102 protein-coding genes, 1 tRNA gene and 1 riboswitch (2 of these 104 cut by a window edge) are annotated in these 115,343 nt (G+C 70.8%); of the genes, 57 read left to right on the top strand and 46 right to left on the bottom strand.

Going from position 1 to position 115,343, the window contains the following annotated elements; translation table 11 throughout:
- The 4 genes in view from DA085_RS03090 to DA085_RS03075 are tightly spaced (at most 50 nt apart) and all read left to right on the top strand, a layout consistent with a single transcriptional unit that may run on beyond the window.
- Positions 1-1,060, top strand: the 3' portion of a protein-coding gene (locus DA085_RS03090; RefSeq protein WP_237565271.1) for a branched-chain amino acid ABC transporter permease. The gene continues 320 nt to the left of window position 1, outside the view; 1,060 of the gene's 1,380 nt are visible here — the last part of the coding sequence; the start codon falls outside the window, past its left edge; the stop codon is at positions 1,058-1,060.
- 13 nt (positions 1,061-1,073) lie between these two features.
- Positions 1,074-2,063: a branched-chain amino acid ABC transporter permease gene (locus DA085_RS03085; RefSeq protein ID WP_109471459.1), complete on the top strand. Its 990-nt coding sequence runs from the start codon at positions 1,074-1,076 to the stop codon at positions 2,061-2,063.
- Positions 2,053-3,003 (top strand): ABC transporter ATP-binding protein, encoded by a 951-nt coding sequence (locus DA085_RS03080; protein ID WP_109471458.1) that lies wholly within the window; start codon positions 2,053-2,055, stop codon positions 3,001-3,003. Before DA085_RS03085 ends, DA085_RS03080 begins: the two co-directional genes overlap by 11 nt.
- Before the next feature lie 50 nt (positions 3,004-3,053).
- On the top strand, positions 3,054-3,770 hold the full coding sequence (locus DA085_RS03075; RefSeq protein ID WP_237565287.1) for an ABC transporter ATP-binding protein: 717 nt from the start codon (positions 3,054-3,056) through the stop codon (positions 3,768-3,770).
- 286 nt (positions 3,771-4,056) lie between these two features.
- Here DA085_RS03075 and DA085_RS03070 read toward each other — a convergent pair whose 3' ends face one another.
- Both DA085_RS03070 and DA085_RS03065 read right to left on the bottom strand, forming a co-directional pair.
- Positions 4,057-5,415, bottom strand: coding sequence for an ABC transporter substrate-binding protein (locus tag DA085_RS03070; RefSeq protein ID WP_109471456.1), 1,359 nt, complete (start codon positions 5,413-5,415; stop codon positions 4,057-4,059).
- 153 nt (positions 5,416-5,568) lie between these two features.
- Entirely contained in the window at positions 5,569-6,489 is a 921-nt protein-coding gene (locus DA085_RS03065; protein ID WP_109471455.1) for a class I SAM-dependent methyltransferase, read from the bottom strand.
- Positions 6,490-6,668: 179 nt separating this feature from the next.
- On the opposite strand from DA085_RS03065, the gene rpsA reads away from it, so the two are divergent.
- Positions 6,669-8,156, top strand: a complete 1,488-nt coding sequence (gene rpsA, locus DA085_RS03060; RefSeq protein WP_109471454.1) for a 30S ribosomal protein S1 — start codon at positions 6,669-6,671, stop codon at positions 8,154-8,156.
- 373 nt (positions 8,157-8,529) lie between these two features.
- Here the strand turns inward: rpsA and DA085_RS03055 are convergent, their stop codons facing one another.
- Together DA085_RS03055 and DA085_RS03050 are read right to left on the bottom strand one after the other, a co-directional pair.
- Complete coding sequence (locus tag DA085_RS03055) at positions 8,530-8,817, bottom strand: hypothetical protein (protein WP_109471453.1); 288 nt, start codon at positions 8,815-8,817, stop codon at positions 8,530-8,532.
- Between the two features lie 83 nt (positions 8,818-8,900).
- The gene (locus tag DA085_RS03050; RefSeq protein WP_109471452.1) at positions 8,901-9,656 is read right to left on the bottom strand and encodes an SDR family NAD(P)-dependent oxidoreductase; all 756 of its coding nucleotides are present in this window, start codon (positions 9,654-9,656) and stop codon (positions 8,901-8,903) included.
- Between the two features lie 231 nt (positions 9,657-9,887).
- Between DA085_RS03050 and coaE the strand changes: the two genes are divergently transcribed.
- The 3 genes from coaE (at position 9,888) to DA085_RS03035 (ending at position 14,184) form a co-directional block, all read left to right on the top strand.
- The gene (coaE, locus tag DA085_RS03045; RefSeq protein ID WP_109471451.1) at positions 9,888-10,784 is read left to right on the top strand and encodes a dephospho-CoA kinase; all 897 of its coding nucleotides are present in this window, start codon (positions 9,888-9,890) and stop codon (positions 10,782-10,784) included.
- A gap of 10 nt (positions 10,785-10,794) precedes the next feature.
- On the top strand, positions 10,795-12,906 hold the full coding sequence (gene uvrB / locus DA085_RS03040; protein ID WP_109471450.1) for an excinuclease ABC subunit UvrB: 2,112 nt from the start codon (positions 10,795-10,797) through the stop codon (positions 12,904-12,906).
- Positions 12,907-13,089: 183 nt separating this feature from the next.
- Positions 13,090-14,184, top strand: coding sequence for a TerC family protein (locus DA085_RS03035; RefSeq protein ID WP_272914468.1), 1,095 nt, complete (start codon positions 13,090-13,092; stop codon positions 14,182-14,184).
- On the opposite strand, the gene DA085_RS03030 is transcribed toward DA085_RS03035, so the two are convergent.
- The 4 genes from DA085_RS03030 to gltB all read right to left on the bottom strand — a co-directional run bounded on the left by DA085_RS03030 (position 14,181) and on the right by gltB (position 21,971).
- Positions 14,181-15,125, bottom strand: a complete 945-nt coding sequence (locus DA085_RS03030) for an EamA family transporter (protein ID WP_109471535.1) — start codon at positions 15,123-15,125, stop codon at positions 14,181-14,183. The two genes, DA085_RS03035 and DA085_RS03030, sit on opposite strands and share 4 nt — an antisense overlap.
- Positions 15,119-15,790, bottom strand: coding sequence for an MBL fold metallo-hydrolase (locus tag DA085_RS03025; protein ID WP_109471449.1), 672 nt, complete (start codon positions 15,788-15,790; stop codon positions 15,119-15,121). Before DA085_RS03025 ends, DA085_RS03030 begins: the two co-directional genes overlap by 7 nt.
- Before the next feature lie 123 nt (positions 15,791-15,913).
- The gene (locus DA085_RS03020; RefSeq protein ID WP_109471448.1) at positions 15,914-17,371 is read right to left on the bottom strand and encodes a glutamate synthase subunit beta; all 1,458 of its coding nucleotides are present in this window, start codon (positions 17,369-17,371) and stop codon (positions 15,914-15,916) included.
- The gene (gene gltB / locus DA085_RS03015; protein ID WP_109471447.1) at positions 17,364-21,971 is read right to left on the bottom strand and encodes a glutamate synthase large subunit; all 4,608 of its coding nucleotides are present in this window, start codon (positions 21,969-21,971) and stop codon (positions 17,364-17,366) included. The genes DA085_RS03020 and gltB overlap by 8 nt, the downstream gene beginning before the upstream one ends.
- Positions 21,972-22,221: 250 nt before the next feature.
- On the opposite strand from gltB, the gene uvrA reads away from it, so the two are divergent.
- The 10 genes from uvrA (at position 22,222) to DA085_RS02965 (ending at position 34,040) form a co-directional block, all read left to right on the top strand.
- Complete coding sequence (gene uvrA, locus DA085_RS03010; protein ID WP_237565270.1) at positions 22,222-25,164, top strand: excinuclease ABC subunit UvrA; 2,943 nt, start codon at positions 22,222-22,224, stop codon at positions 25,162-25,164.
- Positions 25,165-25,167: 3 nt separating this feature from the next.
- The gene (gene uvrC / locus DA085_RS03005; RefSeq protein WP_109471445.1) at positions 25,168-27,102 is read left to right on the top strand and encodes an excinuclease ABC subunit UvrC; all 1,935 of its coding nucleotides are present in this window, start codon (positions 25,168-25,170) and stop codon (positions 27,100-27,102) included.
- Positions 27,103-27,113: 11 nt separating this feature from the next.
- A complete protein-coding gene (gene rapZ, locus DA085_RS03000) occupies positions 27,114-28,085 on the top strand; it encodes an RNase adapter RapZ (protein WP_109471444.1) in 972 nt (323 codons plus the stop codon).
- Positions 28,082-29,029: a gluconeogenesis factor YvcK family protein gene (locus tag DA085_RS02995; RefSeq protein WP_109471443.1), complete on the top strand. Its 948-nt coding sequence runs from the start codon at positions 28,082-28,084 to the stop codon at positions 29,027-29,029. Before rapZ ends, DA085_RS02995 begins: the two co-directional genes overlap by 4 nt.
- Before the next feature lie 40 nt (positions 29,030-29,069).
- The gene (whiA, locus tag DA085_RS02990; protein WP_109471442.1) at positions 29,070-30,050 is read left to right on the top strand and encodes a DNA-binding protein WhiA; all 981 of its coding nucleotides are present in this window, start codon (positions 29,070-29,072) and stop codon (positions 30,048-30,050) included.
- A gap of 122 nt (positions 30,051-30,172) precedes the next feature.
- The gene (gap, locus tag DA085_RS02985) at positions 30,173-31,177 is read left to right on the top strand and encodes a type I glyceraldehyde-3-phosphate dehydrogenase (RefSeq protein WP_109471441.1); all 1,005 of its coding nucleotides are present in this window, start codon (positions 30,173-30,175) and stop codon (positions 31,175-31,177) included.
- Positions 31,178-31,188: 11 nt separating this feature from the next.
- Positions 31,189-32,394 carry a phosphoglycerate kinase gene (locus DA085_RS02980; protein WP_109471440.1) on the top strand — a complete coding sequence of 402 codons (1,206 nt, stop codon included), beginning with the start codon at positions 31,189-31,191 and terminating at the stop codon, positions 32,392-32,394.
- A complete protein-coding gene (gene tpiA, locus DA085_RS02975; RefSeq protein ID WP_109471439.1) occupies positions 32,394-33,185 on the top strand; it encodes a triose-phosphate isomerase in 792 nt (263 codons plus the stop codon). The genes DA085_RS02980 and tpiA overlap by 1 nt, the downstream gene beginning before the upstream one ends.
- A gap of 115 nt (positions 33,186-33,300) precedes the next feature.
- Entirely contained in the window at positions 33,301-33,543 is a 243-nt protein-coding gene (gene secG / locus DA085_RS02970; RefSeq protein WP_109471438.1) for a preprotein translocase subunit SecG, read from the top strand.
- Positions 33,544-33,683: 140 nt separating this feature from the next.
- Entirely contained in the window at positions 33,684-34,040 is a 357-nt protein-coding gene (locus DA085_RS02965) for an RNA polymerase-binding protein RbpA (protein ID WP_109471437.1), read from the top strand.
- Positions 34,041-34,157: 117 nt separating this feature from the next.
- On the opposite strand, the gene pgl is transcribed toward DA085_RS02965, so the two are convergent.
- Genes pgl through tkt form a run of 5 tightly spaced genes read right to left on the bottom strand, consistent with a single transcriptional unit; the run spans position 34,158 to position 42,520 of the window.
- The gene (gene pgl, locus DA085_RS02960) at positions 34,158-35,987 is read right to left on the bottom strand and encodes a 6-phosphogluconolactonase (protein ID WP_109471436.1); all 1,830 of its coding nucleotides are present in this window, start codon (positions 35,985-35,987) and stop codon (positions 34,158-34,160) included.
- The gene (gene zwf, locus DA085_RS02955) at positions 35,984-37,528 is read right to left on the bottom strand and encodes a glucose-6-phosphate dehydrogenase (RefSeq protein ID WP_109471435.1); all 1,545 of its coding nucleotides are present in this window, start codon (positions 37,526-37,528) and stop codon (positions 35,984-35,986) included. Before zwf ends, pgl begins: the two co-directional genes overlap by 4 nt.
- Positions 37,525-39,153: a glucose-6-phosphate isomerase gene (locus DA085_RS02950; RefSeq protein WP_109471434.1), complete on the bottom strand. Its 1,629-nt coding sequence runs from the start codon at positions 39,151-39,153 to the stop codon at positions 37,525-37,527. The genes zwf and DA085_RS02950 overlap by 4 nt, the downstream gene beginning before the upstream one ends.
- A complete protein-coding gene (gene tal, locus DA085_RS02945) occupies positions 39,150-40,295 on the bottom strand; it encodes a transaldolase (protein ID WP_109471534.1) in 1,146 nt (381 codons plus the stop codon). The genes DA085_RS02950 and tal overlap by 4 nt, the downstream gene beginning before the upstream one ends.
- 5 nt (positions 40,296-40,300) lie before the next feature.
- A complete protein-coding gene (gene tkt / locus DA085_RS02940) occupies positions 40,301-42,520 on the bottom strand; it encodes a transketolase (protein ID WP_109471433.1) in 2,220 nt (739 codons plus the stop codon).
- A gap of 244 nt (positions 42,521-42,764) precedes the next feature.
- Between tkt and DA085_RS02935 the strand changes: the two genes are divergently transcribed.
- Entirely contained in the window at positions 42,765-43,715 is a 951-nt protein-coding gene (locus tag DA085_RS02935) for a heme o synthase (protein WP_109471432.1), read from the top strand.
- A gap of 39 nt (positions 43,716-43,754) precedes the next feature.
- Here the strand turns inward: DA085_RS02935 and DA085_RS02930 are convergent, their stop codons facing one another.
- The 4 genes from DA085_RS02930 to DA085_RS02915 form a co-directional block, all read right to left on the bottom strand.
- Entirely contained in the window at positions 43,755-44,792 is a 1,038-nt protein-coding gene (locus DA085_RS02930) for an NAD-dependent epimerase/dehydratase family protein (RefSeq protein WP_109471431.1), read from the bottom strand.
- A 42-nt stretch (positions 44,793-44,834) separates the two neighbouring features.
- Entirely contained in the window at positions 44,835-45,761 is a 927-nt protein-coding gene (locus tag DA085_RS02925) for a COX15/CtaA family protein (RefSeq protein ID WP_237565269.1), read from the bottom strand.
- Between the two features lie 132 nt (positions 45,762-45,893).
- On the bottom strand, positions 45,894-46,685 hold the full coding sequence (locus DA085_RS02920; RefSeq protein WP_109471429.1) for an ABC transporter permease: 792 nt from the start codon (positions 46,683-46,685) through the stop codon (positions 45,894-45,896).
- Complete coding sequence (locus tag DA085_RS02915; protein ID WP_419866491.1) at positions 46,682-47,386, bottom strand: ABC transporter ATP-binding protein; 705 nt, start codon at positions 47,384-47,386, stop codon at positions 46,682-46,684. The genes DA085_RS02920 and DA085_RS02915 overlap by 4 nt, the downstream gene beginning before the upstream one ends.
- Positions 47,387-47,514: 128 nt before the next feature.
- Between DA085_RS02915 and DA085_RS02910 the strand changes: the two genes are divergently transcribed.
- Genes DA085_RS02910 through DA085_RS02870 form a run of 9 tightly spaced genes read left to right on the top strand, consistent with a single transcriptional unit; the run spans position 47,515 to position 54,726 of the window.
- Positions 47,515-48,228, top strand: coding sequence for a helix-turn-helix transcriptional regulator (locus tag DA085_RS02910; RefSeq protein WP_237565268.1), 714 nt, complete (start codon positions 47,515-47,517; stop codon positions 48,226-48,228).
- Complete coding sequence (sufB, locus tag DA085_RS02905; protein ID WP_109471427.1) at positions 48,225-49,646, top strand: Fe-S cluster assembly protein SufB; 1,422 nt, start codon at positions 48,225-48,227, stop codon at positions 49,644-49,646. The genes DA085_RS02910 and sufB overlap by 4 nt, the downstream gene beginning before the upstream one ends.
- Positions 49,646-50,848, top strand: coding sequence for a Fe-S cluster assembly protein SufD (gene sufD / locus DA085_RS02900; RefSeq protein WP_109471426.1), 1,203 nt, complete (start codon positions 49,646-49,648; stop codon positions 50,846-50,848). The genes sufB and sufD overlap by 1 nt, the downstream gene beginning before the upstream one ends.
- Positions 50,845-51,195: a non-heme iron oxygenase ferredoxin subunit gene (locus tag DA085_RS02895; protein WP_109471425.1), complete on the top strand. Its 351-nt coding sequence runs from the start codon at positions 50,845-50,847 to the stop codon at positions 51,193-51,195. Before sufD ends, DA085_RS02895 begins: the two co-directional genes overlap by 4 nt.
- A gap of 21 nt (positions 51,196-51,216) precedes the next feature.
- Positions 51,217-51,978 (top strand): Fe-S cluster assembly ATPase SufC, encoded by a 762-nt coding sequence (sufC, locus tag DA085_RS02890; RefSeq protein WP_109471424.1) that lies wholly within the window; start codon positions 51,217-51,219, stop codon positions 51,976-51,978.
- Positions 51,978-53,270, top strand: a complete 1,293-nt coding sequence (locus DA085_RS02885; RefSeq protein ID WP_109471423.1) for an aminotransferase class V-fold PLP-dependent enzyme — start codon at positions 51,978-51,980, stop codon at positions 53,268-53,270. Before sufC ends, DA085_RS02885 begins: the two co-directional genes overlap by 1 nt.
- 9 nt (positions 53,271-53,279) lie before the next feature.
- Complete coding sequence (sufU, locus tag DA085_RS02880) at positions 53,280-53,744, top strand: Fe-S cluster assembly sulfur transfer protein SufU (protein WP_109471422.1); 465 nt, start codon at positions 53,280-53,282, stop codon at positions 53,742-53,744.
- Positions 53,745-53,774: 30 nt separating this feature from the next.
- Positions 53,775-54,101 (top strand): metal-sulfur cluster assembly factor, encoded by a 327-nt coding sequence (locus DA085_RS02875; protein WP_109471421.1) that lies wholly within the window; start codon positions 53,775-53,777, stop codon positions 54,099-54,101.
- On the top strand, positions 54,094-54,726 hold the full coding sequence (locus DA085_RS02870; RefSeq protein WP_109471420.1) for an acVLRF1 family peptidyl-tRNA hydrolase: 633 nt from the start codon (positions 54,094-54,096) through the stop codon (positions 54,724-54,726). The genes DA085_RS02875 and DA085_RS02870 overlap by 8 nt, the downstream gene beginning before the upstream one ends.
- A 64-nt stretch (positions 54,727-54,790) precedes the next feature.
- Here the strand turns inward: DA085_RS02870 and DA085_RS02865 are convergent, their stop codons facing one another.
- The gene (locus DA085_RS02865) at positions 54,791-56,122 is read right to left on the bottom strand and encodes a dicarboxylate/amino acid:cation symporter (RefSeq protein ID WP_109471419.1); all 1,332 of its coding nucleotides are present in this window, start codon (positions 56,120-56,122) and stop codon (positions 54,791-54,793) included.
- Positions 56,123-56,474: 352 nt separating this feature from the next.
- Positions 56,475-57,389, bottom strand: coding sequence for a KPN_02809 family neutral zinc metallopeptidase (ypfJ, locus tag DA085_RS02860; RefSeq protein ID WP_109471418.1), 915 nt, complete (start codon positions 57,387-57,389; stop codon positions 56,475-56,477).
- 112 nt (positions 57,390-57,501) lie between these two features.
- On the opposite strand from ypfJ, the gene DA085_RS02855 reads away from it, so the two are divergent.
- Positions 57,502-59,100 (top strand): ABC-F family ATP-binding cassette domain-containing protein, encoded by a 1,599-nt coding sequence (locus DA085_RS02855; protein WP_109471417.1) that lies wholly within the window; start codon positions 57,502-57,504, stop codon positions 59,098-59,100.
- 16 nt (positions 59,101-59,116) lie between these two features.
- A complete protein-coding gene (locus tag DA085_RS02850; protein ID WP_419866490.1) occupies positions 59,117-61,018 on the top strand; it encodes an ABC transporter ATP-binding protein in 1,902 nt (633 codons plus the stop codon).
- A 5-nt stretch (positions 61,019-61,023) separates the two neighbouring features.
- Here the strand turns inward: DA085_RS02850 and DA085_RS02845 are convergent, their stop codons facing one another.
- The 7 genes from DA085_RS02845 to DA085_RS21110 all read right to left on the bottom strand — a co-directional run bounded on the left by DA085_RS02845 (position 61,024) and on the right by DA085_RS21110 (position 65,249).
- Positions 61,024-61,854, bottom strand: coding sequence for an alpha/beta fold hydrolase (locus DA085_RS02845; protein WP_109471416.1), 831 nt, complete (start codon positions 61,852-61,854; stop codon positions 61,024-61,026).
- On the bottom strand, positions 61,851-62,312 hold the full coding sequence (locus tag DA085_RS02840; RefSeq protein WP_109471415.1) for a MarR family winged helix-turn-helix transcriptional regulator: 462 nt from the start codon (positions 62,310-62,312) through the stop codon (positions 61,851-61,853). The genes DA085_RS02845 and DA085_RS02840 overlap by 4 nt, the downstream gene beginning before the upstream one ends.
- A 195-nt stretch (positions 62,313-62,507) precedes the next feature.
- Positions 62,508-62,927, bottom strand: coding sequence for a universal stress protein (locus tag DA085_RS02835; RefSeq protein ID WP_109471414.1), 420 nt, complete (start codon positions 62,925-62,927; stop codon positions 62,508-62,510).
- Positions 62,928-63,000: 73 nt separating this feature from the next.
- Positions 63,001-63,768, bottom strand: coding sequence for an SDR family oxidoreductase (locus DA085_RS02830; protein ID WP_109471413.1), 768 nt, complete (start codon positions 63,766-63,768; stop codon positions 63,001-63,003).
- Between the two features lie 164 nt (positions 63,769-63,932).
- Complete coding sequence (locus DA085_RS02825; RefSeq protein WP_109471412.1) at positions 63,933-64,733, bottom strand: SURF1 family cytochrome oxidase biogenesis protein; 801 nt, start codon at positions 64,731-64,733, stop codon at positions 63,933-63,935.
- A 2-nt stretch (positions 64,734-64,735) separates the two neighbouring features.
- Complete coding sequence (locus tag DA085_RS02820; protein ID WP_337189757.1) at positions 64,736-64,936, bottom strand: hypothetical protein; 201 nt, start codon at positions 64,934-64,936, stop codon at positions 64,736-64,738.
- A complete protein-coding gene (locus tag DA085_RS21110) occupies positions 64,926-65,249 on the bottom strand; it encodes a DUF3099 domain-containing protein (protein WP_161958397.1) in 324 nt (107 codons plus the stop codon). Before DA085_RS21110 ends, DA085_RS02820 begins: the two co-directional genes overlap by 11 nt.
- 108 nt (positions 65,250-65,357) lie before the next feature.
- Here DA085_RS21110 and fabG point away from each other — a divergent pair, with 108 nt between their 5' ends.
- The 3 genes from fabG to DA085_RS02800 are packed head-to-tail and all read left to right on the top strand — an operon-like array spanning position 65,358 to position 69,123.
- Positions 65,358-66,101, top strand: a complete 744-nt coding sequence (gene fabG, locus DA085_RS02810; protein WP_109471410.1) for a 3-oxoacyl-ACP reductase FabG — start codon at positions 65,358-65,360, stop codon at positions 66,099-66,101.
- Between the two features lie 41 nt (positions 66,102-66,142).
- Positions 66,143-66,898 (top strand): enoyl-ACP reductase FabI, encoded by a 756-nt coding sequence (fabI, locus tag DA085_RS02805; protein ID WP_109471409.1) that lies wholly within the window; start codon positions 66,143-66,145, stop codon positions 66,896-66,898.
- Between the two features lie 5 nt (positions 66,899-66,903).
- Entirely contained in the window at positions 66,904-69,123 is a 2,220-nt protein-coding gene (locus tag DA085_RS02800) for a tetratricopeptide repeat protein (protein ID WP_109471408.1), read from the top strand.
- 5 nt (positions 69,124-69,128) lie between these two features.
- Here DA085_RS02800 and cphA read toward each other — a convergent pair whose 3' ends face one another.
- From cphA to glgC, 3 genes are all read right to left on the bottom strand, one after another.
- Complete coding sequence (cphA, locus tag DA085_RS02795; protein WP_109471407.1) at positions 69,129-71,999, bottom strand: cyanophycin synthetase; 2,871 nt, start codon at positions 71,997-71,999, stop codon at positions 69,129-69,131.
- A 20-nt stretch (positions 72,000-72,019) separates the two neighbouring features.
- Positions 72,020-72,949: a cyanophycinase gene (locus DA085_RS02790; RefSeq protein WP_237565267.1), complete on the bottom strand. Its 930-nt coding sequence runs from the start codon at positions 72,947-72,949 to the stop codon at positions 72,020-72,022.
- Between the two features lie 62 nt (positions 72,950-73,011).
- Complete coding sequence (glgC, locus tag DA085_RS02785) at positions 73,012-74,265, bottom strand: glucose-1-phosphate adenylyltransferase (RefSeq protein ID WP_109471405.1); 1,254 nt, start codon at positions 74,263-74,265, stop codon at positions 73,012-73,014.
- A gap of 55 nt (positions 74,266-74,320) precedes the next feature.
- Here glgC and glgA point away from each other — a divergent pair, with 55 nt between their 5' ends.
- Complete coding sequence (gene glgA / locus DA085_RS02780) at positions 74,321-75,535, top strand: glycogen synthase (protein WP_109471404.1); 1,215 nt, start codon at positions 74,321-74,323, stop codon at positions 75,533-75,535.
- A 79-nt stretch (positions 75,536-75,614) separates the two neighbouring features.
- Here glgA and DA085_RS02775 read toward each other — a convergent pair whose 3' ends face one another.
- A complete protein-coding gene (locus DA085_RS02775; protein WP_109471403.1) occupies positions 75,615-76,364 on the bottom strand; it encodes a hypothetical protein in 750 nt (249 codons plus the stop codon).
- A 43-nt stretch (positions 76,365-76,407) separates the two neighbouring features.
- On the opposite strand from DA085_RS02775, the gene DA085_RS02770 reads away from it, so the two are divergent.
- Genes DA085_RS02770 through DA085_RS02760 form a run of 3 tightly spaced genes read left to right on the top strand, consistent with a single transcriptional unit; the run spans position 76,408 to position 78,799 of the window.
- Positions 76,408-77,190: an ABC transporter ATP-binding protein gene (locus DA085_RS02770; protein ID WP_109471402.1), complete on the top strand. Its 783-nt coding sequence runs from the start codon at positions 76,408-76,410 to the stop codon at positions 77,188-77,190.
- Positions 77,187-77,948 carry a sulfite exporter TauE/SafE family protein gene (locus tag DA085_RS02765; protein WP_109471401.1) on the top strand — a complete coding sequence of 254 codons (762 nt, stop codon included), beginning with the start codon at positions 77,187-77,189 and terminating at the stop codon, positions 77,946-77,948. Before DA085_RS02770 ends, DA085_RS02765 begins: the two co-directional genes overlap by 4 nt.
- The gene (locus DA085_RS02760; protein ID WP_109471400.1) at positions 77,945-78,799 is read left to right on the top strand and encodes a TrmH family RNA methyltransferase; all 855 of its coding nucleotides are present in this window, start codon (positions 77,945-77,947) and stop codon (positions 78,797-78,799) included. Before DA085_RS02765 ends, DA085_RS02760 begins: the two co-directional genes overlap by 4 nt.
- Before the next feature lie 544 nt (positions 78,800-79,343).
- Here the strand turns inward: DA085_RS02760 and DA085_RS02755 are convergent.
- On the bottom strand, positions 79,344-79,910 hold the full coding sequence (locus DA085_RS02755) for a LysE/ArgO family amino acid transporter (RefSeq protein WP_237565282.1): 567 nt from the start codon (positions 79,908-79,910) through the stop codon (positions 79,344-79,346).
- Between the two features lie 97 nt (positions 79,911-80,007).
- On the opposite strand from DA085_RS02755, the gene DA085_RS02750 reads away from it, so the two are divergent.
- Positions 80,008-80,928 (top strand): LysR family transcriptional regulator ArgP, encoded by a 921-nt coding sequence (locus DA085_RS02750; RefSeq protein WP_109471398.1) that lies wholly within the window; start codon positions 80,008-80,010, stop codon positions 80,926-80,928.
- 54 nt (positions 80,929-80,982) lie between these two features.
- Here the strand turns inward: DA085_RS02750 and DA085_RS02745 are convergent, their stop codons facing one another.
- The 4 genes from DA085_RS02745 to DA085_RS02730 are packed head-to-tail and all read right to left on the bottom strand — an operon-like array spanning position 80,983 to position 83,185.
- A complete protein-coding gene (locus DA085_RS02745) occupies positions 80,983-81,492 on the bottom strand; it encodes a phosphoribosyltransferase (protein WP_109471397.1) in 510 nt (169 codons plus the stop codon).
- 24 nt (positions 81,493-81,516) lie between these two features.
- Entirely contained in the window at positions 81,517-82,047 is a 531-nt protein-coding gene (locus DA085_RS02740; RefSeq protein WP_109471396.1) for a YbaK/EbsC family protein, read from the bottom strand.
- A complete protein-coding gene (locus tag DA085_RS02735; RefSeq protein WP_109471395.1) occupies positions 82,044-82,421 on the bottom strand; it encodes a DUF3037 domain-containing protein in 378 nt (125 codons plus the stop codon). Before DA085_RS02735 ends, DA085_RS02740 begins: the two co-directional genes overlap by 4 nt.
- Complete coding sequence (locus DA085_RS02730) at positions 82,418-83,185, bottom strand: HipA family kinase (RefSeq protein WP_109471394.1); 768 nt, start codon at positions 83,183-83,185, stop codon at positions 82,418-82,420. Before DA085_RS02730 ends, DA085_RS02735 begins: the two co-directional genes overlap by 4 nt.
- Before the next feature lie 38 nt (positions 83,186-83,223).
- Here DA085_RS02730 and DA085_RS02725 point away from each other — a divergent pair, with 38 nt between their 5' ends.
- On the top strand, positions 83,224-84,627 hold the full coding sequence (locus DA085_RS02725) for a DNA polymerase IV (protein ID WP_109471393.1): 1,404 nt from the start codon (positions 83,224-83,226) through the stop codon (positions 84,625-84,627).
- Positions 84,628-84,728: 101 nt separating this feature from the next.
- Positions 84,729-84,812, top strand: a tRNA-Leu gene (locus DA085_RS02720).
- 109 nt (positions 84,813-84,921) lie between these two features.
- On the opposite strand, the gene DA085_RS02715 is transcribed toward DA085_RS02720, so the two are convergent.
- Together DA085_RS02715 and DA085_RS02710 are read right to left on the bottom strand one after the other, a co-directional pair.
- Positions 84,922-85,638 carry a DUF4386 domain-containing protein gene (locus tag DA085_RS02715; protein WP_202619079.1) on the bottom strand — a complete coding sequence of 239 codons (717 nt, stop codon included), beginning with the start codon at positions 85,636-85,638 and terminating at the stop codon, positions 84,922-84,924.
- Positions 85,635-86,264 carry a DUF4386 domain-containing protein gene (locus DA085_RS02710; RefSeq protein WP_161958396.1) on the bottom strand — a complete coding sequence of 210 codons (630 nt, stop codon included), beginning with the start codon at positions 86,262-86,264 and terminating at the stop codon, positions 85,635-85,637. The genes DA085_RS02715 and DA085_RS02710 overlap by 4 nt, the downstream gene beginning before the upstream one ends.
- A 224-nt stretch (positions 86,265-86,488) precedes the next feature.
- Here DA085_RS02710 and DA085_RS02705 point away from each other — a divergent pair, with 224 nt between their 5' ends.
- Positions 86,489-89,857 carry an AfsR/SARP family transcriptional regulator gene (locus DA085_RS02705; protein WP_109471391.1) on the top strand — a complete coding sequence of 1,123 codons (3,369 nt, stop codon included), beginning with the start codon at positions 86,489-86,491 and terminating at the stop codon, positions 89,855-89,857.
- Positions 89,858-89,936: 79 nt separating this feature from the next.
- Here DA085_RS02705 and DA085_RS02700 read toward each other — a convergent pair whose 3' ends face one another.
- Both DA085_RS02700 and DA085_RS02695 read right to left on the bottom strand, forming a co-directional pair.
- The gene (locus DA085_RS02700) at positions 89,937-91,523 is read right to left on the bottom strand and encodes an MDR family MFS transporter (RefSeq protein WP_109471390.1); all 1,587 of its coding nucleotides are present in this window, start codon (positions 91,521-91,523) and stop codon (positions 89,937-89,939) included.
- Positions 91,520-92,119, bottom strand: a complete 600-nt coding sequence (locus tag DA085_RS02695; RefSeq protein WP_237565266.1) for a TetR/AcrR family transcriptional regulator — start codon at positions 92,117-92,119, stop codon at positions 91,520-91,522. The genes DA085_RS02700 and DA085_RS02695 overlap by 4 nt, the downstream gene beginning before the upstream one ends.
- Before the next feature lie 87 nt (positions 92,120-92,206).
- Positions 92,207-92,314: riboswitch (TPP riboswitch) on the top strand.
- A gap of 51 nt (positions 92,315-92,365) precedes the next feature.
- Between DA085_RS02695 and DA085_RS02690 the strand changes: the two genes are divergently transcribed.
- The 5 genes from DA085_RS02690 to DA085_RS02670 all read left to right on the top strand — a co-directional run bounded on the left by DA085_RS02690 (position 92,366) and on the right by DA085_RS02670 (position 97,638).
- Entirely contained in the window at positions 92,366-93,037 is a 672-nt protein-coding gene (locus DA085_RS02690; RefSeq protein ID WP_109471388.1) for a YkoF family thiamine/hydroxymethylpyrimidine-binding protein, read from the top strand.
- 59 nt (positions 93,038-93,096) lie between these two features.
- Positions 93,097-93,657, top strand: a complete 561-nt coding sequence (locus DA085_RS02685) for an ECF transporter S component (RefSeq protein ID WP_237565265.1) — start codon at positions 93,097-93,099, stop codon at positions 93,655-93,657.
- The gene (locus tag DA085_RS02680) at positions 93,654-95,426 is read left to right on the top strand and encodes an ABC transporter ATP-binding protein (protein WP_154402079.1); all 1,773 of its coding nucleotides are present in this window, start codon (positions 93,654-93,656) and stop codon (positions 95,424-95,426) included. The genes DA085_RS02685 and DA085_RS02680 overlap by 4 nt, the downstream gene beginning before the upstream one ends.
- On the top strand, positions 95,423-96,214 hold the full coding sequence (locus DA085_RS02675; protein WP_109471385.1) for an energy-coupling factor transporter transmembrane component T family protein: 792 nt from the start codon (positions 95,423-95,425) through the stop codon (positions 96,212-96,214). Before DA085_RS02680 ends, DA085_RS02675 begins: the two co-directional genes overlap by 4 nt.
- Positions 96,215-96,300: 86 nt before the next feature.
- Positions 96,301-97,638 carry a M20/M25/M40 family metallo-hydrolase gene (locus DA085_RS02670; RefSeq protein ID WP_109471384.1) on the top strand — a complete coding sequence of 446 codons (1,338 nt, stop codon included), beginning with the start codon at positions 96,301-96,303 and terminating at the stop codon, positions 97,636-97,638.
- A 78-nt stretch (positions 97,639-97,716) separates the two neighbouring features.
- On the opposite strand, the gene DA085_RS02665 is transcribed toward DA085_RS02670, so the two are convergent.
- Positions 97,717-97,902 (bottom strand): DUF5703 family protein, encoded by a 186-nt coding sequence (locus DA085_RS02665; RefSeq protein ID WP_109471383.1) that lies wholly within the window; start codon positions 97,900-97,902, stop codon positions 97,717-97,719.
- 110 nt (positions 97,903-98,012) lie between these two features.
- On the opposite strand from DA085_RS02665, the gene DA085_RS02660 reads away from it, so the two are divergent.
- From DA085_RS02660 to DA085_RS02630, 7 genes are all read left to right on the top strand, one after another.
- Entirely contained in the window at positions 98,013-98,441 is a 429-nt protein-coding gene (locus tag DA085_RS02660) for a hypothetical protein (RefSeq protein WP_154402078.1), read from the top strand.
- A 3-nt stretch (positions 98,442-98,444) separates the two neighbouring features.
- On the top strand, positions 98,445-99,494 hold the full coding sequence (locus DA085_RS02655; protein ID WP_109471381.1) for an LLM class F420-dependent oxidoreductase: 1,050 nt from the start codon (positions 98,445-98,447) through the stop codon (positions 99,492-99,494).
- Positions 99,494-100,264, top strand: a complete 771-nt coding sequence (locus DA085_RS02650) for an MSMEG_4193 family putative phosphomutase (protein WP_109471380.1) — start codon at positions 99,494-99,496, stop codon at positions 100,262-100,264. Before DA085_RS02655 ends, DA085_RS02650 begins: the two co-directional genes overlap by 1 nt.
- 10 nt (positions 100,265-100,274) lie before the next feature.
- Positions 100,275-100,814 carry a DUF3090 domain-containing protein gene (locus DA085_RS02645; protein WP_109471379.1) on the top strand — a complete coding sequence of 180 codons (540 nt, stop codon included), beginning with the start codon at positions 100,275-100,277 and terminating at the stop codon, positions 100,812-100,814.
- Complete coding sequence (locus DA085_RS02640) at positions 100,811-101,617, top strand: SCO1664 family protein (protein ID WP_109471378.1); 807 nt, start codon at positions 100,811-100,813, stop codon at positions 101,615-101,617. The genes DA085_RS02645 and DA085_RS02640 overlap by 4 nt, the downstream gene beginning before the upstream one ends.
- A gap of 72 nt (positions 101,618-101,689) precedes the next feature.
- The gene (gene mshC, locus DA085_RS02635) at positions 101,690-102,955 is read left to right on the top strand and encodes a cysteine--1-D-myo-inosityl 2-amino-2-deoxy-alpha-D-glucopyranoside ligase (protein WP_109471377.1); all 1,266 of its coding nucleotides are present in this window, start codon (positions 101,690-101,692) and stop codon (positions 102,953-102,955) included.
- Between the two features lie 3 nt (positions 102,956-102,958).
- On the top strand, positions 102,959-104,122 hold the full coding sequence (locus tag DA085_RS02630) for a glycosyltransferase family 4 protein (RefSeq protein WP_109471376.1): 1,164 nt from the start codon (positions 102,959-102,961) through the stop codon (positions 104,120-104,122).
- A gap of 75 nt (positions 104,123-104,197) precedes the next feature.
- Here DA085_RS02630 and DA085_RS02625 read toward each other — a convergent pair whose 3' ends face one another.
- Positions 104,198-105,049 carry a PAC2 family protein gene (locus DA085_RS02625; protein ID WP_109471375.1) on the bottom strand — a complete coding sequence of 284 codons (852 nt, stop codon included), beginning with the start codon at positions 105,047-105,049 and terminating at the stop codon, positions 104,198-104,200.
- 181 nt (positions 105,050-105,230) lie between these two features.
- Here DA085_RS02625 and DA085_RS02620 point away from each other — a divergent pair, with 181 nt between their 5' ends.
- Positions 105,231-105,926, top strand: a complete 696-nt coding sequence (locus tag DA085_RS02620) for an HAD family hydrolase (RefSeq protein ID WP_237565264.1) — start codon at positions 105,231-105,233, stop codon at positions 105,924-105,926.
- Between the two features lie 83 nt (positions 105,927-106,009).
- Here DA085_RS02620 and DA085_RS02615 read toward each other — a convergent pair whose 3' ends face one another.
- On the bottom strand, positions 106,010-106,957 hold the full coding sequence (locus DA085_RS02615; RefSeq protein ID WP_109471374.1) for a RecB family exonuclease: 948 nt from the start codon (positions 106,955-106,957) through the stop codon (positions 106,010-106,012).
- A gap of 69 nt (positions 106,958-107,026) precedes the next feature.
- Between DA085_RS02615 and DA085_RS02610 the strand changes: the two genes are divergently transcribed.
- The 3 genes from DA085_RS02610 to arc all read left to right on the top strand — a co-directional run bounded on the left by DA085_RS02610 (position 107,027) and on the right by arc (position 111,044).
- Positions 107,027-108,124 carry a site-2 protease family protein gene (locus tag DA085_RS02610; RefSeq protein WP_109471373.1) on the top strand — a complete coding sequence of 366 codons (1,098 nt, stop codon included), beginning with the start codon at positions 107,027-107,029 and terminating at the stop codon, positions 108,122-108,124.
- A gap of 90 nt (positions 108,125-108,214) precedes the next feature.
- Entirely contained in the window at positions 108,215-109,342 is a 1,128-nt protein-coding gene (locus tag DA085_RS02605; RefSeq protein ID WP_237565263.1) for a tRNA (adenine-N1)-methyltransferase, read from the top strand.
- 1 nt (position 109,343) lies between these two features.
- Positions 109,344-111,044: a proteasome ATPase gene (gene arc, locus DA085_RS02600; protein ID WP_419866496.1), complete on the top strand. Its 1,701-nt coding sequence runs from the start codon at positions 109,344-109,346 to the stop codon at positions 111,042-111,044.
- A gap of 110 nt (positions 111,045-111,154) precedes the next feature.
- On the opposite strand, the gene DA085_RS02595 is transcribed toward arc, so the two are convergent.
- The 4 genes from DA085_RS02595 to DA085_RS02580 all read right to left on the bottom strand — a co-directional run.
- Positions 111,155-111,571, bottom strand: a complete 417-nt coding sequence (locus tag DA085_RS02595) for a hypothetical protein (RefSeq protein ID WP_202619078.1) — start codon at positions 111,569-111,571, stop codon at positions 111,155-111,157.
- A complete protein-coding gene (locus tag DA085_RS02590; RefSeq protein ID WP_109471371.1) occupies positions 111,568-113,298 on the bottom strand; it encodes a sodium:solute symporter family protein in 1,731 nt (576 codons plus the stop codon). The genes DA085_RS02595 and DA085_RS02590 overlap by 4 nt, the downstream gene beginning before the upstream one ends.
- Positions 113,295-113,573, bottom strand: coding sequence for a DUF4212 domain-containing protein (locus tag DA085_RS02585; protein WP_109471370.1), 279 nt, complete (start codon positions 113,571-113,573; stop codon positions 113,295-113,297). The genes DA085_RS02590 and DA085_RS02585 overlap by 4 nt, the downstream gene beginning before the upstream one ends.
- Positions 113,574-113,785: 212 nt before the next feature.
- Positions 113,786-115,343: the 3' portion of a sodium/solute symporter gene (locus tag DA085_RS02580; RefSeq protein WP_109471369.1), read on the bottom strand. 200 nt of this gene lie beyond the right edge of the window; 1,558 of the gene's 1,758 nt are visible here — the last part of the coding sequence; the start codon falls outside the window, past its right edge; the stop codon is at positions 113,786-113,788.

Below are 115,343 nucleotides of genomic sequence, written 5' to 3'. Positions count from 1 at the left end.
CAGCGCCTCCCTGGACCCTGCGGAGCTGCCCGAGGGTGTGGCACCCAGGACAGAAGGCGGCGAGACCGTCACCGGCGTCATCGTCCGGCCGGGTGCCAACCAGGGCGTGATCTTCCAGCTCGCCGCCTCCGGCGAGGGCGATGACGGCTCGGCGCCGGTTGCCAGTGGCCCCAGCTTCGTCGACCGGTTCCTGCAGCTGACGGTCGAGGGCATCAAGTTCGGTGCGATCATCGCGATCACCGCGGTCGGACTGTCCCTGGTGTTCGGGACGACCCGACTGATCAACTTCGCCCACGGCGAGTTCGTGACGTTCGGGGCGGTGATGGCCTTCTTCCTGTCGGTGAGCCCCCTCAATCTGCCCCTCATCGTGGCGGCGGTCCTGGCCATGGTCCTGACTGCTCTCCTGGCGGGCGTCCTGGACCTGGCCGTCTGGCGCCCCATGCGCCGCCAGAGCGCCGGCCTGATCCAGCAGTTCATCGTCGCCATCGGCCTGGCCCTGGTGATCCGGCACGTGCTGCTGGTGTTCTTTGGCTCCCGACGGCGTGGTTACGACCAGTACAACGTCCAGCAGGCCCTCGACTTCGGCCTGTTCCGGATCACTCCCCGCGACATCGCCGTGACCCTCGTGGCCTTCGCGATCATGGGGCTGGTCGCCTTCATGCTGCAGCGCACCAGGATCGGCAAGGCCATGCGGGCCGTCAACGACAACGAGGACCTCGCCTCCGCCTCCGGCATCAACGTGGAACGGGTCGTCCTCATGGTGTGGGTGCTCGGCGGTGCCCTGGCCGGCCTGGGCGGCGTCATGCTGGGCCTGACCCAGACCGTCTTCACGGACATGGGGTTCCAGCTGCTGCTCCTCATGTTCGCCGCCGTGATCCTCGGTGGCCTGGGCAGTGCCTACGGCGCCATGATCGGGGCCCTGGTGATCGGACTGATCGCGCAGTACTCCACGCTGTGGTTCCCCTCGTCCCTGCAGAACATGTGGGCACTGCTCGTCATGATCCTCGTCCTGCTGTTCCGCCCCCAAGGCATCCTCGGCCGCCGCGAGCGAGTGGGCTGAGGGGAGAGAGATCATGGACCTGCTCAGCATCCTCAGCAACTCCCTCCGCGGGGCCTTCGGCCCCGAGGCGGCCATCTACGCGCTCGCCGCGGTCGGACTCAACCTCCACTTCGGCTACACCGGGCTGCTCAACTTCGGCCAGGTGGGCTTCATGCTCGTCGGTGCCTACGGCACAGCCGTCCCCGTCGTGGCCTGGGGCCTCCCGCTCTGGGTGGGCATCCTCATCGGCATCGCCTGCGCCATCGCCCTCGCGCTTCTGCTCGGCGTGCCGACCCTGCGGCTGCGGGGTGACTACCTGGCGATCGCGACGATCGCGGCCGCCGAGGTGCTCCGCTACATCTACCGCTCGGAGTGGGCCGAGCCGCTGACCGGCGGTGTCTTCGGCATCACCCAGTTCGCCAACGACTTCTACGACTTCAACCCGTTCAGCGGACCCTTCGTAGTGGGGCCGTTCAACTTCTCGGCCAACGCCCTCTGGGTGATGACGGTCGGGTGGGGTGGCACGCTGCTCGCGTGCGGGCTGGTCGCCCTCCTGATCCACTCGCCCTGGGGCCGGGTGCTCCGGTCGGTGCGCGAGGACGAGCAGGCCGCACGCAGCCTCGGCAAGAACATCTTCAGCTACAAGATGCAGAGTCTGATCCTCGGCGGTGTGCTCGGAGCCCTCGCCGGGTCCCTGATGGCCATCAACACCCAGGCCCTCACCCCGGACGTGTTCATGCCGATCCTGACCTTCTACCTCTGGACGATCATGATCCTGGGTGGAGCGAGCAGGATCATGGGTCCGGTGCTCGGTGCGATCGTCTTCTGGTTCCTGCTGACCTTCCTCGACTCCCTCCTGCGCCAGGCCATCGGCACCGGAGTGATCCCGAGTGGCTGGCTGGAGAGCAGCGACGTGGGCGCCATCCGCTTTGCCTTTGTGGGCCTGGGGCTGATGCTGTTGATGATGTTCCGCCCGGCCGGTCTGCTGGGCAAGCAGAAGGAGTTGCGACTCGATGTCCGGTGACCAGGAGCAGCACGAGCTCGAGCCGGACCTGCTGGCCGAGCGCGAGGAGCTCATTGATGTCGAGCGTGAGCTCGAGGCTCAGGGGCCCTCAGCGGGCGCCGTGCGAGCGGCCGAGGCGCTGACCGGTGTCGCGCCCGAGCCCGGCGTCGCCAAGCCGGACCCGATCCTGAGCGCTGACGGTGTCGTTCGTGAGTTCGGCGGCCTCACCGCGGTCGATGTCGATCACCTCGAGGTGCAGCGGGGCACGATCACAGCGCTCATCGGACCCAACGGGGCCGGCAAGTCCACCTTCTTCAACCTGGTCAGCGGCTTCGACACACCGACCCGCGGCAGCTGGTCGTTCAACGGCACGGACATCAGCCGGATGGCGGCACACAAGATCGCCCGGCTCGGCATGGTGCGGACCTTCCAGCTCACCAAGGCGCTGATGCGGCTCACGACGCTGGAGAACGTCATGCTCGGGGCGACCGGCCAGTCGGGGGAGAGTCTGTGGCGTGCGCCGCTGCGGTTCCTCTGGTCCGACCAGGAACGGTCGAACCAGAAGCGTGCCGACGTGCTGCTGGAGCGGTTCCGCCTCTCGCACATGCGCGACGAGTTCGCCGGCACCATGTCCGGCGGCCAGCGCAAGCTTCTCGAGATGGCCCGGGCGCTCATGGTGGAGCCGGACCTGGTCATGCTCGACGAGCCGATGGCGGGCGTCAACCCCGCCCTCACCCAGTCCCTGCTGGGACACATCCAGACCCTGCGCGACGAGGGCGTCACGATCATCCTGGTCGAGCACGACATGGACGTCATCATGTCCATCAGTGACTGGGTGGTGTGTTTCGCCGAGGGCCGGGTCATCGCCGAGGGGCGGCCCGACGACATCCGACGTGACAAGGCCGTCATCGACGCCTACCTGGGAGCGCGGCGCAGCCTGACGCAGGAGGACGACAAGTGAGCACCGAGACCACCGAACCGCGGCCGGACACCCCCGCGACGGAGCCGCTCCTGGCGTGCCGTGACCTCGTCTCGGGCTACATCCCGGAGGTCAACATCCTCAACGGGTGCACCGTGGAGGTCGGCCCTGGTGAACTGGTCGGCATCATCGGCCCCAACGGGGCCGGCAAGTCGACGCTGATCAAGACGCTCTTCGGCCTGGTGCCGGTCCGCTCGGGCGAGGTCAGCCTGCGGGGTGAGGACATCACGGCCGCCAAGGCACACCGGCTGGTCGCCGTCGGGGTCGGCTACGTGCCGCAGAACAACAACGTCTTCCCGTCCCTGACCATCGAGGAGAACCTCGAGATGGGGATGTTCGTGCGTCCCAAGGAGTTCGCTCAGCGGTTCGGCAAGGTCCGTGAGCTGTTCCCTCTCCTCGGTGACCGGCGTCGCCAGAAGGCCGGGTCGCTGTCCGGCGGCGAGCGCCAGGTTGTCGCCATGGGCCGTGCCCTGATGACCGATCCCCAGGTGCTCTTCCTGGACGAGCCGTCGGCCGGGCTCTCACCCCTCATGCAGGACAGCGTCTTCGAGGCGGTCACGACGATCAACGAGTCCGGGGTGTCGATCCTCATGGTCGAGCAGAACGCCCGCCAGTGCCTGGACATCTCCGACCGCGCCTACGTGCTGGACCAGGGGAAGGACGCCTATACCGGCACCGGTGAGCAGCTGGCCCACGACCCGAAGGTGATCGAGCTCTACCTGGGCACGCTCGCGCACATCGAGGACTGACCGCCGGGCCGCTCGATCACCTCGTCTCCGAGGAGGCCGGGCAAGTGGGTCTCGGAGGGGACGGGGGGATTCGGTCTCCGAGAGGGACGGGGACACGGTTCGGAGGGGACAGGGAGGCGGTTCGGAGGGGGACAGGGACGTGCCCGTCTGACGTCGCGCGATCCGATCCGGCAGGTCACACCCCCGCGAGACCACTGCGGACCGCGTGCCCCGGACACGCCACCGGCCCGGCCCCCTGCAGGGGGACCGGGCCGGTGGCGTGTGAGGCGATGAGGGCTGCGGTGGATCAGCCCTCGGGGTTGGACTCGACGGTGTCGAGGGTCTCGAACTCGCCGGCGTCGTTGAAGCCGTAGACCTCGATGGAGGCCTTGCCCGGCTCACCGACATCGGTGAAGTCCAGCGGACCGCTGGCACCGTTGTAGTCGATGTCCTCGCCGTCCTCGATCAGGCCCTTGCACTCCTCGTAGCTCGTGCAGGCGGTCCCTTCCTTGGTGACGTCGACCACCGCGTCCTTGATCTGCGCCGGGTCGCTCGACCCGGCAGCCTCGGCCGCCAGGGCGATCGTCACCGCGCAGTCGTAGACCTGTGGCGCGAACTGGGTGTTGTCACCCAGCGCCGGGTCGAACTCGGCGAGGGCCGACACGAACTCCTCGTTGGCGCCGGAGGCGGGGGCGGTGCCCTTCATCCCGGCCAGGATGGCGGGGTTGCTCTCGTCGACGAGGCTGCCCAGCTCGGGGTTGCGCATGCCGTCAGCACCGTAGAAGCCCATGTCGGCGGGGGTGAGACCCTGCTCGATGAGGCCCTGCAGGATCTGGGTGCTCTCCTCGAAGCCGACGATGACGACCGCGTCCGGGCTGGCCGAGACGACTGCCTGGACGGTTCCGTCGAACTGCTGGGCGTTGGGGTCGTAGGTCTCGTTCAGCAGGACCGTCGCACCAGCGTTCTCCAGCGCGGACGCCGTGGCGTCGGCCAGGCCGCGTCCGTAGTCGTCAGCGCGGGCGACGATGGCCACGTTGCTCCAGCCGTCGTTCACGATGGTGTTGGCCAGCACCGGGCCCTGCAGAGCGTCCGAGGGCGCGGTGCGGATGTAGAAGCCACCGTCGTCATAGTCGGTGAACGTCGGAGCCGTGTTCGAACCCGAGCACTGCAGGACGCCCGCACCGGTGATGCGGTCGATGACATCGAGCGAACGACCGGAGGACGCCGCGCCGATGATCGCCGTCGGGTTCTGACCGAGGACGCGGTCCGCGGACGCCTGCACGACGGTGGCCTGGTCACCCTCGTCACCACCGATGGGAGCCGGCACCTCCGCGCCGAGCACACCGCCGGCCGCGTTGATGTCCTGGATCGCCATCTCCAGGGCACTGATCTGGGGCGGGCCGAGATACGCGAGAGCGCCGGTCTCCGGGAAGAGATAACCGAAGACGAAGTCCCCGGCCTCGCCACCACCCGGACCCGCCGTCTCACCGGAACCGTCGCCGGTCTCGGTCGCGGTGTCCGTGTCGTCCGTCTCGGTCTCGGTGTCCTCGGTCTCAGCGGCTGTGGGAGTGTCCTCGGGCTCCTCCTCGGAGTCCCCGCCACAGGCGGTCAGCAGCGCAACCGCCGACAGGACGGCTGCCGCCTTGAAGTGTGTCCTTCTACGCATCGGTTCCCTCTCGACGTGTGGCCCGCGTCACGGGCCGGTGATGGGCGCCACACTAATAGGGGATTGACCCGCTGTGGGCTTCTGTGACCGTACTGTGACCCGACGAGCTCGTCCTGCCTGCTCAGGACGGTCGACCAGGCTCCCCACGACGGCTCACGAGGGCTTCCTGGCCACGAAGATCGCGGTGCCCGGCACGAGGGAGCCGCGCAGCGCACTCCAGCCGCCCCACTCGTGCGTTGCCCCCTCGGGCCACTCCGGCTCCACCAGGTCGGTGAGCCGCAGCCCCGCGCCGACGATCTCCCGGACCCGGTCACCCAGGGTGCGGTGGTGCTCGACGTACGTCGCGCGGCCCGTGGCGTCCTCCTCGACGTACGGCGTCCTGTCGAAGTAGGAGTGCCGCACGGTCAGGCCGGCCTCACCCGGGACGTCGGGCAGGGCCCACCGCACCGGGTGGCTCACCGAGAACACCAGCAGCCCTCCCGGTCGCAGCACGCGGGACACCTCCCGGAGGAGCCCGGCGGAGTCGGCCACGAACGGCACGGCCCCGTAGGCCGAGAAGGCGGTGTCGAAGCAGGCGTCCGGGAAGGGGAGGCGGGCCGCGTCGCACTGGACGTATGCCGGAGCACGGGTCGGCCCGCCTGTGCCCCCTGACTTGTGGCTGGCTCCTGTCGGGAGCGGAACGGCCCGGTCCAGGGCGCAGCCCTGACGCAGCATGGCACCGGAGATGTCGGTGGCCACCACCCGTGCGCCCTGCGCCGCGCACCAGCGGCTACCCTGTGCGGCTCCGGCCCCGAACTCGAGCACCTGCCGCCCGGCCAGGTCGCCAAGCAGGCGCAGCTCGGACTCGTAGACGCCCTCCGGGCCCCACATCAGCCGGTCGTCACCCAGGATGTCGTGGTGCTCCCGGTAGTACTCCGCCGCCTCCGCGTCCCACCAGACCCGGCTGGCGCCGGCGCTCTCGGTCGCCCCCACCGGCCGGCGCGCGACCGCCTCGGCCGGCCCCACGGCATACTGAGCAGGTCGGTCCGGGGTGGGGGAGCCGGGCGGAGGATCCTGGTCCGGTGGCCTGCTCATGCCCGCAGTCTGCCGGATTGACCAGCGGTGGCGCGCCCGGGTAGGGTAGGTCCGCGCGGCGCGTGCGTTCGTGCGTGCCATCACAACATCTGTCCATCCTGGGCGGGCCCTCATCATGACCGAACGCCATGACCGAGTCCCGCCCGCACTGCTTGTCCACACAACGGAGCCCCTACTACATGACTGCAACTGCGCCTGAGAAGGCCATCTCCCAGATCGCGATCAACGACATCGGGTCTGAGGAGGAACTCCTCGCAGCGATCGACGCCACGATCAAGAACTTCAACGACGGCGACATCGTCGAGGGTGTGATCGTCAAGGTCGACCGCGACGAGGTCCTGCTGGACATCGGCTACAAGACCGAGGGCGTCATCCCGTCCCGCGAGCTGGCCATCAAGCACGACGTCGACCCCTCCGAGGTCGTCAACGTCGGCGACGAGGTCGAGGCCCTGGTCCTCCAGAAGGAGGACAAGGAAGGCCGCCTGATCCTGTCCAAGAAGCGCGCGCAGTACGAGCGCGCCTGGGGCTCCATCGAGCAGGTCAAGGAGGAGGACGGCGTCGTCACCGGCACCGTCATCGAGGTCGTCAAGGGCGGCCTGATCCTCGACATCGGTCTGCGTGGCTTCCTCCCCGCCTCCCTCGTCGAGATGCGGCGCGTCCGCGACCTGCAGCCCTACGTCGGCCAGCAGATCGAGGCCAAGATCATCGAGCTGGACAAGAACCGCAACAACGTGGTCCTGTCCCGCCGCGCGTGGCTGGAGCAGACCCAGTCCGAGGTCCGCACCACCTTCCTCAAGGAGCTCGCCAAGGGCCAGGTCCGGTCCGGTGTCGTCAGCAGCATCGTCAACTTCGGTGCGTTCGTCGACCTGGGTGGCGGCGTGGACGGCCTCGTGCACGTCTCCGAGCTGTCCTGGAAGCACATCGACAACCCGGGTGAGGTCGTCGAGGTCGGCGACGAGGTCACCGTCGAGGTCCTGGACGTCGACATGGACCGCGAGCGTGTCTCCCTGTCGCTGAAGGCGACCCAGGAGGACCCGTGGCAGCACTTCGCGCGGACCCACGCCATCGGCCAGGTCGTGCCCGGCAAGGTCACCAAGCTGGTGCCCTTCGGTGCGTTCGTGCGCGTCGAGGACGGCATCGAGGGCCTGGTCCACATCTCCGAGCTCGCCGAGCGTCACGTCGAGCTGCCGGAGCAGGTCGTCACGGTCGGCACGGACATCTTCGTCAAGGTCATCGACATCGACCTCGAGCGTCGCCGGATCTCGCTGTCGCTGAAGCAGGCCAACGAGGCCGTCGCGGCCGAGTTCGACCCGACGCTGTACGGCATGGCCGCCGAGTACGACGAGGAGGGGAACTACAAGTACCCCGAGGGCTTCGACCCCGAGTCCAACGAGTGGCTCGAGGGCTTCGAGACCCAGCGCGAGAAGTGGGAGAAGGAGTACGCCGACGCCCACAAGCGCTACGAGGCGCACAAGGCGCAGGTCGAGGCGGCCTCCGAGGCCGAGGACAGCGCCGACACCGGCGACTCCCCGACGACCTACTCCTCGGGCAGCAGCTCCTCCAGCAGCGAGTCGTCCGCGGCTCCGTCGGCCCCCGTCGAGGCCCAGGGCACCCTGGCCTCCGACGAGGCCCTCGCCGCGCTGCGCGAGAAGCTCACCGGCAACTGAGCACCGCTCCGGTCTGACCGGAGTATGCCGAACGGCCCGGTTCCCCCTGTGGGGAGCCGGGCCGTTTCGCTTGCGTGGGGCGCGCCCGCGCTCTGCAGTTGGTGTCGTGTGCGACGCGTTGTGCAGAGCGGTGGGGCGGTGGCGGGCGGGTTGCGGGCCTGTGCTCTGCAGTTGGTGTCGTGTGCGACGCGTTGTGCAGAGCGGTGGGGTGGTGGCGGGCGGGTTGCGGGCCTGTGCTCTGCAGTTGGTGTCGTGTGCGACGCGTTGTGCAGAGCGGTGGGGCGGTGGCGGGCGGGTTGCGGGCCTGCGCTCTGCAGTTGGTGTCGTGTGCGACGCGTTGTGCAGAGCGGTGGGGCGGTGGCGGGCGGGGAGCTCAGCCGAGGCCTCGGTGGCGGGACCAGAGGAGGCCGGCCCGGTCTGCCGCTGCGGCGATGAGCGCCTGCAGCTCGGGGGAGTCAGGCAGCGTGAACGAGGTGTAACCTCCTCGCCCGCCCGCGGTCGGGCGTCCGTACGCCTTCGCCGCCAGGTGGCCGTCGGGAAGCAGCCGGACGTTGAGGGAGGTGAGCTCGAACTCCTCGCCGCGCCGGGTGTCCTTCCACCGCAGGTGCTCGGGGACGGTCACGTTGATCGCCAGGGCTGAGACCTCGACGTCGTCAGACATGCCCGCATGCTGTCACGAAGGCCACGTCTGCGGCGCGTGGCACGGGTGGTGTTCGTGTCGGGCGGCCGGCCACGTGTGCTGGCTCAGCCGCGGCCGAGCACGGTGCCTCCGTTGACCTGCAGGATCTGGCCGGTCGTCCACGCCGCACCGGGGGCAGCCAGGTAGGCGACCGCGGCAGCGATCTCCTCCGGGGTGCCGGGCCGACCCATGGGGATCGGGGCCACGCGCTTGTCGTAGCTTGCGGGGTCCGCCGCGATCCGGTCCTCCCAGAACGGCGTCGTCGGCACGAACCCGGGCGCCACAGCGTTGACGGTGATGCCCTCCGGCGCCACCTGGGTCGCCAGCGAGAGCACCCACGCGTTGACGGCCGCCTTGGCCGCCCCGTAGGAACCGGACCCGCGCAGCGCGGCGATGGAGCTCATCGCGATCACCCGGCCACCGGGCCTGGTGAGGTGGTCCAGCAGCGCCTCGGTGAGGAGCACGGCGGAGAGCACGTTCGCGTCGAAGTCAGCGCGCCACCCCTGCGCGATCGACTCGAGCCCGGGGCCTGCGGCATGGCCGAGGTTGCCTCCCGCGTTGCACACCAGGACATCGATGGGCGCTCCACGGTGCAGCAGCGCAGAGAGCCGGTCGACCTCGGCCGGCACGGTGAGGTCGCACGCCAGGGGGCTGATCTGGACGCCGGGCGGTGCCTGCGGCGCCAGCTCGCGGGCGGCCTCGCGGAGCACCTCCTCGCGGCGGCCGACGAGGATGACCTGGCTCGCCTGTGGGAGCAGGGCAGCGGCGATGGCCCGGCCGATGCCGGTGCCGCCTCCGGTGACGACGATGCGCTGTGACATAGGGCGAGTGTGCCGCACCGTGGGCCCGCGGTCACACGCTGGCAGGATCAGCACGTGGATGTCGCCCGATCCCAGACGGCAGGGCGGTCCGCGAGCAGCAGCGGGCCGGGCGGCCCGGAGGCGTCGGGCACGTGCTGCGCGACCCACGTGGTGGAGCCGGCTGTTCAGCTGACGGACCGTGGGCGCCAGCAGAGGTCGGGCGGGACGTCTCGGCACGACTACGCTGGCCCCATGCTGTGGGTCGGGTTGAGCGGTGGCATCGGGTCCGGGAAGTCCACCGTCTCCGAGGCACTCGCGACACACGGCGCGGTCGTCATCGACGCGGACCGCCTCGCCCGTGAGGTCGTCGAGCCCGGCACCCCCGGACTGGAGGCCGTCACGCAGCGGTTCGGGTCCGGCATACTCACGGCCTCGGGGGAGCTGGACCGGCCCGCACTGGGGCGGGTCGTCTTCTCCGACCCGGCCGCCCGTGGTGACCTCGAAGGCATCACCCACCCGCTGATCGCCGCCCGGACCCGCGAGCTGGTCGACGCGGCACCGGAGGGAAGCCTCGTCGTGCACGACGTCCCCCTCCTGGTCGAGCTGGGCTATGCCGCCCGCTATCACCTCGTGGTCATTGTCGGCGCCTCCCGCGCCACCCGTCTGGGGCGCCTGGTGACGCACCGCGGGATGGACCCCGCCGATGCGGGGCAGCGCATCGACGCCCAGGCCACCGACGAGGCACGGCGGGCCGTGGCGGATGTCTGGCTCGACAACGAGGGCACCGTGGCGGACCTGCGCAGGGCCACCGAGGAGCTGTATGCCGCTCGGCTGGCCCCGTTCTGCGACAACCTGGTGCGGGGGAGGGGACTGCCGACGCACGAGGTGCCCGGACCGCACGACATGGCGCGCCTGAGCGCCCGGCTCGAGCACGTCCTGGGAGCGGACCTGGCAGGGCCACCGCAGCTGGACCCCGGGTCGGACTCCCTGCTGGTGGGGCTCGCCCGCGGCACGGCGGCACCGGACGTCACGGAGCGACTCGCGCGGGCCGGGTTTCCTCCGCTGGGTGGCGACCGGTTCGCCTCCGCCGACCCCGGGAGGCCCGTGGTCCTCACCGTTCGGGAACACACTGTCGGTCCTGAGGGTTAACGTCGAGGACATGCGCCCCACGACCGATCTCCAGCGGACAGTCGCGCCGATCCGCGTCGAGTCCGACTTCCAGCCGAGCGGTGACCAGCCGACGGCCATCCGCGACCTCGCCGACCGGATCAACCGCGGCGAGCAGGACGTCGTGCTGCTCGGCGCCACCGGGACGGGCAAGTCCGCGACCACCGCCTGGCTGCTCGAGCAGGTCCAGCGCCCGACGTTGGTGATGGCGCCCAACAAGACCCTCGCCGCCCAGCTGGCGAACGAGTTCCGTGAGCTGCTGCCGCACAACGCGGTCGAGTACTTCGTGAGCTACTACGACTACTACCAGCCCGAGGCCTACGTTCCGCAGACGGACACCTACATCGAGAAGGACTCCTCGATCAACGACGAGGTCGAGCGTCTGCGGCACTCGGCGACAAACTCGCTGCTGACCCGCCGCGACGTGGTCGTGGTGGCGTCCGTGTCCTGCATCTACGGCCTGGGCACCCCGCAGGAGTACGTCGACCGCATGGTCCAGCTCAGGGTCGGCGACGAGATCGAGCGCGACGACCTGCTGCGCAAGTTCGTGACCATGCAGTACACCCGCAACGACATGGCCTTCTCCCGGGGCACCTTCCGGGTGCGCGGGGACACCGTCGAGATCATCCCGCAGTACGAAGAGCTGGCCGTGCGCATCGAGTTCTTCGGCGACGAGATCGACAAGATCTACACCCTCAACCCGCTCACCGGGGAGGTGGTCCGCGAGGAGCAGGAGATGTATGTCTTCCCCGCGTCGCACTACGTCGCCGGCCCCGAGCGCATGGAGCGGGCCGTGGCCGGCATCGAGGCCGAGCTGGCGGAGCAGCTGGCCACCTTCGAGAAGGAGGGCAAGCTGCTGGAGGCCCAGCGGCTTCGGATGCGCACCACCTACGACATCGAGATGATGCGGCAGGTCGGCTCGTGCTCGGGCATCGAGAACTACTCGCTGCACATCGACGGTCGGGAGCGCGGCTCGGCACCCAACTGCCTCCTGGACTACTTCCCCGAGGACTTCCTGCTGGTCATCGACGAGTCGCACGTGACCGTGCCACAGATCGGTGCGATGTACGAGGGTGACATGTCACGCAAGCGGACGCTGGTGGACCACGGCTTCCGGTTGCCCAGCGCGATGGACAACCGGCCGCTGAAGTGGGAGGAGTTCCTCGACCGGATCGGGCAGACGGTCTACCTGTCGGCGACGCCGGGGGAGTACGAGCTGGCCAAGTCCGACGGCGTCGTGGAGCAGATCATCCGGCCCACGGGGCTGGTGGACCCAGAGGTCGTCCTCAAGCCCACGAAGGGCCAGATCGACGACCTGCTGCACGAGATCGGTGAGCGGACCGCCCGGAACGAGCGGGTCCTGGTGACCACCCTCACCAAGAAGATGGCCGAGGACCTGACCGACTACCTCCTCGACAAGGGCGTCCGGGTGCGTTACCTGCACTCGGAGGTGGACACCCTGCGACGGGTCGAGCTCCTGCGCGAGCTGCGGCTGGGGGAGTACGACGTCCTGGTCGGCATCAACCTGCTCCGCGAGGGCCTGGACCTCCCGGAGGTCTCGCTGGTGAGCATCCTGGACGCGGACAAGGAAGGCTTCCTGCGCTCGGCCCGCTCGCTGATCCAGACCATCGGCCGCGCCGCCCGCAACGTGTCGGGCCAGGTGCACATGTACGCCGACAAGATCACCCCGTCCATGGAGCAGGCGATCGACGAGACGAACCGTCGCCGGGAGAAGCAGCTCGCGCACAACCTCGAGCACGGGATCGACCCGGCCCCCCTCCGCAAGAAGATCGCGGACATCACCGACCTGCTGGAGCGCGAGGACGCCGACACCGAGGCGCTGATGGGCAGCGGTCGGTCGCAGTCCCGTGGCAAGCGCGGACGGCCCAACGCAGGCTCCGTGGCTGCGGACGCCGGCGTGGCCCTGGGTGGGCGGCGCGAGAACCTCGCGGCCAGCGAGCTGGCACAGCTGATCCAGGAGCTGACCGAGCAGATGCACCAGGCGGCCACGGACCTGCACTTCGAGCTGGCCGCCCGGTTGCGCGACGAGATCGGGGACCTCAAGAAGGAGCTCCGACAGATGCGGGAGCACGCCGCGGGCTGACGCCGGGCCACCTCGATCCCACCGCTGTGAGAGAATCGCTCGGTGCGGAGGGGAGTATCCCCATCTCGTCGGTCGTCCGTCATCACGGCACCCTTGGTGCCCGGGCCGCCGGCCGACCTGCCCCGGTCGGTGGGAGAGACCTCCGGTTTGTCGTCACTCGTCTAACCGGAAGGTCGCTACCCCTTGTTCCAGAACTCTTTCGCCTCACCCGAGATCATCGGCATCTTCGTCGGTGCGATGGTGCTGGTGCTCCTGTTCGACGTGATCGTCCTGGGCCGTCGCCCCCACGTGCCAAGCAACAGGGAGACCGGTATCTCCCTGGGCATCTACGTCGGTCTCGCCGTCCTGTTCGGTCTCTACGTGTGGGTCGAGGGTGGTCACCAGCTCGGGGGTGAGTTCTTCGCCGGCTGGTTGACCGAGTACTCGTTGTCGATCGACAACCTGTTCATCTTCATCATCATCATGGCGAACTTCAAGGTGCCGCGGCAGTTCCAGCAGTACGCCCTGCTCATCGGTATCGTCATCGCCCTCGTCCTGCGGGCCGTCTTCATCCTGCTCGGCGCCCAGGCGATCGAGCGCTGGTCCTGGGTGTTCTACATCTTCGGTGCCTTCCTGATCTACACCGCCGTCAAGCTGGCCAAGGAGAACCTCTCGGCCGACGACGAGGACGACTACGAGGAGAACAAGTTCCTCAAGCTGGTCGAGCGTGTGCTGCCGTTCACCCAGTCCTGGGAGCACGGACGCAAGATCCGGGCCATCGAGAACGGCAAGCGGGTCTTCACCCCGATGTTCATCGTCATCCTGGCCCTCGGCACCACGGACCTCCTGTTTGCGCTCGACTCGATCCCGGCGATCTTCGGGCTGACGCAGGACCCGTTCCTGGTGCTGATGGCCAACATCTTCGCCCTCATGGGCCTGCGCCAGCTGTACTTCCTCATCGGCAACCTGCTGCAGAAGCTGGTGTACCTGGGACTCGGCCTGGCCGTGCTGCTCGCCTTCATCGGCCTGAAGCTGATCTTCCACGCCATGCACGTCAACGAGCTCTCGTTCATCAACGGTGGTGAGCCGTTCGAGTGGGCGCCGGAGATCCCGATCTGGCTCTCCCTGACGATGATCGTCGGCATCCTGGTGATCACGACCGTTGCGAGCCTGATCAAGAGCGGCAGCGACGCCCACTCACGCCGTCGCGACGAGCTGGACCTGGACGACGTCTCGGCGACCGGCTTCTACGGCCGTGGCGAGGACCCGACGGACCCGCAGGACCCAGACCGCCGCTAGGTGCGACCCCGGCGCCCGAGCACGGCGATGCTCGCGGAGACGACCATCGCCATCCCGAGCACCTGCAGCGGCGCCAGGGTCTGGGAGAGCACCAGCAGCCCGGCGAGGGCTGCGGCCGCAGGTTCCAGGCTCAGGAGGATGCCGAAGGCGCCGGCCGAGAGGCGCCGCAGGGCAAGGAGCTCGAGGGAGTAGGGGATCGCGGAGGAGAGCAGCGCGATGCCCAGCCCTCGCAGCAGGACCTCTCCCTCCAGGAGGCCTGAGCCCGCCCCCAGGACGCCGAAGGGAAGGAGCACCACGGCACCGATGGTCAGGGAGATGGCCATGCCGTCCAGCCCCTCGAAGCGGGAACCGGTCCGGCCGCTCAGCACGATGTAGGCCGCCCAGAAGGCCCCGGCCGCCGCCGCGAGCGCGATGCCCACCAGGTCCATCTCGGCCCAGGGCACGGTGAGGGCCTCGGAGATCAGCAGCACACCGAGCAGGGCGAGGACGACGGCGAGGGCGTCACGAGCCCGCCGCGAGGTAGCGGCCGCGAGCAGGAACGGTCCCAGGAACTCGATGGTGACGGCGACGCCGATCGGCAGGCGCTCCAGGGAGGCGTAGAAGCAGAGGTTCATGACGGTCAGGGTCAGGGCGAACAGGGTCACTGTCGCCCAGTCCCGGCGCGTGCGCCCTCGCCACCGTGGTCGCACGAGCGCCAGCAGCAGGACCGCCGCGAGCAGGATCCGGAGCAGGACCGAGCCCAGCACGCCGATGAGCGGCAGCAGCGTGGCGGCAAGGGCACCACCGAACTGGACGGACAGGACCGCCACCAGGACGAGCAGGACCGGGTGCTCCTGCAGCGTGGTGGTCAGACCCGTGGCGGTGCGATCGGTGCCTGCGGGTTCGCGCGTGGGCCCGGGCGCGGGGTCCCCGGACGTGCCGGACGAGGGTCCGGTCACCATCCGCGGTCGCGCCACTCGGCGAGGTGCGGCCGCTCCTCGCCGAGAGTCGTGCTGTCCCCGTGACCGGGGTGCACCACGGTGTCGTCGGGATAGACACCGAAGACCCGTTCCTCGAGGTCGTCCATCAACGAGCTGAAGGCCGCGGCGTCCTGGGTCTTGCCGGGGCCGCCGGGGAACAGGCTGTCACCGGTGAACAGGTGTGCCCGCCCACTGCCGTCGGTGAGGGCCAGCGCGACCGAACCGGGAGTGTGGCCGCGCAGGGCGATGACGTCGAGGACGAGCTCGCCGACGGTGATCCGGTCGCCGTGCGCGAGCTCGACATCTGGAGGCACCGGTAGGCCGGCGGCGTCAGGGGCCCCGGCCGCGGTGCGCGGGGCGAAGTCGTCGACCAGGTCCGCCAGGGCCCGGTGGTGGTCCCAGTGCTGGTGGGTCGTCACGATGAGGTCGAGCCGCCCGGAACCGGCTGCCACGAGCTCGCGCAGCCGGTCCGACTCGGCCGCCGCGTCCACGAGGAGCTGCTCACCGGTGCGTCGGCAGGTGACCAGGTAGGCGTTGTTGTTCATCTCGGACACGCTGGTCTTGCGGACCAGCGCGTGACCCAGGTTGTCCAACCAGGAGGGGCCACCCGGCTCGACGTGCGCCCTGGTGTGGTCGGTCTCGGTCATGGTGGGCCTCACTTCGCAGCTTGAGCTTCTGGACCGCGCGGTGACGTCCTCGTCGCGGTCAGAGCCTGCCCTCCGCCCCGGTGACCGGTCGGGCAGGCCCTGCTGCGAGTGTATGCCGGGCGGTCAGACGCTGATCGGGACATCCGTGGGGCGGACCGGGAAGGGCAGCGTGGTGTCGCCGGTCAGGTACCGGTCGACGGCGGCAGCGCAGGCGCGCCCCTCCGCGATCGCCCACACGATGAGCGACTGCCCACGACCGGCATCACCCGCGACGAACACACCGGGATGGCCCGTGGCGTACTGGTCGTCACGCTCAAACGTGCCCCGTGCGGTCACCGGCAGGTCCGCGCCGGTAGTCACCACAGGGTCCGGGCCGGTGAATCCGAGTGCCACCAGGACGAGGTCCGCCGGGATGGTCCGTTCGCTGCCCGCCGCAGCGTCGAACCGGCCGTCGATGCGTGTCCCGTCGACGATGTGCACACCGACCGCGGCTCCGTTCTCGGTGACCACCTCAAGGGTGTTGACGCCGAAGACGCGCTCGCCACCCTCCTCGTGGGACTCGCCGACCCGGTGGATCAGCGGGTACATCGGCCAGGGGTGGTGCTCCGGGCGCTCCGTGGGCGGCTGTGGCCGGATGTCCAGCTGGGTGACGCTGGCGGCGCCCTGTCGTAGCGCCGTGCCATAGGAGTCGGCGCCGGTGTCGCCACCGCCGACGATCACCACGTGCTTGCCCGCAGCATCGATCCCACGTGGTGCGCCGAGCGCCTCCCGGTTGGCCGGCACGAGGTAGTCCATGGCCGGGTGCACCCCGGGGACCTCCTGGCCGGCGACACCGAGCGGTCGGGGGACCGTCGAGCCGACAGCGAGGACGACCGCGTCGAAGCGCTCCGACAGCTCGGTGAGGGTCAGGTCGTCCGCTCCGCTGCCGCCGATGGTCACGCCGGTGCGGAAGCGGATGCCCTCGGCCCGCAGCTGGACGAGCCGGCGGTCCAGCACGGACTTCTCCATCTTGAACTCGGGTATGCCGTAGCGCAGCAGGCCTCCGACCGCGTCGTCCCGCTCGAAGACGACGACGGTGTGGCCGGCACGGCTCAGCTGCTGGGCGGCCGCGAGCCCGGCCGGCCCGGAGCCGACGACCGCGATGGTCTTCCCGCTGAGCCACTCCGGCTCCTGCGCCGTGACCATGCCGTTGTCGAAGGCCCGGTCGATGATCGAGACCTCGACCTGCTTGATCGTGACCGCCGGCTGGCTGATCCCCAGGACGCACGCGGTCTCGCAGGGGGCGGGGCAGAGCCGTCCCGTGAACTCCGGGAAGTTGTTGGTCGCGTGCAGCCGTTCGATCGCCTCCCGGAAGTTGCCTCGACGGGCCAGGTCGTTCCACTCCGGGATCAGGTTGCCCAGCGGGCAGCCCTGGTGGCAGAACGGGATGCCACAGTCCATGCAGCGCCCGGCCTGACGACGGAGCACGCCGTCCTCCTGGGCGGTGTGCACCTCCTTCCAGTCCATGAGCCGGATCGGCACCGGCCGGCTGGGCTGGGGTTCGCGGTCGCGGTGGGTCAGGAAGCCGTGCGGGTCAGCCACGGGAGTCCTCCAGGATCAGTTGCCAGGCGTGGGGGCCGTCCGGGTCCTCACCGCGGGAGCGGACCTCCTCGCGGATCCGCAGCACCCCGGCATACTGCCGCGGGGTGATGCGGGTGAACCTGCCCGGCCAGTCCGGAGTGGCCAGCAGCCGCTCGGCGACCGTGGATCCGGTGAGCTCGATGTGCTCGGTGAGGAGCTCGTGGAGCACCCCGGCGGTCGGACCGTCCGACAGGACCGGCTCCAGGATGAGGTCCCCGGCGGTGAGGGCCGCCTGGTTGACGCGGTCCGGAGGCAGGTCGAGCACGTAGGCCGTGCCGCCCGACATGCCTGCCCCGAGGTTGCGACCGGTGGGCCCCAGGATCAGCACGGTGCCGCCGGTCATGTACTCCAGGGCGTGGTCGCCGACCCCCTCGACGACGGCGATCGCGCCGGAGTTGCGGACGCAGAACCGCTCGCCGACCAGACCGCGCAGGTTGAGCTGTCCGCTGGTCGCGCCGTAGGCGATCACGTTGCCCGCGATGACCTGGTCAGCCGCCGTGAAGGTCGCGGAGGCTGGTGGCCGGACGACGATCTGGCCTCCGGACAGACCCTTCCCCACGTAGTCGTTGGCGTCGCCCACCAGGCGCAGGGTGATCCCGCGGGGCAGGAAGGCACCCAGGGACTGCCCGGCGGAGCCGGTGAGGGTGAGGTCGATCGTGCCGTCGGGCAGGCCGTCCGCACCGTGGCGACGGGTGACCTCGTGCCCCAGCATGGTGCCGACCGTGCGGTTGACGTTGCGGACGGCGAACCGGGCGGTGACGGCCTGCCGGTGCTCCAGGGCCGGTGCCGCGACGGCGATCAGCTCGTGGTCCAGTGCCCGGTGCAGACCGTGGTCCTGGGCGACCGTCCGGCGCAGGGGGGCACCCTCCGGGACCGGCTCGGAGTGCAGCAGTGGGGCCAGGTCCAGACCGTCGGCCTTCCAGTGCTCGACCGCCCGCCGGCTGTCGAGCAGGTCGACCCGCCCGATCACCTCGTCGAGCGTGCGGTAACCCAGCGCCGCGAGGTGCTCGCGCACCTGCTCTGCGATGAACTGGAAGAAGGTGATGACGTGCTCCGCGCGGCCGGTGAAGCGGGCCCGCAGCTCAGGGTTCTGCGTGGCCACGCCCACCGGGCAGGTGTCCAGGTGGCAGACGCGCATCATGACGCAGCCGGAGACCACCAGCGGGGCGGTCGCGAAGCCGAACTCCTCGGCGCCCAGCAGCGCGGCGACGACGACGTCCCGGCCGGTCTTGAGTTGCCCGTCGACCTGGACCGTGATCCGGTCGCGGAGGCCGTTGCGCAGCAGTGTCTGCTGCGTCTCGGCGAGCCCGAGCTCCCAGGGTGTGCCGGCGTGCTTGAGCGAGGTGAGCGGGCTGGCGCCGGTGCCGCCGTCGAAGCCGGAGACCAGCACGACGTCGGCGTGGGCCTTGGAGACACCGGCGGCCACGGTGCCGATCCCGACCTGGCTGACCAGCTTGACGTGGACCCGCGCGCGCGGGTTGGCGTTCTTCAGGTCGTGGATCAGCTGGGCCAGGTCCTCGATCGAGTAGATGTCGTGGTGCGGGGGAGGCGAGATGAGCCCCACGCCCGGCGTCGAGTGCCGTGTCGCGGCCACCCACGGATAGACCTTGCCGGGTGGCAGCTGGCCGCCCTCGCCGGGCTTGGCACCCTGAGCGACCTTGATCTGGATGTCGTCGGCACTGACCAGGTAGGCACTGGTCACCCCGAACCGACCGGAGGCGACCTGCTTGATCGCCGAGCGGCGCTCGGGGTCGGTCAGCCGGTCCGGCTCCTCACCTCCCTCGCCGCTGTTCGACTTGCCGCCGAGGCGGTTCATCGCGATGGCCAGCGTCTCGTGGGCCTCCCTGGAGATCGACCCGTAGCTCATCGCGCCGGTCGCGAACCGCTTCACGATCTCGCTCACCGGCTCCACCTCCTCCAGTGGCACGGGCTCGCGGTCGCCGCTGAGACGCAGGAGCCCCCGGAGGGTCATCAGGTGCTCCGACTGGTCGTCCACCAGATCGGTGTACTGGCGGAAGATGTCGTAGCGGCCGGTCCTGGTCGAGTGCTGGAGCCGGAAGACGGTCTCGGGGTTGAACAGGTGCGGCGGTCCCTCGCGGCGCCACTGGTACTCGCCGCCGATCTCGAGGTTGCGGTGGTAGGGCGGGATGCCACTGAGGGGGTAGGCGACGCTGTGCCGTCGCGACACCTCCTCGGCGATGACGTCGAGCCCGACACCGTCCAGCTGGCTCGTGGTGCCGGTGAACCAGCGGTCGACCAGGTCGCGGGAGAGCCCGACCGCCTCGAAGGTCTGCGCTCCGCGGTAGGAGGACACCGTGGAGATGCCCATCTTGCTCATCACCTTGAGCACGCCCTTGCCGAGCGCCCTGATGAGGTGCGCGATCGCCACGTCCGGGTCGAGCCCGTCCAGCTGCTGGCCGGAACGGCACAGGTCCTCGACCGACTCCATCGCGAGGTAGGGGTTGACAGCGGCGGCGCCGTAGGCGATGAGCAGGGCGACGTGGTGCACCTCGCGGACGTCTCCCGCCTCCACGAGCAGCCCCACCCTGGTGCGGGTGTGCTCCCGCACCAGGTGGTGGTGGACGGCGCTGGTGAGCAGCAGCGAGGGGATCGGCGCGTGCTCACGGTCGGCGTGCCGGTCGGAGAGCACGATGAAGAAGGCACCCCGGGCCACCGCCTCCGAGACCTGGGTGCAGATCTCCTCGAGCCGCTCCTGGAGAGCAGCGCCTCCGCCGTCCACCCGGTAGAGGCCCCGAACCACCACCGGCGCGAAGTCCGGGTGCTGCCCCTCGAGGTTGATGTGGCGCAACCGGGCCAGCTGGTCGTTGTCGATCACCGGGAAGTCCAGCTCCACCTGGCGGGCGTGGGCGGGGCTCTCCTCGAGCAGGTTCGGCTCGGGCCCGGTCGAGGTGGCCAGTGACGTGACCACCTCCTCGCGGATGGCGTCCAGCGGTGGGTTCGTCACCTGCGCGAAGGCCCCGACGAAGTAGTCGAACAGCAGACGCGGCCGATCGGACAGGACGGCGATGGGCGTGTCCGAGCCCATGGCACCGAGCGGCTCGCTGCCGCTCTGCGCCATGGGGGAGAGCAGGATCCGCAGCTCCTCCTCGGTGTAGCCGAAGATCTGCTGCCGGCGCGTCACGGACGCGTGGGTGTGTCGGACGTGGACCCGCTCCGGGAGGTCCTCGAGCCGGACCAGGTTCTCCTCCAGCCACTGCCGGTAGGGCTGGGCGGCCGCCAGCTCGTGCTTCAGTGCCCGGTCATCGACGATCTCGCCCGCGGCGGTGTCCACGAGGAACATCCGCCCCGGCTCGACGCGCCCCTTGCGGACCACGGACTCCTCCGGGATCGGGAGCACACCGGACTCGCTGGCCAGCACGACGAGGTCATCGTCGGTGACCCAGTAGCGCGAGGGCCGCAGGCCGTTGCGGTCGAGTACCCCTCCCACCAGGGTGCCGTCGGTGAAGACGAGGTTCATCGGCCCGTCCCAGGGCTCCATCATCAGTGAGTGGAACTCGTAGAACGCCCGGATGTCGTCGGGCAGCTCGGCGTTGTTCTCCCAGGCCTCCGGGACCATCATCAGCACCGCGTGCGGCAGGGACCGGCCACCGAGGTGGAGCAGCTCGACGACCTCGTCGAAGGTCGCCGAGTCGCTGCCTCCCGGTGTGCAGATCGGAAGGGCGTCGGCCAGGTCGCCGGGGATCAGGGGTGCCCTGAGGTTGCTCTCCCGCGCGTTCATCCAGTTGCGGTTGCCGCGCACCGTGTTGATCTCACCGTTGTGGGCGATGACGCGGTAGGGATGGGCCAGCGGCCACGACGGGAAGGTGTTGGTCGAGAACCGGGAGTGCACGACGGCGAGCTCGGACTCGAAGCGCTCGTCGGTGAGGTCGGGAAAGAACTCGGCGAGCTGCCCCGTGGTGAGCATCCCCTTGTAGCCGAGGGTGCGACCGGATAGCGTGACCGGATAGACCTCCGTCTGCCGCTCGATCCGCTTGCGGGCCAGCCACACCCGCCGCTCCAGGTCGAGCCCCGCCTCACCGCAGCGGGACGTGACGACCACCTGGCGCATGACCGGCATCGCGGCCCGGGCGAGCGGGCCGACGATCTCGGGCCTGGTAGGCACCTCGCGCCAGGCGAGGACCTCCAGACCCGACGTGGCCAGGATCGCCTCGACCGCGGACCCTGCCCCCTCCGGGTCCGCCGGGGGCAGGAAGAGCAGCCCCACGGCATACCGACCGGGTTCCGGGAGAGGCACGTCCAGGACCTCACGAAGGAACCGGTCGGGCACCTGCGTGAGGATGCCGGCACCGTCGCCCGAGTCCGGCTCGGCGCCGACTGCTCCCCGGTGGTCCAGGTTGTGCAGGGCGGTGATCGCGTGCGCCACGATGTCGTGGCCCGGGTAGCCGCGCAGGGTGGCGACGAGGGCGACGCCACACGCGTCGTGCTCGTGCTCCCCGTCATAGAGCCCCGGTGGGCGACCGGCCTGGGCGGCGGACAGGCTGGGGAGCCCGCCCGTGGGCGCAGCAGAATTCGGGGTCGCGTAAAGGGGGCTCTGGTTCATGGCACCGTCCGGGGGGCGGGCAGCCTGTAGCCGCGGGATAGGGGAACCGGGACACCGTCGGCCCGGTGGGGCGCAGCGCCCCGGGGTCCGGGATCTGCTGCGGTGACTGTAGACGCTGCGGTCCGGCACCGGAAGGAACCGTGCTGCGTGTCACATAACTATGCAGTCCGCAGTATAACTTGTCATTCGGCCGTGCGGAGGCCCTCTCGCGACGTGGGTACTGTCAGTGGCAGGACCTACCATCGAGAGCGTGCCATCCACGACTCCCGCCACCTCCCTCACGCCCCGTCATGACCAGCTGGTCGTGCGGGGCGCCCGCGAGCACAACCTCAAGGACGTCTCGGTCGAGATCCCACGCGACTCGCTGGTGGTCTTCACCGGGCTGAGTGGCTCGGGCAAGTCCTCCCTCGCCTTCGACACGATCTTCGCGGAGGGTCAGCGGCGCTACGTCGAGTCCCTGTCGGCCTATGCCCGCCAGTTCCTGGGGCAGATGGACAAGCCGGACGTCGACTTCATCGAGGGACTGTCCCCGGCGGTCTCGATCGACCAGAAGTCCACCAACCGCAACCCCCGCTCGACCGTCGGCACCATCACCGAGGTCTATGACTACCTGCGCCTGCTCTACGCGCGGATCGGCCACCCGCACTGCCCGGTCTGTGGCGAGGCGATCGCCCGGCAGACCCCGCAGCAGATCGTGGACAAGCTCCTCGAGCTGCCCGAGGGCACCCGCTTCCAGGTGCTGGCCCCGGTCGTGCGCTCGCGCAAGGGCGAGTATGTCGAGCTGTTCAGCGAGCTACAGGGCAAGGGTTTCTCGAGGGTCCGCGTGGACGGTGAGGTGGCGTCCCTGAGCGAGCCGCCCACCCTGGAGAAGCAGAAGAAGCACTTCATCGACGTGGTCGTCGACCGGCTGGTGGCCAAGGGTGAGGACCGCAAGGCCAAGCAGCGGCTGACGGACTCGGTCGAGACCGCGCTGGGCCTGGCGGGCGGGCTCGTCCTCATCGAGTTCGTCGACATCCCGGACGACGACCCGGAGGGACGGCCCCGCGAGCGGCGCTTCTCCGAGCGGATGGCCTGCCCCAACGACCACCCGCTGGCCATCGACGAGATCGAGCCCCGCTCGTTCTCCTTCAACAGCCCGTTCGGCGCCTGCCCGTCGTGCACGGGCATCGGTGTGGAGCTGGAGGTGGACCCCGAGCTGGTCATCCGCGACGAGGACGCCTCGATCCTGGACGGCGCCATCACCCCCTGGTCGACGGCGCACGGCATCAGCGACTACTTCGTCCGGGTCCTCGGTGGGCTCGGCGAGGACCTCAAGTTCGACCTGACCACTCCGTGGCGCGCCCTGCCGGGACGGGCGAGGGACGCCATCCTGCACGGCTACAAGCACAAGGTCCACGTGCGCTACCGCAACCGCTTCGGGCGGGAGCGGGCCTACAGCACGGGCTTCGAGGGCGTCATCCCCTACGTCAAGCGCAAGCACGCCGAGACCGACTCCGACACCAGCCGCGAGCGCTACGAGTCCTACATGCGGGAGGTGCCCTGCCCGGTCTGCCGGGGCAGCCGGCTGAAGCCCGAGATCCTGGCGGTCACCGTGGGTGGCCGGAACATCTCCGAGGTGTGCGCGCTGCCCATCGACCAGTGCGCGGACTTCCTGCGGACGGTGGACTTCACCGAGCGGGAGGCACACATCGCCGAGCGGGTGATGGTGGAGGTGCAGTCCCGGCTCGGCTTCCTGCTCGACGTCGGACTCGACTACATCTCCCTGGACCGACCCGCCGGGACCCTGTCGGGCGGTGAGGCGCAGCGCATCCGCCTCGCGACGCAGATCGGCTCGGGTCTGGTGGGGGTGCTCTACGTCCTGGACGAGCCCTCCATCGGGTTGCACCAGCGGGACAACCACCGGCTGATCGAGACCCTCACCCGGCTCCGGGACCTCGGCAACACCCTCATCGTCGTCGAGCACGACGAGGACACGATCGAGGCGGCTGACTGGGTGGTCGACATCGGGCCCGGAGCGGGCGAGCACGGTGGTCAGGTCGTGCACTCCGGGTCGGTGCGGGAGCTCATGGAGCACGACACGTCGGTGACCGGCGCCTACCTCTCGGGGCGGCGGGAGATCGGTCTGCCCGCGAAGCGGCGGAGTCAGGACGGCCGCTACGTCAAGGTCGTCGGTGCCCACGAGCACAACCTGCAGGGGATCGATGTCGCCTTCCCGCTGGGCAACCTGGTGGCGGTCACCGGCGTCTCGGGGTCCGGCAAGTCCACCCTGGTCAACGACATCCTCTACAAGGTCATGGCCAACCGGCTCAACGGGGCCCGGCAGGTGCCCGGGCGGCACAAGCGGGTCGAGGGCCTGGAGTCCCTGGACAAGGTCGTCCACGTGGACCAGGGGCCGATCGGCCGGACCCCGCGGAGCAACCCGGCGACCTACACCGGGGTGTTCGACAACATCCGCAAGCTCTTTGCCGAGACCACCGAGGCCAAGGTGCGGGGCTACCTGCCCGGGCGCTTCTCCTTCAACGTCAAGGGCGGTCGGTGCGAGGCGTGCTCCGGTGACGGCACGCTCAAGATCGAGATGAACTTCCTGCCGGACGTCTATGTGCCGTGCGAGGTGTGCCACGGCGCGCGCTACAACCGGGAGACGCTCGAGGTGCACTTCAAGGGGCGGACGATCTCCGACGTGCTCGACATGCCGATCGAGGAGGCGGCCGACTTCTTCGCCGCCGTCCCGGCGATCTCGCGGCACCTGAGGACCCTCGTCGAGGTGGGGCTGGGCTATGTCCGGCTCGGGCAGCCGGCACCGACCCTCTCCGGCGGCGAGGCGCAGCGCGTCAAGCTCGCCGCCGAGCTGCAGAAGCGCTCGACCGGGCGCACCGTCTACGTCCTGGACGAGCCGACGACCGGACTCCACTTCGAGGACATCAGCAAGCTCCTGGGCGTGCTCCAGGGCCTCGTCGACAAGGGCAACACGGTCCTGGTCATCGAGCACAACCTCGACGTCATCAAGAGCGCCGACTGGGTCGTGGACCTGGGCCCCGAGGGCGGTCGCGGCGGGGGCGCGGTGGTCGCCCAGGGCACCCCGGAGAAGGTCGCGGCCGACCCGGCCAGCCACACCGGCCGGTTCCTGGCACCGCTGCTCGAGCGCGGCCGCGGCGCCCGGCAACCCTCCCGCGCCCGAGGGCGGTCCGCCTGACCCATGGCAGATCCCTCCACCTACCGCCCTCGCCCCGGGGAGATCCCGACGGAGCCGGGTGTCTACCGGTTCCGGGACCAGCACGGTCGGGTCATCTACGTCGGCAAGGCGATCTCCCTCCGGTCGCGCCTCAGCTCCTACTTCCAGGACCTGGCGGCCCTGCACCCGCGCACACGCTCCATGGTCCAGACCGGAGCGTCGGTCGAGTGGACGGTCGTCCGCAACGAGGTCGAGGCGCTGCAGCTCGAGTACGCCTGGATCAAGGAGTACGACCCGCGCTTCAACGTCAAGTACCGCGACGACAAGTCCTACCCCTACCTGGCCGTGACCATGGGGGAGGAGTACCCCCGGGCCCAGGTGATGCGTGGCGCGAAGAAGCCAGGCACCCGGTACTTCGGGCCGTACGCGCACGCGTGGGCGATCCGCGAGACCCTCGATCAGCTGCTGCGCGTGTTCCCGATGCGTACCTGCAGCAAGGGGGTGTTCAAGCGGGCCAGCCAGGTGGGACGGCCGTGCCTCCTCGGCTATATCGACAAGTGCTCGGCACCCTGTGTCGACCGGGTGTCCGCGGAGGAGCACCGGGAGATCGCCGAGGACTTCTGCGACTTCATGGCCGGCAACACGGGACGCTTCGTCAAGGACCTCGAGCAACGCATGCGCGCAGCGAGCAAGGAGCTGGACTTCGAGACCGCCGCGCGTCTGCGTGACGACATCGTCGCCCTGCAGCGGGCCCTGGAGAAGTCGGCCGTCGTGCTCCCGGATGCCACCGACGCCGATGTGTTCGCGCTCGCCGACGACGAGCTGGAGGTCGCCTTCCAGGTCTTCCACGTGCGGGGCGGGCGGGTGCGCGGCCAGCGCGGATGGGTCAGCGAGAAGGGCGCCGAGGACCTCGCCGAGATCGTCGAGCACCTGCTGCAGCAGGTCTACGGCGGCGAGTCCCCCGAGGGCGTCCCCCGGGAGGTTCTGGTGCCCGTGGAGCCGCCGGCGCGGGCCAGCGTCGAGGAGTGGCTCAGCGGGCTGCGCGGCGCCCGGGTGCAGGTGCGCGTGCCGCAGCGTGGGGACAAGCGGGCGCTCCTGGAGACCGTCGCCCGCAACGCGCAGCAGTCACTGGCGCGCCACAAGGTGGCCCGCTCGGGCGACCTGACCGCCCGGAGCCAGGCGCTCCAGGAGCTGCAGGACGTCCTCGAGCTCGATGAGGCACCGCTGCGGATCGAGTCCTTCGACATCAGCCACGTGCAGGGCACCGACGTCGTCGGCTCGATGGTCGTCTTCGAGGACGGTCTGCCGCGCAAGAGCGAGTACCGCCGCTTCATCGTCCGGCACGGCACGTCCGACGACACCGCCGCGATGCACGAGGTGCTCACCCGACGGTTCCGGCACCTGTTGAACGCACCTGCCGCCGAGGACGAGGGCCAGCCGGTCACGCCGGACGGTCGGCCCGCGCGGTTCGCGTACCCACCCAATCTGGTGGTGGTGGACGGAGGCCTCCCGCAGGTCAACGCGGCAGCGGCCGCGCTGAGCGAGGTGGGCATCAATGACGTGTCGGTGATCGGCCTGGCCAAGCGGCTGGAGGAGATCTGGGTGCCTGCGCAGGAGTATCCCGTCATCCTGCCCCGCACGAGCGAGGGACTCTATCTCCTGCAGCGCGTGCGCGACGAGGCCCATCGGTTCGCCAACACCTTCCACCGGCAGCGACGCTCCAAGTCGATGGTCTCCAGCAGGCTGGACGGCATCCCCGGCCTGGGCCCGGCGCGGCAGAAGGCACTGCTCCGTGCCTTCGGCTCGGTGAAACGCATCGAGCAGGCCTCGATCGAGGACCTCGCAGGGGTGCCCGGTATCGGTCCGGGCCTGGCGGCCACGGTGCACGAGAGGTTGACGGGCGAGGCGACCGAACGGGCTCCGGGCGTTAACCTGGCCACCGGTGAAGTTCTGGACTGAGGGAGAGCTCAATGACCGATGTCGACGCGGATGCGGCGTCCCGCACCACCGCTCCGTCCGGCCCCCTGGGCGGGCCCGCGGTCCGCGCCGGGGAGGACCCGGGCAGCGACGGGAGCCGCCGCCGTGCGCGGGAGCTGGTGCTGCTGACCGGGATGAGCGGCGCCGGACGTTCGACGGCGGCCAATGTGCTGGAGGACCGCGGGTGGTACGTCGTGGACAACCTCCCGCCGAAGATGCTCGTCGACCTCGTCGAGGTCGTCTCCGGTGGCGTCCGGCCGCAGAAGGTCGCGGCCGTCATCGATGTCCGCAGCAGGGACTTCACCACTGAGCTGAGCAAGGGCGTCGCGGCGCTGCGCGACAAGGGCTACCGTCCTCGCACGATCTTCGTGGACGCGACGGACGAGGCGCTCGTCCGTCGCTTTGAGAGCGTTCGCCGCCCCCACCCCCTGCAGGGCGACGGTCTGCTCCTGGACGGCATCCACAAGGAGCGCCGGATGCTCGGCGACATCCGCTCCGGGGCCGATGTCGTCATCGACACGACGGGTTACAACGTGCACCAGCTCGGACTGGCTGTCGACGAGCTGCTGAACACCGACGTGACGGTCCGGCTCCGGATGGCCGTGCTCTCCTTCGGTTTCAAGTACGGCATCCCGCTGGACGCCGACATCGTGCTGGACCTGCGCTTCCTCGTCAACCCCTACTGGCAGCCCGAGCTGCGGGCCTACACCGGTCGGGACCCGCAGGTCCGGGACTTCGTGCTCGGGCAGCAGGGCGTGGACGCCTACCTCGACGCGGTCACCAGCATGCTGAGCATCGCGATCGACGGCTACCTCAGCGAGGGGCGCCGCTATGTCACGGTCGCGGTCGGCTGCACCGGTGGCAAGCACCGGTCCGTCGCTGTCACGGAGGAGCTGGTCAGGCGGCTCGAGGGGCGCGCCGGGGTCGCGATCACGACCTTCCATCGCGACCTGGGGCGCGAGTGAGCGCCCCCCGCGTCGTCGCCCTGGGCGGCGGACACGGGCTGGCCGCCTCCCTGCAGTCCCTCCGGCACCTGACGGAGGAGATCACCGCCGTCGTGACCGTCGCGGACGATGGTGGCTCGAGCGGCCGGTTGCGCGACGAGTTCGGCATCCTCCCGCCCGGCGACCTGCGCATGGCCCTGGCCGCCCTCTGTGAGGACACGGCGTGGGGGCACCAGTGGACGGCCGTGCTCCAGCACCGCCTGGGCGGCAACGGCGAGCTGGCCGGACACGCCCTGGGCAACCTGCTCATCATGGGTCTGTGGGAGCTGCTCGACAGCCCGGTCCGCGGCCTGGACCTGGTGGGTCGGCTGCTCAACACCCGCGGGCGCGTCCTACCCATGTGCGAGGTCCCGCTGGAGATCGAGGCCACGGTCGTCGGGGCCGATCCCGCTGCTCCGGACGAGATCACTGTGGTCAAGGGGCAGTCGCGCGTCGCCAAGACCCCCGGCCGGGTGGTGAGCGTGCGGATCCTGCCGGACGAGCCGCCGGCGTCGCGACCGGCCATCGAGGCCATCAAGCTCGCCGACTGGGTGATCCTCGGCCCCGGCTCCTGGTTCACCTCGGTCATGCCGCACCTGCTCGTCCCAGAGCTCCAGGAGGCCCTGGTGGGCACCCCGGCGCGGAAGATCCTGACTCTCAACGTGGGACTCGACGACGACGAGACCCAGGGGTTCTCTCCGGCCGAGCACGTGGAGGTGCTCTCGGCCCACGCCCCGGACCTCACCGTCGACTACGTGATCGCTGACCCAGCGGTCGTGCGCAGCGAGGAGCGTGCCCTGCGCGAGGTCGCGCAGGGCATCGGGGCTGAGCTCGTCGTGACACCAGTGCGTAAGATGCGGAGACCGCGGGAACACGACACCCTGCGGCTTGCCGCGGCCTACCGGGACGTGATCTTCGGTGGCTGAACCGGCACGACGGACGACCCGGACCTCAAAGGGGGGCACCATGGCGATGACAGCCCGGGTGAAGGACGAGCTGAGCAGACTGCCCGTCACCAAGACCTGCTGCAAGAAGGCGGAGGTCTCGACGATGCTGCGGTTCGCCGGTGGCCTCCACATCATCGGCGGACGCATCGTGATCGAGGCCGAGGTCGACACGGCTCAGGTGGCGCGGCGGCTGCGCGCCTTCATGGCCGAGGTCTACGGCTCGAGCAGCGAGATGGTCGTGATGGGACCCGGCGGCCTCCGCAAGGGCACGCGCTATGTGGTCCGCGCCACCTCCGACGGGGAGTCCCTGGCCCGCCAGACCGGTCTGATCGACCACCGTGGTCGACCTGTCCGCGGGCTCCCGCCGCGCATCGTCGGGGCCTCGGTCTGTGACGCCGAGGCCGCCTGGCGCGGGGCGTTCCTGGCGCACGGCTCCATCACCGAGCCCGGCCGATCGTCCGCGATGGAGGTCACCTGCCCGGGCCCGGAGGCTGCCCTGGCGCTCGTGGGGGCCGGCCGTCGGATGGGCATCAGCGCCAAGGCACGTGAGGTCCGCGGGGTCGACCGGGTGGTGCTGCGTGACGGCGACGCCATCGGGGCGATGCTCACCCGGTTGGGTGCCCACGAAGCGGTCCTGGCGTGGGAGGAGCGTCGCATGCGCCGAGAGGTGCGCGCGACCGCGAACCGGCTGGCCAACTTCGACGACGCCAACCTGCGGCGTTCGGCCAGGGCGGCCGTGGCGGCGGGTGCCCGCGTGGAGCGGGCCCTGGAGATCCTTGGTGAGGAGGCACCGGACCACCTGCGCGTGGCCGGGCTGCTGCGGGTCGAGCACAAGCAGGCCTCGCTCGAGGAGCTCGGCCAGCTGGCGGACCCGCCGATGACCAAGGACGCGGTCGCCGGCCGGATCCGGCGCCTGCTCGCGATGGCGGACAAGCGCGCCGAGGACCTGGGCATCGACGGCACCGAGGCGGGACTGACCGCCGAGATGCTGGAGGACTGAGGGTTCCCTGGCCCTCCGGGCCGGTTGCCCGTGCAGGACCCCCATCCCATAGGTTGGGGGGAGACGATTTCCACCGTTCACGAGCCTGCACAGGTGCAGGATGAGATTGGGAGGCTGGTCACGTGACCGTTCGCGTAGGCATCAATGGCTTTGGCCGCATCGGCCGCAACTTCGCTCGCGCGGTCATCGCGTCGGGTGCGGACGTCGAGATCGTCGGCGTCAACGACCTGACGGACAACGCGACCCTGGCGCACCTGCTGAAGTACGACTCGATCCTGGGCCGGCTGGGTGTCGAGGTCTCCTCCTCCGACGAGGCCATCACCGTGGACGGCAAGGCCATCCGTGCCTTCGCCGAGAAGGACCCGGCCGCCCTGCCGTGGGGAGACCTGGGCGCGGACATCGTCATCGAGTCCACGGGCATCTTCACCGATGCCACCAAGGCAAAGGCGCACATCGACGGCGGGGCCAAGAAGGTCATCATCTCGGCGCCCGGCAAGAACGAGGACTTCACCGTGGTCCTGGGGGTCAACGACGGTGACTACGACCCGGCGAACCACCACATCATCTCCAACGCGTCCTGCACCACGAACTGTCTCGGCCCGATGGCCAAGGTGATGCACGAGGAGTTCGGCATCGTCAAGGGCCTGATGACCACCATCCACGCCTACACCGCGGACCAGAACCTGCAGGACGGCCCGCACAAGGACCTGCGGCGCGCCCGCGCGGCAGCGCTCAACATCGTGCCGACCAGCACCGGTGCGGCCAAGGCCATCGGCCTGGTCCTGCCCGAGCTCCAGGGCAAGCTCGACGGCTTCGCCCTCCGCGTCCCGACCCCGACCGGCTCGGCCACCGACCTCACCTTCGAGGCCAGCCGCGAGGTCACGGTCGAGGAGGTCAACGCCGCGGTGCGCAGCCACGCCGAGGGCGACCTGAAGGGCATCCTGCGCTACACGGAGGACCCGATCGTGTCCAAGGACATCGAGGGCGACCCCGCGTCCTGCATCTTTGACGCCGGGCTGACCCGCGTGATCGGCAACCAGGTCAAGGTCGTCGGCTGGTACGACAACGAGTGGGGCTACTCCAGCCGGTTGGTGGACCTGACCGTGCTGGTCGGCAGCTCCCTCTGAGCCGCGACACCGTGAAGACGATCGCCGACCTCGGTGACCTCAGGGGTCGCCGGGTCCTGGTCCGCAGCGACCTCAACGTGCCGCTTGACGATGCGGGTGCCATCACCGACGACGGGCGCGTCCGCGCCTCCGTCCCGACCCTGCAGGAGCTCTCCTCGCAGGGGGCGCGTGTCATCGTCTGTGCGCACCTGGGCCGCCCCAAGGGCAAGCCCGACCAGAAGTACTCCCTGCAGCCGGTGGCCACCCGGCTGGCGGAGCTGCTCGGACAGCCGGTCGCCTTCGCCACCGACACGGTGGGGGAGTCCGCGCGTGCAGCGGTCGGGGCCCTGGAGGACGGTCAGGTGCTCCTGCTGGAGAACCTGCGCTTCAACGCCGGCGAGACCGCCCCGACGGCTGAGGAGCGCCGCGAGTTCGCCGAGCAGCTTGCCGGCCTCGCGGACGCCTTCGTCAGCGACGGCTTCGGTGTGGTCCACCGGGAGCAGGCGAGCGTCTTCGACATCGCCCGTCTCCTGCCCGCCGCGGCCGGCGGCCTGGTGCGGACCGAGGTGGAGGTGATGAAGCGGCTGACCGAGGATCCCGCGCGGCCCTACGCCGTGGTCCTCGGTGGCGCGAAGGTGAGCGACAAGCTGGGCGTCATCGACAACCTGCTGGCCAAGGCGGATCGTCTGCTCATCGGTGGGGGCATGGTGTTCACCTTCCTCCGGGCTCAGGGCCACGAGGTGGGCCGGAGCCTGCTCGAGGAGGACCAGGTCGAGGCCGTCCGGGGTTATCTGCGGACCGCCGAGGAGACCGGTGTCGAGATCGTGCTGCCGACCGACATCGTCGCCGCCACCGAGTTCTCGGCGGAGGCGGACCACGACGTGGTGCCTGCCGACGAGATCCCGCCAGACCGGCTGGGCCTGGATATCGGTCCGGACTCAGCCCGGCTCTTCGCCGAGAAGCTCGCCGACGCACGGACCGTCTTCTGGAACGGCCCGATGGGTGCCTTCGAGATGGAGCCGTATGCCGCAGGGACCCGGGCGGTGGCCCGGGCACTGGTCGACATCACCGCGGCCCACGACGCCCTGACGGTCGTGGGGGGCGGGGACAGTGCGGCTGCGGTGCGCCAGTTCGGCCACTCGGACGACGAGTTCGGACACATCTCCACCGGAGGTGGGGCCTCGTTGGAGTTCCTGGAGGGCGCTACCCTCCCCGGACTGGAAGTGCTGGAGGACTGATGGCGACACGGATCCCGCTGATGGCGGGCAACTGGAAGATGAACCTGGACCACCTCCAGGCCACCCACCTGGTGCAGAAGCTCGACTGGAGCCTGCGCGACGCCAAGCACGACTTCGCAGCCGTCGAGGTCGTCGTGCTGCCGCCGTTCACCGACCTGCGGTCGGTGCAGACCCTCGTGCAGGGTGACCGGCTGGAGCTGTCCTATGGTGCCCAGGACCTGTCGCAGCACGACGCCGGCGCCTACACCGGTGAGATCTCCGGTGCTTTCCTCGCGAAGCTGGGTTGCACGTATGTCGTCGTCGGTCACAGCGAACGTCGTCAGCTGCACGGAGAGACCGACGACGTCGTCGCGGCCAAGGTGCGGGCCGCGCTGAAGCACGAGCTGGTGCCGATCGTGTGCGTGGGTGAGCCGCTGGAGGTCCGTCAGGCGGGAGAGCAGGTGCCTCACGTGCTGGCCCAGGTCGATGCCGCACTGCAGGGGCTGGATGCAGCCACCGTCAAGAACCTGGTCGTCGCCTACGAGCCGGTCTGGGCGATCGGCACGGGCGAGGTGGCCACCCCTGCAGACGCCCAGGAGGTCTGTGCGGCGATCCGCACCCGGATCGCGGAGCTGACCACCGGTGACACGGCCGATGCGGTCCGGATCCTCTACGGCGGGTCGGTCAAGCCCGGCAACGTGGCCTCGATCATGGCGGAGGAGGACGTGGACGGTGCGCTCGTCGGAGGGGCCTCGATCAGCGTCGACGACTTCGCCAGCATCTGCCGTTACCAGCAGCACGTGGGTGGCTGACGCGCCCGAGACCCTCTGCGGGTCCGAGCCCCTCGGGGCCCTACGCGTGAGTTACCCTGGTACCTGCTCCTGAACCCGGGCCGACCTGGCCCGACCCGACGTGAGGTGTGCGCTAGTGGACGTGGTCCGGATCTTCCTTGATGTGCTGCTCGTGCTGAGCAGCGCGTTCCTGGTGCTGCTGATCCTGATGCACAAGGGCCGCGGTGGTGGCCTGTCCGACATGTTCGGCGGCGGGATGTCCAGCAGCCTGGGCGGGTCGACCGTGGCCGAGCGCAACCTGACGCGGATCACCATCGCCGTGTCGGTCATCTGGTTCGCCTCGATCGTCGGCATCGGCCTCCTGATCCGTTTCGCCTGACCCGACCCCAGCGCGTGGGCGTCGCACGATGCGGCACCCAGGACACGCTGCCACGATCACCGACCCACTAGTGACCCGCGGTGCGACCGCGGGTTACATTGCTCCCTCAGGTTCCGTGCAGAGCAGCAGGAGGTCCAACGGTGGTCGGGACGAATTCGATCAGGGGTAGCCGCGTGGGTTCGGGGCCGATGGGAGAGGCCGAACGAGGAGAGTCGGCCCCCCGGATCCAACTGTCCTACTGGTGCGGCAAAGGCCACGAGACCCGGCCGAGCTTTGCTGCCGAGGGCGTTGAGGAGGCTCCGGAGTTCTGGGACTGTCCCCGGTGTGGGCTCCCGGCGGGTCAGGACAAGGACAACCCGCCCGAGCCGCCGAGGAACGAGCCCTACAAGACGCACCTGGCCTATGTGAAGGAACGGCGCTCCGACAAGGCCGGCGCCGACCTGCTGGACGAGGCACTCAGCGCCCTGCGGGAGCGGCGCGGGACCACCGACACCTAGGACGGCCCGGGACCTCCGCCCCTAGGACGGGTGGGACCTCCGCCCCTAGGACGGGTGGGACCTCCGCCCCTAGGACGGGCGGGACCTCCGCCCCTAGGACGGGCGGGACCTCCGCCCCTAGGACTCCCCGGCCGCGGCGTCGTCGAGCCACCAGGTCGTCTCCCGGGTGCCGCGCACCCAGGAGGCCGGGAGGTGCGGGTCGTCGTGCGCCTCTCGCGCTGCCGCCACCGCCGCGGTCTTGTCGGCACCGGCGACGACGAACCACACCCGCTCCGCCCGGCAGATGGCAGGCACAGTGAGTGAGAGCCGCAGGGGCGGTGGTTTCGGGGAACCGGTGATGGGGACGGCGACCTGGTCGGTCACACTCAGCTCGTCCCGGTCCGGGAACAGCGACGCCACGTGCGCGTCGGGACCGACCCCGAGCAGCACCACGTCGAAACGTGGTGAGTGCTCACCCTCCGGGCTGTGAGCAGCCAGCTCGCTCGCCCAGAGCGCTGCGGCCTCCGGCAGCTCGCTCTCGGACTCACCCGCCGGGGCCGGGTGGATGTTCTCGGCCGGCACGGGGAGGCGGTCGAGCCCGGCGTCGCGGGCCTGCTGGTCGTTGCGGTCCTCGTGACCCTCGGGGACGAACCGCTCATCGCCCCACCACAGGTGCACCTTGCCCCACGTCGTCCGTGGCAGTCTGCGGGCCGCGAGCGCGGTGACCACGCGCGCCCCCATCGAACCGCCGGTGAGCGCGAGGTGGGCGACGCCGCGCAGGGCGACGGCGTCCTTGACCGCCGACGCGACCGCGGCAGCGACCTCTCGTGCGAGGGTCTCGGGATCGGGCGACTGGCGCACCTCTCCGGACGAGACCTGCTCGAGCTCCTCGTCGACCCGCTGCCGGAGCTCGTCGGCGGGTGGGGCCGCCTCCTCCGGTGTGCGCTGCCGCAGAGCTCGCGAGGTCATCGACGGTGCGGAGGCAGGCTGCACCTCAGCCGGACCACTGGGCACCTCGCCGGCCCGGGCGGCTCGTGCGGCGCTCTTGGCCCTGCGTGAGACACGCGGGAGGCCCTCGGTGAGCGCGGCTGCGTAGATCTCGTCGGCGTCGAGCCGACGGAGCTCGGCCGCCAGGCACTCGGCGGCCTCGGGGATGCTGAGGGCCACCTCACGGACGGGGCGTCCCGGCTGGGACAGGGTCGACAGTCCCTCCTGCGCCCGGACCAGGTCGATCGGCCCGTCCGCCCGCTCCATCCGGACACTCACGATGCCCGTGCCATCAGCACTGCTGACCCGCTGCACAGGAATATCCAGGGCGTGCGCGAGCCAGCCCGCGATCAGGTCGGCGCTCGGTTCCCCGGCCTCGGCCACCACGGCGGCGGACTGCACCTCCTGGTAGGGAGCCTCGTCCAGGGCCGCCGCCAGCAGACCGCGCCACCGCGTGATCCGGGTCCACGCCAGGTCGGTGTCGCCGGGCGCGTAGTGCTTGGCGCGGCGCTTGAGCTGCGTGGCCGGTCGGGCGCAGCCCCCCGCGTCGGTGATGCGCCGTCGGGCGATGGCGCCGAGCGCGCTCGTCGCCACGTCGGCGGGCGGCTCGCCGGGCCACCACGCGACGATGGGGGAGTCCGGCAGGAGCAGCGGTGTCACCACGGAGGCCCCGTGGTCGGCCATCTCGCCGAAGAGACGCAGGATCACGATCTCGCTCGCTCCGGCGTCCCCGCCGACGCGGATCTGGGCGTCCAGCCGACTCGCCCCGCGGCGGTTCGCGCGCACGACCGCAAGGATCCGGGCCGGGTGCTGTCGCGTCGCGTCGTTGGCGACCTCCAGGGCCGCGTCCGCCTGCTCCTCGTCCGTGACCAGCAGCAGGGTGAGCACGCGCCCCATCGCCATGGCGCCGACGGCGTGACGCAGGGCCACCAGCCGCTTGCTGATTTCGGTGGTTGTGGTGCTGGGCAGGTCGACGATCACGGTAGTCTCCACTCGCGCCCGTCCCGGCGCATCAACTCGTCAGCGGACGCGGGACCCCACGTGCCCGCGAGATAGGTGCCCGGCACGACCCGGTGCTTCTCCCAGTGCTCGATGACGGGGTCGAGGATCTTCCAGGAGAGCTCCACCTCCTCGTGCCGGGGGAACAGCGGAGGGTCACCCAGGAGAACGTCCAGGATGAGCCGTTCGTAGGCCTCGGGACTGGACTCGGTGAAGGAGGCGCCGTAGCCGAAGTCCATGGTGACGTCCCGGACCTCCATCTGGCTGCCGGGCACCTTCGACCCGAACCGCATGGTGATCCCCTCGTCGGGCTGCACCCGGATGACGATCGCGTTCTGTCCGAGCTCCTCGGTGGCGGTGCTGCTGAACGGCAGGTGCGGTGCCCTCTTGAACACGACAGCGATCTCGGTGACGCGCTTGCCGAGCCGCTTGCCGGCACGCAGGTAGAAGGGGACCCCCGCCCAGCGGCGCGTGTCCACCTCGAGCTTGATCGCGGCATACGTCTCGGTGAGGGAGTCGGCACCGACGCCGTCCTCCTCCAGGTAGCCCCGGACGAGCTCACTGCCCTGCCAGCCCGCGGCATACTGCCCCCGGGAGGTCGCCGTCGCCAGGTCCTCGGGGAGCCGTGCGGAGGCGAGCACCTTGAGCTTCTCGCTGCGCACCGCCCGGGCGGTGAAGTCGATCGGCTCCTCCATCGCGGTGAGGGCCAGCAGCTGGAGCAGATGGTTCTGGATGACGTCCTTGGCGGCCCCCACGGTGTCGTAGTAGCCCGCCCGACCGCCGATGCCGATGTCCTCGGCCATGGTGATCTGCACGTGGTCGACGTAGTTGCTGTTCCAGATCGGCTCGAACATCTGGTTTGCGAAGCGGAGGGCCAGCAGGTTCTGCACCGTCTCCTTGCCGAGGTAGTGGTCGATCCGGAAGACCGAGTCCGGCGGGAAGACGTCCTCGACGATCCGGTTGAGCTCCTGCGCGCTGGCCAGGTCGTGCCCGAACGGTTTCTCGATGACCACCCGTCGCCAGCTGCCCGGGATGGGGTCACTCAGCCCCGAGACACGCAGCTGCTCACAGACCGTGGCGAAGAAGTCCGGTGGGATCGACAGGTAGAACGCGTGGTTGCCACCCGTACCGCGCTCCTCGTCGAGCTCGCGCACCGTGTTGGCCAGCACCCGGAAGGCGTCCGGGTCGTCGAAGTTGCCGGGCACGAAGCGGAAGCCCTCCGCCAGGCTGCGCCAGACGTCCTCCCGGAACGGCGTCCTGGCGTGCGCCCGGACGGAGTCGTGGACGATCCGACCGAAGTCCTGGTGCCGCCAGTCGCGTCGGGCGAAGCCGACCAGTGAGAACCCCGCCGGGAGCAGTCCCCGGTTGGCGAGGTCATAGATGGCCGGCATGAGCTTCTTGCGGGCCAGGTCACCGGTCACACCGAACATGACCATGCTGCACGGCCCCGCGATCCGGGGCAGACGCTTGTCGTCGGGGTGCCGCAGCGGGTTGCCCCCCGAGGTGACCTCGACGGGACTCACCGGCGACCCAGCACGTCGCGAAGCTGCGACAACCCCACAGCCTGGTCGGTCAGGTGAAGCCGCAGGACCGGACGCCCCGCGTCCGCCAGCACCTGGGCGTCACCGGCCGCCTGGGCCGCGATGAAGCTGCCGAGGGTGAACTCCTTGCCGGGAACAGGCACGTCCTCGAGGGGCGATCCGGTCACCTGCAGGTAGACACCCACCGGTGGTCCGCCCTTGTGGAACTGACCGGTGGAGTGCAGGAACCGCGGGCCCCAGCCAAAGGTGACCGGCCGGCCGGTCCGCGCCTCGAGGGCCCCACGGACCGACTCGAGGTCCGCATGGGCGAGTCGGTCGAGGTAGACCATCACCGCGAGGTAGCCCCTCTCCGGGTCCAGGGTCGCCAGGAGGGAGTCCACCGCCGCGTCGACGGAGCCGGAGGAGCCCGGGTCCAGGGCGTCCCCGGACGTGCGCACCTCGATCGCGCCGTCGGTGGCCAGGGCCGGCTCGGCGCTGTCGGACGGGTTCTCCATGAGCGCCCTGGCGGCGTTCTTGGCTCTCTCCACGTCGGGCTGGTCGAACGGGTTGATGCCCAGGAGCCGCCCGGCGACAGCCGTGGCCACCTCCCACAGCAACAGCTGGGCGCCGAGGGTCCCGGAGACGTTGACCTGGGAGGGCACGGCGTCACTGGTCGCCGGCTCGTCATCGTCGGCCGTGAGCGCGACCACACTGGCGTCGGAGGCGGTGGCCACCTGCTCGGAGGCCTCCCCGCTGCCGACGACGACGGGCAGCAGACCGGTGCCCTCCTTGCCGGTGCTCTCGGCGATGAGCTGCTCGGCCCAGTCCGCGAAGCCCACGATCGGGGTGCCGCGGTCGGTGAGGATGAGCTTGTCGCGCAACGGCTCGGTGCCGCCCAGGGCCGCCCCGAGACGCAGGCCAGGGTTGGCGGCGTCGTCCTCCGCCAGGAGATCGGCCACCTCCTCGGCCTCGTCGAGCAGCGCGCCGACGTCCACCCCGGCCAGTCCCGAGGGCACCAGACCGAAGGCGGTCAGGGCGGAGTAGCGGCCGCCCACGTCGGGGTCGGCGTTGACCACGCGGTAGCCGTCCGCGCGTGCCTGGGTGTCCATCGCGCTGCCGGGGTCGGTCACGATGACCACCCGCTCGGTCGGGTCGATCCCGGCGTCCTGGAAGGCCTGGATGAAGATGCGCCGCTGGGAGTCGGTCTCGACGGTCGAGCCGGACTTGGACGAGACCACCACGGCGGTGCTGGCGAGGTCCTCCGCCACGCAGGCCCGGACCATGTCCGGGTCGGAGGAGTCGACGACGACGAGCTCCACGCCCGCGGTCGCACAGATCACCTCCGGCGCCAGTGACGAGCCACCCATCCCGCACAGTGCGATGCGGCGCACACCGCGCGTCCTGAGCTCCTCGCGCAGCGCCGCGATCTCACCGACGAGGGGACGGGAGGTGCGGTGCAGCCCCGTCCAGGCCAGGCGGATCGCCGCCTCGGACTCGGCCGCGGGTCCCCACAGGGTCGCGTCCTGGGCGAACAGGCGCGAGGCGAACCGCTCCTCGACGAGCGTGGGCAGATGGGCCTCGACGGCGTCGGCCGCGGCGCCGAGCGCCTCGACGGACAGTGAGCTCACCGGCTCTCGCCACCCAGCCGGTCGAGCTCGGCCTGGACGGTCTCCAGCAGCTCGTTCCACGACGCGACGAACTTGTCGACACCCTCGGTCTCGAGCGTCTCGACGACCTGTGAGTAGCTGACACCGACCGCCTCGAGGTCGTCCAGCACCTGCTGGGAGTCGGCGTAGGTGCCGGTGATGGTGTCGCCCGTGATCTGTCCGTGGTCCGCGGCGGCCTCCATCGTGGCGTGCGGCATCGTGTTGACGGTGTTGGCAGCGACCAGGCCATCGACATACATCGTGTCGGGGTAGTCCGGGTTCTTCACGCCCGTCGAGGCCCACAGCGGGCGCTGGGCGTGGGCGCCGTCGTCCGCGAGGTTCTCCCACCGCGGCGTGGAGAAGACCTCCTCGTAGGCCTGGTAGGCGAGTCGGGCGTTGGCCAGGCCCGCCTTGCCGCGGAGCGCGAGCGCCTCGTCGGTGCCGATGGCATCCAGCTGCTTGTCGATCTCGCTGTCCACGCGGGAGACGAAGAACGAGGCGACCGAGTGGATCGTCGACAGGTCCTTGCCGGCCTCGCGGGCCTGCTCGATGCCCGTGAGGAACGCGTTCATCACGCCGCGGTAGCGGTCCAGCGAGAAGATCAGAGTCACGTTGACGCTGATGCCGTCGGCCAGCACCTGGCTGATCGCCGGGAGGCCCTCGACGGTGGCGGGGATCTTGATGAAGAGGTTGGGACGATCCACGGCGGCCCACAGCCTGCGGGCCACCTCGACGGTGCCCTCGGTGTTGTCCTCCAGCCGCGGGTCGACCTCGATGGAGACCCTACCGTCCACCCCGTTGGTGGCGTCGTAGACCGGCCGCAGCACGTCGCACGCGTTGCGGACGTCCTCGGTGGTCAGCTCGAAGACCGCGGTGTCGACGTCGGCGCCGGCCGCAGCCAGCTCCGTCACCTGCGCGGTGTAGGCCTCGCCGTCGGAGAGGGCGTTGGCGAAGATCGTCGGGTTGGTGGTCACACCCACCACGTGGCGGGTGTCGATGAGCTGCTGGAGCTCACCCTCGGTGAGCATGGCGCGGTTGAGGTCGTCCAACCAGATGGAGACACCTGCCGCGGACAGGTCGGCGAGCGGGCTCCCGCTGGTCTGGGTGGTGGTCGTCTCGGTCATGGTGCTCACTTCTCCTGGGTGGATGAGGGGACGTCGCCGAGGGTGGGCTCGCCCTGGGCCGGCTCAGCTGGGGTGGTGTGGCCAGGGGCGTCGCCGCTGACGGCGGCGAGGGACTCCTGTGCCGCGGTCGCGACGGCCTCGGCAGTGAGGCCGAACTCGCGGTAGAGCGTCTCGTAGTCGGCCGAGGCGCCGAAGTGGTCGATGCTCACGATCCGGCCGGCGTCGCCGACCAGCTCGCGCCACCCCTGGGCGACGCCTGCCTCCACGCTCACCCGCGCGCGCACCGACGGCGGCAGCACCTCGTCGCGGTAGGCCTGGTCCTGGCCGTCGAACCACTCGCGGCACGGCATGGACACGACGCGGGCAGCGATGCCGCGCTCCGCCAGCTGCTCACGGGCCTGCACGGCCAGCTGAACCTCCGAGCCGGTGCCGATGAGGATCACATCCGGTTCGCCGCCCTCGGCGTCGACCAGGACGTAGGCACCCCGAGCGGTCAGGTCCGCCGACGCGAACTGGGTGCGGTCGAACGTCGGCACGTTCTGCCGGGTCAGGGCGAGGGCCATCGGGTGGTCATGGACCTGCAGCGCCGTGCGCCAGGCCACCGCCGTCTCGTTGGCGTCGGCCGGGCGGATCACGTCCAGACCCGGGATGGCGCGCAGGGCGGCGAGGTGCTCGATGGGCTGGTGGGTGGGTCCGTCCTCACCCAGGCCGATCGAGTCGTGCGTCCAGACGTAGATGACGGGGACCTGCTGGATCGAGGCGAGCCGGACAGCCGGGCGCATGTAGTCGGAGAAGACCAGGAAGGTGCCGCCGTAGGGGCGGGTCAGCCCCTCGAGGGCGATCCCCGAGAGGATCATCCCCATGCCGTTCTCCCGGATGCCGAAGTGCAGCGTCCGGCCGTAGCGGTTGCCGGAGAACATCTCCGTCGACCTGCCCTCGGGGACGAAGCTGGGCTCACCCTTCATGGTGGTGTTGTTGGAGCCGGCCAGGTCGGCCGAGCCGCCCCACAGCTCCGGCATCACCGGCGCGAGGGCGTTGAGCACCTCACCCGACGCGGCGCGGGTCGCCTTGCCCTTGGGATCGGCCTCGAAGACCGGGAAGGCCTCGGCGAAGCCCTCCGGCGTCTCCTTCGCCAGGAGGCGGTCGAGCAGGGCCGCCCGGTCGGCGTTGGCCTCCCGCCAGGCGGAGTAGGCGGTGTCCCAGTCGCGGTGCGCCTGCTGCCCGCGCTCGACGACCCGGCGGGCGTGCGCGAGCACGTCCTCGTCGTCCGGGAAGTGCAGCTCGGGGTCGAACCCGAGCAGCCTCTTGGTCTCGGCGACCTCCTCGGCGCCCAGGGCAGAGCCGTGGGAGGCGCCGGTGTCACGCTTGGTGGGGGCCGGCCACGCGATGATCGTGCGCAACAGGACCAGAGTGGGCCGGTCGGAGTCCCTGCTCCGCTGCAACGCGGCATACAGCTCGTCGACGTTCTCCGTGTAGGACCCGCCTTCCCGCCAGTCCACGGTCTCCGTGTGCCAGCCGTAGGACGCGTAGCGCGCCGCGACGTCCTCGGAGAAGGAGATGTCGGTGTCGTCCTCGATGGAGATGAAGTTCTGGTCGTAGATGACCGTGAGGTTGCCCAGCTCCTGGTGGCCGGCGAAGGACGACGCCTCGGAGGCGACGCCCTCCATGATGTCGCCGTCGGAGGCGATGACCCAGATGTGGTGGTCGAACGGCGAGGTGCCGGGCGCCGCGTCCGGGTCGAGCAGTCCCCGCTGGCGGCGCTGGGCGGCCGCCATGCCGACCGCCGTCGCCAGGCCGGAGCCCAGGGGGCCGGTCGTCAGCTCGACGCCGGTGGTGTGGTGCACCTCCGGGTGGCCGGGGGTCTTGCTGCCCCACGTGCGCAGCGCCTGCAGGTCCTCCATCTCCAGGCCGTAGCCGGAGAGGTACAGCTGGATGTACTGGGTCAGGCTCGAGTGCCCGGCCGAGAGGACGAAGCGGTCCCGCCCGAGCCAGTGGGGGTCGCTCGGGTCGTGCCGCATGACGTTCTGGTAGAGGAGGTACGCGAGCGGGGCCAGGCTCATCGCGGTGCCGGGGTGACCGTTACCGGTCTTCTGGACGGCGTCGGCCGCGAGGATGCGCGCGGTGTCGACCGCGCGCACGTCGAGATCGGTCCACCCGACCTCGGTCGCGACGGGCGCCGTGAGGCTCGCGTCCCGGCTGGTGGTGTCCTGGCTGGTCTCGGTCACGAGTCACTCCTCCGTGGTCGGCAGGGTGGTGCGGGGCGGCACCACAGTCACTGCCGACCTTAGTCGGCTCCACCCGCCGATGCACGGTCCGCCCGGCGGGCGGAAGGAGGCCGGGTGTGAGAGGCGCCACGGCACGCCGGTCCGGTGCCTGACCCGAGCGGGGCGGCGGCTACCATGAGACAGGGAAGCGGGCCCCACCACCGGTGCGCCCGGCATACTCTCGGCTGCTGTGACAAAGGACGACGTGACCACTCTCGACCGTGCGACGGGGACCACCCCTGCTGGCGTCGACCGCGGTTGGCGACAGGTGGTCGGCGACTACATCGCGCTGACCAAGCCCCGCATCATCGAACTGCTGCTCGTCACGACGTTCCCCGTGATGTTCCTCGCCGAGGGCGGGATCCCTTCCCTGTGGCTGATGATCGCCACCCTGGTCGGGGGCACGCTGGCGGCGGCGTCGGCCAACACGCTCAACTGCTACCTGGACCGCGACATCGACGCCCAGATGCACCGCACCGAGAACCGACCGCTGGTGACCGGTGTCATCACCCCCAGGGCGGCCCTCGTCTTCGGCACGGTGCTCGGAGTCATCTCCTTCGCCTGGCTGGGGCTGTTGGTCAACTGGCTGTCCGCCTGGCTCGGGCTGGGCGCGATCGTGCTCTACATCGGCTTCTACACCATCCTGCTCAAGCGCCGGACCAGCCAGAACATCGTCTGGGGCGGGGTCGCAGGCTGTATGCCGGTGCTCATCGGCTGGTCCGCCGTCACCAACTCGCTGGCCTGGCCGGCGCTGGTGCTGTTCATGGTCATCTTCTTCTGGACGCCTCCGCACTACTGGCCGCTGTCGATGCGGTTCAAGGACGACTACGCCGCGGCCGGCGTCCCGATGCTGCCGGTCGTCGCGCAGGACGTGGCCGTGGCGCGCAAGGTCGTCGGCTACTCCTGGCTCACCGTCGTCACGTCGCTGGCCCTGGTGCCGGTGGCGCCGATGGGCTGGATCTACACCGCGGTCGCGGTCCTGTCGGGTGCCGTGTTCCTCGTGGAGGCGCACCGGCTCCTGAGCCGGGCCCGGGCGGGGGAGACCGGCAGCCGTCTCGGCGCGATGCGGCTGTTCCACTTCTCCATCAGCTATCTGACCCTGCTGTTCCTCGGCGTGGCAGTCGACCCGCTGGTCTTCCTGGCTCTTCCCGTCTGACCCGCCCACGGCCGCCCGGACGGGTCCGGCCGTCGGTCGTCAGCGACCGAGCCAGGCGTCCTCGGCGGCATAGTCGACAGTGCCACCGTCGACCCAGTCCGGCACCTGCCACGTGCCTCCCCGCTCCCGGGCCACGGCGAGGAGCCACTCGACCTCCGCGCCGACCGTCTCCGCGAAGGTTGGAGCCTCGACCCCGAACGCGGCGAGCGCGCTGGTGTCCAGGACCATGTCCTTGCCCCACGGGAGGCTGCCGAGCCCGTCCGGGGCCTCGTCGGGCACCTCCACCTGTGGCAGGGCCCGACCGGCGGCCTCGAGGACGGCGCTGGCCAGCTCGCGGGCCGGGCGGGGAGGGACGTCGGCGACGTTCAGCACCCGGGTGCCCGGCAGCTCTGCGCAGCGCACCAGGGTGCGGGCGAGCACCTCCGCTGAGGTGGTGGACTCGACGGCGCCACCGCGGCGGACGGGCAGCCACTCCCTGCCGTCCAGGACACGTCGCACCAGTGCCCACTCGCGGGCCTGGCGTGCGCCGGGGCCGTGGATCTTGCTCGGCCGCAGGATGGTGACGCGCTCGCCCCGCTCGAGCAGGACCCGCTCGGACTCCGCCTTGTTCGCGCCGTAGCCCTCCGCGGAGCTGTGGGCCTGCCCGGCGTAGGTCATCGTCGGCCCCTCCTCACCCACTGGCCCGGTCCAGTGCGCCGGTTCGGGGGAGTTCAGGTGCCGACCGGTGGCATCCAGATAGACGGCCTTGGCTGACAGGTATGCCGTGGTGCCGCACCGTCGGGAGAGCGCGGCCAGGGCGGTGGCCTGGTCGGGCGTGTAGCCCTGCCCGTCCACCAGCAGGTCGACCCCGTCACCGACGGCCCGCTCGACGGCAGCCGGGTCGGTCCGGTCGACGAGGGCGAGAGTGACGGACCCGGCCACCGACGTGCCGAGGGCGGTCGGATCCGTGGCCCACCCGGCGGGGGCCCGGGCGGGGTCCCTCGCGGTGACCGTGACCTCCCCGCCGCGCTCGGCGAGGCGTTCGGCGGTGGTGCGCAGGACGCCGGTCCCGCCCAGGAGCAGCGCGGTGGGTGCCATGCGGGTCCTCCTGAGAGTCGGTTCGAGAGGAGTCGGTAGGCGTCAGGCCGGCAGGTGCTGCCGGTCCGGCTCGTGCTCCGTGCCCACCCGCTGTCGGTCCCAGAGGGTGAGCACACCGCCGGTCACCGCCACCGTCAGGGCGGCAGCGCCGAGCATGTGCACGAGGACCAGGATCTCGGGCAGCCCCGTGAGGTACTGCGTGTAGCCCACGAGCCCTTGGGCCAGGGAGATCAGCAGCACCGCGGACCACCAGCCGCGAGACCGTGACGCCCCGGAGACCAGGGTCGTGGCCACCAGCACGGCCACGACCAGCCCGACGAACAGCATCACCGCGTCCGCGTGCAGCCACGAGATGGTCCGCGGATCGAAACCGAAGCGGGCCGGCTCGTCGGCGTCACCCGAGTGCGGGCCCGACCCGGTGACGACCGTGCCGAGCACCAGCACCGCCACGAGGACGGCGGCGGTCGCCAGGGCGAGCTGTCGGACGAGCGCGGGCACCGCCGGGCTGCGCGGCCCGTCCGGCTCCCCTTCGCGCAGCAGCAGTGCGGTGCTGAGGGCGACCAGTGCCATGGAGACCAGGAAGTGGGTCATCACGGTCGTGGGGTGCAGCCCGGTGCGCACGGTGATGCCACCGAGAATGCCCTGGGACAGGGTCAGGGCCAGCACGCCGAGAGCCAGACCCCACATCGGCGTGCGCCGCCGGGCCCAGCGCCACACGGCAGCAACCGTGGCCAGGGCGGCGAGGCCGACGACCATGCTGAGGAGGCGGTTGCCGAACTCGATGAAGGGGTGGAAGGTGATGGCGTCGTGGAGCACCGGGGTGTAGGACCCCTCCTCGCACTGCGGCCAGGTCGGGCACCCCAGCCCGCTGCCGGTCAGGCGGACCAGGCCGCCGGTGACGACGATGAGCACCTGGAGGACCAGGTTGGTGAGCAGGATCCGGCGGAGCCAGGGGGAGGTCACGGGCACCCCCTCATCGTAGGTCGGCCGTCTGGGTGACTCTGCCGCGCGTGCGCCCGGTGGGTGTGGTTCTCGCGTGACCATGCGGAGAGACCCGACCCCGGGACACAACCATTCTCAATGCTCGGTCGGGGAACGGGGTCAGTCGGACCAGTGCAGGAGGCGCGCGGCGAGCACCGAGGCGAGTGCCGCCCAGACCAGGAGGACGAGGACCTCCAGGGCCGGGAACGCACCGGCGACCAACGCACTGCGCATGCCGTCGCCCAGGGCCGCGGAGGGCAGCAGGCCGACGAGGGTGTCCCACGGCTGCGGATAGCGCGCGGCAGGCACCAGCACGCCACCGAGGGCGGCCAGCAGGACCCACAGCAGGTTGGCGAGGGCGAGCACGCCCTCCGCGCGCAGCGTGCCGCCGATGAGGGCTGCCAGCGACGCGAAGGCGAGCACCCCGGCAACCGTGACGAGCAGGGCCCCGGGGAGTCCCACCGGGTCGGGCCTCCAGCCGAGGAGTGCCGCGACGGCGCCCAGGACGAGGAACTGCACCGCGACCACCACCAGGACCGAGCCGGCCTTGGCCAGGAGCAGTCCGCGCCGGCCCAGGGGAGTGGTGCCGAGCATCCGCAGCACGCCGTAGCGCCGCTCGTAGCCGAGCAGGATCGCCTGCCCGGTGAACGCCGTGGAGATCACTGCCAGGGCCAGGACCCCGGCGGTGGCGACGTCGACCCGGTCGCCCTCCCCGAGGGAGGGTGCGTCGGTGAGAGCCAGCGCGACCAGCGCCATCAGGGGCAGGACCACGCTGACCAGCAGCTGTTCGCCGTGGCTCAGCAGGCCGCGGGCCTCGAAAGCGGCCTGAGCGGCCAGCCGGCGCACGGGCGTGGCAGCCCGCGCGGTGGCGGGCCCTCCGACGGTCCCCGCGGTCGGCTCGGTGGGGGTCATGCGGGCTCGCTCCTGTCGGTGAGCGCGAAGTATGCCGTCTCGAGCGTCCCGCTGCCGGCCACCTCTGCGGCGGTGCCCTCCGCGACGGTCCGGCCCGAGGCCATGATCACCAGGTGGTCCGCGAGCCGCTCGGCCTCCTCGAAGGAGTGCGTCGTGACCACGACGGTGGCACCGTCGCCGGCGGTGCGTGCGATCAGCTCCCACACGGTGCGGCGGACGTGGGGGTCCAGGCCGGCGGTCGGCTCGTCCAGGAAGAGCACCTCGGGGTGTCCGACCAGCGCGGCCGCCAGGGCCACCCGCTGGCGCTGGCCGCCGGAGAGACGCCGGATAGTGGTCCCCGCGAACTCGTCGATGCCGAGCTCGCCGGCCAGCGCACCGACGTCCGCGGGGGAGGCGTAGAACCTGGACAGGTGGCGCAGCAACGGCAGGGGCCGCACCGCCTGGGGCAGGCCGCCGTCCTGGAGCATCACCCCGACACGGGCACGGTGCTCGGCGGGGGCGCGCCACGGGTCGGCACCCAGCACCTCGACGGTGCCGGAGTCGGCGTGCTGCAGGCCCTCGGCGATCTCCACCGTCGTGGTCTTCCCCGCACCGTTCGGGCCGAGCAGGCAGGTGACCTGTGCGGGCTGCGCCGTCCAGCTGACGCCGTCGAGGGCCCTCACCCGACCGAAGGCGCGGGTGAGCTGGTGGACGCGGATCACGAAGGCACTGTAGGCGACGGTGCTGGCGATTCTGACCTCGGCCGGGTGCAGGCAGGGACCGGGGGAATGAGGTTAGGCACCCCTTCGTTGGACCAGATGTGGATATACGTCACACTGGCATGGTGTTTATGGCAGACGGCACCCCAGAGTCCCGGACACGGGACCGGGTTCGTCGGGCCATCGGCGAGCGCGGCCCCATCTCGGCCCGCGACCTTGCCGACCTGCTGGGTCTGACCCCGGCCGCCGTGAGGCGCCACCTGGACGCTCTGGAGGAGGGCGAGCTGATCATCGAGCACGAGGCCGCCCCCGGCCGGCGTGGCCGTGGCCGGCCGGCCCGCAGCTTCGTCCTCACCGAGCGCGGTCAGGAGCAGATGTCCAACACCTACGACGACGTCGCCACCGCCGCCCTGAAGTTCCTGGCAGAGCACTCCGGCGAGTCCGCCGTGGAGGCCTTCGCCGAGGAGCAGATCCACGCCCTGGAGCAGCGCATCCGGGGGTCCGTCGAGGCTGCGGGCGACGACCTGGTCGCCCGGATCGAGGCCCTGTCCGAGGCCCTGTCGGCCGAGGGGTTCGCCGCCTCGACACGCCCGGTCGGCCAGGGCACCGGTCTGGCCGGCATCCAGCTGTGCCAGGGTCACTGCCCGGTGCGCAATGTCGCCACCGAGTTCCGTCAGTTCTGTGACGCCGAGACCGAGGCCATCTCGCGGCTCCTCGGCGTCCACGTGCAGCGTCTGGCCACCCTGGCCGGCGGCGAGCACGTCTGCACCACCTATATCCCCACCGGAGCCCTGACTGAGGGTCCGGTTGTCGTCGAGTCCACCGAAGGAAGGTCCATGCGATGAGCACACACATCGAAGAGCTGAACCCTGGTCTGAAGGACCTGGGCACCTATGAGTACGGTTGGGCGGACAGCGACGCAGCCGGCTCCATCGCCCAGCGTGGGCTGAACGAAGACGTGGTCCGCGGCATCTCGGGCCTCAAGAACGAGCCGGCCTGGATGCTCGAGCAGCGGGTCAAGGCCCTGAAGCTGTTCGACAAGAAGCCCATGCCCACGTGGGGCAGTGACCTGTCCGACATCGACTTCCAGAACATCAAGTACTTCGTCCGCTCCACCGAGCGGCAGGCGACGACGTGGGACGAGCTCCCCGAGGACATCAAGAACACCTACGACCGCCTGGGCATCCCGGAGGCCGAGAAGCAGCGTCTGATCGCCGGCGTCGCGGCGCAGTACGAGTCCGAGGTCGTCTACCACCAGATCCGCGAGGACCTGGAGGAGAAGGGCGTCCTGTTCCTGGACACCGACACCGCGCTGCGTGACCACGAGGACCTGTTCCGCGAGTACTTCGGCTCGGTCATCCCGGCCGGCGACAACAAGTTCTCCGCCCTGAACACCTCGGTGTGGTCAGGCGGCTCCTTCGTCTACGTCCCCCCGGGCGTCCACGTCGACATCCCGCTGCAGGCCTACTTCCGGATCAACACCGAGAACATGGGTCAGTTCGAGCGGACCCTGATCATCGCCGACGAGGGCTCCTCGGTGCACTACGTCGAGGGTTGCACCGCCCCGATCTACCAGACCGACAGCCTGCACAGCGCCGTCGTCGAGATCATCGTGAAGAAGAACGCCCGCGTGCGCTACACGACGATCCAGAACTGGTCCAACAACGTCTACAACCTGGTCACCAAGCGCGCGACCTGCGCCGAGGGCGCGACCATGGAGTGGATCGACGGCAACATCGGGTCGAAGGTCACCATGAAGTACCCGGCCGTCTTCCTGCTCGGTGAGCACGCCAAGGGTGAGACCCTGTCCGTCGCCTTCGCGGGCGAGGGCCAGCACCAGGACGCCGGCTCCAAGATGGTGCACGCGGCGCCGAACACCTCCTCGACCATCGTCTCCAAGTCGGTGGCCCGCGGTGGTGGCCGCACGTCCTACCGCGGCCTGGTGCAGGTGCTCGAGGGAGCCAAGAACAGCCGCTCCAGCGTCGTCTGTGACGCCCTGCTGGTCGACCAGATCTCCCGGTCCGACACCTACCCCTACAACGACATTCGTGAGGACGACGTGCAGATGGCCCACGAGGCCACGGTCTCGAAGGTCTCCGAGAACCAGTTGTTCTACCTGATGTCCCGCGGCATGAGCGAGACCGAGGCCATGGCGATGATCGTCCGTGGCTTCGTCGAGCCGATCGCCCGCGAGCTGCCCATGGAGTACGCCCTCGAACTCAACCGGCTCATCGAGCTGCAGATGGAAGGAGCCGTCGGCTGATGACCCTGCTCACCGACAAGCCCAGAGACCACGTCGACCCGCAGAGCACCGTGGGGAGCCCGCCGGAGGAGTCCCGGGCCGCCCGCCTGACCTCCTTCGAGGTCAGCGACTTCCCGGTGCCCAACGGCCGCGAGGAGGAGTGGCGCTTCACCCCGGTCGACCGGCTGGGCGGGGTCTTTGCAGACGAGGCCGACGACGTCCGTGGCGATGATCACCCGGCTGACTTCGACGTCTCCGGCGTTCTCGACGTGATGGGCGACTCGCTGGCTCCCGGCCAGGCCCCGCGTGGCACCGTCCTGGTGCCCGGCGACCGCGGTGCGGTCGTCGCCTCGGCCCACTGTGCCGAGGCGCTCTATCTCAAGCTCGAGGCCGAGCGGGAGTATGTCGAGCCGCTGCGGGTCAACATCCACGGCAACGGTGCGGGCCGCCTGTCCAGCGCGCACTACGTCGTGGAGGCGGGCCACCACAGCAAGGCCCTGCTGATCCTGGACCACACCGGCTCCGCCGACCACCGTGGCAACCTGGAGGTCATCGTCGGCGACGGCGCTGAGCTGACCGTCGTCACGCTCCAGCGCTGGGACGACGACGCGATCCACCTGGGCCAGCACGACGCACAGGTCGGCCGCGACGCGACCTACAAGCACATCGCGGTCAGCCTCGGCGGCTCGATCGTGCGGGTCAACTCCAACGTGCGCTATGACGGCCCCGGCGGCGACGCCACCCTGCTGGGCGTCTACTTCGCCGACGCCGGTCAGCACCTGGAGCACCGCTCCTTCGCCGACCACAACGCCCCGCACACCAAGTCCCTGGTCACCTACAAGGGTGCGCTCCAGGGCGACGGTGCGCACACGGTCTGGGTCGGCGACGTGCTGATCCGCAAGGAGGCCGAGGGGATCGACACCTACGAGCTCAACCGCAACCTGGTGCTCACCGACGGTGCCCGCGCCGACTCGATCCCCAACCTCGAGATCGAGACCGGTGAGATCGCCGGTGCCGGCCACGCCAGCTCCACCGGCCGGTTCGACGACGAGCAGCTGTTCTATCTGATGTCGCGCGGCATCGACGAGACCAACGCCCGCCGTCTGGTGGTCCGCGGCTTCTTCGCCGACATCATCGCCAAGATCGGGGTCCCCGAGGTCGTGGACACCCTGATGGCGGCCATCGAGGAGGAGCTCGAGGCCGACATGGGGGCGGCTGCATGACCGACCGCGTCCGGACCCAGGACGAGGGACAGCTGTCCTTCGTCCGGGTCTGCACGCTGGACGACCTGCCCCAGGTGGGCGCGGTCCAGGCCAGCTTCGACGGCCGTCTTGTCGCGATCGCCCGTGACTCCAGTGGCGAGGTGCACGCGTTCGACGACACGTGCACCCACGCCAACGTCTCCCTCTCCGAGGGGGACCTGGACGGACGCACCATCGAGTGCTGGCTGCACGGCTCGCGCTTCGACATGACCACAGGGGAGCCCACCGGTCTCCCCGCCACCCAGCCCATCGCCATACACACCGTGAAGATCGAGGGCGAGGACGTCCTCGTCGCCCTCACCGCCTGAAGACTTCGCAAGGAGAAGCACATGACCACTCTTGAGATCCGCGACCTGCACGTCAGCGTGGAGACCGACACCGAGCACAAGCAGATCCTGCGCGGCGTCGACCTGACCATCAACTCCGGTGAGACCCACGCCATCATGGGCCCCAACGGGTCCGGCAAGTCGACCCTCGCCTACGCCGTGGCCGGGCACCCGAAGTACACCGTGACCAGCGGCACGATCACCCTGGACGGTGAGGACGTGCTGGCGATGGGCGTGGACGAGCGTGCCAAGGCCGGACTGTTCCTGGCCATGCAGTACCCCGTCGAGGTCCCCGGCGTGACGGTGTCCAACTTCCTGCGCACCGCCAAGACCTCCATCGACGGCGAGGCCCCCAAGCTGCGCACCTGGGTCAAGGACATGAAGGGGGCCATGGAGGCCCTGCGGATGGACCCGGCCTTCGCCGAGCGCAACGTCAACGAGGGCTTCTCCGGTGGTGAGAAGAAGCGCCACGAGATCCTCCAGATGGAGCTGCTCCAGCCGAAGATCGCCGTCCTGGACGAGACCGACTCCGGCCTGGACGTCGACGCCCTCAAGGTCGTCGCCGAGGGGGTCAACCGCGTCAAGGAGCAGACCGGGCTGGGCGTCATGCTGATCACCCACTACACCCGGATTCTGCGCTACATCAACCCCGACCACGTGCACGTCTTCGTGGCCGGCAAGGTCGCCGAGTCCGGTGGCCCGGAGCTGGCCGACCGCCTCGAGAACGAGGGCTACGACCGCTACGTGCAGGCTGCCGCGGTCTGATGTCCGCCTTCACGGAGGATGAGCTGGCCCGGATCCGGGCGGACTTCCCCGTGCTCTCCCGCACGGTGCGCGACGGTCGCCCGCTGGTCTACCTGGACAGCGGAGCGACCGCGCAGAAGCCCTGGTGCGTCCTGGATGCCGAGCGGGAGTACTACTCGACGCACAACGCCGCGGTGCACCGTGGCGCGCACCAGCTCGCCGAGGAGGCCACCGAGGCCTTCGAGGGAGCGCGCGCCACGGTGGCCCGCTTCATCGGTGCCCGGCCCGACGAGGTCGTGTTCACCAAGAACGGCACCGAGGCGATCAACCTGGTGGCCTACGCCATGAGCAACGCCGGGGCACCCGGTGCCGTCGAGGGGGCCGACCCCGAGGTGGCGGCCCGGCTGCGGCTCGGGCCGGGTGACGAGATCGTGGTCACCGAGATGGAGCACCACGCCAACCTCGTGCCCTGGCAGGAGCTGGCCCGGCGCACCGGGGCGACCCTGCGCTGGATCGGTGTCACCGACGACGGTCACCTGCAGGACCCGACGACGGTCGTGGGGGAGCGGACCCGGATCCTCGCCTTCACGCAGGTGTCGAACGTGCTCGGCACGCTCAACGACGTCGCACCACTCGTGGCCGCGGCCCGCGCGGTCGGCGCCCTGACCCTGGTCGACGCGTGCCAGTCGGTGCCACACCTGCCGGTGGACGTGACGGCGCTCGGCGTGGACTTCCTGGCCTTCACCGGTCACAAGGTGATCGGGCCCTCCGGCATCGGTGTCCTCTGGGGGCGTCCGGAGCTGCTCGCGGCGATGCCGCCGTTCATCACCGGCGGCTCGATGATCGAGCTGGTCCACATGGAGTCCTCGACCTACGCGCCGCCGCCGCAGCGCTTCGAGGCCGGGGTGCCGATGGCCGCCCAGGCCGTCGGTCTGGCCTCTGCGGTGGACTACCTGACCGAGCTGGGCATGGACCGGGTCCACCAGCACGACACGGAGCTGACGGCATACTGCCTCGAGCAGCTGGCCGGGCGCCCGTGGGTGCGGGTGGTCGGGCCCGCCGCCCCGGCCGACCGGGTGGGGGCCGTGGCCTTCACCGTCGAGGGGATCCACCCCCACGACGTGGGGCAGGTGCTCGACGACCGGGGGATCGCGGTGCGCACCGGCCACCACTGCGCGTGGCCCCTGCACCGGCGGCTGGGCATTCCGGCCAGCACCCGGGCGAGCTTCTCCGTCTACACCGACCGCGCCGACATCGACGCCTTCGTGGAGGCGCTGGACACCGTGCCCGGCGTCTTCGGAATGACCGCCTGAGGAGGGACGATGGACCTGTACGGCGAACTGATCCTGGACCACTCCAAACACCCCCAGCACGTCGGGCTGCGTGAGCCGTTCGGCGCGGAGGTGCACCACATCAACCCCACCTGCGGCGACGAGGTGACCCTGCGCGTGCAGGTCACGGACGGGGTCGTGCGCGACGTGTCCTACGACGCGCAGGGCTGCTCCATCTCGATCGCCTCCACCTCGGTGCTGGCCGAGGAGACGATCGGTCACCCGGTGAGCGAGGCGCTCGAGACGTACCTCGCCATGCGGCGGATGCTGACCAGCCGGGGCACCGAGGCCGGCGACCCCGAGCAGATCGGCGACGGCGTGGCCTTCGCCGGGGTGTCCCGCTACCCGGCCCGCGTGAAGTGCGCGCTCCTGGGCTGGACCGCGTTCACCGACGCACTGGCCCGCAGCGGCGAGGACATCTCCGTGGTGTCCGACACGACACACAGCCGCACATGAGACCCTGAGACCACCACCTAGGAGGACCCGATGAGCCAGACCGTCACCCCACCCAATGTCGCCGACGTCGAGGAGGCGCTCCGCGACGTCGTCGATCCCGAGCTTGGCATCAACGTCGTCGACCTCGGCCTGATCTACGGCCTGACCGTCGACGCCCAGTCCCACTCCGTCATCGACATGACCCTCACCTCCGCGGCGTGCCCGCTCACCGACGTGATCGAGGAGCAGGTCGGGCAGGTCCTGGAGGGCCTGGTCTCCAGCTACCGGATCAACTGGGTCTGGATGCCGCCGTGGGGACCGGACAAGATCACCCCCGAGGGCCGTGAGCAGCTGCGCGCCCTCGGGTTCAATGTCTGAGGCTGTCCTGAGCACCAGCCCCACGCGTGTGGTCGAGGTCGACCCCGCGCGCCTGGAGCGGTGGATCAGCGGCTTCACCGAACGGCACGGTGTGCCGGAGCGGTCCCCCGGGGCCGACCCGGTCGCCGTGCCGTTCGTGCTCGCCGCCCCCGACGGCGCGGTCGCCGAGGTCCTGGCCTGGGCGCCCGGCCGGGTCGATCTGCCCGGGCGGCTCGGGCTGGTCCTGCTGCGCAGGGGCGGGTATGCCGTGGGGCTGGGCGTCGGGGAACAGCTCACCGACCACTACTGCGGCACCCGTTACGTCCAGTCCCGGACGGCCGCGGGCGGGTGGAGCCAGCAGCGTTACGCCCGGCGCCGCGGCAACCAGGCCGACGCCCTGGTGGGGCGGGTCGTCGAGCAGGCCGCGGACCGGCTCCTCGGCCCGCGCGGAGCCCTGGTGGACGGGCTGGTGGTCGGCGGGGACAGGTCCCTGGTGCGGCAGGTCCTCCAGGATCCCGGGCTCGCCCCGTTGACCGGGCTGCCCCGACGTGAGTTCTACGACGTGACCGACCCCAGGCTGAAGGTCCTGCAGGAGACCCTGCGCCGCGCACGGGCCACCCGGATCCGGCTGCGGGAGCCGGGCTGACCCGGGGGCAGCGGTCACGCCGCCCCCGGGTCAGCCCAGGCCCCGCTGCACGAGGCCGCCCTCGTCAGGCCGGCACGGTCACCACGTCGAGGTCCTCGCGCCAGGCGTGCCCGTCGCGCGGCGCGTCGAACACCTCCCGGTCGAGGATCCCCTCGCGGGCGGCGACGATCGTGGGCACCAGGGCCTGGCCGGCGACGTTGGTCGCGGTGCGTCCCATGTCCAGGATCGGGTCGATGGCCAGCAGCAGGCCGACACCCTCGAGCGGCAGCCCGATGGTCGAGAGGGTCAGCGTCAGCATGACCATGGCGCCCGTGACGCCCGCGGTGGCGGCCGAGCCGATGACCGAGACGAACGCGATGAGCAGGTAGTCGGTGAGCCCGAGGCTCACGCCGAAGAACTGCGCGACGAAGATCGCCGAGATCGCCGGGTAGACCGCGGCGCACCCATCCATCTTGGTCGTGGCACCCAGTGGCACGGCGAAGGAGGAGTAGGCGCGGGGCACCCCGAGGTTGCGCTCGGTGACGGCCTGGGTCACCGGCAGGGTGCCGATCGAGGAGCGCGACACGAACGCCAGCTGGATCGCGGGCCAGGCGCCGGTGAAGAACTGCTTCACCGACAGGCCGTGCATGCGCAGGATGACGGGGTAGAGCACGGCGAGCACCAGCGCCAGGCCGGCGTAGATGGCGATGGCGTACCAGCCCAGGGACCCGAGGGCGTCCCAGCCGTAGGTCGCCACGGCCTTGCCCAGCAGGCCAACTGTCGCCAGGGGAGCGAGCAGGATGATCCACCACAGGACCTTCTGCACCACGGCGAGCGCGGACCGCGTGATGTTGAGGAAGGGCTCGGCGGGTGCGCCGACCTTGAGGGCGGCCACTCCGAAGGCGATGGCGACGATGAGGATCTGCAGCACGTTGAAGGACAGGCCGACACTGCCGTCGTCCCCGGCCGAGCCCTGCAGACCCAGCACGTTGCCCGGGATGAGACCGGTGAGGAAGTCGAGCCACGAGCCGGAGGAGCCGGGCGCGGCCGCGTCGGCGGTGCTCACCGAGGTGCCGCGGGCCGGGTTGACGACCAGGCCGACCGCCATGCCGATGGCCACCGAGGCCAGGGCGGTCACGGCAAACCAGAACAGCGTCTGCCAGGCGAGGCGGGCCGCGCCGGTGACCTCACGCAGGTTCGCGATGGAGCTGACGATCGCGAGGAAGACCAGGGGCGGCACGATGGCGCGCAGGAGGGTGACGAACGAGGATCCGATGATCGTGAGGGTCTCGGTCAGCCAGTTGGGGTCCTCGGCGCCGCCACCCATCTGGCGGGCGAGCAGTCCGAGGACCACACCGAGGACGAGACCGATCAGGACCTGGGTGCCGAAACTGATCCGGCGCAGGCGAGCAAGCATGGAGGAATGAGCCTTTCGGGCAACGGTGCGGGGGAGGGCGTGGTCGCGGGCGCGCAGGGCTCAGCCGGCTGACCACGGGGGCCGCAGGGAGCGGCGGGCGGGTGCGGGGTCAGCGCAGACAGCGGGAGGTGCTGTGGCGCAGCAGGTCGACGTCGAGCCGACGAGTGAGGTCCCACACGTTGTGTCGCACGAAGACGGCAACCGCACGGCAAGTCGAGGCTATTCCCAAGGCCAGGTTATGTGACGGGAGTCACGCAGGGCCGTATGACGAGTGCCCGGCCTGGCACGTCTCCTCACGACAACGGCCGGTCACCCGAGGTGACCGGCCGCCTGCCCACAGAGGGAACCCGGGTCAGCCCAGGTCCTCGGCGGCGAAGGTGTTGCACTGGTTCGGGTCACCGGTCTCGTAGCCGGTGAGGAACCACTTCTGGCGCTGCTCGGACGAACCGTGCGTCCAGTTCTCCGGGGTCACCCGGCCCTGCATCTGCTCCTGGATCCGGTCGTCGCCGACCGCCTCGGCTGCGGACAGCGCGGACTGGATCTGGTCCTGGGTGATCGGCTCGAGGATCGCGGTGTCCTCCTGGCCCAGGCGGGTCCCGTCGGCGTGGGCCACCCACACCCCGGCGTAGCAGTCCGCCTGGAGCTCGACCCGGACGGCCCCCGACTCGGGGCCCTGCGGGTCCTGCTGGGCGCGGCCGAGCACCCCGTTGAGGTTCTGCACGTGGTGTCCGTACTCGTGTGCCACGACATACATCTGGGACAGCGAGCCGCCGTCGCCGCCCATCTGCTCGAGCTGGTCGAAGAAGCTCACGTCGATGTAGACCTGGCTGTCGAGCGGGCAGTAGAAGGGCCCGACCTGGCTGTTGGCCGTGCCACAGCCCGTCTGGACGGTGCCGGAGAAGATCACGGTCTGGGCCGGCTGGTACTGGGACCAGGCGCTCGTCCAGAAGGCCTGGACGCTGTTGACGGTCCCGATCACCCGACAGTCCTGGTGCTCGTTGGCGTCCGCGCCGGTCTGGCAGTGCGAGAAGTCCTCGGAGACCCCCTCGCCGCTCGTGGAGACCTCACTCGCGCCGAAGTTCCACGGTGACCCCGACGAGCCGGTCCCACCGCCGCCGAGGCTGCCGCCGAAGAGCAGGTAGAGCACGAGCACGATGATGCCGCCGATGCCGCCGCCGGCCGCCAGGCCGCCGCCGCCACCCCGTCGACCTCCACCGCCGCCGCGGACCTGACCCGTGTCGAGCCGGGCGTTCTCCTTGAAGGTCATGCTCTCTCCGCTCTATCCATTCGCCGGACGTGGCGCCGCGATCGTAGACTAACCACCTCCCGCCGTCTCAGCACCTGCTGTTGCCGTATGCCGTCCCCTAGGAGTCCTGCACGTGATCACTGTCTCGGGGGTCGAGCTGCGCGCCGGGTCCCGCCTGTTGATGGACGAGGTCACGTTCCAGGTGGCACCGGGGGACCGCGTCGGCCTGGTCGGGCGCAACGGTGCCGGCAAGACGACGCTCACCAAGGTCCTGGCCGGGGAGGCTGAGCCGGCCGCCGGGTCGGTGGTCCGGCGCGGAGACGTGGGCTACCTTCCCCAGGACCCGAGGACCGGGGACCTGCACGTGCTCGGCCGGGACCGGATCCTGGCGGCCCGCGGCCTGGACACCGTCATCCGTGACCTGCGCGCCGCCGAGACCGCGATGGGCAGTGAGGACGACGCGGTGCGGGAGAAGGCGATGGGCCGGTACACCCGCCTGGACGCCGAGTTCAACGCCCGTGGTGGCTATGCCGCCGAGTCCGAGGCGGCGTCGATCGCCTCGAGCCTCGGTCTGCCGACCCGCGTGCTCGACCAGGAGCTCGTGACACTGTCCGGTGGGCAGCGCCGCCGGATCGAGCTGGCCCGGATCCTGTTCAGCGGTGCCTCGACCCTGCTGCTCGACGAGCCGACCAACCACCTGGACGCCGACTCGATCGTGTGGCTGCGCGACTACTTGAAGACCTACCCGGGTGGGCTGCTGGTCATCTCCCACGACGTGGAGCTGATCGGGCAGGTGGTCAACCGGGTGTTCCACCTGGACGCCAACCGCGGTGAGATCGACCAGTACAACATGGGCTGGAAGACCTACCTGCAGCAGCGGGAGACCGACGAGCGTCGGCGCAAGCGCGAGCGGGTCAACGCCGAGAAGAAGGCCGCCACGCTGATGGCCCAGGCGGACAAGATGCGCGCCAAGGCGACCAAGGCCGTGGCGGCACAGAACATGGCGCGTCGGGCGCAGAAGCTGTTGGCGGGCCTGGAGAGCGAGCGGGCGGTCGACCGGGTCGCCAAGCTGCGGTTCCCCTCTCCGGCGCCGTGCGGCCGGACACCGCTGTCGGCCTCGGGGCTGTCGCGCTCCTACGGCTCGCTGGAGGTCTTCACCGACGTCGACCTCAACATCGACCGCGGCAGCAGGGTCGTCGTGCTGGGTCTCAACGGCGCCGGCAAGACCACGCTGCTGCGGATCCTCGCCGGGATCGACGAGCCGGACACCGGTCAGGTGGAGCCGGGCCACGGCCTGCGCCTGGGCTACTACGCGCAGGAGCACGAGACGCTGGATGTCGACCGGTCCGTCCTGCAGAACATGAAGTCGGCGGCCCCGGACCTGGACGAGACCGAGACCCGCAAGGTGCTGGGTTCCTTCCTGTTCTCCGGCGACGACGTGGACAAGCCGGCCGGGGTGCTCTCCGGCGGCGAGAAGACCCGGCTGGCCCTGGCCATGCTGGTGGTCTCGGCCGCCAACGTCCTGCTCCTGGACGAGCCCACCAACAACCTGGACCCGGCCTCCCGCGAGGAGGTGCTGTCGGCACTGCGCACCTACGAGGGTGCGGTCGTGCTGGTGAGCCACGACGAGGGTGCGGTCGCGGCGCTGGAGCCCGAGCGGGTCCTGTTGCTGCCCGATGGTGTCGAGGACCTGTGGAACCAGGACTACCAGGACCTCATCGCCCTCGCCTGAGGGACGGAGGGAGGACATGATGATGGGTCCCGGATCCGGCCCCGGCGCCACGATGCGCGGGTTCACCCGCGACCGGTCGGTGCGTGACCACCGGCTGCGGCAGGGCACGGGGCGCCGGGTCGTCGGCTACGGTCGGCCGTTCCGGTCGGACATCGGGCTCTTCCTGGTGCTCACGATCGTCGTCGCCGCCCTGGGCGTGGCCACCCCGCTGCTGCTGGGGCGGATCATCGACGACGGTGTCATCCCGGAGGACCGCCAGGTCGTCATCGTGCTCGGCGTCGTGGTCGCGGTCCTGGCCGTGCTCGAGGCCGGTCTGACCGTCATCACCCGTTTCTACGGTGCCCGCATCGGTGAGGGCCTGATCCTCAACCTGCGCACCGAGGTCTTCGCGCACGTGCTGCGCCAGCCGATCGCCTTCTTCACGCGCGCCCAGACCGGGGCGCTCGTCAACCGGCTCAACACCGACGTGATCGGGGCGCAGACGGCGTTCACCAGCATCCTGTCGGGCCTGGTCAGCAACGTGGTCTCCCTGGTCCTCATCCTGGGTGCGCTGCTGACGATGTCCTGGCAGATCACGGTGCTCGCCCTCCTGCTGCTGCCGGTCTTCCTGATCCCCGCGCAACGCATGGGCCAGCGGTTGTCGGCGCTGACCCGGCAGCAGATGACCCTCAACGCCGAGCTCGCCACGCGGATGACCGAGCGCTTCAATGTCGCCGGAGCGCTCCTGGTGCGCCTCTTCGGCCGGCCGGCCCAGGAGGACCTGGAGTATGCCGAGCGGGCCAGGGGGGTGCGCGACGCGGGGGTCCGGATCGCGGTCAACCGGGTCATCTTCCTGGCCGGACTGGGGCTGGTCGCTGCGCTGGCCACGGCGCTGGTGTACGGCATGGGCGGCCTGATGGCCGTCGCCGGCCAGCTCTCCGTGGGCACGCTCGTCGCCATGGCGGCCCTGCTCGGGCGGATGTACGGGCCGCTCACGGCGTTGTCCAACGTCCGCGTCGACATCATGACGGCCCTGGTCTCGTTCGAGCGGATCTTCGAGGTCCTGGACCTGGAGCCGCTGGTGCGGGAGGCCGCCGAGCCGGTCGACCTCCCCGACGGTCCGGTCGACGTGGAGCTGGAGGGGGTGTCCTTCGCCTACCCCGGGGCCGACCAGGTGTCCATCGCCTCGCTGGAGAGCCGTCCCGAGCTGGAGACGGGTGCCGAGGGTGCGGACGGTGCCGGCGTGCTCCACGACGTGACGGTGCGCATCGGTGCGGGTCAGCTCGTGGCGCTGGTCGGGCCGAGTGGCGCGGGCAAGTCGACCCTGACCACGATGGTCTCGCGGCTCTACGACCCGACGGAGGGCGCCGTCCGCATCGGGGGAGTGGACCTGCGCACCGCCACCTTCGCCAGCCTCTCCCGCACCATCGGGGTGGTGACGCAGGAGGCACACATGTTCAACGACACGATCCGCGCCAACCTGCTCTACGCTGCGCCGGCTGCCACGACCGAGGAGATCGAGCGCGCGCTGCGGGCTGCGCAGGTGTGGTCCCTGGTGGAACGGCTGCCCGACGGCCTGGACACGGTGGTGGGGGACCGCGGCCACCGGCTGTCCGGTGGCGAGAAGCAGCGGCTGGCGATCGCGCGGCTGCTGCTGAAGTCGCCGGCCGTCGTGCTGCTCGACGAGGCCACGGCCCACCTGGACAGCGAGTCGGAGGCGGCCGTCCAGCGGGCGCTGGACGAGGCGCTGGCCGGGCGCACGTCGATCGTCATCGCGCACCGGCTCAGCACGGTCCGGGAGGCCGACCAGATCCTGGTGCTGGACGGGGGGCGGATCGTGCAGAGTGGCACGCACGAGGAGCTCCTGGCCCAGGGCGGTCTCTACCGCACCCTGCACGACACCCAGTTCCGCACCGAGCGGCAGACGCCGACCTGCTGACGCCCTCAGCCGGTGAGCACCTCGTCGAGGAAGTCGTCCACGGCATGCTCCCAGGCCAGCGGCTGCTCCAGGTTGGGGTAGTGGCCTGCCCCGGGGATCCGCACGACGCCACGGCCGTCCCGCACACCCGCCACGGCCCGCTCGGTCATCCGGTGGTGGTCGGTGAAGTCCAGCTCGCCCACGATGCCCAGCACGGGCACGCTGATCTCGCCGAGCCGGTCCCACGATCCGGTGACGTGCTCCGGAGGGACGACGCCGGGCTGCAGGTGGGTGCCGACGAAGTGCCGGTGCAGGCTCGCGACGCGGTCGCGGGCCTGCGGGTCGACGTCGTCGAGACTGCGTGCGGGGCCGGCCATCCACTCCAGGGTCGCTGCCAGCCACCCCGTGACGTCCTGCGCCGCGATCGCCTCCTCCGACCGGCGGAGCAGCTCGAGGGCGGCGGCCGACTCGAAGACCGGCTCGTTCGTGCCCGCACCGCTGAGCACCAGCGCGTGGACGGTCTCCGGGTGCTCCAGGGCGGTGTCGACGGCCGTGCCGGCCCCCATGCTGGTGCCGACCAGCACCGCCGGACCGAGGTTGAGGTGACGCACCAGGGCGGCGACGTCGTCGCAGTGCCGGAAGGGTTCCAGCGCGGTCGAGGACCGGCCGTGCGTGCGGGCGTCGGGTGCCACGACGGTGGTGCGCATGGCCAGGTGCTCCAGCTCGCGGTCGTACATGCGGTGGTCGGTGTAGCCGGCGTGCAGCAGCACGACCGGCGGTGTGCCCGCGCCGTCGACGGCGTAGGCGAGGTGGCCGGAGGGCACCGCGAGGTGCTCCAGGTGACGGGTCGTGGTCATGGGTCGTTCCTCTCGGTGGTGGTGATCAGCTCTTCCAGCCGGGTGACCAGGTGGTCCAGGACGCGGACGCAGGCCGCGACGTCTGCGGGGTCCAGTCCCCGCGCCACGGTGACGAGACGGTCTGTCTCCGCGGCGTGCAGGGTGGTGAAGGTCTCCTCTCCCCGGGGCGTGAGGGCGACCAGGTGCGATCGTCGGTGCTCGGGGTTGGGGCGTGTCTGCACGAGACCGAGCTCCCGGGCGCGATCGACCAGGGTCTGCACTCCCTGCCGGGTCACGTAGAGGCGGCGGGCGATGGAGGGGACCGTCTGCGGGCCGTCGTCGTGGAGCCGTTCCAGGACGGCTCGCAGCGGGACGGTGAGGTCGGTGCCCTCGAGCGCCGCGCCGACGGCGCGCGCAGACAGCTCGTGGACGGGTCGGATCCGCTGCAGCACAGCGTAGAGCCGGGCGCCTTCGTTCATGACAACTAAACTGTCAGAATGACAAGTGAGTTGTCAAGTCTTCGGTCCTGGGCGTCCGGTGGGTGCTGACTCGCCACGCGCGTTGGGGCGTGCTGCGAGGGGAGGACGACCACGCCGGCGTGGGGGGCGGGCTCGCCCCCCGCGTGGGGCGTGCTGCGAGGGGAGGACGACGACCGGCCCGTGGAGGGCTGGCGTTCAGGCGTGCTTGACGACCAGCACGGGCACGGGTGAGTCCAGCAGCACGCGCTGGAGAGTGCGGCCCATGAGGAACTTGCCGATCTCCGAGCGGCGGCGCGACCCGACGACCAGCAGCTCGGCACCGTGGGTGGTCGCCAGCTGCACGAGTGCCGAGGCGATGTCACCCGCCGAGGTTGTCGACACCACCTGCCACTCGGGAGCCGCCTCACCGGCGAGCTCCGCCACCACCTGGGCGACCTCCTGCTCCACCGCCCGCACCCCGCTCTCGGCGGCCGGCACCCCGGCGGTGCCGGACAGACCGGTCTCCTCGACGTGGAGGACCAGGAGCGAGGTGTCGTGGACCCTGGCCCACTCCAGGGCAGCGGTCACGGCGGACCGCCCCTCGGGCCTGGCGTTGTGGGCGACGGCGACGGGCATGCTGGACTCCTTGGCTCGGCGGTGGCGCGACGTGCTCCGGGCGCAGCTCAGCGTAGCCGTTCGCCGGTCGCCCTCAGAGGGTGCGGGTCTGACCGCCGTCGACGGTCACCACGGACCCGGTCAGGTAGGAGGCGACCGGGGAGGTCACGAACGCGGCGACCGCGCCGAACTCCTCGGGCTGGCCGTAGCGGCCGAGCGGCACCACTGCCGCGTGGCGGGCCCGCCGCGCCGCCGCGTCGCCGCTGGCCTCGTCCAGCTCCCGCACGCGGTCGGTGTCGAACCGGCCGGGCAGCAGACAGTTGACCCGGTGGCCCTCGGGTCCGTACTCATCGGCCATGGTCTTGGCTGCCATGGCCAGCCCGGGACGCAGCCCGTTGGAGATCGCGAGGTCAGCGAGGGGCGCGCGGACCGAGGTGGACAGCACGAAGGTGATCGCCATCGGGCGCGTCGCGGCCTCCAGCAGGGTGCGGGCCACGCGCAGGGGCCCCAGGTGCACCTGCTCGAACGCCGCTCGCCACTCATCGTCCGTCTTCTCCCGCAACCGCCCGGGAGGGGGACCACCGACGCTCAGCACCGCACCGTCGAGACTGTCCAGGTGCTCCTGTGCCGTCCGGAGGATCTGGTCGGCGGCGGCCGGATCGGCCAGGTCACCGGCGAGGGCGTAGGCGGTGCCCGCGCCGAGGCCGGTCAGCTCTTCGGCCGTGCGTGCCACCCGGTCGGCGTCCCGGCCGACGAGGAGCACGTCGGCCCCGTCGGCGACGAGGCACTCGGCGCTCGCGCGCCCCAGGCCGCGCGATCCGCCGGTGACGAGGTAACCGCGTCCGGCCAGTCCCAGATCCATGCGCACATCGTCGCACCCGGCGAGCAGCGGCCGGTCGGCGGGAGGCCGTCGCGGTGGCGTGAGGCGGGTCTCGAGACGCCGTCCGTCTGCACCCGTGGCACGGACAGGCACCCGTGGCACGGACAGGCAGCCGGGCGTCGACGCCCGGGCACTGCACGTGGGACCTACTCGTCCTCCTCGTCCCAGATACGCACCTTCCGCGGACGGGCCGGGCGCGGCGAGGTGCCGTCCTCCCGCCCGTCCCGCCACTCGCGGCGTGCCATGACCAGCACCAGGACGAGCCCGACCGGCGCGGTCAGCCACCACTGCAGGGAGTAGGCGAAGTGCGACCCGAGGCCCGTCCGCGGTGCCGCCAGCGGGACCGGACGCGCGATCTGCGCGCCCGGCCGATCGGCATACTGCTCACCCTCCAGCACCAGGTAGGCGCCCAGGACCGGGCGGTCCCACTGCTCCGCGGCGGCGTCCAGGTTGATCGAGGCCAGCTGGCCGTCGGGCAGGTCCCGGCCCAGGTCCTCCTCTCCGGGCCGCAACCACCCCGTCACCTCCACAGGGCCGTCCGGGGCGGGCGGGACCTCGGGCAGCGTCGCGGCGTTCTCGGCGTTGGGAGCCCAGCCCCGGTCGACCGTGAGGGTGCCCACCGGCGTGTCGAGCGGCACGAGGACCTCGTAGCCGAACGTCCCCTGGTGCGGCCGGTTCCGCACGAAGAGCTGCTGCTCCACGGCATACGACCCGCTCGCCCGCACCCTGGTCCACTCCTGGTCCGGCGGGAGCACGGACCCGCCCGCGAGCACCTCCTCCAGTGGCACGGGTGCCGCGTCGTAGTGTGCCTCGACGCGGTCCCGGGCCTCGACCTTCTCACCGTGCCGGGAGTACTGCCAGTTGCCGAGCAGCACCGCGACGACGCCGAAGAGGACGGCCAGGGCCAGGGCGGTGAGCCAGCGGCGGGTCAGCAGGGTCCGCAGCAACGTCAGCCGTCCTGCTCGCCGAGCTGGTCGACGGGAAGGACCTCGATCAGGAATCCGCGCACCGACAGGAAGCTGCTCAGGTGCTCTCGGTGCTCGGCGCAGGCCAGCCAGACCTTGCGGCGCGTGGGGGTGTGCACCTTGGGGTTGTTCCACACCACGCCGTAGGCCGCGGCGCTGCGGCACCCCTTGGCGCTACAGGTCATCATCGGCACCGTCCGGGTGGCGCTGGGGTGCGGGCGGCAGCGCCCTGGTCGGTGAGGTGATGGTCCCCGCGGGGGCGGTGCGGTTGTCGACCGCGTTGGCGATCATCACGGCGATCTGCGGGAGGAAGGTGGCGGCTGCGGCCAGCACCAGGCCGACCACCAGCCAGCCGCTGAGCAGCGCCCAGACCGCCAGCGGGAAGGAGACGGTGCGGATCGCCATCGCGATCAGGTAGCTGCGCAGACGCTGGTCCCGGTCCTCCTTGGGGGACCGTCGGACGCTCGTCACCCCCTGGGCGACCTTTCTCCTGCGCACCTGTCCACGATACGTCTCCGCGTCCCCCGGACGCGCCCGCGGGTCGTGGGGCGGCGCCGTCCGCCGGGGTGGGTCGTGCGCGCGGTTGTCAGCGGCTACCGTTGCCCTGTGACCCAGACCCAGCAGACCGACCCCACCGTTGCCGAGCCCCGCAGCGTCCTGGTGACCGGGGGCAACCGCGGCATCGGCCTGGCCATCGCCCGCGCGTTCGCCGCCGCCGGTGACGACGTGGTCATCACCCACCGCAGCGGCACGCCTCCCGAGGGCCTCCGCGGCGTGGTCTGTGATGTCACGGACTCCGACAGCGTGGACCGGGCGTTCACGGAGGCGGAGGAGCTGCTGGGCCGGCCCGTGGAGGTCCTGGTGGCCAACGCCGGCATCACCAAGGACACGCTCCTGATGCGGATGAGCGACGAGGACTTCTCCTCGGTCCTGGACACCAACCTCACCGGTGCCTTCCGCTGCGCCCGGCGCGCGTCCAAGGGGATGATGCGCCTGCGCCGCGGCCGCATCATCCTCATCTCCTCGGTGGTCGGCCTCTACGGCTCCCCGGGGCAGACCAACTACGCCGCGTCCAAGTCGGCCCTGGTGGGCCTGGCCCGGTCGATCACCCGTGAGCTGGGCGGTCGGGGCATCACCGCCAACGTCGTCGCGCCCGGCTACATCGAGACCGAGATGACCTCCGAGCTGCCCGAGGACCGGCAGAAGGCCTACCTGTCCGCCATCCCCGCGGGGCGGTTCGCCACGCCCGAGGAGGTCGCGGGTGTGGTGCGCTTCCTGGCCGGGCCGGACGCGGGCTACATCAGCGGAGCCGTGCTGCCCGTCGACGGTGGTCTCGGGATGGGCCACTGACGTGGTCAACCCGACCACGCCGGGACGCTAGTCTGCTCCCCATGCTGCTCGAAGGAAAGAAGCTCCTCGTCACCGGTGTCCTCATGGACTCCTCCATCGCGTTCCACGTCGCACGACTGGCCCAGGAGCAGGGTGCCGAGGTGGTCCTCACCTCCTTCGGCCGCACCTTCCGGATCACCCAGTCGATCGCCAAGCGGCTCCCCGTCACCCCCGAGGTGGTGGAGCTCGACGTGTCGAACCAGGAGCACCTGGACACCCTGGCGGAGCGGCTCCGCGAGCACACCGACCACCTCGACGGGGTGCTGCACTCGATCGGCTACGCACCCCCCGGTGCCTTCGACTTCCTGGCCGCCGACTGGGAGGACGTCGCTACGGCACTGCAGGTGTCGGCATACTCCCTGAAGTCCCTCGCCGTGGCCGCCCTGCCGCTCATGAGCGAGGGCGGCAGCGTCGTCGGCCTGACCCTGGACGCCCAGCAGGCCTGGCCGGTCTACGACTGGATGGGCGTGGCCAAGGCCGCGTTCGAGGCCACCAACCGCTATCTCGCCCGCGACCTGGGCCCCAAGGGGATCCGGTCCAACCTGGTCTCGGCCGGGCCCATCGCGACCACCGCAGCCCGGTCCATCCCGATGTTCGAGCAGTTCGAGCGATGGGGTGAGCGCTCGCCCCTCGGGTGGGACCTGCGGGACGCCGAGCCCGCCGCCAGGGCCTGCGTCGCCCTCATGTCGGACTGGTTCCCGGCGACGACCGGTGAGATCGTCCACGTGGACGGCGGGTTCCACGCGATGGGTTTCTGACCGCGATGACCGACGCGACCGCGGTCCAGGTGACCGAGGTGCGCCTGCTCGAGGGCCCGAACCTCTACTTCGCGCGCCCCGCGGTCAAGGTGAGCCTCTCCCTGCCCGGCTACCAGGCCCTGGATGCCGAGGCGGCGACCGCCATCGCCGAGGTGGTCGGCCTGCGCCGCGCCGTGCCGGGCGCACCCCAGACCGAGCAGCGGCAGCGGTTCCTGAGCCGCCTCGCGAGCACGGTGCTCCGTCGTGTCTCGGACGCGGTGCCGAGCCGGGTCGGTGTGCGCGGCCGGGTCGGCACGGACCTCACCTCCGTGGTCGTGGCCTTCCCGTGGCGGCACCGGGGCCGGGCGGTGGCGCTCGGCGAGGCCCTGGGGCCCGTCCTGGACGGGCTGCTCTCCGGCGGCGGGGCCGACCAGCTGCTGGCCGAGGCGGCGGCGACGGTCCGCGCGGCCGAGGACGCCACCCGGCCCGCGCAGATCCGTCCCCGCATCCCGGTCGCGTCCGTCACCGGCACCAACGGCAAGACCTCCACCACCCGCCTGCTGGCCCACATGGGGATGACCGCCGGCCTGCGCTGTGGGTGGAGCTCCACGGAGGGTGTGTTCATCCAGGGGGAGCTGAAGGTCGCTGGCGACTACTCCGGCCCGTCCGGCGGACGCCACGTGCTGGAGGACCGCTCGGTCGAGCTGGGGTTGCTGGAGACGGCCCGCGGTGGGCTGCTGCTCAAGGGGATGGGGGTCTCCCACAACGACGTGAGCATCGTGACCAACGTGACCGCCGACCACCTGGGACTGCACGGCATCGACACCGTCGACCAGCTGGCCGAGGTCAAGTCCATCATCACGCGGGTGACCCGCAAGGACGGCTGGGTCGTGCTCAACGGCGACGACCCGCGCGTGCGGGCGATGGCCTCGCAGGCCAGCGGCCGGATCTGGATGTTCAGCCTCGATGCGGACTCCCCGGCCCTGCGGGAGACGGTCGAGCGTGGTGGTCGGGGCATGACGGTGCTGGAGGGTGACATCGTCATCCTGCGCCGCGGCGCAGATCCCGATCGACTGATCCGCATCCTCGACGTGCCGATGACCCTGTCGGGGCTCTCGGAGCACAACATCGCCAACGCACTGGCCGCGACGGCCGGCGGGCTCGGCCTGGGGCTGCCGCGCGAGGCGGTCATCGAGGGGCTGCGCACCTTCGCGCCCGACCTGGAGCACAACCCGGGGCGGATGAACGTGTGGACCCTGCCCGTGCCCTCGGGCGGGACCGCCACGATGATCGTCGACCTGGCGCACAACGAGGCCGGGCTCGAGGCGCTGCTCAACGTCGCGGAGGGGCTGCGCCCGCCCGGCGACCGGGTGCACCTCGGGCTGGGTGGGGTCGGCGACCGCACCGACGAGATCCTCATCGGCCTGGGCGAGATCGCCGGCCGTCGGGCGGACCGCGTGCACATCGTCCACAAGGGGCACTACCTGCGGGGCCGGTCCATGGAGGACCTCGAGGCCCAGTTCGTGCAGGGCCTGGCCAACGTCGGTGCCGTGTCCTCGGGGTCCTCCGAGGACGAGGTCGCCGGGCTCGCTGCCCTGGCCGAGCACATGGCTGACGGTGACGTCGGCGCGCTCATGGTGCACCGGGACCGGGACGGGGTCGTCGCCTGGCTGACGGAGCACGGCGCGATCCAGGACACCGCGCGGCAGATCCGGCGCAAGGTGCGGGCCGCGCGGGGCGAGCACGACCTGGAGGCGGTGCTCACCGCGATCCAGGACCAGCCCCCGCAGGAGCGTGTCGAGGCGGCACGCAACCTCCTCGAGCAGGCGCCGGAGGACCCTCGCCTGGTCTTCGAGCTGGCGGCCGCGCTCGAGGCGGCCGGGCAGACCACCCAGGCGGTCAGCCGCTACCGGGAGGCCCTGGCGGCGCGGCTGCGCGAGCCGCACCGGTTCCGGGCCCAGGTGGCCATGGCGTCCGCGCTGCGGCAGCTGGAGCGGCCCGGGGAGGCGCAGGAGGTCCTCGACGAGGTCGCGGTGCAGCGCAGCGACAGTGCCGCCGTGGTGGCGCTGCAGGCGCTGCTCGACCTGGACGCCGGCCGCCCGGGGGAGGGCGTGGCCCGGCTCATCGAGTACCTCATGGTCCACGCCACAGGCACCGACGACGCGGCACAGCGTGCCGGCCTGCTCGCCCTGGCCGAGGAGCTGCGGTCGGTCGACCCCGTCGGGCCGGCCGAGCAGCGGGCCTGAGCCGCTCAGGGGCGAGCGGTGTCCGGCTCGGTCGCCTCCAGGTCGGCGTAGTCTCCGCGCGCCTCCTCGGCGGAGGCCTCGGCGGCCTCCCCGAGCTCGATCGGGTCCAGGTCGGGATCCCCCGTGCGGCCCTCGTCGGCGCGTGACCCGGCATACGCCGAGCTGCTCATCTCCTCCAGCTCGGCCAGCACGCGGGCGTGCTTGTCGACGCACGCGATGACCAGGTCACCGGGGTTGGCCAGCACCATCGCGTGGCGCACCGCATCGACCTCGGGCAGCACGGTGTCGACCTTGCGCACCCGTGCCTCGCCGGCGGCGACGCACTCGTTGATGCCACGGACGACGTGCTGTGCACTCTCGCCGCGCGCGCGGCCGCGGGTGTTGTCGTCCTCCCGCACCACCAGCACGTCGAAGTGCCGGGCGGCCACCGCACCGAGCTCGGCCAGGTCGTCGTCGCGTCGGTCGCCGGTGCCTCCGATGACGCCGATCCGGCTGATCCGGGCGTTGTCGATCGCGGCCTCCTTCTGCTCACTCAGGTTGTCGACGAACTCCCCGAGCGCGCGCATACCGGCCGGGTTGTGGCAGTAGTCCACGACCACGCTGACCCCCTTGACATCCAGCATGTTGAGCCGTCCGGGGGAGAGGTAGTAGCTCGTGGTGAAGGTCCGCAGCCCCTGTCGGATGTCGTGCAGCGGCACGTCGCAGGCGAAGGCGGCACCCGCGGCCGCCATCGCGTTGGCGATGTTGAACCTCGCGGCGCCACCGAACGTGCTGGGGAGCAGGTGCGTCCAGGCCAGCTGCATCGAGCGGCGGCCGTGGCGGATGACGATCATCTCGCCGCGGTCGGTCGGCTCGAGCACCACGGCCCGGCCCCCGCGGCGGAGCCGGGTCTCGATGAACTCCCGCTCCGGGCTCCCTGGCGGCTGCATCGAGAAGTACACGACGCTGCCACTGCAGTGCCTGCGCATGTCGCGCACGTTGGGGTCGTCGGCGTTGAGCACGGCAAAACCGTTGCGCGGCACGGCTTCCACGATGACCCGCTTGACCGCGGCGAGCTGCTCGAGCGTGTCGATGCCGCGGAGTCCGAGGTGGTCGGCGGAGACGTTGGTGACGACCGCGACGTCGTTGCGGTCGTAGCCCAGGCCCTCGCGCAGGATCCCCCCGCGCGCCACCTCCATGACGGCGAAGTCCACGCGGGGGTTCTGCAGGACCATCCGAGCCGACTTCGGGCCGGAGGCGTCGGCCCGCTTGACCAGGCGCTCGTCGATGACGATCCCGTCGGTGGAGGTCATGCCGACCCGCTTGCCGAGGCCCTTCATGATGTGGGCGATCATCCGGGACGTCGTGGTCTTGCCGTTGGTGCCGGTCACCGCCACGATCGGGACCCGTGCGGGGGTGCCCGGCGGGAAGAGCAGGTCCACGACGGGCTTGGCGATGTACTGCGGCTCACCGACGGTCGGGTGCGTGTGCATCCGGAACCCGGGGGCGGCGTTGACCTCGCAGATCGCTCCGCCGGTCTCGCGGACCGGGGCGGAGATGTCGGGGCAGATGAAGTCGATGCCGGCGACGTCCAGCCCGATCAGCCGGGCCGCCTCCTCGGCGATCTCGACGTTCTCCGGGTGGGCGTCGAAGGTGCGGTCGACGGCGATGCCGCCGGTGGACATGTTGCCCGTGAGGGCGAGCTTCACCATGGTGCCCTCCGGGGGCACGTCCTCCATCTCGAAGCCCTGGTTGCGCACCAGGGCCACGGCGGCGTCGGTGACCGAGATGCGGGTGAGGACCTTCTCGTGCCCCACTCCTCGCCGCGGGTCGGCGTTGGTGAGGTCGACGAGCTCGGTCACGCTGTGCGTGCCGTCGCCGATGACGTGCGCGGGCACCCGCTCCGCGATGGCCTGCATCCGGCCGCCGACGATGAGGCAGCGGTAGTCGTTGCCGGTGATGAAGGACTCCACGACCATGACACCGCGCCGGGACTGCGCCGCTGCCACCGGGAAGTGCTCGCGGACCTCCGCCTCCGTGCGCAGGTTGATCCCGACCCCCCGCCCGTGGTTGCCGTCCAGGGGCTTGACGACGACGGGGTAGCCGATCCGGTTGGCGACCGCCACGGCCCCGTCCTCCGTGCGGACGGTGTCACTGAGTGGCACCGGGAGGCCGGCGGAGGACAGCAGCGTGTTGGTCAGCGACTTGTCACCGGCGATGTCGACCGCGAGCGCGGACGTCTTCGACGTCATCGTCGCCCGGATCCGCTGCTGGTGGACGCCCTGACCCAGCTGCACCAGGGAGGCGCTGTTCAGCCGGATGAACGGGATGTCCCGCGCCACCGCCTCCTCGAGGATGGCGTTGGTTGACGGACCGAAGGCCGCGCGCTGCGCGAGCCGCAGGAAGTCGTCCAGCTCCGTGGCGAAGTCGAACGTCGCATCCTGGGCGACCGCCGCGTTGATCATCCGCACGGCCAGTTCTCCGGCGGCGAGGCCGACGCGCTCGTCGATGTAGGAGTAGATGACGTTGTAGTGGCCAGGGGTCCCCTTCACGGCGCGCGTCTTGCCACGGCGCAGGTCGTGACCTGCCTCGGTCTGCAGCTGGAGGGCGAGGTGCTCGCTGATGTGACCCACCCAGGTGCCCTCCTGCAGACGCTCCACGAACCCGCCGGGCTTCCCTCGGGAGCACACGTGGTTCTGCAGGCCGGGCAGCCACTCCAGGAGCTGCTCGGTGAACCCGGGCAGCAGGTTGGAGGGGTACTGCTCGAGCACGCCGAGGTCCACGACGAGGTGGATCGCCTGCTCGTAGTTCCAGATGTTGGGGCCGCGGTAGACCCGCTGCTCGACGATCCGCAGCTCGGGCGCGGCAGGGGTGGTCGGGCTGGCGGTCTGGGTCATGGGAGAGCCTCCTGGTCCGGTCAGCGTCGCAGCGCGGCGGCTGCGTTGGCGGTGTCGTGCACGTCGCTGGGGGAGGTGACCACGGCCACCTCCGAGTGCATCTCGACGAAGTCGGTCAGCTGTGCGGCCTCCAGGTCGAAGGTGGCGCCGTAGGGCAGCGAGTGCACGACGGCACCGGACACCATGAGCGGCGCGTCCCGGCGTGCCTCGTGGGCGTCGCTGACCGCCGCCCTGGCGTCCACGACATACACCGCCCCGGAGCCCACTACGGTGAGGGAGCGCTCGTTGACGACCTCGGCCGCGGTGTCCTCGTCGATCCCCACCCCCAGCAGGCTGGGGGAGGCGGCGATCAGGGAGAGCAGGCGCGCGTAGCGGGTGCGCTGCCCGAAGTGCTGGTCGAGGATCACGCCGGGCAGCAGGCCGAGCCCGGCACTCAGCTGGGAGACCCGCTGGCGGGGGACCACGCCCTCCTCACCCATCGAGATCATGAACTGGCTGAGCACCGACGCCCCCGCCGACGTGCCCGAGACCACCGCACCCCGGTGGTAGGCCCTGGTGATCGCGTCGTGCACCGGGGTGCCGACGATCAGCTGGCTGAGCTTGAGCTGGTTGCCGCCGGTGAGGAAGACCCCGGTGGCACGGTCGATCGCTGCGGTGTGGGCGGAGTCCGTGGCGGCCTGCCGACTCTGCGGGTTGACCATAGTGACGTCTGTCGCGTGCTGGCGGGCGAACACCGACTGGTAGACCTCGAACGCCTCGTCCGCCATGGAGGACGCGGTCGGGATCACCACGATGCGGGCGTCACGGCCGCCCGCGAGCCGGACGAAGCGCTTGAGCACGACCACCCGTCGTCGCTTGTCCTCCGCACCGCCGATCACCAGGAGGGTCCGCTGGACCTCCTGGCTGGGTGGATCAACCGGGTCGGACACGGAGGCCATGTGCGTCGACATGGATGCACCCTAATGCGTGTGGCCTGCCGTGCCGTGCAGCGCGCTGTGGGTCGCCGGGGCTCTCACCCCTCGATCACGGTGCCCTTGCCGACCACGACCAGACCGCTGTCGGTGACGGTGAACCCGCGGGCGCGGTCCTCCTCGTGGTTGACGCCGATGCTGACACCCTCCGGGACGGTGACCTGCTTGTCGATGATGGCCCGGTGGATCTGGCAGCTCCGACCGATCTCCACGCCGTCCAGGAGGACGGACTGGGAGACGTTGCTGAAGCTGTGCACGTGGACCCGGGGTGAGACCACCGAGTCCACCACCGTGGCACCGGAGATGACGACCCCCGGGGAGACCATCGAGCCGAGTGCGTGGCCGACCCGGTCGTGCGACCCGTGCACGAACTTGGCCGGTGGGTGGTTGCCGTAGCTGGTGTAGATCGGCCAGCGGTCGTTGTAGAGGTTGAACACCGGGTGCACCGACACCAGGTCCATGTGGGAGTCGTAGTAGGAGTCGATGGTGCCCACATCGCGCCAGTAGGCGGTGTCCCGCTCGGTCGCCCCGGGGATGTCGTTGTCCTTGAAGTCGTAGACGTAGCCCTCACCGCGGTTGACGAACGCCGGCACGATGTCGCCCCCCATGTCGTGGTTGGAGGACTCGTTGTTCGCGTCGTCCCGCACCGCCTGCTCCAGCACGTCGGCGTCGAAGACGTAGTTGCCCATGGAGGCGAGCACCTCGTCGGGCGCGTCCGGCAGCGGCTTGGGGTTCTGCGGCTTCTCCAGGAAGTCGGCAATGCGTCGCGGATCCTCGTCGTCGACCTCGATCACCCCGAACTGGTCGGCGAGGCTGATCGGCTGGCGGATGGCTGCGACGGTGACCCCGGCCCCGGTCTCGATGTGCTGGTCGATCATCTGGGAGAAGTCCATGCGGTAGACGTGGTCGGCGCCCACCACGACGATGATGTCCGGCTTCTCGTCGTGGACCAGGTTCAGGCTCTGGTAGATCGCGTCGGCGCTGCCGGAGAACCAGTGCTTGCCCATGCGCTGCTGGGCGGGCACCGGAGCCACGTAGTTGCCCAGGAGCGTCGACATCCGCCAGGTGCGGGTGACGTGGGCGTCCAGACTGTGCGACTTGTACTGCGTGAGCACGACGATCTTCAGACACCCCGAGTTGACGAGGTTGGACAGGGCGAAGTCGATCAGCCGGTAGATGCCTCCGAACGGTACGGCCGGCTTGGCCCGGTCAGCAGTCAGCGGCATGAGTCGCTTGCCCTCACCTCCCGCGAGCACGATCGCGAGGACCTTGAGCCTTCCCATACGCGCAGCCATGTGGCCAACCTATTGCCCCGAGCACGGTTGGGCGACAGGGGCTAGCGTGAGCCCCGTGCGCATCGACATCCTCACCCGCGAGTACCCGCCCAACATCTACGGTGGCGCGGGTGTCCACGTCGCCGAGCTGGCGCGCGCCCTCCGCCGGCTACCCGACCTGACGGTCTCGGTCCGGGCCTTCGACGAACCGGTCGAGGAGGAGGGGACGACCGGCTATCCGACGCCCGAGAACCTCGCGTCCGCCAACGCCGCCCTGCGCACGCTGGGGGTGGATGTCGCCATGGCGTCCGACGTCGTCGCCGGCGGCGCGGACCTGGTGCACTCCCACACCTGGTACGCCAACATGGGGGGCCACCTGGCCAGCCTGCTGGGCGGCATACCGCACGTGATCTCCGCCCACAGCCTGGAGCCGCTGCGCCCCTGGAAGGCCGAGCAGCTCGGTGGTGGCTACCGCGTCAGCTCCTGGGTGGAGAAGACCGCCTACGAGGCAGCCGCAGGGGTCATCGCGGTGTCCGCGGGCATGCGCAGGGACATCCTCGCCAGCTATCCCAGCATCGACCCGGACCTCGTCCACGTCGTCCACAACGGCATCGACTCCCAGCTCTGGCAACGGAACACCTCCGAGACCGCGCGGAAGCAGGTCCGTGCCCTCGGCATGGATCCCGATCGACCCGCGGTGGTCTTCGTCGGTCGCATCACCCGACAGAAGGGTCTGCCCTACCTGCTGCGCGCCCTGGCCGAGCTACCGCCCGAGGTGCAGATCGTGCTGCTCGCCGGCGCGCCGGACACCGAGGAGATCAAGACCGAGGTCATCGGTCTCGTGGACGCCCTGCGCCAGGGTCGCGGGGGCTCCGGGGTGATCTGGATCGGCGACATGCTCCCGCGCGAGAAGGTCATCGCGGTGCTGTCCCACGCGACCGTGTTCCTGTGCCCCTCGGTCTACGAGCCGCTCGGCATCGTCAACCTCGAGGCGATGGCCTGTGGAGCTCCCGTGGTCGCGACGGCCACCGGTGGGATCCCCGAGGTCGTGGTCGATGGTGAGACCGGGTGGCTGGTGCCGATCGAGCAGGTCTCCGACGGCACCGGCACCCCGACCGACCCCGAGGCCTTCGTCGCGGACCTGGCGGCCGCGATCAACGACGCGGTCTCCGACCCCGAGCGGGCCGCCCGCAGGGGGGAGTCCGGTCGTGCCCGTGCGGTCGAGCACTTCAGCTGGACCACCATCGCCGAGCGCACGGTCGAGGTCTACCGGTCAGTGCTCGACGCCTGAGCAGCACCGCGTCCGACGGGGCGGTCCCGGCTCGTGGATGCCAGCCGGCGCGGTGCGCGCGCCCGACTGTTGGACGACGTCAGCGCCAGCCGGCGAGGTGCAGCGCACCCACGTTGGTGGCGGCGACGAGGGCGTGCGCGGCGACGTCGTGCAGCTGCTGCAGGATCCGTTCCCTCTGGAGCGTCGAGCTCGAGTCGACGCTGTGCAGGCGGTGGTCCAGGCCTGCGTCAGCCAGGCCGGTGATGGCACCGGCCAGCTCGATCACCCGGATCGCGCGCGGGGGTAGCCCCTCGGGAAGACCCCAGGACTCGTCGAGCGATCCGCGGACCGCGCCCTCGAGCCCGTGGCCGCTCAGCGGCTGCCCCGGTGCCCGGCCCAGCTCGCCGGTGAGGGCCGCCACCTCGCGCCGGAGCTGCAGCTCGACGTCGGGCAGCGCGAGCTGCTGCACCACGTGCTGTGGGACGGGGTCGGAGTCGTAGGCGGCCCAGCGGGCCTCCCACCCCTGGTCCCCCTCGGGCCCGAACTGGCGGATGTCCGGCACCAGCGCACCGCCCAGACCGGTGACGTAGACCAGCTCCTCCGCCTGCGTGGCCGCCGCCACGAGCTCAACGGGACCACGCGGCATACTCGTCAGGTCCCCGGGCCGGGGGAGGGCGACCAGGACGAGCCGCTCACCGAGGTCCCGCCAGAGCGTGAGCTGCGGCACCAGGCCGTCGGTGTGGTCCAGGTCGGGCATCGCGCGTCCGGGCACGTCGGCGAGGTCCAACCGACCGGCCAGGGCAGCGGTGGCCCAGAGCGCGACACGCACACTTGCCGGCAGGTCAGCCATGCGGTGATGGTACGCACTTCGGGGCGAACTAACCTTGCTCGACATGAGCGACGTCCTCGAATTTGCCGGTGTCGGCGTGCGCCGTGGCGGCAACACGCTCCTGCACGACATCGACTGGTCGGTGGAGGAGGGGGAGCGCTGGGTCGTGATCGGCCCGAACGGCGCGGGCAAGACCACCCTGCTGCAGATCGCGGCCGCCCGGATCCACCCCACGACAGGGGTGGCGGGCATCCTCAGCGAGGTGCTCGGGACGGTCGACGTCTTCGAGCTGCGTCCCCGCATCGGCCTGGCCAGTGCCGCCCTCGCCGACCGCATCCCGCAGGACGAGATGGTGCGCGACGTCGTCGTCACCGCGTCGTGGGGGGTGACCGGCCGCTGGCGGGAGGAGTACGACGAGCTGGACACCGGTCGGGCGGACGAGCTGCTCGTGGCGCTGGGCGTCGAGCACCTGGCCCAGCGCCGCTTCGCCACCCTCAGCGAGGGCGAGCGCAAGCGCGTCCAGATCGCCCGTGCCCTGATGACCGACCCTGAGCTGATGCTCCTCGACGAGCCGGCCGCAGGGCTGGACCTGCGCGGGCGCGAGGACCTGGTCGGTCGGCTCCGTCTCCTCGCCGAGGACCTCGAGTCGCCCGCGATGGTGCTGGTCACCCACCATGTCGAGGAGATCCCTCCCGGCTTCACCGACATCCTCCTGCTGCGCGAGGGGCGGGTCGTGGCGGCGGGCCCGATCGAGACGACCCTCACCGGTGAGCACCTGTCTGCGACGTTCGGCCTCCCACTCGTGGTGGAGAAGCACGGCGAGCGCTGGTCGGCGCGCGCCGAATGAGCCCGCTGGAGATCGGGGCCATCATCCTGGCGGGGATGTGGGCCGGCGCGATCAACACCGTCGTCGGCTCCGGCACCCTGGTGACCTTCCCGACCCTGCTCTTCTTCGGCTACCCGGCCGTCTCCGCCAACATCTCGAACAGTCTCGGTCTGGTCGCCGGGGGCCTCACCGGCGCGTGGGGCTACCGTCGCGAGATCCGGCCGCTGCGGTCGCTGCTCAAGCGGCTGGCGCCGGCCTCCTTCGTGGGCTCGATCACGGGCGCCCTCCTGCTCCTCGTGCTCCCCGAGTCCGCGTTCGAGGCGATCGTGCCGGTCCTCATCGCCGTCGCCCTGCTGCTGGTGGTCCTGGGGCCGCGCATCAACGCCTGGGCGGCCCGCCACCACGCCGACACGATCACCGGCGGCCGCCTGGTGGTGCTGCTCGTGGGCATCCTGTTCGCGGGGATGTACGGCGGCTACTTCGGCGCCGCCCAGGGTGTGCTGCTCATCGGCATGATGAGTGTGCTGCTGCCCAACGGTCTGCAGGAGATCAACGGCGCCAAGAACGTGCTGGGCCTGGTCGTCAACCTGACCGCAGCCCTGGTGTTCCTCGTGGTCGACCCGACGAAGGTCAACTGGGCCATCGTCGGTCTCGTCGCGCTCGGGTCGTTCTTCGGTGGGCTGATCGGCGCCCGCATCGGTCGCCTGATGTCGCCGTGGTTGCTGCGCGCCACCATCGTGGTGATCGGTGTGGTGGCCATCGTGGTGCTGCTCGTATGACGCAGGCCCGGCTCCCCGACGGCGTCACCTGGATCGACCGGCCCGACGACGAGCGCGTCCGCGACTATGTGGGCCTCACCGACGTCGCGCTCCGCCGGGTGCTGGAGCCGGAGCAGGGCCTCTACCTGGCCGAGTCGGCCAAGGTGATCGGCCGTGCCCTCGGCGCCGGCCACCGGCTGCGGTCCCTGCTGCTCACTCCTCGCTGGGTCACCGACCTCGCGGACCTGGTCTCGCGCGCGGTGTCCGAGGGGGCTCCGGTCTATGTCATGGACCCGGCGGTCGCCCAGGAGATGACCGGCTTCCACCTGCACCGGGGCGCGATCGCGGCGATGCACCGGCCGGTTCTGCCACCCCTGACGGAGGTGCTTGCTGGTGCCCGGCGGGTCGCGGTCCTCGAGGACATCGTCGACCACACCAACGTGGGCGCGGTCTTCCGCTCAGCCGCGGCCCTCGGGGTCGACGCGGTGCTGGTGACGCCGCGGTGCGCCGACCCGCTGTACCGGCGCTCCGTGCGGGTGTCGATGGGCACCGTCTTCCAGGTGCCGTGGACACGGATCGAGCCGTGGCCCGGTGCGATCGGGACCCTGCGGGAGTCCGGCTTCACCGTCGCCGCGCTGGCGTTGAGGGACGACGGGGTGGACCTGGGTCAGCTGGCGACGGACCCACCCGAGCGCCTCGCCCTGGTGCTCGGCACGGAGGGCGACGGGCTGGGGGAGCGCACCATCGCCGAGGCGGACCTCGCCGTGCGGATCCCGATGACCGGCGGCGTCGACTCGCTCAACGTCGCTGCCGCCAGCGCGGTCGCGTTCTGGGCCCTGCAGCCACCTCGGAGCGGGCCCGAGCCCGGCTGACATCTGCAGACCGACTGCGCACAACTCACCCTGGCCGGGCCGACGGATCGGTGTGCGCGAGATCGCGGGGCCAGTCGCACCCGCCTCTCGGGTCACAGCCAGGCGGACCCGTGCCGGAGAACTACCCCCTCGAGCGGCGCGGAGTGAGTAGTTTCCAGACACGTGCCGGCGTCGCCGGGGCTGGTGCGGATCACGGGACGTGCCGCGATCAGGCTGTGCGCTCGGGTCGCCCTCGTCAGTCAACTCATCAGGCCCCGTTGGCGGTCATCCCGCCGGCGACGATCGCGAGCGGGGTCGCGGAGGGTGGCGGCACCGGTCGGATCACGATCTGGTCGGATCCGTCGGGTTTGGCGACGCCACCACAGCACGACCAGGACGACGCCGGCCACGGGTAACACCGAGACTACGAGTGCAGTCGTCACTGGATCCATCAGGCGAACGTAGCGCGCCGGCGTCGGCTGGGCCAGGCGTGAGGTCTCTCCACGCGTGGCCGCGCGCAGCTGCCGCCACGGTGGAGGTGGAGCCGGCAGCAGGCGCACACGCGTCAGGTCAGCACGAGGCGCGCGGCCAGCACGGTCATGACGACGGCGACCACCGCGTCGATCACCCGCCAGGTGCTGGGTGAGGACAGTGGACCGGACAGTGCCCTCGCCCCCAGCCCCAGGGCGGTGAACCACACCACGCTGCCCACGCAGGCGCCCAGGGCGAACCACCAGCGGTGGTCCTCGTAGGCGGCCGCGAGGGTGCCGAGCAGCAACACGGTGTCGAGGTAGACGTGCGGGTTGAGGAAGGTCAGTGCCAGGGTCGTCGCCAGGACCGAGCCGCGCGAGGCCGGGGCGGCGGCGACCAGGGCTGTCGGCCGCAGGGCGGAGCGGAGGGCGCCGGAGGCGAACCAGAGGAGGTAGCCGGCACCGAGCCAGCGGATGACCGTGAGCACGGTGGGGTACGAGCTCACCAGCGCACCCACGCCGGCGGTCCCAACGGCGATGAGGGCGATGTCGGCGGCGGCGCAGACCGCGATGACCGTGGCGACGTGCTCGCGGCGGATCCCCTGGCGCAGCACGAAGGCGTTCTGGGCGCCGATGGCGATGATGAGACCGAGGCCGGACATCAGGCCGGTGAACACGATGGGGAGCACGGCATCCAACGTAGGACGCGACCGCAATGAAGCAAAACGCATGAGCCTAACCATCCATTAGAATCGCTTCATGCAGCTCGACCAGCTGAGAGCGCTCGTGGCGGTCATCGACGAGGGCACCTTCGAGGCGGCCGCCCGCCGGTTGCGGGTCACGCCCTCGGCCGTCAGCCAGCGGATCCGTGCCCTGGAGACGCGCACCGGTCGGGTGCTGGTCCGACGTGGCACGCCGTGCACCGCCACCGCGGCGGGCGCGCTGGTGCTCCGTTCGGCCCGTCAGGTCGACCTGGTCATCGGCGAGGTGGCCGAGGCGTTAGGGACCTCCCGAGGTGAGTCCGCGGAGGGCAACGGGAATGGGCCGGCGGGCGAGGGCAGCCAGGCACCGAGGACGGCCCTCACGATGGCGGTCAACGCCGACTCGCTCGCCACCTGGTTCCCTCAGGTGCTCCGGGAGGCCTGCACGTGGGACGACGCGGTGCTGCGACTGCGCGTCGACGACCAGGAGCACACGCAGGAGATGCTGACCTCGGGTGAGGTGCTGGCCGCCGTCACGACGGCCAACACGGCCGTCGTGGGATGCACAGTGCGGCCGCTCGGAGTGATGCGCTACCTGCCCGTGGCCACTCCCTCGCTGCTCGCTCAACACCGGGTCGGAGCGGGGGTGGACCTGGCCCGGATGCCCGTCGTGCAGTTCAACGTCAAGGACACCCTGCAGGACGCCGTGCGCTCAGCCGACCAGATCTCCGCGGCCCCGTGGCACGAGGTGCCCTCCTCCGAGGCCTTCGCCCGCGCCGTGCGTGCCGGCCTCGGCTGGGGCATGCTGCCCGAGCCCCAGATCGGTGCCGCCCTGGACTCGGGTCGTCTGGAGCGGGTGCCGGGTCTCGCGCACCAGGACGTCCCCCTGCACTGGCAGGTCTGGCACCTGGACTCGCGTCACCTGCGGCGGCTCACGGACACCGTGGTCGAGGCCGCCCGGGCGCTCCGACCGGTCTGAGCCTGGGCGGCGGCGTGGTCGTCGACGACCCCGACGGAGAGTCGCCGTGGCCGCTCAGGGCCTCGTGGGAGTCACCGGGGCCTGGGCAGACCAGGGGAAGACGATCCACTGATCCGTGTGTCTCCAGACGAAGTCGGGCTCGACGATGGTGGCCGGCTTCGCGTAGAGCACGGCGCTGCGGGTGTCGGCACCGTGGGCGCGGAGCAGCTCGAGCACGAGGGCGAGGGTGCGCCCGGAGTCGGCCACGTCGTCGACCACCAGGAGGCGCCGTCCCTGGATCGCCTCGGTGTCCAGCAGAGGGGCGAGCAGCACCGGGTCCGGCAGGGTCTCGTGCACGTCGGTGTAGAACTCGACGTTGATGGCGTCGGCCAGCTTCACGCCCAGCGCGTAGGAGAGGCCACCAGCGGGGAGCAAGCCACCCCGGGCGACCGCGATGATGATCTCGGGGTCGAAGTCGGAGTCGGCCACGGTCTGGGCCAGCTCGCGGCACGACCGGCCGAAAAGCTCCCAGGTGAGGACCTCCTTGTCGGGCAGGTCGGTGGAGTCTGCGTGGTATGCCGTCACGCAGGGGAGGCTACCGCGTGGCGGTCAGCGGGCCAGGCCCTCGATCACCTGGACACCGGGCAGCTCGGCCACCAGCGGCCCCGGCAGGCGCAGCTTGGACCCGCGGATGCCGGACCCGATGACCACCCGCCCGGACGCGACGACGCGGGCATCCACCAGGACCGGCCAGTCCTGCGGGAGCCCGACGGGGGTGATCCCGCCGTACTCCATGCCGGTGTCGGCCACGGCCCGGTCCATCGGCATGAAGCTGGCCTTGCGGACGTCCAGGCTCTTGCGGATGGTCGTGTTGACGTCGGCACGGGTGGTGGCCAGCACCAGCCCGGCGGCGACGCGCTCGGTCTCACCCCGGCGGCCGAGCACGACGATGCAGTTGGCACACTCCTCGAGCGTGACGTCGGTGGCGTCCACCAGGGCCTGGGTGTCGGCGAGGTCCGGGTCGATGGCCGCCACCTCGCACGACGCGGCCCAGGAGGAGCCCTCGAGCGCTGCGCGCACGGGTCCGGCCAGCAGGTCGGGGCGATCGGTGACGGGGTGCCAGGTCAGGTGCTCGGTCATGACACCAGGATGCGCATGAGGTGCTCGAGCGTGGCAGCGGGGTCCTCCGTCGTGCCGCCGTGGACGGGTCCGGGCTGCACGATCGTGCTGCGCGGCGCGCTGAGCCACCCGAACCGCGGCCCCAGCCGGTCCAGCCGAGGGGTCGAGGGCGAGTGCTCCCCGGCGGCGACCCGGCAGACCGCCTCCAGGGAGGCGCGCACCGCCTCCAGGTCCAGGTCCGGCGCGAGCGCGCGGGCCCGCTCCTCGCGGAGCTCGAAGTCACCACGGAGGAACTCGGCCTCCTGGCTGTAGAGCACGACGCCCACGTTGACGAACTCCTCGCGCTCTACGCGCGGGACGAGACGGAGCGTGACGTACTGGTAGTCGTAGCTCACGAGGCACCGCCCGGCAGCCACGCCTGCGGGGTCGCCACCCGGCCCAGCAGGTGCGCCGAGTATGCCGCGCGCACAGCAGGTGCGTCCGGCAGGTGGTCGGTGGTCTCGAGCCACTCGTCGGGGACCTTGTCGAGCACCTCACCCACGAGCTCGGCTGTGACGAGCGGGGCGAGGGCGGCGTGGGCTCCGGCGAGGTCGGTCGCGATGCCCCCGAGGACGTGGTCGTCCGCGCGGAACGGCTGCTGCGCGAAGCGCTCCGAGTTGGGCTCCTTGCTGGGCCAGGCGTGGTGGAAGTAGAGCGCGGCGCCGTGGTCGATCAGCCAGGTCTCGCGGTGCCACGTCAGCAGGTTGGGGTTGGACCAGGTGCGGTCGACGTTGGCGGTGAAGGCGTCGAGCCACAGGATGCGGGAGGCGAGCTCCGGCGTCGGCGGCCTCGAGCCGTCATAGCCGAGCGACCCGGGCAGCAGGTCGATGCCCAGGTTGGTGCCCGGCGAGGCGTTGAGCAGGTCCTGGACCTCCTCGTCGGCCTCGTAGCGCGCGATCGCCGGCGGCAGCTCGATGGTGACCATCCGGGGCACCGGCAGACCGAGGTGCCGGGCGAGCTCACCGACCACGACCTCGGCGACCAGCACCTTCAGGCCCTGTCCCGCGCCACGGAACTTCACGACATACGTCCCCAGGTCCGAGCCCTCCACCACGCCGGGCATCGAGCCGCCCTCGCGCAGGGGGGTGACGTAGCGGACGGCAGTGACGTGGTCGAGCACGTGCCGACCCTATCCGGGGGTTGTGTCACAGTGGCGCCATGCCCGCCGCCCGCCGCGAGTCCAGCATCCTGCACGTGGACCTGGACGCGTTCTTCGCCGCGGTGGAGCAGCGCGACAAGCCGTCGCTGCGCGGCCGGCCCGTCGTCGTGGGCGGCACCGGGCCGCGCGGGGTCGTCTCGACCGCGTCCTACGAGGCCCGGCAGTATGGTGCGCGGTCGGCGATGCCGACGGCGGAGGCCCGGCGCCGGTGCCCGCCGGGAACGGCCTTCCTGGGCGGTCGGTTCGACGCCTACCGGCTGAGCTCCGGGGTGGTGATGGACCTGCTGCGCCAGCTGTCACCCGTGGTCGAGCAGGTGTCGGTCGACGAGGCCTACGTCGACCTGAGCGCCGGGGGCCGGCACGACCTGTCGCCGGGCGGGCTGCGGCGCCTGGGTGAGGACCTGATGGGCGCGATCCGGGCCGGGACGGGCGGGCTCACCGCCTCGGTGGGGATCGCGAGCTCCAAGATGATGGCCAAGATCGGCAGTGAGCTGAACAAGCCGGCCGGGCTGGCCCTGATCGAGGCGGGGACGGAGCGGGAGGTCCTCGGTCCCATGTCCGTCCGGGCGATCGCGGGGGTCGGTCCGGCGACGGCGGCGCGGCTGCACGCCTTCGGCGTCGAGACGGTTGCCGACCTCGCGCGGGTCAGTGAGACCGACCTGGTCGCGATCTTCGGGCAGGCGCACGGCAGCGGGCTGGTGCGGCTGGCCCGAGGAGAGGACGACCGGCCCGTGGAGAGACAGCGGGAGACCAAGAGCGTCTCGGTGGAGGAGACCTTCGACGCCGACATCGCCGACCCGGCGGTGCTCGAGCGGGAGCTGGACCTCATGGTCTCCCGGGTCGCCAGCCGGATCGGTCGCGCCGCGGTCTTCGGGCGCACCACGACGGTGAAGGTTCGCCAGCACGACTTCAGCCTGCAGACCCGCTCGGGCACGCTGCCCTACGCCACCGGGGACCCGGCCGTCATCGGCCGCCAGGCGAGACGGTTGCTCGCCGGGATCGACGTGTCGTCGGGCATCCGGCTGCTCGGCGTCGGGGTCTCGGGCCTGACCACCCACGCGCAGGAGGAGCTCGAGCTCGGCGAGGGACTCTTCGCCGCCCCGCCGACCGGACACGAGGTGCCGGACAGCACGAGCGCGGCGCCGGGGGGACCGCCGGGGACAGAGGCCCCCGAGCGTCGGCATACGCCCGACGTGGTCCGCGGCACGGAGTGGCGCCCCGGCGCCGACGTGCGCCACGAGGAGTATGGCGCGGGATGGGTCTGGGGGAGCGGGCTCGCCCGGGTGACCGTCCGGTTCGAGGGGCCGCGGACGGCTCCGGGGCCGGTCCGGACCTTCCCTGCGGACGACCCCGCGCTCACGGCGGCGGACCCACCGGACTGGCGGGAGGACGGATCGGGGTGACCGGCGTCGGGGGGACCGGGCCGAGGACAGAGTTCGCGGCTTGGCGTGCTAATCTTTCCCGTCGTTGCCCACCGTGTGAAGCGGTGCTGGCAGACACCCTCGTCCGGGTGGCGGAATGGCAGACGCGCTAGCTTGAGGTGCTAGTGCCCTTAACGGGCGTGGGGGTTCAAGTCCCCCTCCGGACACTCGCGAAGGAGAACGCAGAAGCCCCGAGCAGCTGGCTCGGGGCTTCTGCCGTTCTGCTGGGGCTGGCTGGCTCGCGAGCGCTGCCCAGGGAGCCGACGTGCGCCCGGTTCATGCTGCCTGGAGTGCGTGGTCGGCGGCCTGAACGGGCCGCACGCCCCGAATGAGCAGGTAGAGCAGCATCGAGCCTTCGGCCAGGGTGAAGAGGATCACGAGGGCGGGGTTGAACGTGGCGGCGAGGTCCGGGGCCAGGAACTGCAGGCCCACGTCGAGCAGGTAGCCGGCTGAGGCGAACATCAGCAGCTGGCCCAGGACGCGGGGGAACATCCCGGAGCGGTAGGCCAGGAGTCCCAGCGGCAGGAGCCACAGGCCGAAGAAGATCTGCGCGATGAGGTAACCGTGGTGCTGCAGGTCGAGCATGAGCAGCACCAGGGCGTCTGAACCCTGAACTCCGATCGCTGCGGCGTAGGCCGGGTCGGTGGCGATGAGGAGTGCACCGAGCTGGTGGACCATGTTGAGGCAGGTGATGGCGACGGCGATGACGACGAAGATGACCATTGCCCGGGACCAGTTCTCGCTGACGTGGTGCAGCAGCCGGTAGAGCGTCATGACGACGAGGACCAGGAAGGTGGCTTGCACGAGGTCTGCGACGAGGCTGTAGTTGACGAGCGAGGCGTCGCTCACCACGTTCTGGGTCGAGGTCGCCGCGTCTCCCGGCACGTACACCCGGGCCCGGACCAGGTGCGCGAAGGCACCGAGGACCGCGACCACGAGGTAGTAGACGCCCGCAGTCCGGGCTAGACGCTGGGGGGAGTGCACGATGCTCACCGGACCGCGTGTCCCGGAGCCAGGGCACTGGGCCGGGCCGAGGTCAGATCGCTGCCAGGGGAGGAGGTGAAGCCCTTGACGATCAGCCAGATCGGCAGGACTGCGAACTCGAACAGGAAGCCGGGCACGAGGATCAGCATGCCGAGCCCTTCGTTCATGTTGAGGGTGCCGAGAAAGTCCAGGGGCACAGCCAGCGAGAACAGCCCGTAGCCGACCAGGCCGAGGATCGCGATGGCGCGGGGGACCAGGCCGGAGACGTAGAGCAGGTAGCACAGGATCAGACCGCCGATTCCGGTGGGGACGTAGATCCAGAGCAGGTGGTTGGGGATGACCTCGAGCGTGCTCAGCAGGTAGACGCCGCCGGCGACGGACACGGTGCACTCGACGATCCGGAGTACGGGGTACCAGATCGCCAGTCGTCGGTTGACCTCCTTCAGGACCTGGTACATGAGGAGGCCGATGCCGACGACGGCCAGGCCGGAGACGGTCATCAGCAGGACCCCGAGCCTCGGTGGCGCTCCTGCGTCTTCGACGAAGGCGTCGATCTGGAAGGTGCCCACCATGGCGGTGGCCATCTGGACGAAGAACAGCACTCCGACCGCGACCGCGATCATCCTGGTGGACATGAGGGCTCCTTGACGGGTCATGATCTCTTCCTTTGCGTGGTGAGCGGCTGTGCCCGCGGGATCCCGGCACAGGTGCCGGGTCGCGGAGCTGCCGACTCCGGGAGTAGTGACTCGAGGGTGGCAACGGTCGGTGGGGAAACGGTGGGGAACGGGTGGAGAAGCGGCATCGTCATCCGTGCGTGCCCCTCCGGTGTGCGAGAGTGGACGTGGCCAGGAGGACCTGAATGGTGCACGTCCAGCTCCTCGGGGGCATAGGTGCCGTCGGTGACGACGGGACACCGCTCCCCGTCGGGCCCAGCAAGAGCCGAGCAGTGCTGGCGGCGCTGGCGCTCTCGGTCGGCCAGGCCGTGCCGGTGACCCGGCTGATCGATGTCCTCTGGGGCGAGCGCCCACCCCGAACGGCCGACAAGACCCTGCAGGGGTATGTCGCTCAGCTGCGCCGGGTACTCGGGCCTCAGGTGATCGCGCGCGTGGGTGACGCCTACCGGCTCGACCTCGCCCCAGAGCGTGTCGACGTGGAACGGTTCCGGGCGCGTCTGGCGGACGGAGACCTCGACGGAGCCCTACGCGCCTGGACCGGCACACCGCTGGCGGGCCTCAGCGTCCCCGGCCTACAGGCCGCGGTCGACGCACTGGTCGAGCAGTGGCTGACCGTGCGGGGACAGGTCCTGCACAGGCAGGCTGTCACCGACCCAGGTGCGGTGATCGCACCGCTCACCGAGCTGACTGCCACCTACCCGTTCCGGGAGGAGCTGTGGGCTGCACTGATGACCGCGCTCTACCGGGTCGGTAGGCAGGCCGACGCGCTCGGGGCCTACCAGCGAGCCCGTCAGCACCTCGTCGACGAGCTGGGCGTCGAGCCCGGGCCCCGCCTGCGGGAGCTCGAGGGTCGGATCCTCGCCCAGGACGAGGAGCTTGACACCGGAGCCCGCGACCCCGGGCCGGCACCGGTCACACCCCTCCCGGGCCCGGCCCGTCCGAGCGGGACCGTGACCTTCGGTTTCGCCAAGGTGGCCGACGCCACCCGACTGTGGGCCAGTCATGGGCGGAAGATGGCCCTGGCGATGGCCCGACTCGACACCGTGCTCGGCGCGGTCACCGCCCGGCACCACGGCACCGTGAACATCTCGGCGGGCGAGTCGATCGGCGTGGTCTTCCACCGGGCCGACGACGCCGCCGCGTGGGCACTCGAGCTGCAGCTCGCCGTCGACCAGGAGCCCTGGCCCGGCGGCGTGGACCTGCGCCTTCGGCTTGCCCTGCACACCGGGGAGACAGAGGAGCACAACGGGGGCTACTTCGGCCCGACGGTGCACGCCGCGTCGCGGCTGGCCGCCGCCGCCCACGCCGGCCAGGTCCTGGTCTCGGACGTGACGGCTGCGCTCCTCGACTACGAAGGTCTGCGTGCCCTCGGTGCCCACCGACTCGACGGCGCGGCGGGGCAGCGTGACCTCTGGCAGCTCGACGACGGGGCTCACCCTCCGCCCAGGACCGCGACCGCCGGCAGGGGCAACCTGCCGGGCCGGGCCGTGCGCCTCGTCGGGCGTGAGGCGGAGCTGGCCGACGTCGCCGAGGCGATGGAGCTGGACCCGGTCGTCACGCTTGTGGGTCCCGGTGGGATCGGCAAGACCACGCTGGCCCTCGCCGCCGCGCGCCGCGCCGCCGTCGATGACCCAGGCCGCCGGACCTGGTTGGTCGAGCTGGCCGAGGTCACCAGTGATGCCGCCGTGCCACACGCCGTCGCCGAGGCGCTCGGCATCGCGGGAAGCGTCGGACGCACGAGGACGGAGTCGATCGTTGCGGCTCTGCGGTCCCGCACCAGCCTCGTGCTGCTGGATAACTGCGAACACGTGGCGGAGGGTGCCGCCGCACTCGCACAGGCCATCGCCGACGACGGCGCGGACACCTGGGTGCTGGCCACCTCGCGGGAACCGCTGGACATCCCGGCCGAGCGCGTGTTCCCCGTCGCGCCGCTGGATCCCACCGGGGCGGGGGTCGAGTTGTTCGTCCGTGCCGCACGCGCGGCGGCCGGCGCGTTTCCGCTGCACGAGGACCGGGCGGAGGTGGAGGAGATCTGCCGCCGGCTGGACGGTCTGCCCCTGGCCATCGAGCTGGCGGCAGCACGGACCGTGAGCCTCAGCGCGGCCCAGCTCCTGGCCCGCCTCGACGACCGGTTCCGGCTCCTTGAGAGCGGCAGACGGGCCCGCACCAGCCGGCACCGCACCCTCCGCGCGACCGTGCAGTGGTCGTACGACCTGCTGTCCCGGCCGCAGCAGGCGATCTTCGAACGACTCGCCGTCTTCGCAGGGCCGTTCGACCTGACCGCCGTCGAGGAGGTAGCCACCGACGGGGACCTCGACGCCTTCGGGACCAGCCGGCTCCTCGACGACCTGGTGAACCGGTCGATGGTCGCCGTGGAGCCGGGCCCCTTCGGACGCCGGTTCCGGATGCTGGAGACCCTGCGGGCGTTCGCCCTCGAGCATCTCCGGCAGAACGGTGGCCAGGACGCGGTCGCCGGGAGACACGCGGCCTGGTGTGCCGGCCAGGTCGCCGGCATCGGCGCCCTCCTGCGGGGACCCGGTGAGATCGAAGGTGTCACCCGGCTCGCCGAGCTGTGGCCCAACCTGCGTGCCGCGGTCGACTGGGCGTGTGACGCCGCTGACCCCGACCTGGCCGATGCCCTCGTCCGCCCTGTGGCGGCAGAGGTCGACCTGCGCCGCCGGGCCGAGATCGGTGACTGGGCCGAGCGGATCCTGCAGCTGCTTCCCGCCGAGGACGAGGAGCGAGTGGTGCGCTGGCTCCTGTGGGCCGGCCACCGGCGGGCCCAGGCCGGCGACCACGCTGGCTGGGCTGCGCTCGTCAGTCGGTACGGCTACCGGGACCATCCGGTCATCCGGTTCAACACGGCATACCTGTCGGGTGTGGGGGAAGACTCGCACGCGGCCTCACCCGCTGCCGTGGACTGGCTCCGAGCGCACGGCGAGGGCCACGCGGCCGACCTCGTCGAGGTGTCCGGCGTGGCCTCGTCCCTGATGACGCTGCAGCGCTTCCGCGAGCTGGAGACGCTCGCTGCCACGATGGCCGAGCGGCACCGTCACGGAGCGCCCACGCTGCGCTACTTCGCACTGGGTATGCAGGGCTACGCTGCGCAGTACCAGGGGCGACCCGGCGAGGCGGCGCAGTTCTTCACCGAGGCCGAGCAGCTGGAACTGCCTCCGGGTAGCTACCGCGTCATCCAGACGGTCCAGGCCAGGATCACCTTCCAGCGGGGCGACCGGGTGCGCGGCTACCGGCTGCTGCGCGACAACATCGAGGTCCTGCTCGACAGCGACTACACCGACGTGACGCGCATGATCGCCGTCGAGTTCATCACCATGATGGCCGCCACCAACCATCTCGTCGAGGCAGCGCGGGTCCTGCCCTATCTCGACACGACCGGCGACTTCGGCGTCCTCGTCCGCGCGCAGCTCGGTCCCGAGGTCACCCGCCGTCTCGACGCGCAGACCAGGACCCGAGGTCATCCAGCTCCAGCCCGCGACGCACGGGCAGCCCTCACGTGCATGAGGGATGTCCTGACCAGTCTGAGCGACGACTGAGCCCGCAACGGACCTGACGACGGGCCAGAGTCGCGTTCGGAGGAGGGTCTCGTCGTCGGAGGCTACCGCTGGCCGCGACTCATCTCTGCTCGGACGAGACGAGGATCTGGCCCTCCGCCAGCGACTCGGCCAGCACATCGTCCTCCACCGACGTGGACAGCTCCTTCTCACGGACGAAGAGGAGCACCACGGCAGCGACGAGCGCGAGCGGGACCATGTAGAGGAAGACCGGGATGAGGGCCTCGTTGTAGGACTGGATGATCACCTCGCGCAGCGCGTCGGGCAGGCCGTTGACCAGCTCGGGGGTGAGGGAGTGGGCACCGTCCTCGGGACCCGTCCCTGTGGGCAGCTTGTCCGCGACCAGCTGCACCAGCCGGCTGGTGAACAGGCTGCCGACCACGGCGGTGCCGAGGGTGGCCCCGACCTGGCGGAAGTACTGGGTCGAGGCGGTCGCCGTGCCCACCTCACGCACCGGGAAGGAGTTCTGCACGATCAGGGTGAGGATCTGCATACTCATCCCCAGGCCGATCCCCATCAGGGCCATGTAGCAGCAGACCAGCCAGATCGGGGACCCGACCTGCAGGGTCGAGAGCAGGGCGAGCGAGCCGGCGAGCAGGACCGACCCGGTGATCGGGTAGACCTTGTAGCGGCCGGTGCGCGTCACCTGCTGCCCCGAGACGGTCGAGCTCACCAGCATCGAGCCCATCATCGGGACCATCAGCAGGCCGACGACGGTCGCGGACAGACCGGTGGTCATCTGCAGGTAGGTCGGCAGGTAGCTGATCGCCCCGAACATCGCGACACCCGTGCAGAGGCTCGCCACGGTCGTCAGGTTGAAGTTGCGGTCGCGGAACAGGTGCAGCGGGATGATCGGCGCGGCGGCACGGGACTCCACGAGCAGGAACAGCGCGCCGGTCAGGACGGCGGTCCCGGCCAGCCCGAGGATGGTCGGCGACGTCCAGGCGTACTCGCCGCCACCCCAGGTGCCCACCAGGACCAGGGAGGCGGTCGCGGCGGCCATGAGGGCCATCCCGAGGTAGTCCATCCGGGGACGGTCGGTGCCCGAGTGGCGGATGGAGGGCAGGAAGAAGATGGTCGCCAGGGCCGCGAGTATGCCGAGGGGCAGGCTGATCCAGAAGACCCACCGCCAGCCGGGACCCTCGGTGAACCACCCACCGAGCAGGGGACCGGCGACCGAGGAGAAGGCGAAGACCCCACCCATGATTCCCATGTACCTGCCGCGCTCCCGTGCCGGGATGACGTCAGCGATCGCGGCCTGCGACAGGATCATCAGCCCACCACCTCCGACACCCTGGACGATGCGGGCGATGATCAGGGCCTGCATGTCGCCGGCCAGGGCCCCCATGACGGAGCCGACGACGAAGACCGTGATGGCGAAGAGCAGCAGGGGCTTGCGCCCGAACTGGTCGCTGAGCCTGCCGTAGATCGGCATCATGATCGTCGAGGCGAGGATGAAGCCGGTGATCACCCAGAGCATCTGGTCGACGCCGTGCAGGTCGCCCACGATGGTGGGCAGCGCGGTGGAGAGGACGGTCTGGTTGAGCGAGGCCAGCAGCATGGTGATCATGAGGCCGGCGAACAGCAGGGTGATGTCGCGCTTCTCGTGCCCCGGGCGGCGGGACACGGTCATCTGGGTGTCAGTCATAGTGCGGAGCGGAGAACCTCTCGGAAGGTGGCGATGGCCCGGTCCAGCGTCTCGTCGTCGTTGCCGGAGATGGCACCGGGGGTGGTGGCGAAGGTGAAGCGGACGACCGCGCCGGCCAGATAGACCAGGACGCGCGCCGCCTCGGGCGTGTTCGGGAGCGCCTCGGGGTGCTCCTCGATGACCTGCATGGCCAGCCGCTCGGTGTCGGCGACCCGGATCATGAAGCGGTGCTTGAGCTCGGGGTGCTCGGTCGTCAGGCGGCGGCGCCGGCTCGGGTCGTCGGAAGGCACGATGCTGGAGCGCATGGTCTGGGCGAAGAGCTCGACCACCCGGGAGAACAGGTCACGGTCGCTGTCGTCGCGGAACGCGGCCAGGGCCCGTTCGGTGCGCTCGGGGGCGTGGACGCCGAGGACGGCGTCCTCCTTGGTGGGGAAGTAGTTGAAGAACGTGCGCTGCGAGACACCGGCCCGCTCGGCGATCTCGTCGACGGTGACGCGGGCCAGCCCGTGGTCGAGGACGAGGTCGGCCGCCGCGTCATGGATGGATCGGAAGGTGTCGGTGCGCTTGCGTTCACGGAGGGAGACGGAAGGTTGCACTTCTGCAGTATATGCAGTTCTGCACAATTCTGCAAAGCGATGCCGCCCCCCCCGGGACTGCCGGCCACGGATGTGGTGCTACCGTGCGAGCAACCCCCGGGGAGCGCCGAACGGCGCTGAGAGTGCGGAGAGTCCGCAGACCCGTCAACCTGATCCGGTTCGTACCGGCGTAGGGAGCAGGGCATCCGCGTGACACCACTGTCGGCGTGGGTCTTGAGGTACCCGTGGGCGAGTGAAGGAACCTCGATGAGCACCACGCCCCATCTGGATGCAGCCCTGGCTGCGACGCCCGACACCGCGCCCGATGCCCTGGGCATCGGGATGCGCCTGAGCATCCATCCGCACTGCGACGACTTCGAGGCCGTCATCCTCAGCGCGCTCGCCGACGTCGCTGACGACCACCTCGAGGGACTCGAGGTGGTGACCGACGAGGTCAGCACCTACGTGGGGGCCAGGACCGGGCCGGCCGAGGAGCGGCTCGCGTCGTATGCAGCGGCCCTGGTCACGGCCACGTCGCGGCGGTCGCGAGGGGGGCACGTCGTCGCCCACGTCCTGCTGTCACGCGGGTGTCCGGGTGAGGTCACCTGCGACCTCACCGTCTCCGGCCTGCCCACGGCGGCGCCCGTTCGCCTCGCCCCGACCGGACTGCAGGCGGTGGCCCAGTGGTCCCTCTATCCGTTGCTCGACGGTGGCTCCGCGGACGGGAACCACATGGCACACATCGAGAGGGCCATCGCAGCCGCCCGTGAGCGGGGCACGGTGAGCGCGGCGACCCACTACGCGACCACGCTGACCGGCGACGTCGCCGAGGTCCTCGCGACGGCGGTCGATGCCTGGGCCCAGGTCGGTGCCGTCGTGCCGCACGTCGTCACCCACCTCACCGTGTCGGTGGGGTCCCCGACGGGCTCACGCGCATGAGCATCGGAGGATCGACCCGGGCCACAGAGACTCCTTCCCGGGGCGGGACTCGTTGGGCGATGAAGGACCTCGTCCTGATGGTGGTCCTCGGTGTCGTCTTCGGGTTCGCCTACTGGGCACTCGTGCACACCTGGAACGGGCTCAGCATCCTCATGGGGCCCGCGGGCGACCTGGCCCAGCACGTGCTCCTGGGCGGTTGGCTCCTGGTCGCCCCGATCGCCATCGCCATCATCCGCCGCCCGCTGGCCGGTGTGATCGCGGAGGTGCTGGCGTCGGTGGTGGAGGTGGTCTTCCTGGGCTCCCCGGTCGGCCCCACCCTGATCATCGCGGCGCTCATCCAGGGCGTGGGCAGCGAGCTGCCCTTCGCCCTCACCCGGTACAAGCGGTACGGCTGGACCGTCTTCGCGGTCTCCGGGCTGCTCGGAGCCGGGCTGGTGTTCTTCTACTCCGCCTTCCGCTCCGGTTGGTACGGGCAGGACCTCTTCACCCTCCGGCTCGCCGTGCAGTGCGTCTCCGGGGTCGTCCTCGGCGGGCTCCTGGCGCGAGTGGTGGTCGAGGCACTGGCGCGCACCGGTGTCGTGGACAACTTCGCCATCGGCCGTGGGCGGGACGGTCAGTGAGTCGGCCCGGAGGCCGGGTTCGTCCGCCCCGGAACGCGATGGGCCGGGCCGCGGCACCGGCGCGCGGTGTGGAGGCGGCCGCGGCCGGGGCGGGGTCCGTTGTCGAGCTCACCGACCTGACCGTGAGGTTCCCACGCCGGGAGCAGGAGGCGCTGCGGGACGTGTCGCTGCAGATCGCGGCGGGGGAGCAGGTCGTTGTGCTCGGCGCCTCCGGGAGCGGCAAGTCCACCATCCTGCACGCCGTCACCGGCGTCGTCCCGCACACCGTGGCCGCGGCCGTGGCGGGCCAGGTGACAGTGGCAGGGTCGGCGACAGGAGAGACCTCCGTGGTCGAGCGGTCCCGCCACCTCGGGGTCCTGGCGCAGGATCCCTCCGCGGCAGTGTGCCTCCCCGTGGTGGAGCAGGAGATCGCCCTGCCGCTGGAGAACCGCGGGACCGACCCGGCTCACATCGGCGGGCGGATCGCGTCGGCGCTCGACTCGGTGGGGGCCACCGGGCTGCGGGACCTACCGACCGCACACCTGTCCGGTGGTGAGTGCCAACGGGTCGCTCTCGCCGCGGCCCTGGTCGCCGAGCCCGAGGTGCTGCTGCTCGACGAGCCCACCTCGATGCTGGACCCCGAGGGCGTCGCCGCGGTCCGGGATGCCGTCCGCTCAGCGGTGACGCGCTACCGGCCCGCCGTCATCCTCGTGGAGCACCGCCTCGACGAGTGGGCCGGCGCCGAGGGGGTGGCCGGGTTGCCGGAGCGGGTGGTGGTGCTCGTCGACGGTCAGGTCGTGGCCGACGGGCCCACGAGCCTGGTCCTGCAGGACCAGGCCGCAGCCCTGCGCGCCGCCGGCTGCTGGCTGCCCCTCGACGCGGAGCTCGGCTCGCTGACCGGTGCCCAGGGCGGGCTGGCCTCACCGGCCAACCGTGCCCTGCTGCATACCCTGGGACGGCCCACCGGGACCCGATCCCGTCCGGCCACGGGAAGACCGTTGCTCGAGGCCAGCGGCCTCGCGGTCGGTCGGGCGCCCGCACCCGGGCGGGGCGGTCGGCGGGTGGACCGACGGTCGGCTGCGTTGCTCTCCGGGGTGGACCTCACCCTGCGTGAGGGGGAGGTGGTGGCCGTCCTCGGCGCGAACGGTGTCGGGAAGTCGACCCTGCTCCTGACCCTCGCCGGCCTGCTGACCCCGGTCGCCGGTCGTGTGCTCGGCGACCGGCCCGGCCTGGTGTTCCAGAACGCCGAGCACCAGTTCCTCGCATCCACCGTCGAGGGGGAGATCGCGCACGGGCTCACCTCCGACGTCACGGACGCTCGGGTGCTGGAACAGCTGCGGCGGCACCGGCTCGAGCACCTCGTGGGGCAGAACCCGTTCCGGCTCTCCGGCGGGGAGCAGCGGCGGCTCAGCCTGGCCGCGATGCTCGCCCACCCCCGGCCCGTGCTGCTCACTGACGAGCCGACCCTCGGCCTGGACCGTCGCGACGCCATCGCGACGGCACGCACGCTGCGGGAGACCGCTGACGGCGGTGGGGCGGTCCTGCTCGTCAGCCACGACCTGCGCCTGGTTGCGGGCCTGGCTGACCGCGTCGTCGTCCTCGGCGACGGTGCTGTGCTGGCGGACGGTCCGACGGAGCGCGTCCTCGCGGACCCGGTCGTGCTCGCACGGGCCAGTCTGACGCTGCCGCCACTGGTGTCCTGGCTGGTGGCGAACCTGCCTGGACGGGTCGCGCACGTGCTGCAGGGGCTTGACGCCACGGTGACGGGCCGGGCGGACGGAGTGGCATGAGAAGCGTCGAGCGGTCGTCGCCGCTGGCTCGACGCAACCCCTCCATCAAGCTGGGCGTCCTGTTCCTCGTCTCGCTGGTCGTGATGTTCGTCCTCGACCCGGTGACACCCGCGGTGCTCTATCTGCTCGCCCTCGTCGGCGTCGTGCTCTCATCGGGTGCTCCGGTCCGGACCCTCGCCCTCGCGCACGTGCCGTTCCTCGCCTTTGCGGCTGGCGTCCTCGTGGTCAACGCCCTCAGCCGTCCGGGCGCCGTCCTCTGGCAGAGCGGTCCGTTGCGGGTGACCGAGGAAGGCCTGAGCGTGGGCGCCGCGCTCGCGTTCCGGACCCTGCTCGTGGGAGTGCTCGCGGTCGGCTTCCTCCTGTCCACGGACGGGGTGGCCCTGATGACGAGCCTGCACCACAACGCCGGGCTGGGTGCGCGTCCGACGTACGCGATCCTCGCGGGCTACCGGATGCTGCAGGAGATGCCCCGCGAGTGGTCGCTGATCCGCGCCGCCCACGCGGTGCGTGGCGACCGTCGGAAGGATGGTCGCCCTCCCGGGGGTCCACGACACCTCGGCGGGGTGGTCTTCACTCTCCTGGTCGTCTCGATCCGCAAGGGCGAACGGGTCGCGCAGGCACTGGAGTCGAGGGGACTCGGGCTGGAGCCGCGGAGCACGTGGAGACCGGTCCGGGTGTCCACCGCGGACTGGGTGTTCGTCGCCGGAGTCGTCCTGGTTGTCGGCGTGGTCCTCGCGGCTAGCGCACAGCTGGGGCTGCTGCGTGGGCCAGGTGCCTTGTTCGGCTGACACGCCTCGGCCCCCTCCTGTTCGCTGCCCACAGTGGCACCGGGTGCGCCAGCGGCGTGCAGATCCGGCGCGGTACGGTCGGTCCCATGGCTATCGACTCCAGCACCGTGCCCTCCGCCCAGGACGAGGTCGTCCAGCTCTGCAAGGACCTCATCAGGATCGACACGAGCAACTACGGCGACGGCAGCGGGCCGGGAGAGCGCGTCGCCGCGGAGTACATCATGGAGAAGCTGACCGAGGTCGGCCTGGACCCCCAGCTGACCGAGTCCGACCCCGGCCGAGCCAGCGTCGTCGTCCGGACACCCGGGCGGGACTCCAGCCGGCCCGGCCTCGTGCTGCACGGACACACTGACGTGGTGCCCGCCGCGGCGGAGGACTGGCAGGTCGACCCCTTCGCGGCGGTCGAGAAGGACGGTTGCATCTGGGGGCGCGGTGCGGTCGACATGAAGGACATGGACGCGATGCTCCTGGCCAACGTGCGACACCTGGCCCGGACCGGTCAGCAGCCGCCGCGCGACATCGTGTGGGCGTTCTTTGCCGATGAGGAGGCCGGGGGAGTCAAGGGCGCGGGGCACGTCGTCGAGAAGCACCCCGAGTGGTTCGAGGGCTGCACCGAGGCGATCAGTGAGGTCGGCGGGTTCTCGATCACGCTCGAGGGCAAGGCGACGGGTGCGCCGGAACGTGCCTACCTGCTGCAGACCGCAGAGAAGGGCATCGCCTGGCTGCGCCTGCACGCTCACGGACGTGCGGGTCACGGCTCGGTGCCCAACCCCGAGAACGCTCTCGTGAGGCTTGCCGGCGCCATCAACCGGATCAGCGCGCATCCGTGGCCGCGGACCTACATCGCCTCGGTGCGGGAGCTCTTTGAGGGCATTGCCGGGATCACGGGCGCGACGTGGGACGAGGAGGACGCCGAGTCCATCCTGTCGCGTCTGGGCGGGGCCCGGGGTTTCGTGGAGGGCACTCTGCGGGACACGTCCAACTTCACGATGCTGGACTCGGGCTACAAGCACAACGTCATCCCGCAGACCGCCTCGGCCTCTCTCGACTGCCGGTTCCTTCCCGGGCACGAGGACGAGCTGATGGACACCATCCGTGAGCTGGCGGGGGAGCACGTGGAGGTCGAGATCGTCCACAAGGACGTCGCCCTCGAGGCGTCTTCCAGTGGCGAGCTGGTGGAGTCGATGAAGCGTGCCCTGCTCAAGGAGGACCCTGGAGCCCACGTCCTGCCGTACTGCCTGTCGGGTGGCACCGACAACAAGCACCTGTCCCGGCTCGGCATCGAGGGTTATGGCTTCGCGCCGCTCATGCTGCCACCCGACCTGGACTTCGTCGGTATGTTCCACGGCATCGACGAGCGGGTCCCGGTTGACGCGCTGACCTTTGGCACGCGGGTGCTGCAGCGTCTGATCGAGGACTGCTGAGTCGTTCTGGTCCGTGCCCGACGCCCCACCATCCTCTGAGCGGTGCCGGCGGAGCCGGACTGGGTCACAGCGCCGTTCTCAGGCGGTCCGTTGGACGCGGATGATCCTGCGCCGCAGGACCGCCTTACGAACTCCGCCGAGATACAGGCTGACCCGCCACAGCTCCCAGTGGCCGTACTCCGCGTGATCGGTGAGGGCCTGGCGGACGTCCGCCCGCGACTCATCCCGACCGAACGTCAGCATCTGGTACTCGTACTCAGCCATCGAGACAGATACTGCGCAGGGTGCGACCAGAAATCAACTCAGCCGCGACGCGCGCACCGACTCCGCCCAGTCCGTGGGCGACGCGGGACGAAGTTCGCTACCGTCATGCCATGACGTCAGACCCGCGCGCTGCGCTGTCCACCCTTGTCGCTGCGCTTGAGACCCATCTCGAGCTGTCGGCCGTACGCCGGGGAGAGAACGACCCTGCCGTCGTGACGGCCTACAACAAGGTGGCGGACGCCTTCGTGGCGTACGACGATGCCCTGCTGGACGCCTACGGTGAGGTCACACCGCTCGATGTGTACTCCGACGAGGAGGACGACATCGACGACGAGACCGTCCTGGAGGACGACGAGGACTTCGACGATGACGAGGACGACGACTACGACGACGACCTGGCCGCAGGCGCCCGCTCGGGTGGGTACGTGGGCCTGGACGACGACGAGTATGACGTCGACGAGGATGACGAGGACGACGACACCGAGGATGAGGACGCCGACGACGAGACGGACGCCGACGACGACCGGGATCGGGGCTGACCGGTGCGTCTTGGATTGAGCTGCGGCTGGTGGGGGACCGGCCGCGACCAGGACAACCTTGCCCTCGTCCGCCGGGCAGAGGAGCTCGGAGTACACGTGGTGTGGGCGTCCGAGGCCTACGGCATCGATGCGGTGACAGTCCTCTCGTGGATCGGCGCACAGACGTCGCGGATCCGCCTCGGAGCAGGGGTGCTGCAGATTCCCGGTCGGACACCCGCCATGACCGCGATGACCGCGGCAGGGCTGCGGTCACTGTCCGGTGGCCGCTTCGACCTCGGCCTCGGCGTCAGTGGCCCACAGGTCTCTGAAGGGTGGCACGGGGTGCCCTTCGCTCGTCCCCTGGACCGGACCAGGGAGTACGTCGACATCGTGCGGCTGGCCCTCAACCGGCAGAAGGTCGAGTACCACGGTCGGCACTTCGAGCTGCCCCTGCCCGGTGGCGCGGGCAAGGCCCTTCGCAGCACCGCGGCCCCGTCAGAGCACCCGGTGCCGATCCATCTGGCGGCAGTCGGTCCCAAGAACCTGGAGCTGACGGGGGAGATCGCGGACGGCTGGTTGGGCATCTTCCTGAGTCCCGACTTCACCAGTGAGCAGCTCTCCTCGATCCGCACTGGCCTGGAGCGGTCGAGCGACCCTGACCGGCCCTTCAGCCTCGACGCCACGGTGCCGCTGAGCGTGCACGACGACGTGTCCACCGCCGCCGATGCTGTGCGCGGCTATGCCTCGCTCTATGTCGGTGGCATGGGGTCGCGCAAGCAGAACTTCTACAACGCCCTCGCCGTGCGGATGGGCTACGAGGAGGCGGCTGGCACTGTGCAGGACCTCTATCTCGCCGGACGGTACCGCGACGCGGCTGCGGCCGTGCCCCAGCAGTTCATCGACGACACCAGTCTGCTGGGGCCACGCGACCGCATCGCCGAACGGCTCACCCGCTACGCAGAGGCCGGTATGACGACAGTCACCCTAGCGCCGTACGGCGACACCCTGGAGGAGCGGACCGCCGCGATCGAGGCTGCGGTGGCCGCCGCCGAGCAGGCCGGCATCCTGGACTGATGGCCATCGTGATCCTGGTGCGGCACGGCCGCACCGCGGCCAATGCCGACGGCACCCTCGCCGGGTGGACACCCGGCATCAGCCTGGACGACACCGGGCGCGAGCAGGTTCGCAGGGTCGGTGATCGCCTGAGCGCGACGCCGCTCGCTGCCGTCGTCAGCAGCCCGCTGGAGCGTTGCCGACAGACGGCAGAGGCCATTGTGGCTGGTCAGAGACCGATAGAGGCATCGGAGCAGAACGTCTCGCCGGGGCGGGTCGACCTCGCCGTCGAGGTCGACGAGCGGATCGGAGAGTGCCACTACGGCGCCTGGACCGGTCGGAAACTCAGCGACCTGGCCAAGGAGCCGCTCTGGCGTGATGTCCAGGAGCGTCCCAGCACCGTGACCTTCCCACCGCACGACGACTACCGCGCGGAGTCGCTGCCAGACATGCTCGACCGGGTGGTGGACGCCATCACCACGTGGGACCAGCGCATCGAGGCAGCCCATGGTCCCGGTGCCGTGTGGGTCGCAGTGAGTCACGGCGACGTCATCAAGGCCCTCGTCGGGTCAGCGTTCGGCAGTCCGCTCGACGCGTTCCAGCGCGTGGTCATCGACCCTGCGTCGGTGAGCATCGTGCGCCGTGCCAGCCAGCACCCCTTCGTGCTCCGGGTCAACGACAGCGGCAGCGACCCCGTCGATCTCACGGGGCTGTCCCGTGCTCTTGCGGAGTCCCGGCCGGGCGGACCAGACGACGATGCAGCCGTCGGCGGTGGCGCCGGCAGCGATTAGGGTCGCAGTCATGCCACAGCACGAGTTCGACCCGCCGGAGCGGTTCATCGCCGCCTCGGTCGGTCCACCCGGTCAACGCACCTTCTTCCTGCAGGTGTCCGGTGGCGGCCGACGCATGAGCGTGTCGCTGGAGAAGGAGCAGGTCCGCATCCTCGGTGAGCGGCTGGCAGACCTGCTCGACCAGGTCGCCGGGTTCGAGGGCGCCCCCGAGGCCGCGACCGGGCTCACGGACAACGCCCCGATGGACACGCCCATCGAGGACGACTTCCGGGTCCAGAGCCTCAGCCTGGCCTGGGAACCGACGCGACGCCGGGTCGTCATCGAGGCCCACGAGGCGGACCTGCCGGAGGAGGACGACGCCACGCTGAGCCCGGAGGAGCTCGCCCTCATCGGCAGCATCCGCGTCGTGCTGACCCCCGCGATGGCTCGTGCGTTCGCCCAGCGGTGCGCCCTGGCGATCGAGGGTGGGCGGCCCAACTGTCCCTTCTGCGGTCAACCGCTGGACCCTGGCGGGCACATCTGCCCGAGGGCCAACGGCTACCGACGGTGACGGCGGACGACCTGCCCCTCACGGGCGACTTCGAGGTCGAGGGAGTGCTCACGGATGCCTCGAACCTCACCGCCCGCGTGTTGTTCACCGGGGCCGACGGCAAGCCGACCGGAGAGCGGGCGCTCTACAAGCCGATCCGGGGAGAGGCTCCCCTGAGGGACTTCCCTCAGGGCACCCTGGGGCACCGTGAGGTCGCTGCCTACCTGATCAGCACGACGGGCGGTTGGGACCTCATCCCGAGGACCGTCCTGAGGGACGGCCCCCTCGGCCCGGGGTCGCTGCAGCGGTGGATCGACTGGGAGGCGGCCGGACACCAACCGGGCCAGTCACTGCTTGAGGCGTTTCCCGCTGCGGCGGTGCCCGAGGGATGGCTCACGGTCGTGCACGGGGAGGACGGCGAGGGACGTCCTGTCGTGGTCGCACACAGGGACGCGCCGGACCTTGCGTCGATGGCCGTGCTGGACCTTGTCCTGAACAATGCCGACCGCAAGGGCGCACACCTGGTGCGGGATGCGGACGGACGCCTCTGGGGGTTCGACCACGGGCTCACGCTGCACACCGAGGACAAGCTGCGCACGGCACTCTGGGGATGGGCGGGGCGGCCGGTGCCGGCTGCTGACATCGCCCGGCTGGAGCGCCTGCGGACGCTCCTGGAGTCCGGCTCGTCACGTGCTGCGATCGAGGAGCTCATCAGCGCCGAGGAGCTCGCCGCGCTCCAGGGACGGGTGACGAGGCTGCTGGCCGAGCCCGTGTACCCCGAACTGCCCACCGACCGCTATCCACTGCCCTGGCCCCTGTGGTGAGGCGACCGATGATCTGGGCGGTGGACGGGGGACGGTTCGGAAGCGGCATACGCACGGACTAGGCTCCGACTCGTGAAGACGTGGACCACTGCCCCCGTGCCAGAGCTCACCGGACGCGGAGGCCCCCTCCGGGTCCACGACACCGCCACCGGCACCGTGCAGGTGGTGCACCCGGACTCCGGCACAGCCGGGCTCTACGTCTGCGGCATCACCCCCTACGACGCCACCCACATGGGCCACGCGGCGACCTACCTGACCTTTGACCTCGTGGTCCGGGTGTGGCGCGACGCCGGCCTCGACGTCACGTATGTGCAGAACGTGACCGACGTGGACGAGCCGCTGCTGGAGCGCGCCGAGCGTGACGGTGTGGCCTGGCAGGACCTGGCGGCCAGCCAGATCGCCCTCTTCCACGAGGACATGGAAGCGCTCAACGTGCTCGCTCCACAGCACTACGTCGGGGCGATCGAGGGCATCCCGGACGACGTGACAGCAGTGCAGGAGCTGCTCGCGGCGGGCTCGGCCTACCCGCTCCCCGTCGAGGACGGCGAGGGGCACGACGTCTACCTCGACCTCTCGACCCAGCCGAGCTTCGGGAGCATGTCCGGCTGGAGCCGGGACCAGATGTTCGAGGTCTTCAGCGAGCGAGGGGGAGACCCGGACCGTCCCGGCAAGCGGGACGCCCTGGACCCGCTGCTCTGGCGTGCCCACCGGGACGGCGAGCCGCACTGGCCCGGTGAGGACCTCGGGGACGGTCGTCCGGGTTGGCACATCGAGTGCACCACGATCGCCCTGCGCTACCTCGGGGAGGCCTTCGACATCCAGGGTGGTGGCACCGACCTGATCTTCCCGCACCACGAGATGAGTGCCGTGCAGGCGCGGGCCCTGACCGGACAGCCGTTTGCCAGGGCCTACGTCCACCAGGCCATGGTGGGCCTCGAGGGCGAGAAGATGAGCAAGTCCAAGGGCAACCTGGTGCTCGTGTCAGCGCTCCGCCGCGAGGGCGTGGACCCGATGGCGATCCGGCTGGCCCTCCTGGCCCAGCACTACCGGCAGCCGTGGGACTGGACGCCCGAGATCCTGCAGACAGCGGTCGCCCGTCTGGCGTGCTGGCGCGGTGCCCTGGCTGCGCAGCCCGAGCCAGCAGCGGCCGACGCCCCAGCCGAGCCAGCAGGGGCCGACGTCCCGCCCGTCGTCGCCGAGATCCGCGCGGCCCTGGCGCACGACCTCGACGCCCCCGCCGCCCTGCGTTCCGTCGACGAGTGGGTCCGCGTCGGTGCACCGGGCAACCGTGCGGCTGTCGCCGCCGCCGTGGACGCGCTCCTCGGCATCAGGCTGTAGGTCGTGCGCCGCACCCTCCTGGTCACCAACGACTTCCCACCACGCCACGGCGGGATCCAGAGCTACCTGCACAACTTCGCGGCGCAGCTGCCGGCCCAGGACCTGACCGTCTTCACCTCCAGCTACCACCGGGCGGACATGGCGGCGTTCGACGCGCACCAGCCGTACGAGGTGCACCGGTCGAGACACACGATGATGGTCCCGACGCCGGACGTGGTGCGACGCGCGGCTGAGCTGGTCCGCAGTCACGCGATCGAGACGGTCTGGTTCGGGGCGGCGGCACCGCTGGGCCTGATGGCCCCGGCCCTGCGACGCGCCGGCGCACACCGCGTGATCGCCTCCACGCACGGCCACGAGGTCGGCTGGTGGATGTCCCCGGGGACCCGTCAGGCGTTGTCGCGCATCGCTGCCGGAGCCGACGTGGTCACCTACATCAGCGACTACACCCGGCGCCGGCTCGCGCGGCCGTTCCACCGCGCCGGAAGCACCGCCCACCTACCCTCGGGCGTCGAGACCGAGGTGTTCCGGCCGGATCCGGAGGCCCGTGCGGCGCTCCGTGAACGGTACGGGCTCGGAGACCGGCCCGTGGTGCTGTGCCTGTCGCGACTGGTGCCCCGGAAGGGAGCCGACTCGCTGATCAGGGCCATGCCGATGATCCGCCGGGACGTTCCCGGTGCAGCGCTCGTGATCGCCGGTGAGGGCAGCTACGAGAAGACCCTGCGCTCCCTGGCGGCACGTCACGAGGTCGGTGACGACGTGCTGTTCGTCGGCCGGGTCGCCCCTGACGAGATCGCCGCCCACTACGCCATGCCCGACGTGTTCGCCATGCCCTGCCGCACGCGGGGCGGTGGCCTCGACGTGGAGGGGCTCGGGGTGGTGTATCTCGAGGCGGCAGCCGCCGGGGTCCCCGTGATCGCCGGTACGTCCGGTGGAGCGCCCGAGGCGGTGCTCGACGGGGAGACCGGCCTGGTCGTCAACGGGCGTGAGACCGAGCAGGTCGGCCGTGCCGTCGTCTCCGTGCTCGGTGACCCGGACCGTGCGGCGCAGATGGGCGCGGCCGGCCGCGCGTGGGTGCGGAACCACTGGAGCTGGGAGATGCTCGGCGCCCGGTTGCGCGGGCTCATCGACGGGGATCGCTCCCAGGAGTCCGCAGGACCGTCGCTCTGAGCCGGCCCCGTGTCAGGGGCAGCAGGCACGAGGAGGGTGGCCTGTGCCGGGTCCGGCCGTGCGAGAACTGCCAGGTCAGCCGGCCTCGTGCCCGCCCCGGCGCCTCAGGTACTTCTCGAACTCCCGAGCGATGGCATCACCGCTCGCCTCGGGTAGGTCAACCGTGTCCTGCGCCTCCTCCAACGCCTCGACATACTCGGCGACCTCGTCGTCCGACGCGGCAAGCTCGTCGACCCCACGCTCCCACGCCCGGGCCTCCTCAGTGAGGTCGCCGTCGTCGATCACGCAGCCGAGCAGCTCCTCGAGTCGTCCGATGAGGGCGAGGGTCGCCTTGGGCGACGGGGGACCACCGGCGTAGTGCGGGACGGCGGCCCAGACCGACAGCCCCGGGAGCTCGGACTGGTGTGCCTGGTCCATGAGCACGCCCACGATGCCGCTCGGGCCCTCGTAGTTGCTCCGCTCCACGTCGTGCACCTCGCGCAGCTCAGGGTCCTCGGAGGTCACGGAGACCGGGATCGGCCTGCTGTGTGGCACGTCCGCGAGCAGCGCGCCGAGTGAGATCAGCAGCGACGCGCCCTGATCCACTGCCAGGCTGAGGATCTCGGACACATAGCTGCGCCACCGGATGGAGGGCTCGATGCCGAGCACCAGAATGACGTCCCTGCCCATGGGGGTGTCCCGCGCGAGCAGGACCCGGGTCGTCGGCCAGGTCAGCTGACGCTGCCCGTTCACCATGCTCACGCGGGGGCGGTTGACCTGGAAGTCGTAGTAGTCCTCGGGATCCATGACGGCGATGACCTCGGCGTCCCAGGCGCGCACCAGGTGCTCCAGGGCCCGGGTGGCGCTCTCACCCGCGTCGTTCCACCCCTCGAAGGCCGCGATGACGATCGGGTCGTCGAGATCGGGCACGTGCCGCACATCGATCATGATCAGCCTCCGCTCTGACAGGTATCCGCCAGCCTACGAGCCGGAGGGGGTAAACGGGTGCACCCGGGGTCACCTGGCCGGGTGGGCGTGCCCCGAGCAGGGCAGGCGAGGACGGCGGGACGGTGGTGCTCGAGAGTGACCGGAGCCCGGCTCTCGTCTGCCGGTGGATACCATCGGGTCCGTGATCCGTGAGTCTGTGCCCCTGCCCGCCGCGGTGCTCTGGGACATGGACGGCACCCTGATCGACACCGAGCCCTACTGGATGGCGGAGGAGACGGAGCTGATCGCCCGTGCCGGGGGCACGTGGACGCACGAGGACGCCGTCGAGCTCGTGGGCAACAGCCTGATCCGGTCGGCCGAGATCATCCTGGCCCGCACGCCGGTGACCGGCACCCCGGAGGAGATCGTGGACGTCCTGCTCAGCGGGGTGGTCGCCCGGACGAGGGCCTGTATGCCGTGGCGCCCCGGTGCGCGGGAGCTGCTCGAGGAGTGTGCGGGGCTGGGTGTGCCGAATGCCCTGGTGACCATGTCCTGGGCGCCCCTGGCAGACGTTCTGCTCGAGGGCCTGCCGGAGGGGACCTTCTCGGCGGTGGTGACGGGCGACCAGGTGGCCCACGGCAAACCCTCGCCCGACCCGTACCTCCTGGCCGCCGAGCGTCTCGGCGTGGCGCCCGCGGACTGCCTCGCCCTCGAGGACTCACCCACCGGCGTGCGCTCCGCGACTGCCGCTGGTGTGCCGACGGTCGGGATCCCGCACGTCGTGCCGATCCCACCCACGACGGGCATGGTCACCGTGGCCGGGCTGGAGGGGCTGGCTCTCCGGGACCTGATGGCGCTCACCGGACAGTTGCGCGTCGACCGAGCGGCCGGGCGCTGACCGGCAGCCGGGCGCTGACCTCCCAGCTGCGCGTCGACCGGGCAGCTGGGCGCTGACCCTGCCGCTGGCCGCTCCTGCAGAGGTCAGTCGGCCGCGTCGGCCGCAGGATCGGTCTGGCCGGTGGCTCGTGGGTCGAGCGCCCGGACGGCGGCGTCCTCCGGGAGTGGCGGGGGAGTGCCACCCCAGGCCGGGCAGATCGGTTTGTGGTGGCACCAGTCACACAGCCTGCTCCGGCTGGCTCGCCAGTCGCCGGTCTCGGCGGCACGCTCGATGGCCTCCCAGAGGGCCCTGACCTTGCGCTCGGTGGCCAGCAGGTCCTGCTCGTCGGGCGCGTAGCGCAGGATCTGTCCGTCCCGTAGGTAGACGAGCTGCAGCAGCGTCGGCAGGACACCACGGGTCCGCCACAGGACAAGTGCGTAGAACTTCATCTGGAAGAGCGCCTTGCCCTCCCACAGCTCCGATGGGGAGCGGCCGGTCTTGTAGTCGACCACGCGCAGGCGCCCGTCCGGGGCGATGTCGAGCCGGTCGACATACCCGCGGAGGACCAGACCGTCCACCTCGGCCTCGACGTAGAGCTCCCGTTCGGCCGGCTCCAGGCGGGTCGGGTCCTCGAGGGTGAACCAGGTGCGCACGAACCCGGCCGCCGCGTCGAACCAGGCCTGCTCACGGTCGGTGGGACCGTCGCCCGCCGCGGCGTCGAGTTCGCCGGGCTGGCCCGGTGTCGCAGTCAGCGCCGTCACCGTCCCGTTCGTCGGCCCCGGGAGGTCCTCCGAGGCTCCGACGAGCCCCGCGAGCTCGGGCTCGAGCTCGACGAGCCTGGCCCACTCCGTCGGCAGCAGCGCGACGGCTGCCTCGGGGGTGCGCTCGGCTGCGGGCAGGTCGAAGACCCGCTCCAGGGCGGCGTGGACGAGGGTGCCCCGCGCGGCGGCAGCACTCGGCGGCTCGGGCAGGCGGTCGATGACGCGGAAGCGGTAGAGCAACGGGCACTGCATGAAGTCGGAGGCCCGGCTGGGCGACAGTGCTGGCGTCATGACAAGCAGACTAGGCAATGCCACTGACGGTGGTGCCGACGTCTCCACACGCGCAGTTAGTGTTGCTGCATGACCGCGCCCCCGACCAAGGCGCCCGGGTGGCGCATCGGCCGACTCGCCGGCGCACCCGTCTACATCGGCCGCAGCTGGTTCCTGGTGGCGGGCGTCATCATCGTGCTGTTCGGTCCGGTGGTGCAGGACGCCCTGCCCGACCTCGCCGGGTGGGCCTACCTGGTGGCCGGCGCCTTCGCGGTCCTGCTGCTCGTCTCGGTGCTGGTGCACGAGGCCGCCCATGCCCTCATGGGACAGGCGTGCGGCTATGCCGTCAACCGCGTCGTGGCCGACTTCTGGGGTGGGCACACGGCCTATGACAGCCGGGACAGCACCGCCGGGCGCAGCGCGCTCGTCGCCATCGTCGGACCCCTCGCCAACGCCGCCCTGGCAGGTGTGGGCTGGCTGTGGCTCAGCCAGACCGAGAGCGGCACCATCGGTTACCTGCTGGCCGCAGGCTTCACCTGGGCCAACGGTTTTGTGGCGGCGTTCAACCTGCTCCCGGGTCTGCCCCTGGACGGCGGCTTCCTGGTCGACTCCCTGGTCTGGAAGATCACCGGCAGCCGGGGCGCCGGCATGGTCGTGGCCGGCTGGAGCGGCCGGTTGGTCGTGGTCGTGATCGCCTGGTGGCTCATCGGACGGCCGTGGCTGGCCGGACAGCAGGTCAGCACCACCAGCGTGCTGTGGCTGGTCGTCCTCGGAGGCTTCCTGTGGTTCGGGGCGAGCGAGGCCATCAAGGTCGGCCACGCCCGGCAGCGGCTGGAGGCCGTCCGGGTGGCGCAGTACCTCACGCCGGTGAGCACCGTGCCCGCTGACGGTCCGCTCACGGCGCTGCCTCCGCCCGCGGGTCAGCTCGTGCTCGGCACGGACCAGACCGGCCGTCCGGTCGGGGTCCTGGACCCCGCGGCGCTGACCACGGTGCCGCGGGAGGCCTGGCCCGACACGCGCGTCAGCGCGGTGCTGCAGCACCTGCCGTCCGCGTGGGTCGTGGCCGGCACGCCGGCGGACGACATGACCGACGTGGTCGTGGCGTTGCAGACCGACCACCTGCCGATGGTCGCCCTGCAGGGCCCCGACGGCCACGTCCACGGAGTCGTGCGGGCAGCTGACCTCTGAGGCACGGACACAGCCACCGGACAGCGGGACACCGACCACCACCAGGAGCCGTCTGGGCGTGCCGACCACGCGCACCTAGACTCTCCCGTTGTGACTGACGCCCCGGACGCCCCGCCGCCCAACCTGCCGGACCCGACCGGCGCCCCTCTGCGCCGTGGTCCGTTCCGGGAGGGCGACCGGGTGCAGCTGACCGACCCACGCGGCCGCCTCCACACCATCGCGCTCGAGGCCGGCAAGCAGTTCCACACCCACCGCGGCCACATCAGGCACGACGACCTCATCGGCGCACCGGACGGCACGGTGGTCCGGCACAGCTCGGGCACCGACTACCTCGCCCTGAGACCGCTGCTGTCGGACTACGTGCTGTCCATGCCACGCGGGGCCCAGGTGGTCTATCCCAAGGACGCCGGGCAGATCGTGACGATGGCCGACATCTTCCCCGGCGCCCGTGTCGTCGAGGCCGGCGTCGGGTCCGGTGCCCTCAGCCTCTCCCTGCTGCGAGCGGTGGGTGACGGTGGCCGCCTGTTCAGCTTCGAGCGACGTGAGGACTTCGCGGAGATCGCCCGGGGCAACGCCCGGATCTTCTTCGGCGCTGACCATCCCGCGTGGACGATCACCGTCGGGGACCTCGTCGAGGCCCTGCCCCAGACCGTTGAGCCCGGCACCATCGACCGGGTGGTGCTCGACATGCTCGCGCCGTGGGAGTGCCTCGACGTCGTGGGCGACGCGCTCACCCCCGGCGGCGTCCTGATCTGCTACGTCGCCACCGCGACCCAGCTCTCCCGGGTCGCCGAGGCCGCCCGCGCGGACGGCGGCTGGACCGAGCCGCGGGCCTGGGAGTCCATGGTGCGCGGCTGGCACCTGGAGGGTCTGTCGGTGCGGCCCGAGCACCGGATGCACGGACACACCGGGTTCCTGCTCACCACCCGCAGGCTGGCGCCGGGCACGACGGCGCCCCTGCGACGCACCCGGCCCGCTGCAGGTGCCTACGGGGAGGACTACACGCCGCCCGCGGAGGAGTGGACGGCCGAGGACCTCGGCCAGCGGAGCATCTCGGACAAGCGGGTGCGCCGGACGGTCCGCGACCTCAACCGCGACGTGGACCGGGTCTCCGGCAGGGACCCCGCCGCAGAGGACCACCGGACTCCGCACGCGGTCCGTCCCGGGCCCGACGACACCACCACGGGTGACCACGATGATCGGACCGAAGGCGTCTAGGCTGGAGAGACCCCCACTCAGAGGAGTCACCGTGTCCGAAGAGTCCCAGGACCGCCCCGCCGTCGCCGGGCACGCCCGTGTCCGTCTCCTCGAGCAGCGCATCCTGCACCTCGAGACCCGGCTGGGCAGCGTCACGGGCCAGAACGAGAAGCTCAGCACCACCCTCCAGCAGGCGCGCGCCCAGATCGTCCGCCTCCGTGAGGACCTGGACTCGATGGGCGAGCCGCCGCTGAGCTACGCCACCGTGCTGGAGCGTCACGAGGACGGTGCCGTCGAGATCTCCTTCGCCGGGCGCAAGCTGCAGGTGCGGGCCGTCTCGGACGTGCCGGCGAGCGCCCTCGCCCCCGGCCGCGAGGTCCTGCTCAACGACGCCCAGACCATCGTCGGGGTGGCCGAGTTCGAGCGCACCGGCGAGATCGTCACGGTCAAGGAGATCCTGGAGGACGGGCGCATCCTGGTCCTGGTGCGGGGTGACGAGGAGCGGGTGTGCCGCGCGGCCGGCTCCCTCGAGCCGCCGTACCGGGTGGGTGACGGCCTGCTCATGGACAGCCGTTCCGGCTTCGTCTACGAGCGGATCGCGATGTCCGAGGTCAGTGACCTGGTGCTGGAGGAGGTGCCCGACATCTCCTACGAAGACATCGGTGGCCTCTCCCGCCAGATCGAGATGATCAAGGACTCCGTCGAGCTGCCGTTCCTGCACACCGAGCTCTATGTCGAGCACCAGCTCCGGCCGCCCAAGGGGGTCCTGCTCTACGGTCCGCCGGGGTGCGGCAAGACGCTGATCGCCAAGGCGGTCGCGGCGTCACTGGCGCGGCAGTCCGCGGCACGCACCGGTCGCACGGACGCCAGCAGCTACTTCCTCAACATCAAGGGACCCGAGCTGCTCAACAAGTATGTCGGCGAGACCGAGCGGCACATCCGCACGATCTTCCAGCGGGCCCGGGAGAAGTCCAGCGACGGCACGCCCGTGGTGGTCTTCTTCGACGAGATGGAGTCGCTCTTCCGCACCCGCGGGTCGGGCGTGTCCAGCGACGTGGAGACCACGATCGTGCCGCAGCTGCTCGCCGAGATCGACGGCGTGGAGCGGCTGGAGAACGTCATCGTCATCGGTGCCTCCAACCGGGAGGACATGATCGACCCGGCCATCCTGCGACCCGGCCGGCTCGACGTGAAGATCAAGATCGAGCGGCCGGACGCCGAGGGCGCCCGGGACATCTTCACCAAGTACCTCACTTCGGACATCCCGCTGCACCCGGACGACCTCGCCGAGCACGGCGGCGACCGCGACGCCACGGTCGAGGCGATGATCGCCGCCGCCGTGGAACGCATGTACTCGCAGATCGACGAGAACAAGTTCCTCGAGGTCACCTACGCCGGGGGCGACAAGGAGGTCCTGTACTTCAAGGACTTCAACTCGGGCGCGATGATCCACAACATCGTCGACCGGGCCAAGAAGATGGCGATCAAGGACCTCCTCGTCTCGGGGTCCCACGGCCTGCGCGTCGACCACCTGCTCCAGGCCTGTGTCGACGAGTTCAAGGAGAACGAGGACCTGCCCAACACGACCAACCCGGACGACTGGGCGCGGATCTCGGGCAAGAAGGGCGAGCGGATCGTCTACATCCGCACCCTGATCTCCGGCAAGGACGGCACCTCACCGGGCCGCAGCCTGGAGCGCGGCAACACCGGCCAGTACCTCTGACGCGCACCGTCCACCATCCCGGGGCCTGACTGGTGCGCCCTGACGAGGGGAGGGGGTATGCCGACAGGTGCGTCGGCATACCCCCTCCCGTCAGGCAGTGGCTGACCGGGTCAGCCGTCGGCCACCTCCAGGTGGAGCAGCTGCCAGGCGGCGATGCCGCTCAGCAGGCCGCCCACGAAGGTGAGCAGGAGCCCCGGTCCGGGCATCCAGCCGGCCATGCCGACCTGGCTGAACATGTGCCAGAACTGCCACAGCGGGATGACGGTGGCGACCGCCGCGGCGATGACTGCCTGGGCGACCGCCAGCATGCGCAGCGGCACCAGCGCCCCGGCCAGGGCGAGCATCGCCACGGTGGCGGTCCACAGGCCGGGCCCGGACATGCCGGTGAAGTTGCCCAGCGGCGTGTAGAGCCACGGCAGGAACGCACCGATGAGCATCATCGCGCTGGCGGCGAGCAACCTCTTCTGTCCCGGCAGGAGACGCCGACGCGACGCGGCCACGGGTCTGCGCCCCACAACGGTCGTCACGCGTCGTCCTTCGGGTCGTGCTCGCCGTGCAGGATCTCCTCATCGAGGGCTCCCGCCGCGTGGGCAGCAACCAGCTCGCTGCGGCCCGGGTAGCGGATGTCCTCGACGAGCTGCTGCATCGCCGGTGTCGGCTTGGGCGTGAACTGCGAGACCACGATCGTCACGATGAAGTTGATCACCATGCCGATGGCACCGAAGCTCACCTCGTTGATGCCGAGGATGCCGTCGCTGTTGCCGTAGATGTCGATCGTCCAGATCTGGTAGGCCAGCGTCGTGCCGAGGCCGGCCACCATGCCCGCCGCAGCACCCGCCGCTGTGCACTTCTTCCAGAAGATCCCCAGGACCAGGATCGGGAAGAAGCTGGCCGCACCGAGCCCGAACGCCAGCGCGACGACCTGCGCCACGAACCCGGGCGGGTTGATGCCCAGGTAGCCGGCGACCACGATGGCAGCGGCCATCGCGATGCGGCCGACCATCAGCTGACGGGCCTCGGTGGCCTGCGGGTTGATCCGCTTGTAGTAGACGTCGTTGGCCACCGACGAGGAGATGACCAGCAGCAGACCAGACGCCGTAGAGAGCGCCGCAGCCAGGCCACCAGCCGCCACCAGACCGATGATCGGCGCCGGCAGGCCGGCGATCTCCGGTGTCGCCAGGACCACGATGTCGTTGTTGATCATCAGCTCGAAGCCCTCGCCCATGCCGCCGGCGACATCGATGAGGCCGTTGCCATTGAGGTCGTTGACGGTGATCAGTCCGACGTCCTGCCAGGACCGGAACCACTCCGGCTCGTCCCCGATCGTGGTGCCCGGGATGCTGTTGAGCACGTTGTACTTGCTGAAGGCACCGATGGCCGGAGCGGTCAGGTAGAGCAGCGCGATGAAGAACAGCGCCCACAGGGCCGAGTACCGGGCCGCGCGGACGCTCTTGGCGGTGTAAAAGCGCACGATCACGTGGGGGAGCCCAGCCGTGCCGAACATCAGCGCGGCGGTGATGAGGAACATGTTCAGCATGTTCATCTGGGTGAACGCGCCGGTGTACTCACTCAGCCCCAGGTCGGTCTGCAGGGCGTTGAGCTCGTCCATGATCTGCCCGAAGCCGATCTGGGGCACCGGGATCCCCGTGAGCTTCTGGGAGATCGCGATCGCCGGGATCAGGTAGGCGACGATCAGGACGGAGTACTGCGCGACCTGGGTCCAGGTGATGCCCTTCATCCCGCCGAGGACGGCGTACAGGAACACGATGACCATGCCGATGACGACACCCACCGTCGTGTCGACACCCAGGAACCGCTGGAAGACGACGCCGACACCGGACATCTGGCCGGCGACGTAGACGAACGAGACCACGATGGCGCAGACCACCGCGATCAGCCGGGCCGTCTCGGAGTACCGGTCACCCACGAAGTCGGGGACGGTGTACTTGCCGAACTTGCGCAGGTACGGCGCGAGGAGCATGGCCAGCAGCACGTAGCCGCCGGTCCACCCCATCAGGTAGACGGAGCCTGCGTAGCCGTTGCCGGAGAAGGCGATGATGCCCGCCATCGAGATGAACGAGGCCGCACTCATCCAGTCGGCAGCGATGGCCGCGCCGTTGGCTGGTGCCGGGATGCCGCCGCCGGCGACGTAGAAGCCGGCGGTCGTGCTGACGCGGCTGGCATACGCGATGTAGATGTACAGCGCGAAGCTCAGGCCGACGAAGATCAGTGTCCACAGCTGCACCGAGCTCATGAGCCGTGCACCTCGTCCTCGTACTCGGTGATCCCGAACTCCTGGTCCAGCTTGTCCATCCGCCAGACATAGATCGCGATGAGGATCAGGAAGGTGAGGATGGCGCCCTGCTGAGCGAACCAGAAGCCCAGGGGGACCCCCATGATCGAGAGGGTGTTGAGCTGCTCGACGAACAGGATCCCCGCACCATAGGACACGAGGGCCCACACGACGAGCAGGGAGGCCATCAGACGGAGATTTCGTTTCCAGTAGGACTGGCGGGCCGCGGCATCCATCAGGACCCCTCGGCACAAGGTTGGGTGGTAGCTGACACGGGGATCTCCTCCACAGTCGGGTCACGGCGTTGTGATACTCGACACGTTAGGGAGGCGGGGACGGCGGGGGCAGGAGGTCGTGACCGTGGCGCGGTCAGCGGCGGCAGTCGTCGCTAGTCGGCCCGCCCTGCTGCGACGAACGGTCCATCACGTGGGACGAACGGCTCGGCGGATCAGGTGCGCGTCCGCCAGCGGTCCTCGGGGTCCCAGGTGCCGCGGTCCAGGTCAACGCTCTCGGGGGTGTGCAGCCGGATCATGGTCTGGTTCACGCCCGGAGCCATCCGCCGCGGTGTCGCCAGCGACACCAGCACCATGACCAGGAACGCGACGGGCATGCTCCAGGCGGCTGGCTGGGCGAGCAGCGGCCCCCACCAGCCCTGCTCCGGTGCCCACACGATGGTGCCCAGCACCGCCAGCGTGGACAGACCACCCCCGACGACCAGCCCCGCGATGGCACCGGCGTCAGTGAGCCTGCGCCACCAGATCCCCAGCAGCAGCATCGGACAGAAGCTGGAGGCGGCGACGGCGAACGCCAGGCCGACCACATCGGCGATGCCCAGGGAGGGACTGAGCAGGGCCAGCGCGATGGGCACGATGAGGGCCAGGCTCGCCCCGAGCCGGAAGGCGCGCACCGGGTTCCGGACCCGGTGTCCGATCAGGTCCTGGGACAGCACGCCCGCCACCGAGATGGTCAGCCCAGAGGATGTGGAGAGGAAGGCCGCGAACGCCCCGGCGGTGACCAGGGCCGACAGGGCGTCGCCCGCCATCCCGTCGACGAGCCGGCCCGGCAGCAGCAGCACGACCGCATCGGTCCGGCCGGTCAGGAGCAGCTCGGGGGTGTAGATCCGGCCCAGCGCGCCGTAGACCGTCGGGAGCAGGTAGAACACCCCCAGCAGGCCGAGGACCGCGACGGTTGTGCGCCGGGCGGCGCGGCCGTCCGGGTTGGTGTAAAACCGCACGAGCACGTGGGGCAGGCCCATCGTCCCGAAGAACAGGGCCAGGATGAGGGAGTAGGTCGAGTAGAGCGGGTGGTCGCTGGCCGAGCGGAGCGGGAGCCGCCAGTCCTCACCGGCCAGGGGTGTGAGGTTATCCGCGTGGGGGATCTGCACGCCCGCAGGGAAGGTGATCTGCGTGCCACGGGCGAGGGTGTGGCTGCCGGGGGAGAGGCTGACCGGACCGTCCACTGACTCGCCGTCGACGGTGCCCTCCGCCTCGACCGCGATCGTCTGGAGGACCTCCACCGAGACACCGGTGGCGATGTCGACGACCGTCGGCTCGGCGAACACCGGTGGGCCGTCCTGGGTGATGCTCGGGGTCCCGTGCGACTGCCACACCAGCACGATGAAGATCGCCGGTAGGGCGAGGGCGGTCAGCTTCAGCCAGTACTGGAACGCCTGGACGAAGGTGATGCTGCGCATACCTCCCGAGAGCACCCCGACCAGGACGACGACGGCCACCAGGACCGGCCCCACCCACTGTGGTGCTCCGGTCACGGTGCGGACGGTCAGGCCGGCCGCCTGGAACTGGGGGAGCAGGTAGAGCCAGCCGATCGTCACGACGAGCACGCTCGCGGTGCGGCGTGCTGCCAGCGACTCCAGACGGGCCTCGGCGAAGTCGGGCAGGGTGTAGGCGCCGGACCGCCGCAGCGGGGCGGCAACGAGGACGAGGAGCACCAGGTATCCCGCCGTGTAGCCCACCGGGAACCAGAGCATGTCGGCCCCGTAGGCCAGG

Source organism: Ornithinimicrobium cavernae (assembly GCF_003121625.1).
GTDB classification, from domain to species: domain Bacteria; phylum Actinomycetota; class Actinomycetes; order Actinomycetales; family Dermatophilaceae; genus Ornithinicoccus; species Ornithinicoccus cavernae.
This window is presented reverse-complemented; position numbering and strand designations above follow the sequence as displayed.

Coding starts and splice junctions, on each gene's coding strand:
- sufD (WP_109471426.1), top strand. CDS start 49,646: ATGACCCTGCTCACCGACAAGCCCAGAGACCACGTCGACCCGCAGAGC.
- sufC (WP_109471424.1), top strand. CDS start 51,217: ATGACCACTCTTGAGATCCGCGACCTGCACGTCAGCGTGGAGACCGAC.
- DA085_RS02665 (WP_109471383.1), bottom strand. CDS start 97,902: ATGGCTGAGTACGAGTACCAGATGCTGACGTTCGGTCGGGATGAGTCG.
- rapZ (WP_109471444.1), top strand. CDS start 27,114: ATGACCGATGTCGACGCGGATGCGGCGTCCCGCACCACCGCTCCGTCC.
- uvrB (WP_109471450.1), top strand. CDS start 10,795: ATGCGCCCCACGACCGATCTCCAGCGGACAGTCGCGCCGATCCGCGTC.
- DA085_RS02850 (WP_419866490.1), top strand. CDS start 59,117: ATGATGATGGGTCCCGGATCCGGCCCCGGCGCCACGATGCGCGGGTTC.
- DA085_RS02740 (WP_109471396.1), bottom strand. CDS start 82,047: ATGACCGAGCACCTGACCTGGCACCCCGTCACCGATCGCCCCGACCTG.
- DA085_RS02865 (WP_109471419.1), bottom strand. CDS start 56,122: ATGCTTGCTCGCCTGCGCCGGATCAGTTTCGGCACCCAGGTCCTGATC.
- DA085_RS02660 (WP_154402078.1), top strand. CDS start 98,013: ATGACGTCAGACCCGCGCGCTGCGCTGTCCACCCTTGTCGCTGCGCTT.
- uvrC (WP_109471445.1), top strand. CDS start 25,168: ATGGCAGATCCCTCCACCTACCGCCCTCGCCCCGGGGAGATCCCGACG.
- DA085_RS02845 (WP_109471416.1), bottom strand. CDS start 61,854: ATGACCACGACCCGTCACCTGGAGCACCTCGCGGTGCCCTCCGGCCAC.
- DA085_RS02765 (WP_109471401.1), top strand. CDS start 77,187: ATGAGCCCGCTGGAGATCGGGGCCATCATCCTGGCGGGGATGTGGGCC.
- tal (WP_109471534.1), bottom strand. CDS start 40,295: ATGACCGAGACGACCACCACCCAGACCAGCGGGAGCCCGCTCGCCGAC.
- DA085_RS02920 (WP_109471429.1), bottom strand. CDS start 46,685: ATGACCCCCACCGAGCCGACCGCGGGGACCGTCGGAGGGCCCGCCACC.
- DA085_RS02800 (WP_109471408.1), top strand. CDS start 66,904: ATGACCGACGCGACCGCGGTCCAGGTGACCGAGGTGCGCCTGCTCGAG.
- DA085_RS02835 (WP_109471414.1), bottom strand. CDS start 62,927: ATGCCCGTCGCCGTCGCCCACAACGCCAGGCCCGAGGGGCGGTCCGCC.
- DA085_RS02615 (WP_109471374.1), bottom strand. CDS start 106,957: ATGACGCCAGCACTGTCGCCCAGCCGGGCCTCCGACTTCATGCAGTGC.
- glgC (WP_109471405.1), bottom strand. CDS start 74,265: ATGGCTGCGCGTATGGGAAGGCTCAAGGTCCTCGCGATCGTGCTCGCG.
- DA085_RS02895 (WP_109471425.1), top strand. CDS start 50,845: ATGACCGACCGCGTCCGGACCCAGGACGAGGGACAGCTGTCCTTCGTC.
- DA085_RS02770 (WP_109471402.1), top strand. CDS start 76,408: ATGAGCGACGTCCTCGAATTTGCCGGTGTCGGCGTGCGCCGTGGCGGC.
- DA085_RS02675 (WP_109471385.1), top strand. CDS start 95,423: ATGAGAAGCGTCGAGCGGTCGTCGCCGCTGGCTCGACGCAACCCCTCC.
- DA085_RS02725 (WP_109471393.1), top strand. CDS start 83,224: ATGCCCGCCGCCCGCCGCGAGTCCAGCATCCTGCACGTGGACCTGGAC.
- DA085_RS02750 (WP_109471398.1), top strand. CDS start 80,008: ATGCAGCTCGACCAGCTGAGAGCGCTCGTGGCGGTCATCGACGAGGGC.
- DA085_RS02830 (WP_109471413.1), bottom strand. CDS start 63,768: ATGGATCTGGGACTGGCCGGACGCGGTTACCTCGTCACCGGCGGATCG.
- DA085_RS02820 (WP_337189757.1), bottom strand. CDS start 64,936: ATGACCTGTAGCGCCAAGGGGTGCCGCAGCGCCGCGGCCTACGGCGTG.
- DA085_RS03025 (WP_109471449.1), bottom strand. CDS start 15,790: ATGACCGAGACCGACCACACCAGGGCGCACGTCGAGCCGGGTGGCCCC.
- DA085_RS02590 (WP_109471371.1), bottom strand. CDS start 113,298: ATGAGCTCGGTGCAGCTGTGGACACTGATCTTCGTCGGCCTGAGCTTC.
- DA085_RS02710 (WP_161958396.1), bottom strand. CDS start 86,264: ATGTCCACCAGGATGATCGCGGTCGCGGTCGGAGTGCTGTTCTTCGTC.
- DA085_RS02885 (WP_109471423.1), top strand. CDS start 51,978: ATGTCCGCCTTCACGGAGGATGAGCTGGCCCGGATCCGGGCGGACTTC.
- sufU (WP_109471422.1), top strand. CDS start 53,280: ATGGACCTGTACGGCGAACTGATCCTGGACCACTCCAAACACCCCCAG.
- DA085_RS02670 (WP_109471384.1), top strand. CDS start 96,301: ATGGCTATCGACTCCAGCACCGTGCCCTCCGCCCAGGACGAGGTCGTC.
- whiA (WP_109471442.1), top strand. CDS start 29,070: ATGGCGATGACAGCCCGGGTGAAGGACGAGCTGAGCAGACTGCCCGTC.
- DA085_RS02840 (WP_109471415.1), bottom strand. CDS start 62,312: ATGAACGAAGGCGCCCGGCTCTACGCTGTGCTGCAGCGGATCCGACCC.
- DA085_RS02910 (WP_237565268.1), top strand. CDS start 47,515: ATGGCAGACGGCACCCCAGAGTCCCGGACACGGGACCGGGTTCGTCGG.
- DA085_RS02650 (WP_109471380.1), top strand. CDS start 99,494: ATGGCCATCGTGATCCTGGTGCGGCACGGCCGCACCGCGGCCAATGCC.
- cphA (WP_109471407.1), bottom strand. CDS start 71,999: ATGACCCAGACCGCCAGCCCGACCACCCCTGCCGCGCCCGAGCTGCGG.
- DA085_RS02930 (WP_109471431.1), bottom strand. CDS start 44,792: ATGGCACCCACCGCGCTGCTCCTGGGCGGGACCGGCGTCCTGCGCACC.
- DA085_RS03070 (WP_109471456.1), bottom strand. CDS start 5,415: ATGCGTAGAAGGACACACTTCAAGGCGGCAGCCGTCCTGTCGGCGGTT.
- DA085_RS02645 (WP_109471379.1), top strand. CDS start 100,275: ATGCCACAGCACGAGTTCGACCCGCCGGAGCGGTTCATCGCCGCCTCG.
- DA085_RS02685 (WP_237565265.1), top strand. CDS start 93,097: ATGAAGGACCTCGTCCTGATGGTGGTCCTCGGTGTCGTCTTCGGGTTC.
- DA085_RS02870 (WP_109471420.1), top strand. CDS start 54,094: ATGTCTGAGGCTGTCCTGAGCACCAGCCCCACGCGTGTGGTCGAGGTC.
- DA085_RS02760 (WP_109471400.1), top strand. CDS start 77,945: ATGACGCAGGCCCGGCTCCCCGACGGCGTCACCTGGATCGACCGGCCC.
- DA085_RS02790 (WP_237565267.1), bottom strand. CDS start 72,949: ATGTCGACGCACATGGCCTCCGTGTCCGACCCGGTTGATCCACCCAGC.
- DA085_RS03050 (WP_109471452.1), bottom strand. CDS start 9,656: ATGTCACAGCGCATCGTCGTCACCGGAGGCGGCACCGGCATCGGCCGG.
- DA085_RS02610 (WP_109471373.1), top strand. CDS start 107,027: ATGACCGCGCCCCCGACCAAGGCGCCCGGGTGGCGCATCGGCCGACTC.
- DA085_RS03030 (WP_109471535.1), bottom strand. CDS start 15,125: ATGGTGACCGGACCCTCGTCCGGCACGTCCGGGGACCCCGCGCCCGGG.
- DA085_RS02705 (WP_109471391.1), top strand. CDS start 86,489: ATGGTGCACGTCCAGCTCCTCGGGGGCATAGGTGCCGTCGGTGACGAC.
- DA085_RS02585 (WP_109471370.1), bottom strand. CDS start 113,573: ATGGATGCCGCGGCCCGCCAGTCCTACTGGAAACGAAATCTCCGTCTG.
- DA085_RS02755 (WP_237565282.1), bottom strand. CDS start 79,910: ATGTCCGGCCTCGGTCTCATCATCGCCATCGGCGCCCAGAACGCCTTC.
- DA085_RS02775 (WP_109471403.1), bottom strand. CDS start 76,364: ATGGCTGACCTGCCGGCAAGTGTGCGTGTCGCGCTCTGGGCCACCGCT.
- tpiA (WP_109471439.1), top strand. CDS start 32,394: ATGGCGACACGGATCCCGCTGATGGCGGGCAACTGGAAGATGAACCTG.
- sufB (WP_109471427.1), top strand. CDS start 48,225: ATGAGCACACACATCGAAGAGCTGAACCCTGGTCTGAAGGACCTGGGC.
- DA085_RS02625 (WP_109471375.1), bottom strand. CDS start 105,049: ATGATCGATGTGCGGCACGTGCCCGATCTCGACGACCCGATCGTCATC.
- gltB (WP_109471447.1), bottom strand. CDS start 21,971: ATGAACCAGAGCCCCCTTTACGCGACCCCGAATTCTGCTGCGCCCACG.
- rpsA (WP_109471454.1), top strand. CDS start 6,669: ATGACTGCAACTGCGCCTGAGAAGGCCATCTCCCAGATCGCGATCAAC.
- DA085_RS02875 (WP_109471421.1), top strand. CDS start 53,775: ATGAGCCAGACCGTCACCCCACCCAATGTCGCCGACGTCGAGGAGGCG.
- DA085_RS03065 (WP_109471455.1), bottom strand. CDS start 6,489: ATGAGCAGGCCACCGGACCAGGATCCTCCGCCCGGCTCCCCCACCCCG.
- DA085_RS02700 (WP_109471390.1), bottom strand. CDS start 91,523: ATGACTGACACCCAGATGACCGTGTCCCGCCGCCCGGGGCACGAGAAG.
- DA085_RS03085 (WP_109471459.1), top strand. CDS start 1,074: ATGGACCTGCTCAGCATCCTCAGCAACTCCCTCCGCGGGGCCTTCGGC.
- DA085_RS03080 (WP_109471458.1), top strand. CDS start 2,053: ATGTCCGGTGACCAGGAGCAGCACGAGCTCGAGCCGGACCTGCTGGCC.
- DA085_RS03055 (WP_109471453.1), bottom strand. CDS start 8,817: ATGTCTGACGACGTCGAGGTCTCAGCCCTGGCGATCAACGTGACCGTC.
- fabI (WP_109471409.1), top strand. CDS start 66,143: ATGCTGCTCGAAGGAAAGAAGCTCCTCGTCACCGGTGTCCTCATGGAC.
- ypfJ (WP_109471418.1), bottom strand. CDS start 57,389: ATGACCTTCAAGGAGAACGCCCGGCTCGACACGGGTCAGGTCCGCGGC.
- DA085_RS02690 (WP_109471388.1), top strand. CDS start 92,366: ATGAGCACCACGCCCCATCTGGATGCAGCCCTGGCTGCGACGCCCGAC.
- coaE (WP_109471451.1), top strand. CDS start 9,888: ATGCTGTGGGTCGGGTTGAGCGGTGGCATCGGGTCCGGGAAGTCCACC.